The 113645-nt window shown below is 57.7% G+C and carries 110 protein-coding genes, 1 tRNA gene, 1 other RNA gene and 2 pseudogenes; 35 read left to right on the top strand and 79 right to left on the bottom strand.

The window, feature by feature from the left end; genetic code table 11:
• Positions 1-99: 99 nt before the first annotated feature.
• A complete protein-coding gene (locus ACZ3HG_RS18480) occupies positions 100-576 on the top strand; it encodes a YbaK/EbsC family protein (protein ID WP_191934237.1) in 477 nt (158 codons plus the stop codon).
• Between the two features lie 17 nt (positions 577-593).
• Here ACZ3HG_RS18480 and ACZ3HG_RS18475 read toward each other — a convergent pair whose 3' ends face one another.
• The 9 genes from ACZ3HG_RS18475 to ACZ3HG_RS18435 form a co-directional block, all read right to left on the bottom strand.
• Positions 594-1799, bottom strand: a complete 1206-nt coding sequence (locus tag ACZ3HG_RS18475; protein ID WP_191934238.1) for an MFS transporter — start codon at positions 1797-1799, stop codon at positions 594-596.
• A gap of 168 nt (positions 1800-1967) precedes the next feature.
• On the bottom strand, positions 1968-2405 hold the full coding sequence (locus ACZ3HG_RS18470; protein ID WP_191934239.1) for a VOC family protein: 438 nt from the start codon (positions 2403-2405) through the stop codon (positions 1968-1970).
• Positions 2406-2516: 111 nt separating this feature from the next.
• Positions 2517-3080 carry a hypothetical protein gene (locus ACZ3HG_RS18465; protein WP_191934240.1) on the bottom strand — a complete coding sequence of 188 codons (564 nt, stop codon included), beginning with the start codon at positions 3078-3080 and terminating at the stop codon, positions 2517-2519.
• A gap of 13 nt (positions 3081-3093) precedes the next feature.
• Positions 3094-3456 carry a DUF596 domain-containing protein gene (locus tag ACZ3HG_RS18460; RefSeq protein ID WP_191936115.1) on the bottom strand — a complete coding sequence of 121 codons (363 nt, stop codon included), beginning with the start codon at positions 3454-3456 and terminating at the stop codon, positions 3094-3096.
• Positions 3453-4040 (bottom strand): hypothetical protein, encoded by a 588-nt coding sequence (locus ACZ3HG_RS18455; protein ID WP_191934242.1) that lies wholly within the window; start codon positions 4038-4040, stop codon positions 3453-3455. The genes ACZ3HG_RS18460 and ACZ3HG_RS18455 overlap by 4 nt, the downstream gene beginning before the upstream one ends.
• Before the next feature lie 22 nt (positions 4041-4062).
• Positions 4063-4350 carry a hypothetical protein gene (locus tag ACZ3HG_RS18450; protein WP_191934243.1) on the bottom strand — a complete coding sequence of 96 codons (288 nt, stop codon included), beginning with the start codon at positions 4348-4350 and terminating at the stop codon, positions 4063-4065.
• Positions 4340-12118 carry a hemagglutinin repeat-containing protein gene (locus tag ACZ3HG_RS18445; RefSeq protein WP_465333751.1) on the bottom strand — a complete coding sequence of 2593 codons (7779 nt, stop codon included), beginning with the start codon at positions 12116-12118 and terminating at the stop codon, positions 4340-4342. The genes ACZ3HG_RS18450 and ACZ3HG_RS18445 overlap by 11 nt, the downstream gene beginning before the upstream one ends.
• A gap of 19 nt (positions 12119-12137) precedes the next feature.
• The gene (locus tag ACZ3HG_RS18440; protein ID WP_191934245.1) at positions 12138-12656 is read right to left on the bottom strand and encodes a toxin-activating lysine-acyltransferase; all 519 of its coding nucleotides are present in this window, start codon (positions 12654-12656) and stop codon (positions 12138-12140) included.
• A 1-nt stretch (position 12657) separates the two neighbouring features.
• A complete protein-coding gene (locus ACZ3HG_RS18435) occupies positions 12658-14361 on the bottom strand; it encodes a ShlB/FhaC/HecB family hemolysin secretion/activation protein (RefSeq protein ID WP_191934246.1) in 1704 nt (567 codons plus the stop codon).
• A 423-nt stretch (positions 14362-14784) separates the two neighbouring features.
• Between ACZ3HG_RS18435 and ACZ3HG_RS18430 the strand changes: the two genes are divergently transcribed.
• Positions 14785-15225, top strand: coding sequence for a DUF2946 family protein (locus ACZ3HG_RS18430; RefSeq protein WP_191934247.1), 441 nt, complete (start codon positions 14785-14787; stop codon positions 15223-15225).
• A gap of 51 nt (positions 15226-15276) precedes the next feature.
• The gene (locus tag ACZ3HG_RS18425; RefSeq protein ID WP_465333749.1) at positions 15277-16716 is read left to right on the top strand and encodes a PepSY-associated TM helix domain-containing protein; all 1440 of its coding nucleotides are present in this window, start codon (positions 15277-15279) and stop codon (positions 16714-16716) included.
• Between the two features lie 86 nt (positions 16717-16802).
• Here the strand turns inward: ACZ3HG_RS18425 and ACZ3HG_RS18420 are convergent, their stop codons facing one another.
• The 3 genes from ACZ3HG_RS18420 to ACZ3HG_RS18410 all read right to left on the bottom strand — a co-directional run bounded on the left by ACZ3HG_RS18420 (position 16803) and on the right by ACZ3HG_RS18410 (position 20338).
• Complete coding sequence (locus ACZ3HG_RS18420) at positions 16803-17789, bottom strand: nucleoside hydrolase (RefSeq protein WP_191934249.1); 987 nt, start codon at positions 17787-17789, stop codon at positions 16803-16805.
• A 12-nt stretch (positions 17790-17801) separates the two neighbouring features.
• A complete protein-coding gene (locus ACZ3HG_RS18415; protein WP_465333747.1) occupies positions 17802-18818 on the bottom strand; it encodes a LacI family DNA-binding transcriptional regulator in 1017 nt (338 codons plus the stop codon).
• 125 nt (positions 18819-18943) lie between these two features.
• The gene (locus ACZ3HG_RS18410; RefSeq protein ID WP_191934251.1) at positions 18944-20338 is read right to left on the bottom strand and encodes an MFS transporter; all 1395 of its coding nucleotides are present in this window, start codon (positions 20336-20338) and stop codon (positions 18944-18946) included.
• 647 nt (positions 20339-20985) lie between these two features.
• Between ACZ3HG_RS18410 and ACZ3HG_RS18405 the strand changes: the two genes are divergently transcribed.
• The 3 genes from ACZ3HG_RS18405 (at position 20986) to yjjJ (ending at position 23285) form a co-directional block, all read left to right on the top strand.
• Positions 20986-21540: a histidine phosphatase family protein gene (locus ACZ3HG_RS18405; RefSeq protein WP_191934252.1), complete on the top strand. Its 555-nt coding sequence runs from the start codon at positions 20986-20988 to the stop codon at positions 21538-21540.
• A 172-nt stretch (positions 21541-21712) separates the two neighbouring features.
• Positions 21713-21789: transfer RNA gene (locus ACZ3HG_RS18400), tRNA-Ile, on the top strand.
• Positions 21790-21980: 191 nt separating this feature from the next.
• Positions 21981-23285: a type II toxin-antitoxin system HipA family toxin YjjJ gene (gene yjjJ / locus ACZ3HG_RS18395; protein WP_465333745.1), complete on the top strand. Its 1305-nt coding sequence runs from the start codon at positions 21981-21983 to the stop codon at positions 23283-23285.
• Positions 23286-23342: 57 nt separating this feature from the next.
• Here the strand turns inward: yjjJ and ACZ3HG_RS18390 are convergent, their stop codons facing one another.
• Positions 23343-24344: an NADP-dependent oxidoreductase gene (locus ACZ3HG_RS18390; RefSeq protein ID WP_465333743.1), complete on the bottom strand. Its 1002-nt coding sequence runs from the start codon at positions 24342-24344 to the stop codon at positions 23343-23345.
• Between the two features lie 81 nt (positions 24345-24425).
• Entirely contained in the window at positions 24426-25238 is an 813-nt protein-coding gene (locus ACZ3HG_RS18385; protein WP_191936108.1) for an oxidoreductase, read from the bottom strand.
• A gap of 180 nt (positions 25239-25418) precedes the next feature.
• Between ACZ3HG_RS18385 and ACZ3HG_RS18380 the strand changes: the two genes are divergently transcribed.
• Positions 25419-26462: an aldo/keto reductase gene (locus ACZ3HG_RS18380; RefSeq protein WP_191934255.1), complete on the top strand. Its 1044-nt coding sequence runs from the start codon at positions 25419-25421 to the stop codon at positions 26460-26462.
• 82 nt (positions 26463-26544) lie between these two features.
• On the top strand, positions 26545-27123 hold the full coding sequence (locus tag ACZ3HG_RS18375) for a TetR/AcrR family transcriptional regulator (protein WP_255851113.1): 579 nt from the start codon (positions 26545-26547) through the stop codon (positions 27121-27123).
• A 3-nt stretch (positions 27124-27126) separates the two neighbouring features.
• On the opposite strand, the gene pqqF is transcribed toward ACZ3HG_RS18375, so the two are convergent.
• The 24 genes and pseudogenes from pqqF to lysC form a co-directional block, all read right to left on the bottom strand.
• The gene (pqqF, locus tag ACZ3HG_RS18370) at positions 27127-29505 is read right to left on the bottom strand and encodes a pyrroloquinoline quinone biosynthesis protein PqqF (protein WP_465333741.1); all 2379 of its coding nucleotides are present in this window, start codon (positions 29503-29505) and stop codon (positions 27127-27129) included.
• 3 nt (positions 29506-29508) lie between these two features.
• Entirely contained in the window at positions 29509-30657 is a 1149-nt protein-coding gene (pqqE, locus tag ACZ3HG_RS18365) for a pyrroloquinoline quinone biosynthesis protein PqqE (RefSeq protein WP_465333739.1), read from the bottom strand.
• Positions 30644-30901, bottom strand: coding sequence for a pyrroloquinoline quinone biosynthesis peptide chaperone PqqD (gene pqqD / locus ACZ3HG_RS18360; protein ID WP_194710742.1), 258 nt, complete (start codon positions 30899-30901; stop codon positions 30644-30646). Before pqqD ends, pqqE begins: the two co-directional genes overlap by 14 nt.
• A 20-nt stretch (positions 30902-30921) precedes the next feature.
• Positions 30922-31677 carry a pyrroloquinoline-quinone synthase PqqC gene (pqqC, locus tag ACZ3HG_RS18355; RefSeq protein WP_465333737.1) on the bottom strand — a complete coding sequence of 252 codons (756 nt, stop codon included), beginning with the start codon at positions 31675-31677 and terminating at the stop codon, positions 30922-30924.
• On the bottom strand, positions 31674-32585 hold the full coding sequence (gene pqqB, locus ACZ3HG_RS18350; RefSeq protein WP_062745446.1) for a pyrroloquinoline quinone biosynthesis protein PqqB: 912 nt from the start codon (positions 32583-32585) through the stop codon (positions 31674-31676). The genes pqqC and pqqB overlap by 4 nt, the downstream gene beginning before the upstream one ends.
• Before the next feature lie 236 nt (positions 32586-32821).
• Positions 32822-32893 (bottom strand): pyrroloquinoline quinone precursor peptide PqqA, encoded by a 72-nt coding sequence (pqqA, locus tag ACZ3HG_RS18345; RefSeq protein WP_072166356.1) that lies wholly within the window; start codon positions 32891-32893, stop codon positions 32822-32824.
• A 181-nt stretch (positions 32894-33074) separates the two neighbouring features.
• Positions 33075-34112: a dipeptidase gene (locus tag ACZ3HG_RS18340; protein ID WP_465333735.1), complete on the bottom strand. Its 1038-nt coding sequence runs from the start codon at positions 34110-34112 to the stop codon at positions 33075-33077.
• A gap of 100 nt (positions 34113-34212) precedes the next feature.
• Complete coding sequence (locus ACZ3HG_RS18335; RefSeq protein ID WP_062745453.1) at positions 34213-34431, bottom strand: ogr/Delta-like zinc finger family protein; 219 nt, start codon at positions 34429-34431, stop codon at positions 34213-34215.
• Between the two features lie 75 nt (positions 34432-34506).
• Positions 34507-35646: a contractile injection system protein, VgrG/Pvc8 family gene (locus tag ACZ3HG_RS18330; RefSeq protein WP_465333733.1), complete on the bottom strand. Its 1140-nt coding sequence runs from the start codon at positions 35644-35646 to the stop codon at positions 34507-34509.
• Positions 35643-36116: a phage tail protein gene (locus tag ACZ3HG_RS18325; protein ID WP_465333731.1), complete on the bottom strand. Its 474-nt coding sequence runs from the start codon at positions 36114-36116 to the stop codon at positions 35643-35645. The genes ACZ3HG_RS18330 and ACZ3HG_RS18325 overlap by 4 nt, the downstream gene beginning before the upstream one ends.
• Before the next feature lie 3 nt (positions 36117-36119).
• Positions 36120-37652 (bottom strand): phage tail tape measure protein, encoded by a 1533-nt coding sequence (locus tag ACZ3HG_RS18320; protein ID WP_465333729.1) that lies wholly within the window; start codon positions 37650-37652, stop codon positions 36120-36122.
• Positions 37652-37777 carry a GpE family phage tail protein gene (locus ACZ3HG_RS18315; protein ID WP_062745465.1) on the bottom strand — a complete coding sequence of 42 codons (126 nt, stop codon included), beginning with the start codon at positions 37775-37777 and terminating at the stop codon, positions 37652-37654. Before ACZ3HG_RS18315 ends, ACZ3HG_RS18320 begins: the two co-directional genes overlap by 1 nt.
• Before the next feature lie 14 nt (positions 37778-37791).
• Positions 37792-38088 carry a phage tail assembly protein gene (locus ACZ3HG_RS18310; RefSeq protein ID WP_062745467.1) on the bottom strand — a complete coding sequence of 99 codons (297 nt, stop codon included), beginning with the start codon at positions 38086-38088 and terminating at the stop codon, positions 37792-37794.
• A gap of 107 nt (positions 38089-38195) precedes the next feature.
• Positions 38196-38705 (bottom strand): phage major tail tube protein, encoded by a 510-nt coding sequence (locus ACZ3HG_RS18305; RefSeq protein ID WP_062745469.1) that lies wholly within the window; start codon positions 38703-38705, stop codon positions 38196-38198.
• A gap of 12 nt (positions 38706-38717) precedes the next feature.
• Entirely contained in the window at positions 38718-39887 is a 1170-nt protein-coding gene (locus ACZ3HG_RS18300; RefSeq protein ID WP_465333727.1) for a phage tail sheath protein, read from the bottom strand.
• 245 nt (positions 39888-40132) lie between these two features.
• Positions 40133-40273, bottom strand: a complete 141-nt coding sequence (locus tag ACZ3HG_RS18295) for a hypothetical protein (RefSeq protein WP_465333760.1) — start codon at positions 40271-40273, stop codon at positions 40133-40135.
• Between the two features lie 87 nt (positions 40274-40360).
• Positions 40361-40639: pseudogene (locus tag ACZ3HG_RS18290) on the bottom strand (phage baseplate protein); the annotation flags it as partial.
• Between the two features lie 69 nt (positions 40640-40708).
• Positions 40709-41446 (bottom strand): annotated as a pseudogene (locus ACZ3HG_RS18285) (phage tail protein); the annotation flags it as partial.
• A gap of 10 nt (positions 41447-41456) precedes the next feature.
• Positions 41457-41984 carry a phage tail protein I gene (locus ACZ3HG_RS18280; protein ID WP_465333725.1) on the bottom strand — a complete coding sequence of 176 codons (528 nt, stop codon included), beginning with the start codon at positions 41982-41984 and terminating at the stop codon, positions 41457-41459.
• Positions 41977-42885: a baseplate assembly protein gene (locus ACZ3HG_RS18275; RefSeq protein WP_465333723.1), complete on the bottom strand. Its 909-nt coding sequence runs from the start codon at positions 42883-42885 to the stop codon at positions 41977-41979. Before ACZ3HG_RS18275 ends, ACZ3HG_RS18280 begins: the two co-directional genes overlap by 8 nt.
• A gap of 5 nt (positions 42886-42890) precedes the next feature.
• A complete protein-coding gene (locus tag ACZ3HG_RS18270; protein ID WP_191927729.1) occupies positions 42891-43235 on the bottom strand; it encodes a GPW/gp25 family protein in 345 nt (114 codons plus the stop codon).
• The gene (locus tag ACZ3HG_RS18265; RefSeq protein WP_062745480.1) at positions 43235-43825 is read right to left on the bottom strand and encodes a phage baseplate assembly protein V; all 591 of its coding nucleotides are present in this window, start codon (positions 43823-43825) and stop codon (positions 43235-43237) included. The genes ACZ3HG_RS18270 and ACZ3HG_RS18265 overlap by 1 nt, the downstream gene beginning before the upstream one ends.
• Before the next feature lie 19 nt (positions 43826-43844).
• Complete coding sequence (locus tag ACZ3HG_RS18260; RefSeq protein ID WP_187509420.1) at positions 43845-44303, bottom strand: phage tail protein; 459 nt, start codon at positions 44301-44303, stop codon at positions 43845-43847.
• Complete coding sequence (gene lysC / locus ACZ3HG_RS18255; protein ID WP_072277452.1) at positions 44236-44550, bottom strand: Rz1-like lysis system protein LysC; 315 nt, start codon at positions 44548-44550, stop codon at positions 44236-44238. Before lysC ends, ACZ3HG_RS18260 begins: the two co-directional genes overlap by 68 nt.
• A gap of 118 nt (positions 44551-44668) precedes the next feature.
• Between lysC and ACZ3HG_RS18250 the strand changes: the two genes are divergently transcribed.
• Entirely contained in the window at positions 44669-44818 is a 150-nt protein-coding gene (locus ACZ3HG_RS18250) for a hypothetical protein (RefSeq protein ID WP_213014351.1), read from the top strand.
• A gap of 5 nt (positions 44819-44823) precedes the next feature.
• Here ACZ3HG_RS18250 and ACZ3HG_RS18245 read toward each other — a convergent pair whose 3' ends face one another.
• The 4 genes from ACZ3HG_RS18245 to ACZ3HG_RS18230 form a co-directional block, all read right to left on the bottom strand.
• Positions 44824-45333 (bottom strand): lysozyme, encoded by a 510-nt coding sequence (locus ACZ3HG_RS18245; protein WP_465333720.1) that lies wholly within the window; start codon positions 45331-45333, stop codon positions 44824-44826.
• Complete coding sequence (locus ACZ3HG_RS18240) at positions 45317-45544, bottom strand: phage holin family protein (protein ID WP_191936096.1); 228 nt, start codon at positions 45542-45544, stop codon at positions 45317-45319. Before ACZ3HG_RS18240 ends, ACZ3HG_RS18245 begins: the two co-directional genes overlap by 17 nt.
• Positions 45545-45547: 3 nt before the next feature.
• Positions 45548-45751 carry a tail protein X gene (locus ACZ3HG_RS18235; RefSeq protein WP_191936095.1) on the bottom strand — a complete coding sequence of 68 codons (204 nt, stop codon included), beginning with the start codon at positions 45749-45751 and terminating at the stop codon, positions 45548-45550.
• A 352-nt stretch (positions 45752-46103) separates the two neighbouring features.
• Positions 46104-46295 (bottom strand): hypothetical protein, encoded by a 192-nt coding sequence (locus ACZ3HG_RS18230; RefSeq protein WP_191934269.1) that lies wholly within the window; start codon positions 46293-46295, stop codon positions 46104-46106.
• 455 nt (positions 46296-46750) lie between these two features.
• On the opposite strand from ACZ3HG_RS18230, the gene ACZ3HG_RS18225 reads away from it, so the two are divergent.
• A complete protein-coding gene (locus tag ACZ3HG_RS18225) occupies positions 46751-47365 on the top strand; it encodes a phage repressor protein CI (protein WP_465333718.1) in 615 nt (204 codons plus the stop codon).
• Between the two features lie 46 nt (positions 47366-47411).
• On the opposite strand, the gene ACZ3HG_RS18220 is transcribed toward ACZ3HG_RS18225, so the two are convergent.
• The 6 genes from ACZ3HG_RS18220 to idnD all read right to left on the bottom strand — a co-directional run bounded on the left by ACZ3HG_RS18220 (position 47412) and on the right by idnD (position 54358).
• On the bottom strand, positions 47412-48902 hold the full coding sequence (locus ACZ3HG_RS18220; RefSeq protein WP_465333716.1) for a SulP family inorganic anion transporter: 1491 nt from the start codon (positions 48900-48902) through the stop codon (positions 47412-47414).
• A complete protein-coding gene (locus tag ACZ3HG_RS18215) occupies positions 48899-49522 on the bottom strand; it encodes a carbonic anhydrase (protein ID WP_465333714.1) in 624 nt (207 codons plus the stop codon). Before ACZ3HG_RS18215 ends, ACZ3HG_RS18220 begins: the two co-directional genes overlap by 4 nt.
• A 494-nt stretch (positions 49523-50016) precedes the next feature.
• Complete coding sequence (gene idnR, locus ACZ3HG_RS18210; protein WP_191934273.1) at positions 50017-51012, bottom strand: DNA-binding transcriptional regulator IdnR; 996 nt, start codon at positions 51010-51012, stop codon at positions 50017-50019.
• 63 nt (positions 51013-51075) lie between these two features.
• Positions 51076-52395 (bottom strand): gluconate:H+ symporter, encoded by a 1320-nt coding sequence (locus ACZ3HG_RS18205; RefSeq protein WP_062745501.1) that lies wholly within the window; start codon positions 52393-52395, stop codon positions 51076-51078.
• 157 nt (positions 52396-52552) lie between these two features.
• Complete coding sequence (gene idnO / locus ACZ3HG_RS18200; RefSeq protein WP_191934274.1) at positions 52553-53317, bottom strand: gluconate 5-dehydrogenase; 765 nt, start codon at positions 53315-53317, stop codon at positions 52553-52555.
• 9 nt (positions 53318-53326) lie between these two features.
• Positions 53327-54358 carry an L-idonate 5-dehydrogenase gene (idnD, locus tag ACZ3HG_RS18195; protein WP_191934275.1) on the bottom strand — a complete coding sequence of 344 codons (1032 nt, stop codon included), beginning with the start codon at positions 54356-54358 and terminating at the stop codon, positions 53327-53329.
• A gap of 241 nt (positions 54359-54599) precedes the next feature.
• Here idnD and ACZ3HG_RS18190 point away from each other — a divergent pair, with 241 nt between their 5' ends.
• The gene (locus tag ACZ3HG_RS18190; RefSeq protein ID WP_465333711.1) at positions 54600-56597 is read left to right on the top strand and encodes an oxidoreductase; all 1998 of its coding nucleotides are present in this window, start codon (positions 54600-54602) and stop codon (positions 56595-56597) included.
• Positions 56598-56601: 4 nt separating this feature from the next.
• Here the strand turns inward: ACZ3HG_RS18190 and ACZ3HG_RS18185 are convergent, their stop codons facing one another.
• Positions 56602-57129 carry a YagU family protein gene (locus tag ACZ3HG_RS18185; protein WP_191934277.1) on the bottom strand — a complete coding sequence of 176 codons (528 nt, stop codon included), beginning with the start codon at positions 57127-57129 and terminating at the stop codon, positions 56602-56604.
• A gap of 174 nt (positions 57130-57303) precedes the next feature.
• On the opposite strand from ACZ3HG_RS18185, the gene ACZ3HG_RS18180 reads away from it, so the two are divergent.
• The gene (locus ACZ3HG_RS18180; RefSeq protein ID WP_191936090.1) at positions 57304-58017 is read left to right on the top strand and encodes a purine nucleoside phosphorylase YfiH/LACC1 family protein; all 714 of its coding nucleotides are present in this window, start codon (positions 57304-57306) and stop codon (positions 58015-58017) included.
• A 54-nt stretch (positions 58018-58071) separates the two neighbouring features.
• Here the strand turns inward: ACZ3HG_RS18180 and rlmG are convergent, their stop codons facing one another.
• Positions 58072-59199, bottom strand: coding sequence for a 23S rRNA (guanine(1835)-N(2))-methyltransferase RlmG (gene rlmG / locus ACZ3HG_RS18175; RefSeq protein WP_191934279.1), 1128 nt, complete (start codon positions 59197-59199; stop codon positions 58072-58074).
• 82 nt (positions 59200-59281) lie between these two features.
• Between rlmG and ACZ3HG_RS18170 the strand changes: the two genes are divergently transcribed.
• The gene (locus ACZ3HG_RS18170; protein ID WP_062745518.1) at positions 59282-59785 is read left to right on the top strand and encodes a M48 metallopeptidase family protein; all 504 of its coding nucleotides are present in this window, start codon (positions 59282-59284) and stop codon (positions 59783-59785) included.
• Positions 59786-59804: 19 nt separating this feature from the next.
• On the opposite strand, the gene ACZ3HG_RS18165 is transcribed toward ACZ3HG_RS18170, so the two are convergent.
• The 10 genes from ACZ3HG_RS18165 to ACZ3HG_RS18120 all read right to left on the bottom strand — a co-directional run bounded on the left by ACZ3HG_RS18165 (position 59805) and on the right by ACZ3HG_RS18120 (position 72117).
• A complete protein-coding gene (locus ACZ3HG_RS18165) occupies positions 59805-60740 on the bottom strand; it encodes a TPM domain-containing protein (protein WP_465333708.1) in 936 nt (311 codons plus the stop codon).
• Positions 60741-60749: 9 nt separating this feature from the next.
• Complete coding sequence (locus tag ACZ3HG_RS18160) at positions 60750-61364, bottom strand: LemA family protein (protein ID WP_191936089.1); 615 nt, start codon at positions 61362-61364, stop codon at positions 60750-60752.
• A gap of 173 nt (positions 61365-61537) precedes the next feature.
• Positions 61538-62128, bottom strand: coding sequence for a DUF1120 domain-containing protein (locus ACZ3HG_RS18155; protein WP_465333706.1), 591 nt, complete (start codon positions 62126-62128; stop codon positions 61538-61540).
• 52 nt (positions 62129-62180) lie between these two features.
• Complete coding sequence (locus tag ACZ3HG_RS18150) at positions 62181-62885, bottom strand: fimbria/pilus chaperone family protein (protein ID WP_465333704.1); 705 nt, start codon at positions 62883-62885, stop codon at positions 62181-62183.
• Between the two features lie 303 nt (positions 62886-63188).
• Positions 63189-63878, bottom strand: coding sequence for a DUF1120 domain-containing protein (locus ACZ3HG_RS18145; RefSeq protein ID WP_465333702.1), 690 nt, complete (start codon positions 63876-63878; stop codon positions 63189-63191).
• Between the two features lie 198 nt (positions 63879-64076).
• Positions 64077-66479 carry a fimbria/pilus outer membrane usher protein gene (locus ACZ3HG_RS18140; protein ID WP_465333700.1) on the bottom strand — a complete coding sequence of 801 codons (2403 nt, stop codon included), beginning with the start codon at positions 66477-66479 and terminating at the stop codon, positions 64077-64079.
• Positions 66480-66735: 256 nt separating this feature from the next.
• Positions 66736-67440, bottom strand: coding sequence for a DUF1120 domain-containing protein (locus ACZ3HG_RS18135; protein ID WP_465333698.1), 705 nt, complete (start codon positions 67438-67440; stop codon positions 66736-66738).
• Positions 67441-67700: 260 nt separating this feature from the next.
• Entirely contained in the window at positions 67701-68015 is a 315-nt protein-coding gene (locus tag ACZ3HG_RS18130; RefSeq protein ID WP_465333696.1) for a hypothetical protein, read from the bottom strand.
• 147 nt (positions 68016-68162) lie between these two features.
• Positions 68163-68867 (bottom strand): DUF1120 domain-containing protein, encoded by a 705-nt coding sequence (locus ACZ3HG_RS18125; protein WP_465333694.1) that lies wholly within the window; start codon positions 68865-68867, stop codon positions 68163-68165.
• A 145-nt stretch (positions 68868-69012) separates the two neighbouring features.
• Entirely contained in the window at positions 69013-72117 is a 3105-nt protein-coding gene (locus ACZ3HG_RS18120) for an autotransporter outer membrane beta-barrel domain-containing protein (RefSeq protein WP_465333692.1), read from the bottom strand.
• Between the two features lie 375 nt (positions 72118-72492).
• Between ACZ3HG_RS18120 and ACZ3HG_RS18115 the strand changes: the two genes are divergently transcribed.
• The 3 genes from ACZ3HG_RS18115 (at position 72493) to ACZ3HG_RS18105 (ending at position 77492) form a co-directional block, all read left to right on the top strand.
• Positions 72493-73116, top strand: a complete 624-nt coding sequence (locus ACZ3HG_RS18115) for a response regulator (protein WP_465333690.1) — start codon at positions 72493-72495, stop codon at positions 73114-73116.
• Positions 73117-73120: 4 nt separating this feature from the next.
• The gene (locus ACZ3HG_RS18110; protein ID WP_465333688.1) at positions 73121-76729 is read left to right on the top strand and encodes a transporter substrate-binding domain-containing protein; all 3609 of its coding nucleotides are present in this window, start codon (positions 73121-73123) and stop codon (positions 76727-76729) included.
• A 154-nt stretch (positions 76730-76883) separates the two neighbouring features.
• The gene (locus ACZ3HG_RS18105) at positions 76884-77492 is read left to right on the top strand and encodes a response regulator transcription factor (protein WP_465333686.1); all 609 of its coding nucleotides are present in this window, start codon (positions 76884-76886) and stop codon (positions 77490-77492) included.
• A gap of 29 nt (positions 77493-77521) precedes the next feature.
• On the opposite strand, the gene ACZ3HG_RS18100 is transcribed toward ACZ3HG_RS18105, so the two are convergent.
• The gene (locus ACZ3HG_RS18100; protein ID WP_465333684.1) at positions 77522-79222 is read right to left on the bottom strand and encodes a chloride channel protein; all 1701 of its coding nucleotides are present in this window, start codon (positions 79220-79222) and stop codon (positions 77522-77524) included.
• A gap of 133 nt (positions 79223-79355) precedes the next feature.
• On the opposite strand from ACZ3HG_RS18100, the gene ACZ3HG_RS18095 reads away from it, so the two are divergent.
• The 3 genes from ACZ3HG_RS18095 to sstT all read left to right on the top strand — a co-directional run bounded on the left by ACZ3HG_RS18095 (position 79356) and on the right by sstT (position 83152).
• Positions 79356-80342: a Gfo/Idh/MocA family protein gene (locus tag ACZ3HG_RS18095; RefSeq protein WP_465333682.1), complete on the top strand. Its 987-nt coding sequence runs from the start codon at positions 79356-79358 to the stop codon at positions 80340-80342.
• 375 nt (positions 80343-80717) lie between these two features.
• The gene (locus ACZ3HG_RS18090) at positions 80718-81680 is read left to right on the top strand and encodes a TerC family protein (protein ID WP_062745529.1); all 963 of its coding nucleotides are present in this window, start codon (positions 80718-80720) and stop codon (positions 81678-81680) included.
• A gap of 233 nt (positions 81681-81913) precedes the next feature.
• On the top strand, positions 81914-83152 hold the full coding sequence (gene sstT, locus ACZ3HG_RS18085) for a serine/threonine transporter SstT (protein WP_191934285.1): 1239 nt from the start codon (positions 81914-81916) through the stop codon (positions 83150-83152).
• 74 nt (positions 83153-83226) lie between these two features.
• Here sstT and ACZ3HG_RS18080 read toward each other — a convergent pair whose 3' ends face one another.
• The 3 genes from ACZ3HG_RS18080 to uxaC are packed head-to-tail and all read right to left on the bottom strand — an operon-like array spanning position 83227 to position 87608.
• Complete coding sequence (locus ACZ3HG_RS18080) at positions 83227-84717, bottom strand: UxaA family hydrolase (RefSeq protein ID WP_191934286.1); 1491 nt, start codon at positions 84715-84717, stop codon at positions 83227-83229.
• On the bottom strand, positions 84701-86176 hold the full coding sequence (locus tag ACZ3HG_RS18075; protein WP_465333679.1) for a tagaturonate reductase: 1476 nt from the start codon (positions 86174-86176) through the stop codon (positions 84701-84703). The genes ACZ3HG_RS18080 and ACZ3HG_RS18075 overlap by 17 nt, the downstream gene beginning before the upstream one ends.
• 22 nt (positions 86177-86198) lie before the next feature.
• A complete protein-coding gene (gene uxaC, locus ACZ3HG_RS18070; protein ID WP_191934288.1) occupies positions 86199-87608 on the bottom strand; it encodes a glucuronate isomerase in 1410 nt (469 codons plus the stop codon).
• A gap of 371 nt (positions 87609-87979) precedes the next feature.
• Between uxaC and ACZ3HG_RS18065 the strand changes: the two genes are divergently transcribed.
• The 11 genes from ACZ3HG_RS18065 (at position 87980) to ACZ3HG_RS18015 (ending at position 95215) form a co-directional block, all read left to right on the top strand.
• Complete coding sequence (locus tag ACZ3HG_RS18065) at positions 87980-89293, top strand: MFS transporter (protein ID WP_191934289.1); 1314 nt, start codon at positions 87980-87982, stop codon at positions 89291-89293.
• 259 nt (positions 89294-89552) lie between these two features.
• On the top strand, positions 89553-90329 hold the full coding sequence (exuR, locus tag ACZ3HG_RS18060; protein WP_191934290.1) for a transcriptional regulator ExuR: 777 nt from the start codon (positions 89553-89555) through the stop codon (positions 90327-90329).
• A 316-nt stretch (positions 90330-90645) separates the two neighbouring features.
• The gene (locus ACZ3HG_RS18055) at positions 90646-91320 is read left to right on the top strand and encodes a DedA family protein (RefSeq protein ID WP_062745547.1); all 675 of its coding nucleotides are present in this window, start codon (positions 90646-90648) and stop codon (positions 91318-91320) included.
• Positions 91317-91709, top strand: a complete 393-nt coding sequence (gene mzrA, locus ACZ3HG_RS18050) for an EnvZ/OmpR regulon moderator MzrA (protein ID WP_191936086.1) — start codon at positions 91317-91319, stop codon at positions 91707-91709. Before ACZ3HG_RS18055 ends, mzrA begins: the two co-directional genes overlap by 4 nt.
• A gap of 160 nt (positions 91710-91869) precedes the next feature.
• On the top strand, positions 91870-92241 hold the full coding sequence (locus ACZ3HG_RS18045; RefSeq protein WP_191934292.1) for a DUF1090 domain-containing protein: 372 nt from the start codon (positions 91870-91872) through the stop codon (positions 92239-92241).
• 48 nt (positions 92242-92289) lie between these two features.
• The gene (locus ACZ3HG_RS18040) at positions 92290-92595 is read left to right on the top strand and encodes an ElaB/YgaM/YqjD family protein (RefSeq protein WP_191934293.1); all 306 of its coding nucleotides are present in this window, start codon (positions 92290-92292) and stop codon (positions 92593-92595) included.
• Between the two features lies 1 nt (position 92596).
• Positions 92597-92989 (top strand): phage holin family protein, encoded by a 393-nt coding sequence (locus ACZ3HG_RS18035; RefSeq protein WP_191934294.1) that lies wholly within the window; start codon positions 92597-92599, stop codon positions 92987-92989.
• Complete coding sequence (locus ACZ3HG_RS18030) at positions 92989-93270, top strand: YqjK-like family protein (RefSeq protein WP_191934295.1); 282 nt, start codon at positions 92989-92991, stop codon at positions 93268-93270. The genes ACZ3HG_RS18035 and ACZ3HG_RS18030 overlap by 1 nt, the downstream gene beginning before the upstream one ends.
• 209 nt (positions 93271-93479) lie before the next feature.
• Positions 93480-93869, top strand: a complete 390-nt coding sequence (locus tag ACZ3HG_RS18025; protein WP_191934296.1) for a DoxX family protein — start codon at positions 93480-93482, stop codon at positions 93867-93869.
• Between the two features lie 84 nt (positions 93870-93953).
• Positions 93954-94940: a glutathione S-transferase family protein gene (locus ACZ3HG_RS18020; protein WP_191934297.1), complete on the top strand. Its 987-nt coding sequence runs from the start codon at positions 93954-93956 to the stop codon at positions 94938-94940.
• A gap of 140 nt (positions 94941-95080) precedes the next feature.
• Positions 95081-95215, top strand: a complete 135-nt coding sequence (locus tag ACZ3HG_RS18015) for a hypothetical protein (protein ID WP_465333674.1) — start codon at positions 95081-95083, stop codon at positions 95213-95215.
• Between the two features lie 21 nt (positions 95216-95236).
• Here the strand turns inward: ACZ3HG_RS18015 and ACZ3HG_RS18010 are convergent, their stop codons facing one another.
• Positions 95237-96139 (bottom strand): LysR family transcriptional regulator, encoded by a 903-nt coding sequence (locus tag ACZ3HG_RS18010; protein WP_167550584.1) that lies wholly within the window; start codon positions 96137-96139, stop codon positions 95237-95239.
• A gap of 125 nt (positions 96140-96264) precedes the next feature.
• On the opposite strand from ACZ3HG_RS18010, the gene ACZ3HG_RS18005 reads away from it, so the two are divergent.
• A complete protein-coding gene (locus ACZ3HG_RS18005) occupies positions 96265-96966 on the top strand; it encodes a pirin family protein (protein WP_465333672.1) in 702 nt (233 codons plus the stop codon).
• On the opposite strand, the gene ACZ3HG_RS18000 is transcribed toward ACZ3HG_RS18005, so the two are convergent.
• From ACZ3HG_RS18000 to rsmI, 3 genes are all read right to left on the bottom strand, one after another.
• Positions 96947-97966, bottom strand: a complete 1020-nt coding sequence (locus tag ACZ3HG_RS18000) for a carbon-nitrogen hydrolase family protein (RefSeq protein ID WP_465333670.1) — start codon at positions 97964-97966, stop codon at positions 96947-96949. The genes ACZ3HG_RS18005 and ACZ3HG_RS18000 overlap by 20 nt on opposite strands.
• A 384-nt stretch (positions 97967-98350) precedes the next feature.
• An RNA gene (gene rnpB / locus ACZ3HG_RS17995) (RNase P RNA component class A) lies at positions 98351-98730 on the bottom strand.
• A 32-nt stretch (positions 98731-98762) separates the two neighbouring features.
• Positions 98763-99626 carry a 16S rRNA (cytidine(1402)-2'-O)-methyltransferase gene (gene rsmI, locus ACZ3HG_RS17990; RefSeq protein ID WP_191934300.1) on the bottom strand — a complete coding sequence of 288 codons (864 nt, stop codon included), beginning with the start codon at positions 99624-99626 and terminating at the stop codon, positions 98763-98765.
• 62 nt (positions 99627-99688) lie between these two features.
• On the opposite strand from rsmI, the gene ACZ3HG_RS17985 reads away from it, so the two are divergent.
• The 4 genes from ACZ3HG_RS17985 to dolP are packed head-to-tail and all read left to right on the top strand — an operon-like array spanning position 99689 to position 103264.
• Positions 99689-101701: a penicillin-binding protein activator gene (locus ACZ3HG_RS17985; protein WP_191936083.1), complete on the top strand. Its 2013-nt coding sequence runs from the start codon at positions 99689-99691 to the stop codon at positions 101699-101701.
• Positions 101659-102051 carry a YraN family protein gene (locus ACZ3HG_RS17980; RefSeq protein ID WP_191934302.1) on the top strand — a complete coding sequence of 131 codons (393 nt, stop codon included), beginning with the start codon at positions 101659-101661 and terminating at the stop codon, positions 102049-102051. Before ACZ3HG_RS17985 ends, ACZ3HG_RS17980 begins: the two co-directional genes overlap by 43 nt.
• Before the next feature lie 39 nt (positions 102052-102090).
• A complete protein-coding gene (diaA, locus tag ACZ3HG_RS17975; protein ID WP_048917381.1) occupies positions 102091-102681 on the top strand; it encodes a DnaA initiator-associating protein DiaA in 591 nt (196 codons plus the stop codon).
• Positions 102682-102691: 10 nt separating this feature from the next.
• On the top strand, positions 102692-103264 hold the full coding sequence (gene dolP, locus ACZ3HG_RS17970; protein WP_191934303.1) for a division/outer membrane stress-associated lipid-binding lipoprotein: 573 nt from the start codon (positions 102692-102694) through the stop codon (positions 103262-103264).
• A gap of 103 nt (positions 103265-103367) precedes the next feature.
• Here dolP and ACZ3HG_RS17965 read toward each other — a convergent pair whose 3' ends face one another.
• From ACZ3HG_RS17965 to pmbA, 11 genes are all read right to left on the bottom strand, one after another.
• On the bottom strand, positions 103368-105278 hold the full coding sequence (locus tag ACZ3HG_RS17965) for a PRD domain-containing protein (RefSeq protein ID WP_191934304.1): 1911 nt from the start codon (positions 105276-105278) through the stop codon (positions 103368-103370).
• Positions 105279-105376: 98 nt separating this feature from the next.
• The gene (gene dagF, locus ACZ3HG_RS17960) at positions 105377-106117 is read right to left on the bottom strand and encodes a 2-dehydro-3-deoxy-phosphogluconate aldolase (protein ID WP_191934305.1); all 741 of its coding nucleotides are present in this window, start codon (positions 106115-106117) and stop codon (positions 105377-105379) included.
• A gap of 2 nt (positions 106118-106119) precedes the next feature.
• Positions 106120-107235 carry a DgaE family pyridoxal phosphate-dependent ammonia lyase gene (locus ACZ3HG_RS17955; RefSeq protein ID WP_465333758.1) on the bottom strand — a complete coding sequence of 372 codons (1116 nt, stop codon included), beginning with the start codon at positions 107233-107235 and terminating at the stop codon, positions 106120-106122.
• Positions 107219-108352, bottom strand: a complete 1134-nt coding sequence (locus ACZ3HG_RS17950; protein WP_465333666.1) for an amidohydrolase/deacetylase family metallohydrolase — start codon at positions 108350-108352, stop codon at positions 107219-107221. Before ACZ3HG_RS17950 ends, ACZ3HG_RS17955 begins: the two co-directional genes overlap by 17 nt.
• A 45-nt stretch (positions 108353-108397) precedes the next feature.
• Positions 108398-109042 (bottom strand): DUF4310 family protein, encoded by a 645-nt coding sequence (locus ACZ3HG_RS17945; protein ID WP_191934307.1) that lies wholly within the window; start codon positions 109040-109042, stop codon positions 108398-108400.
• A 13-nt stretch (positions 109043-109055) separates the two neighbouring features.
• The gene (locus tag ACZ3HG_RS17940; RefSeq protein WP_191934308.1) at positions 109056-109832 is read right to left on the bottom strand and encodes a DUF4311 domain-containing protein; all 777 of its coding nucleotides are present in this window, start codon (positions 109830-109832) and stop codon (positions 109056-109058) included.
• Positions 109833-109923: 91 nt separating this feature from the next.
• Positions 109924-110223: a DUF4312 family protein gene (locus tag ACZ3HG_RS17935; RefSeq protein ID WP_191934309.1), complete on the bottom strand. Its 300-nt coding sequence runs from the start codon at positions 110221-110223 to the stop codon at positions 109924-109926.
• Positions 110223-110582, bottom strand: a complete 360-nt coding sequence (locus ACZ3HG_RS17930; RefSeq protein ID WP_062745593.1) for an SFCGS family glycine-rich protein — start codon at positions 110580-110582, stop codon at positions 110223-110225. Before ACZ3HG_RS17930 ends, ACZ3HG_RS17935 begins: the two co-directional genes overlap by 1 nt.
• A gap of 83 nt (positions 110583-110665) precedes the next feature.
• Complete coding sequence (locus tag ACZ3HG_RS17925; RefSeq protein WP_342214472.1) at positions 110666-111007, bottom strand: glycine dehydrogenase; 342 nt, start codon at positions 111005-111007, stop codon at positions 110666-110668.
• A 685-nt stretch (positions 111008-111692) separates the two neighbouring features.
• Complete coding sequence (cybC, locus tag ACZ3HG_RS17920; protein ID WP_191934310.1) at positions 111693-112076, bottom strand: cytochrome b562; 384 nt, start codon at positions 112074-112076, stop codon at positions 111693-111695.
• Between the two features lie 94 nt (positions 112077-112170).
• Positions 112171-113511 (bottom strand): metalloprotease PmbA, encoded by a 1341-nt coding sequence (gene pmbA / locus ACZ3HG_RS17915; protein WP_191936082.1) that lies wholly within the window; start codon positions 113509-113511, stop codon positions 112171-112173.
• Between the last annotated feature and the right edge of the window lie 134 nt (positions 113512-113645).

Raw genomic sequence — 113645 nt, 5'->3', positions numbered from 1 at the left:
GATGGTGTTTGTTTCTTACCGGGCAAAAGCCATTTTTTTGACGTTTACAGATTGTGGACAATATGGCAATTTTATCTCTTCATCACGCAGGAGATAAGCATGAGTCTGGAGTCAGTACGGCAGTTTTTTGCCGATCGCGCACCCGAAATTGACATCATTGAACTGTCAGAAAGCACCGCCACCGTCGCCCTTGCTGCTGCCGCTCATCAGGTTGAGCCGGGGCAGATTGCCAAGACCCTGTCGTTAAAAGTGAAAGATCGTGTGGTCCTGATTGTCACCCGGGGTGACGCGCGGCTGGATAACCGCAAGCTGAAAGAGACACTGGGGGCGAAAGCGAGAATGCTCAATACCGATGAGGTGGTGAGCTGGACCGGGCATCCGGTGGGCGGGGTCTGCCCCTTCGGCCTCGAGAACCCACTGACCGTTTACTGCGACGTGTCCCTCAGGGACTATCAGGAAGTGCTACCCGCCGCCGGAGCCATCCACAGCGCGGTACGCATCGCACCTGAGTATATGGCGCAGCTGACCGAGGCTCAGTGGGTTGATGTTTGCCAGCCCTTTCAGGAGGCCAGCTGACCCGCCCCGGACGGGTCTTATGACTGACCCGAAATAATCGCTCCCCGCGTTTCCCGGCCAAAGGCGACGATCGCGCAGATCAGTACCGCCACCGTTCCGGCGACGATCGCCATTGCCAGCGCATAATTGTTGCCGTTGGCAATGGCGATTTTTGACTGTAGCGTGGCGTTGACCGATGCCACCAGGTTCCCCAACTGATAGACAAACCCCGGCAGAACCGCACGCGCCCCGGCAGGCACCAGCTCCGTCAGCCAGCCCGGCACCACGCCCCATGCACCCTGCACCATGAACTGCATCAGAAACGCACCTGCACCTACCGCCCAGGAGCCGCTGGAAAAAGCCCACAGCGGCAGCACCGGCAGCGCCAGGAAGGCCGCGATGATAATCGCCTTCTTACGGCCTATTTTTTCCGACAGCGCGCCAAACAGAATGCCGCCGAGGATCGCGGCAATATTGTAGAAAATGGCAATGATGCTGATGACATGAGGTGCAAAACCCTGCTGCACTTTCAGATAGGTCGGGTAGAGGTCCTGCGTACCGTGGCTGAAGAAGTTAAAGCAGGCCATCAGCAGCACCAGATAGACACAGAGCTTCCAGTGGCTTTTCAGCACCGGCAGCAGGGCCACCGTCTCTTTGCGCTCGCGCGCTGCCAGCCACACCGGCGACTCGGGCACCTTAAAATAGATAAACGGCAGCAGTAACACCGGCAGCGCACCAATCAGGAACATCCCGCGCCAGCCCACCAGGCTGTAAAACAGGCCAAACACCACAGAGGCCAGCAGATAACCGAAGGGATACCCCGCCTGAAATACCCCGGACATGAGCCCTCGTGAACGGTCGGGAATGGTTTCCATTGCCAGGGAGGAGGCTACCCCCCAGACGCCCCCCATTGCCACCCCGTAAATCACGCGGAAGACCAGGAACCACAGCAGTGAGGGAGACCAGGCGGAGAGCAGCTCAAAAATGGTGAAGGCGATAATGTTGGCCATCAGCACAGGACGGCGACCCCATTTTTCTGCCAGCCGGCCAAACAGCAGCGCGCCCAGTGGCCGCACCGCCAGTGTCAGCATAATCGCCAGCGACACATCGGTGATGCTGACGTGGAAATTATCCGCAATATCACTGAGCACGAAGACCAGGATAAAGAAGTCAAACGCATCCAGCGTCCAGCTGCCAAAACAGGCGAAGGCGACGTTGCGCTGAGTAGAGGTCCAGTTAAACATAGGGAGGGTCCTGTCTTAGAGGCTCACAAGAATGTTAATAACTTGTTTATAGCATGTAAGACAGAAGTGGATTATGACGCGTTTGTCAGGCTTATCACCAGACTGTAAAAGGGCATGTCATTGTGTTACCAGGCTAATAATTAGCCTGGTAAGCAGCGCTTTCAGACGTTACAGGTCACGGGCAATCATCGCCTGCAACCCCACCTGCTGCCCGTAAGAGAGTTCCAGCGTGTTGCCATCCGGGTCGGCAAAGAAGGCCCAGTAGCCGACGGGCTCAGGGAACTGAACCGGCGCTTTGCGCAGCACCCCTTCTTTTTCTGCCAGCGCGACTTTACGGTCAATCTCTTCGCGGGAGGCGCAGGCAACGCCAAGGTGGCCGAACGGCCCGAGGGGGGTATCCCTTCTGACCGCAGTCTGCACCAGCACCAGCGCAAACGGTCGGGTCAGGTCAGAGAGCCAGGCCACTTTTTCGGCCTCCGGCACTCCCGGCTCGCGCTGGTGTACCACCTGCATCCCGGCATAACGCTGATAGAAATCGATACTTTTTTGTAAGTCCTGCACTTCAAAGGCTACGTGGGTGAACCCCACATCCACTGCACTACTCATCGCCCACTCCTTGATTGATCGTCAGAGCCGTTATCATGGCGCGTTTGCGGCAAGGCAGGTGATCGTCAGTGCGGGCGGCGGGTATCAGGGCACAGATTGTGCTATTCGTGTTCAGTTAATGACCCGCGGCACCATCGCCTGCCAGCCGCCATCCTGCGGCAGATATTTATTGCCGTAAGTGGCGTTGGCAATGGGTTTCAACACCCATTGTCCGCCCGCGTCTTTGACCAGCTCATTCGGCCAGGCACGGCAGCGATACATTTTCAGGTCGACCGCCTGACTCAGCTGATAATAATGTCCTTTCTCAGGGACAAAGCTAACGATATTCATGCAGCGGTTCTTACCGCGATGATAACTGTGATATACCGTGGTTTTTCGGCCCGCATAAACCGGCGTTTCAAAATAATCACTGGTGTAGGTCGCTTCCTTACCGCTCACCCTGGGCATGCCCTGATCCTGCGTATTACGCAAGACCAGACGGCTTTCACGGATGAGCCCCCCGCGCAGTTTACCGTTGTCCATTTGATACAGCGCGTTACTCTCCGTGCTGCCCATAATACGCAGCATGGCGACGTCCGCACCCGCAGGAGGCGGAGTAAAGAATTCCTGCTGTGGCAGCAGGCTACAGCCGCTGAGCCACAGTCCGGTCAGCGCGAAACTCCAGCGATAGTTCATCGGTCAGCCGTTATCACGTCCAGACTTCCTGCCCGTCCGGGGTTATCCATACCAGCCCGGCGGGCGCTTTCGCCAGAAACCAGAGGCCGGTGTCATCAACATCGTCTGACTCATCGTCTGAATCAGGCGAAGGCCAGGCGTCAGCCAGGCGCTGTAGCTGTTCCTCCACCGACCCGGCCAGAAAGTGGCCATCGCTAGCCAGGCAGATCTGCCCGCCCTTCAGCTCCTGGCGTAACAGCTCAAAGAAGATCGCTTTTCTCAGGCTGCTGTTATCCGGGATCGTGCGGCACTCGACCTCTATATGCTGCCAGAGCGCGCCGAGTGACAGGCCACGGGCACTTTGCAGCACCGATTGTTTGATGGTTTCCGGACTCATCGCAGGTCAACAGGAGGAGACGGGGGCACCAGCCTGTCCGGCATCTTTTTCCAGTTAGCATCTTCATGGCCATATTGCCCGCCCCAGGTGACATCACTGATGCGCTCCAGCTGCCACTGTCCCGCAGCATTCTGCTTCAGCTCGTATGGCAAACCGCGACACTGGCGCAGACGCACGTCAACCTGCAACCCGAACTGATAGTAGTGCCCCTTCTTCGGCACAAAGCTCATGGTACTGCTGCACCGGTTGTTGCCGCCGTCATAGGCCAGGCCGATGATGGTTTTCTGGCCTGCCACCACCGGGGTTTCGTAATAGTCGCTCCAGGACGATTTGTCCTGATCGCTGGCCACCGGCATCCCGCGATCCTGAGTATGGGTCAGAATAAACTCACTGCTGCGCACCAGCCCTCCCGTCGTCTGGCCGTTGACCTCCTGCTCAATGGAGGCCTGCTCGGTGCCGCCGACAATACGCACCGAGGCGGTATTTTCACCCGCGGCAGGCGGGGTGAAAAAGGAATTATGCGGAAACTGGCTACAGCCGCTAACGGAGGCCAGCAGCAGGAACAGTGTGGTTTTACGCAACATCGGTCGTTCTCCTCATCGGGGATCAGGCGGTCAGTGCCAGGAGTTCCGCAGCCAGTTCGCGGGCATCCTGCTGATAGTTTTCACGCCAGCTTGCCGACCAGTCGGCGGGACGTCCCTGCTCTTCCCACTCCGCCAGCGCCAGACCATTGACGATCTCCAGTTCAAACCACAGGCTTTGCCAGGCGTCCGCGTCCGTGACCAGCGCACTGTCCTGCCACAAAAATTCGGTGTGTGCGACAAAGCTGGCCCAGGCAAACAGATCCTCTGAAGCCCGCTCTGCCAGTTCGATCAACTGCGCCTTATTTACCATATTTCACCGTCACCACTTTTCCAGAACTGTTCGTTACGACCGAAACATTGTTAGTGGCATCATAGTACGACGTTGTATTTCCCCGGCTTGGGGTCGCAACGCCCGTCTTGATGGTGTTTTCCACCACCGACGGCATGATGCCGCGATCCTGCATTCTATCTAAAGAGTGACCTGAATACTCGCGGTTGCTGATGGTGCCAGCCTCGTTTCTTACCGGTTGATAAGACGGGTTTTTAGGCTGATTCATCTGATTTTGTTTACTGCCCAGCGGCAGGGCCGGGTCGCGTACGCTGCCGGTGGCGGGTGGCGTCGCCGTACTGCTGCTACCTTTGCCGCTGCTCACCGGGCTACGCGTGCCTTTGATACCGCCACTCAGCGCGCCCAGCGCTGCACCCGCCAGAAGCTGCGCGCGATCGGCATCCATACCGTAGCGGCTTTGCAGCTGCTGTGCGAACTGCGTACTGGACACCACGCCTTCGGCCTCCATCTGCTGGGCAAAGAGCGCAGACATGTCGTTCTTCATCTTCCACGGCACATCATCCGACCCCAGCACCCGATCGATCGCCTCACGTACCAGCATACCGTTAGCGGTCACATCACCAAAGTTGGCCTTACAGGCTGCCGCATCGGTCGCACAGACGGCAATCAGCTCGTCCTGCTGTTTCAGGCTGAGTTGCTGCATCTCTTTTCTGACCGTCGCGCAGTCACCGCGCGCTTCACACCCCTGCGCCTTCGCGGCAAACTTGTCGATCTGCTCAGGCTTGAGGTAGTTATTGGTCATGGCATTATCGCCAGCTTTATAGGCATCCACCGCACCCGCGGTATCGCCGGACACCAGTGCACCGGTCAGGCTGGTGGCAATCAGCGCCAGGTTCTTAATGGTATTTTTCTGCTGATTATCCAGCTGGTCCGTTGCAACGTCCGGGTACAGTGCGTTATGAATGGCACGGATAGCCAGCTCGCCGCCCGCGCCCCCTGCGGCACCTGCCAGCGCATTCTGCCCGCTCATTTCCGCCACAACCCCGCCGAGGATGGCGTGGGCAAAGGCATTGGTGGCAATCTCCTGCGCAGTCGGATTTTTCGGATCGTTATAGGTGACATCTTTAATCACCCCGGCCAGATAAGGCGTCGAGGCCTGCGCCAGCGCTTTCGCCGGGTCACCTCCCGCCAGCGCACCGATCGCCGTCACAGCCGCATTCCCCGCTTTCACCCAGGTATCATCCGGGCCGTAGCCTTCCATTGCTTTCTTGTAGGCGCTGCTGCCTGTTACCGCATCCCAGTATTGTTTGCGCAGCTCTGGCGACGCATTGGCCCCCGGCTTTTCACCCACCTCCTCGATGCCCTGCTGGTTGGCATACAGCTGGCGCTCGGTAAGGATAGTGTTCATGGTGGAAGACGCAATCGAGCCGATCAGCTGTGCTTTCTGCAGGCGCTTCTGTTCCGCCGCCTTATCAAAGATTGGGCTGAGCGTCTGATTAGCGTGTTCCACATCACGGCTCAGGGTGCTGACATCCTGCTGCTGGTCAGCATTGCGGACAATCAGCGTACCGTCAGATACGGCCGAACGGGTGGTGCTGGAACCGTCGCCGGAGGTCTGTACCGCCGACATCGAGGTTGGCGCAATATTCTGCCCCAGCTGAGTCAGTTTCGGCGTGTAGGGGGTCTTCTCTTTACTCTGATCTCCGTTCGATGCTCCAGCGCTTTTTTCCAGTTTGAACTCACTGGTCAGCCCGACGCTCACGCCAGAGGTCGCATAGTCGGCACGGTTCTCAATATCGCTGAAGCCCAGGGTGCCGGTGTCGAGACGATTGTTCGCCGCCTCAGAGGTGCTGCCAATCACCGCCCCGTTAAGCTGGGTGTGATTGCCAACCGTGACATCATAGCCGCCGTCTCCGGCGAAAATGCCGCTCTGTTCCTGCACGCTGTCATAGTTGCTCTTCAGCTTGTCGTTGCTGACCGACAGGCTGCCGCTGGCGGTCATCGACCCAAAGGTGAAGCTCAGCCCGCCGCTGACGTTCTGATTTTTTGACTTGAAGTTATTGCTGTCCTGCTCGCTGGTGATGGTCAGGTCGCGCCCGACATCCGCCACGATGCGATCGGCGCTGACCTGCGCCCCGGTCAGGGTGGTATCGCGGCCGCTGAGCAGCGTCACCTTGTTACCCGCGTCCAGCGTGGTTTCGCTGTGGGTCAGACCGTCGCCGTCTTCACTGCCTTTACCTTTGTTGGCTTTGGCAAAGATGCTGAGACCGACACCGCCGGAACCCGCGCCAATGCTGGCACCCACAGAACCCCCTCCGCTGCTCTTATCGCTGCTGGAGACCTGGCTGTTTTCTGCCGATAGCAGGTTGATATCGCGCGCAGCGGATAACAGCATCTCATTCCCCGCCTGCAGCTGGCTGCCCTGTACCAGGATGTCGCCATTCTGCGTCGCGCCGTCGCTGCCGTTCGCGAAGATATTCAGATTGTGGGCGGCCTGAATAGCGCTGCCCGCCGACGTCATCTGCTCGCTCTGGCTCTCACTGTGTTCTTTCTGCATGCCCAGCGACAGGCTGATGCCGACAAAACTGTCATTTCTCGGATCCTGCAGTGCCCCGCGGATGGCCTGCGTAGCCTGATAGCCATCCAGGCCCGCTTTCACCAGCTGCAGACGCGCCATGCGGTCGTCCTGCTTATCGGTTTCCATCTCAGAAATGGTGTTGGCCGTATTCAGGGCGTCACCGACCGCGCCGGAAAGAGCCAGCGTCAGGCCGCTGGAGCGCGTTTCTGACGTGCTGTGCGTACTGGCGCTGTTTTCCACCGAGCCAATTTCCACGTTTTTGCCGATCAGATTGATATCGTTACCGGCGATCACTTCTGAACCCTTAACCTTCAGATCGTTACCGGCAATCAGCGTGGTATCGCCGCTGACCGAACCGATCTGGCTGCCCTGCGCCGTTGCACTGACCGTTTCATTGGTGGATTTGGTGAAGTTAGTCCCGATGTTGACACCCAGCCCGCCGTTGCTCATCAGGCCGGACTTGGTTTTCTGCTTCATCGCCCAGGCGTCGCGGCTCTCCTGAGCCGTGTCCACCGTCAGATTGTTACCTGCTTTCATCGTCAGTGAATCATCTGCGGCAACATTACTGCCGCTGACACCGAGATCGTGCCCGGCCATCAGGGTGATATTTTTTCCACCCAGGCTGCTGGCGACCGCGTTCTCTTCGGTAAACCCGGCGCGGGTTTTGGTGGTATTGCTGGACAGGAAGCCTGACCCCTTAACCTTCGACGCCATATCCAGGGAGGCATCCTCACCGGCGGTACCGATGCTGATGTCGTTACCGGCGCTCAGGTTAAGCGCGTTGCCCGCATTCAGCTTAGCCGCTGCCGTGGTGATATTATTTGCCGCCTGCATCAGCACATTGCCTGCGCCGGTGATCTCACTACCCTGTGCGGTGGTGGTACTCTGGCTCAGGTGATTGTCTTTATTCCAGACGATGTTGTCACTGCTGCCAGAATTGACCGCCGTCAGGTTAATATCGCGCCCGGCGACCACGGTGGTCTGGCCGTTTTCCCCGGCGTTGACCACTTTTGCCCCCTGCAGATTGACGTCGCGTACCGCCTGCAGCGCCAGTTTGCCATCATCCTGCTGCACATACATGCCAGCCACGCGGGACACCGTGTCGCGGCTAAAGCGGTTGCTGCCGTTGGTACTTTCCGTGTGGGTGGTTTGCGACACGAGGTTCAGATCGCGTCCCGCGCTGGCTACCAGCGAATTCTGCGCCTGGATCAGCCCGCCGTTATTGGTCAGATCCGTATTGGCCAGCAGCTGCACGCTGCCGCCGCTGATAATACCGCCGACGTTGGTGATCGTATCGCCGCTAATGCTCACCAGCTGGCTGGCATTGACCCGCCCCGTATTGAGCATGTTACCGCTGACGCCGATGGCAATGTTGCGTCCGGCAAGCAGTGCGCCGCTGCCGTCCATATCGCCCTGTTTAACCTGGGCATAGACCTGCGGAACCAGCACGCTCTGACGGCTGCCATCGGCCAGCGTGACGTCACGCGCCACCAGCCAGACCATATCGCTGGTCACGTTGGCCATCTGGCTGGCGGTCAGCGCCACGCCCGGTACCAGTCCAAAGGCTTTACCGAAGGCCACGCCTGACTCCATCAGCGCCTTGTACTGCTCTTCATCACTCTGATACCCGGCGAGGTAGCGATCGCCGGTCAGCTCCACCAGCTGCTCGCGCACCAGCCGCTGCTCATAGAAGCCGTCACCCAGGCGTTTCTGGGTGATATCCGGATCGGACTGTAACTGCGACAGCATGAAGTCGGAACTGAGCCAGGTTTTCTGGTTGGTATAGCGCGGATCGGTCTCGATCAGGTAGCTGCTGGAGGCGGAGGGCAGCTGACTGAACAGGCTGTTTTCCGGCAGCGTAGTGTCCGGCACCTGCGAGCGGATGACCGTCGCATCCGTTTGGCCCGCAATTTCAATACGCTGGCCGCCCGGCAGGGATGCCAGATCGCCACCGTTCAGCAGGCCCAGGCTGTAGCCATCTAACGTTGGGGCACTGCTCTGTACCTGAGTATTGCCTTTGACAACACCCGGTGACAGAGAAATCGACTGGATTTCATCCGGCGGCGTATAAGGTGAGGCATCGTGTTTCTGTTTATCATGCCCTTTCTTGTGGATGCGGTCCCATTCGATCACCTGCCCCACTTTCTGCACCAGCAGCGTGCCGGCCACTTCCACGTTTTTCAGGTTGGCGTTGCTGATCAACAGATCGCCACCGGCGATAATACGGCTCTTATCGTTCAGGGTACTGTCGGCGTTAATGCCCAGGCTGCCGCCGGCAATGATCTGGGCAGGATCGGATTCGGTGACCTGTTCCTGCCAGGTGTTCTGCGTATAGGCATACTGATAGTAGTGATCCTGATTACACACCACGCCGTTAATGCAGATGTGCTGCACCTCATTATGCGAGAAGGTAATGTCGTAGTCGCTGGTGCCGTAATGGACGCCGTTGTTCAGCGACGGCACCATATATTCTTCTTTCTGCTCCTCCGAGATATGTACCATCTGGGTAGCAAAATGGTCATTGATGTTGTTCAGCGTGCCGGTATTGATCAGCATATTACCGGCGGATTCAATGGTGGCGCTGTGGTTGTTGAGGGTGGTGGCACGCCCGGTGGCGGCATTATTTTCATCCAGCTGACCGCCAATCGACATATCGCCGCCGCTGTAAATCAGGCTGTGAGCGTTGTTGTTCAGCGTGCCGACGCCGAGGTCCAGGCGCTGGCGGGCGGCGATCGTCGCCGCACTCTCGCCTTCGGTCAGGTTATTCAGTTCCCCGGCCTGGATCGCCAGGTGATCGCCGTAAATGCGTCCGGTGCCGATATTATTCACCGTCCCCGCCTTCAGCACGGTTTCGACACCATCGATAATGCCCCGGTTAGTCAGGCTACCGGCCATATTCAGATGTGTACGCTGCCCGCTGATATCACCGCTCTGCTGATTATTCAGGCTGGCCGCCGTCACCGCTAACTGCTGGCCCGCGCCCAGCTGACCGGCATTATCCAGGGTGCCCTGAACGCCGAGGTCGAGGTTGCCGTTGGCCAGCGCACTGCCGGTATTGTTGAAGTCGCCGTTAACCCCCAGCTGCATATCGCCCAGGGACAGCAGTTGTCCGCTGCCGTTGAGCGACTGGAGGCTGGCGTTGAGATTTTTTCCGGCAATGATTTTGCCGCCCTCGTTATTCAGCGCGCCTGCCGTCAGCGTTGCGTTCTCTACGGCGGCAATACCGCCGTTCTGGTTGTTCAGTGCCAGACCGCCCGTTTCCAGCGTCAACTGCTGGCCAACCACCGTCCCGCCGACGTTATTGAGGCCGGTGCTGCGCACCTGCACGTTACCCGCAGATTCCAGCCGTCCGCCGTTATTGTCGACCTGCGCGCCATTCAGCGTGAGATCGCCCCCCAGCGCGGAGATCATGCCGCGATCGTTACCGATCGCCCCCGGAGACGTAACCGTCACCGCCGAGCCCGCACTGCGGCTGTCGCTCAGGTCAATGTCTGCGGCCTGCACGTCGAGCTTACCCGCCGCCAGGTTCTGCCCGTGGCTGGCCAGTTTACCGCTGCTGGTCAGCGTCAGATCGCCGCTTTTTCTTACGCTGCCGTCAGCGTTAATACCGCCGCCAAAGACCGAATTTTTCCCGCTGTTCAACTCTCCGGCGCGGGCGTGCGTATCGCGACCGGCAGCAATCAGCCCGTCATTACTCAGCTGCCCGCTGACGCTGGCGTTAACATCCCGTCCGGCATAGACCGATCCCCCGCTGTTAGTCAGCTGGCCGCTGGTCAGCGTCAGATCGCCCCGGGTGGCAGAGATCGCGCCGCGATCGTTGTTCAGCATCCCGCCGGTTGTCACTGCCACTTCCGCCCCGCTGCTCTGGCTGTCGCTGAGGTCAATATCTGTCCCCGTCACCGCCAGTTTCCCTGCCGCCAGGTTCTGTCCGTGGCTGGCCAGTTTTCCACTGCTGGTGAGGGTCAGATCGCCGCTTTCCCCCAGGCTGCCCGCGTTCTTCACCCCGGCACCAAAGACGCCCTCTTTGCTACTGTCAATCTGGCCTGCCCCGACGCGGGTGTGCCGCGCCGCAACAATCATACCCGCATTGTTCAGCTGGCCACTGACGGTGGCCTTCATGTCGCGCTGGGCATACAGCGTACCGCTGTTACTCAACCCGCTGCCGCTAACCTGAATATCATCGCTGGCATTCACGGTGCCGCTGTTTTCAATATGGCCGTCAGCGCTGATAGTGACGCTGCCGGCCTGAGCACCGAGGGTCCCGGCGTTACGCACGCCGACACCGCGCTCCGTACCGATCAGCCGGATCTTTCCAGCGTACATGCCGCCCAGCCCGGAAACATCCAGCGCCACCACCGGCTTCACCGCGTTATCATCGGTTGTTCCGGCATTTTTGCTGACGCTCTCCCCGTCGGCGCTGACGCGGTTTTTGCCGGTCGTCACCTTCAGGTCTTTCGCCCAGATGCCGCTGTTCACTTTTACCGTGTGCGCAATCAGGTCGGTGTAATCCTGACGACTGCTGTCCATCCCGGCACCCTGTACCACAATCTCCCCGCCATTCACCTGATAACCGGCGATCTGGCCGTTCTGCATAATCGCTTTACCGGTGGTCAGCGTTGAACGGTTGGCATTGATAAAACCGCAGCCTTCACAGGTGATCCCGGCAGGGTTAGCAATCACCACCTGGGCTTTTTTACCCGCCACTTCGATATAGCCATTCAGCTTACTGGGATCGCGCGAGTTCACCTCATTCAGAATGACTTTTGCCTCGCCGCGCGCCAGGTAAGGGTTACCCGATACCCAGCCCCCCTGCTGCGTCTGCACGTTTCGATGGGAGTTGTTCAGCACCACGCCTTTTTTATCCACATCGAACTGGCTGTAGGTATTACGCGACACACCGCCCGCACTCGGGGCCTGAATATTCACCTGCGGCGTCCCGTTGGCCGTCTTGCCGACCATCGGCTGCTGGCCGGCAGGCGCTTTACCGTCTGCGGCAATCCCTGCCGCCTGCGCCTGGGGCACCAGCGCTACCATGCCCAGCACGCCCAGAGTGAAGAACGCCAGCGGTGACAGCTGCCCAATCAGCTGACTGAGCGTATGCCCTTCGCCGCTGACCGCCGGGCCTTTGCCATGACCACGGCCATTTTCAGCCACCACCATCAACAGGCCGCGCGCCTTGTTGAAAATTACGCGATAAAGATTCTTATTCACCGGGGTTCATCCCTTCCAGTTAACGGCTTGCCAGCGGCGTTTCGCGCTGCCAGCGTGCAAAATCCTGATGCGTGACCGCATCGCCACGGAAATTCATAACGCGCAGACCGCGCTGTTCGCCCTTGTGATACAGCGAACGTACGCAGTGGTGCGGGAACAGCGTGCCACCGACCAGCCGGCGCAGCGCCTGCTGCTCTCCGAACGGCGCAATCCAGTCGCGGATCCACAGGCGGTTGCCGCTGTTCCAGTCCCGTTCCTGTACGTGGATGCCGGACTGCGTGAGATAACGCTGTTCCGCCTCTTCATCCATCCACGCCCAGCTCAGGAAAAACACCGGTTTGCCGTCACGCATCGCCAGCGCAAACTGCTGGTGCTTGATGGCGGGCAGCAGCAGCGTCGGCAGCGCGCTGAGGGGAATGTCGCGATGCTGCGCCGAGTGCATCCACAGCCAGACGCTGGCCCCCAGCACTTCGGACTCGCTGAAGGTGTCACTCAGCAGCGGGGAAATAACCTGAAAACCCTTCACCGGGATCGCCATATCAGTATTGCCAGCTCAGATTGAAACCGAGGGTGACCGGGCTGGTGCTGAAACCGTCCGGTTTAGAGAACGGCACCCCGGCGAACAGGTCATAGCCGGTATTAAAAGCATTACCGCGCAGGCCAATCACGCCGCCCGCCAAGTGACGCCCGACCTGATAATCAATACCGCCCTTCACTTCGCCATAGTCCGCACCCAGGTAAATTTCCTGATTCGGTAACGGGGTTCGCCACGCGATGTCATTACGCACGTACCAGCCTTCGTCGCCGTTCAGGGTAAATTCCCCGTCAAAACCGCGCACCGTCCAGCGGTTACCAATGGACATCTGATCCTGCGGCGTCAGCCGGGAGTGGGTCATCTGACGCTGGAACTGGCCGTTATAGCGGAAGGACTGGCCCCACAGCTCGAACGGTGCATCCAGCTGCAGGGAGAGCTGAATAATCTTCGCCAGCCCGGTGCCTTCATCAAAATTCTCTTCCGGTGCAGGCTGGGCTCCAAACCAGCGGGTACCGCGCTGATAGCTGACGCCGGCATCCAGCGTGGCCTGACCGATATAGTGGCGATGCTGTAAGCCCAGACGCCAGGCAGAGGTCTGACGGCGCTGCTGCTCAATCTCTGTGTCGTTAATGTAGTTACTGGATTCGCGCGTCATCACCTCATAAGTAAACGAGGTTTTCTGGCTGCCGCTGCGGTGCAGCACGCGTCCGAGCTGGAAATTAAGGTTCTTGCTTTTGCCGCTGTAGCGGTAGTCGAAGCCGGTTCCCAACCCCGACTGACGATAATCGTAGTCGCTGAAGGTGACACCGGTCGTCCAGTAACCGAAGGGGACAGAGTAGTGGATCAGGGTATTTTTGCTGTCGCGATCGGTTTTGGGCTGCAAAGCCTGACTGGCTGAAACGTAAAACAGGTCGCTGAGTGACAGCGGGTTATCCAGGGAAAGCGTCAGGCCACCCTGATAGCGTCCGGTGCTTCTGCTGCCGGAGTCATCCAGCGACGCGCCGAGCCGCCAGTGGCGAGTCTGTTTCCAGCTGACGTTGATATCGCTTTCTCCCGGTTGCTCGCCGGGAACAATCTGCATATCCGCCTGCACGGTTGGCAGCCGCTGCAGATTTTCCAGCCCCTGTTCAATATCGCGCAGATCCAGCAACTCCCCGGAACGGGAAGGCAGAGCGGTATAGAGCTGGACGTAGCGATCGCTGTCCGGCGTCAGGCGGATGTTGCGCACCTTTCCGGGGACCAGCATCAGCTTCAGGGTGCCGCTATTAATATCCTGCGGCGGTGCCAGCACGCGGGCGGTGACATAACCGTGATCCACCAGCCGATTCTGCACGGCGCTCATCAGCAGGTTGATCCCCTTCCCACCCAGGCACTGCCCCTGCGCCTGATCGGCCAGCTTTTGCAGTGGCATCCAGTGCGGGAAGGCATCCCGCCCCTGCAACTCGATGTGTTGCAGCGGGAAACAGGGCTGTTCGCTGGGGAACTGAAGGTGACTGAAGAAGCTGCCCGGTGCCTGTAAACGCACGTCCGGGGTGGGCGGCGTCAGCTGACGTTCCGCGGCGCGCTGACGTTCCTGCTGATTAATCAGCTGCTGATCGCCAGCCGTGGCAGCGACCACGCTTCCTGCGTGAAATAAACTAATAATAACGGCCAGACTACTGAGACGTGCAGGGGTTACCCCGTCTTTTCCAGACGCAATCCGTAGCATAGTGTTGCCCTGAGCAAGGTTTATTATTTATACGATGTTGATGCCAGGTACTTTAACGATTTCTCTTCCAGGATTGTTCCTAAACTTACATTATACTTACATTTGACTCACATTTTCGAACACAAAAACACCCGCTAAAAGGCTATCCACACGAAAGATAATGAAAATTAAAATCTTATTAATCAATAAATTATACAATATTTAAGAAAAAATACATAAATCACCATAAGTCAAATTCACCATCTGGAATTAACCGGAAACAAGTAGAAATAGTGAAGATAATACCCCATGTATACAGTCGCCACTGGTACGGAAAAAACCCCCGCCTTATTACGCCAGGCCGCCTGAAAAAGAGATTACTTTTCACCTCACATGGCAAATTCAAGTACACTCCCGCCGGGTATTCCTGCTTGAAGAAAAGGCGTGTCACTGATCTCATTTTCTACCGTCCGCAGCCGTCCTGCCGCCTGGCTGGCCCTGCTGGCTATTTTGCTGCTGTTCGTTGCACCGGTGATCTCTAAATCACTGGCGCAGGCGCGCGGCGGTGAAAGCACGATGATGATGCATCACGGAATGATGATGGACATGTCTGAGATGCCCGCTGTCCATCATGAAATGGCAGACAGCGGTGATGCGAATACCCTGCCCCGACACCATCCGATGTCCATGATGGATGACAATGCCTGCGGCTACTGCGTGCTGCTGGTTCATCTGCCCCTCGACCTGATGACGCTGCCACTGCTGTGGTCGTCATTACAGGCCGCCACGCTGCCGGACGTGCCGCTGTTCCAGCCGGTCGTCGCCCGCGTTGTTCCTCACTGCTTCCATCCCCGCGCCCCACCGCTGACGCTCGCTTCACGTTAATTTGACCTGCGGGCCCGCCGCAGACCCCGTGAATACCTGCAAAACAGGTGGATGGAAGAGACTATGTCAGAGAATATCCGACGTGCGGCTGCGCACGTCACCCACACCCGCAGCGCACTGATGGCGCTGCTGCGTCGACTGCATTTCTATATTGGCCTGTTTATCGCGCCGTTTATTTTTGTCGCGGCCCTGACCGGCACGCTGTATGTGATGACGCCGCAGCTGGAAAACCGGCTGTATCATTCGCAGCTGTTTACCACGGCAACCGGGCCGGACCAGCCGCTGTCTGCACAGGTGGCCAAAGCCGTTAGCGTGATGGAGCCGGCAGCCAGAATCGCTGCCGTACGTCCGGCACCGAATGAGGGAGAGACGACCCGCGTGATGTTTGCCAGCGCCGATCTCGGGCCGTCGGAAACCCGGGCGGTGTTTATTGACCCGAAAACGCTGGACGTCGCGGGGATAATGACGGTGTACGGTACCAGCGGCGTACTGCCGTTGCGCACCTGGCTGGACTATCTGCACCGCAACCTGCTGCTGGGGGATATTGGCCGCAACTACAGTGAGCTGGCGGCCAGCTGGCTGTGGATTGCCGCGCTTGGCGGCGCGCTGCTGTGGGCCACTCAGCGCACACCGCCCCGTAAACCTGTGCGGGCAGCGCCGACGCGGGCACAGCGTCTGGCCGGTCATCGCCACTGGCACACCACGCTGGGTATTACCCTGCTGCTGGGACTGGTGTTCTTCTCCGCGACGGGGCTGACCTGGTCACGCTGGGCCGGGGACAATATCGCCCTGATGCGCAGCCACTTTGGCTGGATGACGCCCGCGGTGAACACCGCTCTGCAACCTGAACCCGCCCTGAAAATGGCAATGCCAGCGGATGAACATGCGGAGCATTACGGCCATATGAACGTTGCCCCTCATGCTGCACCGCCAGCCCACCCGGCCGCCGTCAGTCCGGCACAGTTTGATGGCGTGCTCAACGCGGCGCGTGCCGCAGGGATCGACGCGGCCAAACTGGAGATCCGCCCCTCCTACCTGGCGGATAAAGCCTGGACCGTGAATGAGATTGACCGCCGCTGGCCGACGCAGGTTGACAGCGTGGCGGTGGACCCGCAGAACAACAGCGTGACCGATAAAGTGGCGTTCGCCGACTTTGGTCTGCTGGCCAAACTGACGCGCTGGGGGGTGGATGCACATATGGGCGTGCTGTTCGGCGTAGCAAACCAGCTGGTGCTGGTGCTGTCTGGCGGCGGGCTGTGCGTGATGATTGTGATGGGCTATCGCATGTGGTGGCTGCGCCGGCCGCAGAGCGGGCAGATTTCCCCGCTGGATACCCTGCTGGGCTGCTGGCAGCCGTTGTCGATCAGCGCACGCTTTCTGCTGCTGGTGGTGACGGCGGTGGTGGCGGTCTGTTTGCCAGTGATGGGCGTGAGTTTGCTGGTGTTACTGGGCGTGGATGTGTGGCGCTGGCGGCGCGCCGTGCGCGCCTGACCATCAATACAGCACCGGGATATCTGTAGGGGCTGAACGTTTGTTCCGGTCAGCCCCTCCGGATCGCGGAACAGGCCAAACGGACGTTACGCTAATGGCTTCGCCAGATAATGCTCCAGCATCGCCAGCAGCAGCTGATTATCCACCGACTGCAGGACATGCACCAGCCCGCCTGTCGGCTCACCAATAGCCACATCCACCCGCAGCGGCTGGCGAAAGCGCCATGACTTGCCACGCGTCATTCCCGGGCGCAGCTCCACATCAACAAAATAGTCTGCCGCCGTTGCCACCCGCTGATTAAGCAGCCAGGCCACCACCAGCGCGTCGTGGATCCAGCAGCCCGGCAGATGACGGGTCTGAATGGAATAATCAATCCACGGACGCAGCGTCTCGGTAACGAAACGCGCCAGCGGCGTGTCGATCTGCGCGATCCGGTTCAGATCCTGATGCGTCATCAGCGTCTGGCTGGTGACATCCATCGGCACCAGAGTGATATTGGCCCCGCTGGTCAGCACCCGGTGCGCGGCCTCCGGGTCAATGCCGAAGTTGGTATCTTTAATAAAATCATCCAGCGCAAAGACACCGCCCATAATGGCGATTTCCTGAACCGCATCGGCCATCTCCGGGTAGCGCTCCAGCGCCAGTGCGACGTTAGTCAGCGGGCCGATCGCCACCAGGGTAATTTTTCCCGGATTAGCGCAAATCAGCTGCCCCATTGCGTCTGCCGCCTCGACCGCAGGCGCAGGAAATGACTGAGGCTGACGCACGCCGCGCCACAGGTGTGCCAGCTGGTTACTGTGAACACGCTGATCCAACGCGTCACGCCACGGGGCCGCTGGCTCAGACAACGCTGCCTCTGCGCCTTTCGCTACCGTTACCGGCAGTCCGAGGCGCGCCATCAGATCCTTCACCACGCTGTATCCTACCTGGCTGGGGGTGTTACCCGCCACGGTAGTGATCAGCTCCAGTGAAATTTCCGGCGCGGCCAGCGCCAGTGCAAGAGCCAGCCCGTCGTCAACGTTGGCTCCCGTAATACCGTTCCCCGGATCACAATCAATAATCAATCTTTTCATCGTTTTATCTTATTATTTTCCCGACTTACAGCCGCAGGACTCACCCAACTCAAGGTGATGAGAGAATTCACTTAACGTCTCCTCCCCTTTCCATGCCGCCAGCATTTTAATCGCCGTCTCTGCCATTTTGCGTACCGGCTGACGCACGGTGGTCAGCGAGGGCACGTGATAGGCCGACTGGTCAGTACCGTTAAAACAGACCAGCGCCAGCTGATCCGGCACGCGGAGACCGTGTTCCGACAGCGCCCGAATACAGCCGATCGCCTGGGCTTCGTTAGAGGTAAACAGCGCGCGCGGGCGCGTTGCATCCTGCATCATTTGCTGTGCCGCCTGGTAGCCGCCGTCGCGGGTATAAGGAGTATGGAATATCCACTCCGGGCGTTCTTCCACGCCGTACTCCGCCAGCGCATCACGCCAGCCGCGCAGGCGATCCTGCGTATTCAGCATCTCTGCCGGACCGCAGATGATCCCCACCTCCTGATAGCCGTGGCTCAACAGATGGGCGGTCACCTGGTGCGATGCCGCCCGCTCGTCAACGCGGATCACGCTTACTGGCAGCCCGGGGTCAACCCTGTCCAGCATGACAAACGGCGTACCGCTGGACTGCAGAACATCAATGTAGGGATGGCGATCGACGCTGATATAGAACAGGCCGTTCACCTGCTGACTTAACAGATTATTGATCAGCTGCAGTTCACGCTTGCGGCTGTCACCGGCATCGCCCAGCAGCATCACCATATCGTTGGCCAGCGCCTGCTGTTGCAGCTCATGGGCCAGTGAAGCAATAAAGGCATTGCCGATATTGGGTACCACCAGACCGTAGGTTTTGGTCGTCCCGGAAGCCAGCGCACGCGCCACGCTATTGGGGCGGTAGCCGGTGCGTTTGATCGCCGCCAGTACGCGTTCGCGCGTGGCGGGCGCAACCGGACGCGGACCGTTGTTGACCACGTAGCTCACCACGGCGACCGACGTTCCGGCTTCTTTCGCCACGTCGGCCCGCGTAGCCCGGTGATGAATGGTTTTTGCCACAGGCATTCTCCTCACCAATAAACAGTTCAGGCCGGAAAAATATCCGGCCCGCGAGTTCCTTAAGATTGCCCTGCACGAAAAATGCGCGGGCCGCAGCCCACGCTATTTAACGCTGTCTTCCGTGGTTAAATCGCATCTTCCGGTGCATTCAGATCGCGGCCCCGGGTTTCCGGTGCCACAAACGTGGTCAGGAAACCGATACCCGCCATCACGGCAAAATAGGTCGCAATTGGCCACCAGTGCCCGGTCCAGGCCAGCAGCGCGGAGGCCACCAGCGGTGCAGTTCCGCCGGAGAGGATCGACCCCAGCTCCTTCGCCGTGGCCATTTTGGTGTAGCGATGATGAACACCAAACATTTCCACCCCCCAGGCCGCCTGCACGCCAAAGATACCCAGCGATGCCAGCCCCATACCGGTGACGATGGTGGCAATCACAATGGCCGGCTCACGCGAGTCGAGCAGCATGAAGGCCGGGAACGCGTAGATAATCAGCAGCAGGCAGAAGCAGCGATAGGTGATGCGACGACCAAAGCGGTCGGACAGCCAGCCGGCCAGCGGGATGATCAGGAAGCCAAGCAGCGACGCAATAAACACCGCCGTAGTCGCCACGGATTTGTCCACTGCCAGCACTTTGACCACATAACCGATAATGAAGCCCTGGGCCAGATACGACGGGCCGTTTTCACCGATGCGCAGTCCGACCATGGTCAGGAAGGCACGGCTGCGACGCCAGAATCCACGGGTGTCCTGCACAGGCGGTTCGGCGGCCAGCACCTGCTCACGCTGCGCTTCCAGCTCGGCTTTTTTGCGTTCAAATACCGGCGTTTCCCGCAGATGACGGCGGATCCACAGCGCCACCAGCGCAATCAGCGAGCTGCACAGGAACGGAATACGCCAGCCCCACTCCTGCAGTGACTGCTGATCCAGCTGTACCACGGCCAGCCATACCAGAGAAGCCAGCAGCGTGCCGCTGTTTGAACCCAGGGCAATAATCGAAGAGACCAGACCGCGACGCTGCGCCGGGGCATATTCACCCAGCATCACCGTGCCGCCGGAGAGTTCTGCACCCGCACCAAAGCCCTGGCTGAAACGCAGCAGCACCAGACATGCCGGTGCCCATACGCCAATCGAGGCATAGCTGGGGATAAGACCAATCAGGGTGGTGGAGGCCCCCATCAGGATGATGGTTGAGACCATGACGACTTTCCGACCTTTACGGTCGCCCAGCCAGCCAAAGAACAGCGCCCCAATCGGGCGGGCAATAAAGCCCACTGACCAGGTGGCAAAGGTAGAAAGCAAGGCCATTGCCGGCGTGGCTTCAGGGAAGAAAACATCACCGAAAATAATACCGGCGGCCAGACCATACAGCGCAAAGTCGGCGTATTCCATTGCCGTGCCCAGCCAGCAGGACAGCGTCGCACGCCAGAAATCCTTGCGCCCTTCCGGGGTGGCTAAACGTTCATCTGCCGCCGAGTCGGCTGGCATTGCAGTATCCTGTGCAACGCGTTGAGGTGTAGACATGAAAAATTCCCTGATGTGAGGAGTTCTGTTCGGTACCGTCCCTGGCACGCACTCCTCCTGCGGAGGAAAATTCGCCAGTGAAGATGCCGTGTTAAAAAGCATGACGAAAGGTCGGTCTGCCCTCAATAAGGAGAGTGCCGGAAAACAGGTTGCCTCAGGAGGCCACTCTTTTTCCGGTCACCCGGACCTGGCGGGCAGTGAGGTTCCCTGGTGTTGGAACGCATCTATTCGCTTTGCGCCGACGGTCTAAAATTGACCAGTCGTATAAGTTACGCGAAACAAACATTGACCTTCAGGACGCTGATAACCATCAAGCACCGTGAATTTTCACTACACAGCTATTGTATCTACACGCGTAGATAAATCAAGGAAGCAAGAAGGTATTAATTAGATTTTCTTGACATTCAACCGGTAGGCGTCGTCAGAAAACCAAATAAAATCAATGAAATAATCAGCCTGAAAAATAGCCGATTTTTTTTCACCGTTCAAACATCGCGCAACCTTAAGACAAATGCGTATTAAGGCGCTGATTCAACGTTATAGCGCGTCAGTATTGCGCGCAGATGACAGGGTAAAGATTGAGCCGCTGTTTGTGTTTCGCCAGGGGGGTGGGTAAGCTGAAAACCGAACCCTCCAGGCGAAAAATAATGACCATTACTTTGATGCGCCACGGCAAACCCGACCACCACCTGCCCGGCCGCCGATCTGCGCTGGCGATGGCTGAGTGGTGTGAGGCTTACGATCTGGCCGAGATCTGCGACCTGCCGCCCGAACGCAGCCTGCGGCTGGCCGCGGAGGCGGCGGTGATCGTCACCAGTACGCTACCGCGCGCGCGCTCATCGCTGGCAAAACTGGGCAAATCCGCCAGCCATATCGATGAGCTGTACTGTGAGGTGGCAATGCCCGTCATGCCGCTGACTTTCCCCGCCCTGCCCCCTTTGTTCTGGCTGCCGGTGCTGCGGTGTATGTGGCTGTTTGGTTATGCCGGGAAAGTCGAATCCTGTACTCAGGCCAGGCAGCGGGCAATACTGGCCGCCGATCGGCTGATCGCGCTTTCCGCCGAGGGAAATGTGCTGCTGGTGGGGCACGGTATTATGAACAAGCTGATTGCGCGCAGGCTGCGGCACCTTGGCTGGCTGGGAGAAAAACACGCCAGCAGCCGCTACTGGAGCAGCGCAATCTATCATCCGCCGGTGATTTAGCCCCTCTCTGATGTGACTGACCCGGGTCGTGCAGGCCGTATGGGGGCAGTTCGGGAGAGATTACGGTTATTTTTCAATCAGTTCGCAAAAATGCTATTTTGCCTGGAAATGCAGCAGACGCGAGTTAAGCGCTGGATCGCGCCGCTGAGTTACATTATAATCCTGCGCCTCAGGCCCCATAGCTCAGTTGGTTAGAGCACGCGACTCATAATCGCTTGGTCGCTGGTTCAAGTCCAGCTGGGGCCACCAGATTTTACCTGTTCAATCAGGACACTAAGCCACTTCGAAAGGAGTGGCTTTTTTTATGCTTTGATTTCCCTACCCGGTTCTTATGCCACGGCTTGCCTCCCTCTTTGGGGAGGTGACGGATCACACAGTAAGTGATAGGATACCTATTCATTTATCTATTCATTTATCTATTCACTCAGTGATTCAACATTATGCCTGATCGCTTCGACACGATACGCCAGTTGCTCAGTCAGGGGCCAATGCAGGCACGGCAACTGATTGAAAAAATGAACATTAGCCAGCCAACACTGTCCCGCGCATTGAGGCAGATTGGTGACGATCTTGTTCGATTCGGGGCAGGTCCCTCTATTCAATATGCCCTACGCGATACCTGGCGCAGATTCAGCTCTGCGCCTGTTTACCGCATCACCGGTGAAGGGCGCGTTCAGCCTCTTGGCGAATTGATTCCGGTTCGCCCTGACGGGTTTGTCATGGTGCAAACCGACAATGTGGGCCTCCATAGCGACGGGCTGCCGTGGTGGCTGTTTGACATGCGACCGCAAGGATATCTCGGGCGTGCCTGGGCATCGACGCACGCGGTCGGGCTGGGCCTGGCGGCGAACCCAGAGCAATGGTCAGACGCGGATGTGGTCAGGGCGTTGCTCGCACAGGGCCATGATGCGATCGGCAACCTGCTGATAGGGGAGCAGGCACGGGATCGTTTCCTGGAGATGCCAGAACCCCACCCCGTTGATCGCGACACAACCTACCCCGCGCTGGCCGTGGCGGCGGGTGCGGGTGAGGCGCCAGGATCATCTGCGGGTGGTGAACAGCCGAAATTCTGTACCTATACAGAACGTGGCCATGTGTTAGTGAAATTCTCGGCCCCGGATGACAACCCGGTTAGCGAACGCTGGCGCGACCTCCTGCTGGCCGAACACCTGGCGCTGAAGGTGCTGGGTGTTAAAACAGAGGTGTTTGATTTTGCTGGACAGCGCTTCCTCGAGATCCCCCGATTCGATCGCATTGGCCAAATGGGCCGTGTCGGCGTCTTCTCGCTACGGGCACTGGATGCAGAGTTTGTCGGTAATGCCAGGGCTTCATGGCCAGCGCTGGTCAATAGCCTGATTACGGAGGGGCATGTCCATCCTGATGCCGCCGTCGACACCGCACGGCTTTGGGCATTCGGGGTCCTGATTGGCAATACCGATATGCACCACGGAAACCTGTCGTTCATCAGTCACCATGGTCGTCCATATCACCTCGCACCGGCCTATGACGTTCTGCCTATGGGGTTCGCACCCAAAGCGAGTGGCGCAATCGTGAACGAGCTTCGACCCGCGTCACTATCGGAAGTGATTAGCGGAGATACCTGGCGGGAAGCACTGGATCTGGCGGAGAACTTTTTTGCTATAGCCAGCAACTGCGATCGCTTTTCTGCCCGTTTCACCCCGTGCCTTGAAGCCTTACGCCGCCACCTTGACGAGGCCAGATCGCGTATCGCCCGCCTGGGATAAGAGGCGGGTTCAACGTTATTGAGCGGTTCATTTTTCCGCTCAAGCAACTTCAGTTTGCTACTCCACCCGCACCACCACCTTCCCCTTCGCTCGCCCGGTTTCGACATACGCCAGCGCCTCCCGGGTTTCGGCGAAGGGAAACACCCGGTCGATCACCGGCCGGATCGCCCCCGATTCCACCAGGGTGCCGATCTCAGCGAGCTGCTCGCCGCTGGCGCGCATAAAGACAAACGAATAGCGTATGCCGCGCCGTTTAGCCTGCCTCCGGATGCGGTAACTCAGCAGGCGCATCACCTGCTTCAGCCCCCAGGAGAGACCCTGTTCCGTGGCAAATGCCGGGGTTGGCGGACCGGAGATGGAGATCAGCTGGCCGCCGGGTTTCAGCACCTGCAGCGATTTTGCCAGCACATCAGCGCCCAGGCTGTTCAGCACCACGTCGTAATCGTGCAGCAGGGTAGAGAAATCCTGCGTTTTATAGTCGATCACCACATCCGCCCCCAGCGCTTTGACCCACGCCGCACTGGCGGCACTGGTGGTGGTCGCCACATACGCCCCCAGGTGTTTCGCCAGCTGAATGGCCACGGTGCCGACGCCACCGGACCCGGCGTGGATCAGCACCTTCTGCCCTTTTTTCAGTTTTGCCGTCTCTACCAGCACCTGCCAGGCGGTCAGGCTGACCAGCGGCAGGGAAGCAGCCTCTTCCATACTGAGACTGGCAGGTTTTAACGCCAGATCGCGCTCACTGACCGCAATATATTCAGCAAAGGTGCCCATACGTCGCGCGTCAGGCCGTGCATACACCTCGTCCCCGGGGCGGAAGCGCTGCACCTCCGCGCCGACCCGCACCACCACACCCGCGAGGTCGTTACCGAGGATCAGAGGCAGAGGATACGGCAGGATCATTTTGAATTCCCCCTGGCGAATTTTGGCGTCCAGCACGTTGATGCTGGCCGCCTTTACCTGCACCAGCACGTCGTCGCCGCGCAGCGCGGGCTCCGGCATCTCAGCTATTCGTCCGCCGTTTTGACGGCCATAACCGTCAATGATATACGCCTGCATAATCTGTCTCCCGCCATTGATTCAGTGCTGTGTCTGTTCGCCCCTGAGCCTTCAGGTGCGGCAGTGCAATAACGCCTCGCGCTAGGCCAGCTTCAGGTTTTTACGAATGCCCGCGTCCAGCACGCTGTCCGGCGCAAAATGACGTAACAACCGCAGCCGGGCAGCGGCCTTACCGGCGGTATAACGGCGTTGAGGCCTGGCGGCACGCGCGGCTTTCAGCACCACAGCGGCGACCACGGAGGGGGCGTCAGCGCTGGCCATCGCCTGACCGACCGCAAGGCTGACCGTCTCCCGCTCGCCGGCATACTCTGTCAGCAGCGCATCCGCCATCAGGTTATTCGCCTCAAACGGGGTGCGGATATAGGCCGGTTCGATGACCGACACCCGGATCCCCCGATTGCGCAGCTCATGATCGAGCGCTTCCGAGTACCCCGCCACCGCATGTTTACTGGCGACATACAGCGCCACGTACGGCACGGGAACCAGCCCGAGGATGGAGCCAATATTGATGATCCGCCCGCTGCCCTGCTGCCGCATATGGGGAACCACCGCACGGATCATCCGCACCATGCCAAAGAAATTGATATCAAACAGCGCCTGCGCCTGCAGCACAGAGCTCTCTTCCGCCCCCGCCGGGCTGAGGCCGACCCCGGCATTGTTCACCAGCAGGTCGATACGACCTTCACGCTGCATCAGCTCGCTGACGGCCTCTGCCACCGATGCCTCCCGGGTGACGTCCAGCGCCAGCATCGGCAGCGATCCGGGCGCAGTGTCGGCAGCGCGTCTGCTGGTGCCGTAGACGGCGTAACCGGCCTGCAACAGCGCCTCCGCCGTCGCTTTGCCTATACCGGACGACGCGCCGGTGACCAGTGCAACGGGTTTAGTGGATGTCATGGGCACGATCTCCGGTCAGGAGGGTGAACAGGCCGGTGTCGGGCTGTAAGCAGGTCAGTCTCATGGCGGCGCTCTCTTTAATCGGGTTTATAGATGATGATTATCATCATTGCCTTTTTAGATGATGTATGACATATATAATAAATGTCAACCAACATTTAAAAACAGCGAGGCATCTGCATGAAATACACCACGTTTGGCCGTAACACCGGTTTACGCGTCTCTGAGCTGGCGCTCGGTACCGGTAACTTTGGTACCGGCTGGGGCTATGGTTCGGAAAGGGAAGAAGCAAAGCAGGTCTTTGACGGCTACGCCGAAGCTGGCGGTAACTTTATTGATACCGCCGATGCCTATCAGTTTGGCCAGTCCGAACAGCTGGTCGGGGAGTTTATCGCCGCAGAGCGCGATCACTTTGTGGTCGCGACAAAATACACCCTGGGTGCCTCCCCCGCAGGCGGGATCTCACGCACCGGTAACAGCCGGAAGAATATGATCCAGTCGGTGGAGAGCAGCCTTAAGCGGCTGAAAACCGACCGTATCGATCTGCTGTGGGCGCACTTCGATGACCAGCTAACGCCGCTGGAGGAGATCGTGCGCGCGTTCGACGATCTGGTGCGGGCCGGTAAGATCCAGTATGCCGGATTATCAAACTTCCCCGCCTGGCGTGTAGCCCGTGCAGATACCCTCGCAGAGCTGCGCGGCTGGTCGCGCATTGCCGGGATCCAGGTGGAATACAGCCTGGTGCAGCGCACCGCCGAGCGCGATATGCTGCCGATGGCCGAAGCCCTGGGCATGGCGGCAACGCTGTGGTCACCGCTGGGTGGCGGTCTGCTTACCGGCAAGTATCGTCAGAGCAACGAAGGCCGACTGACCGGCTTCGGCGGGCGGCTGGTGCATACCGAGCAGGACACCACCCTGCTGGATACGGTGATTGCCATTGCCGGGGAGCTGCAGATCCTGCCGCTGCAGGTCGCCATCGCCTGGCTGCAGCATAAAGCCGCCCGCGCCAGCACCAGCCTGATCCCGATCCTGGGCTCACGTCACCTGGGGCAGTTAAACGATACCCTGCAGGCCCTGACGGTCAGACTGGAGGCGGCCCAGGTCGAACGGCTGGATGCCGTCAGCGCAATCCCGGCCGGCACGCCGCATGAGCAGATTGCCGGAACATTACCCTCGACCCGGGGCGGCATGGACCTGGCGTCAGGCTGGCCGCCGCGCGCCTGAGTCCGTGAGTGAAGTGGCATCACCGGTTGAGTCAGTGAGACGCATCCCCTAAGATGAGGCCCGGATAAAGCAGGAGAAGACAATGGCGCGGGTATCAAAACAGCAGATGGAACGTCACCGCGAGGAGATTATCAGCGTCTCCTCGGCGCTCTTTCGTGAGCGGGGTCTGAACGGCGTCAGCGTCAACGATCTGATGGCCGCCGCCGGGTTAACCCACGGCGGTTTTTATGGTCACTTTGACTCCAAAGACGATCTGGCGGCCATCGCCAGCCGCAAGGCCTTTGACGACTCGCGGGCGCGCTGGGAGGCGATGCCGGGCCAACGGGATCTGCACGCGCTGGTGGAACACTATCTCTCCCCTGACCACCGTGACGGCGTGCAGGGCGGCTGTGCGATCGCGGCGTTAGCCAGCGATATCGCCAGGGAAAGCCCGGATAAACCGGTGCGCAATGTCTGGCTTGAGGGCGTAAAAGGGATGCTGGCGATGCTGGAGTCGGTCTCTGACTGCGGGGATGAGGCGCAGCGCCGTCAGCAGGCTTTGATGCAGCTTGCGCTGCTGACCGGGGCACTGACGCTGGCCCGGGCCACGTCCGGGGACGGCCTGTCCGATGAATTCCTGACCGCCGCAAAAGCAGCATTGCTGGCAGAGAAGAAGATCTAGCGATCAAAAAAGGGAGTGGTTAACCAGATTGAAGGCGCGCTGACCGTCGGCCAGCAGGCGCTGATGGAACGCCAGCATGCTGTCAGGCGTCAGCGCCTGCAAGTCGGTGATACCGGGCGGAGAAATCATCTGTTGTGCCCGCAGCCAGCGATCGCGACTGGCTTCCAGCGCCCCGGTTGGCACCTGCTGCTGTTCCTTCAGCAAAGGCTGGCATGTTTCCCACAGCGCCTCCGGGCTGAGCGCCGCCAGCTCGGTATTCATCTGCACTAAAAAATGGTCAATACATGCCGCCAGCTCCGCCGTCGTCAGATGCGGGGATTGCAGTGCAAACAGGATACCCGATCGCCCCGCCGCCTGATAAAAACGACAGCTCACCACATAGCCAATATTCTGTTCCACGCGCAGGCGCTGGAAAAACAGCGGCTGATAAATCATCGCCAGCAGCTGCCAGGCGGCCAGGCACGCCGTACTCTCCTCCACCAGCGGGCAGAAGCGCAGCAGGGCGGCCTCCGGGCTGCGTGTTGCCACCCGGTATTCAGGCTGTGGTGGTAAAGCCTCAGGCAGCGCACGTCTCGCCGGGTTAATGGCCGCCGGAAAGGCACTCAGCAGGCAGGCGAGCTGCCGGTGCAGCTCGTGATCGCCGCCTTCCAGTACCGCACGCCAGGGGAGGTTGAGCGGCGTCTGGGCGTCTGCGGGAGGGTGCAGCGGCTGCAACTTTTCCGGCAGCGCACCGAGTAATGCCCGCACGGCAATATCATCGTGCAGCGCCTGACGCTGGCGCAGAAACTCCCGCTCTCCGCGTGCTATCACCCCAGGCGGAATAGCCGCCAGCAGCGCATTTAGCGATGCCAGCGTGCTGACCATCAGCCCCGCCTCACCCTGTAACTGGACAAGCCAGCGCCCCTGCGGGCAAACGATCGCCAGTTCGCCCCCGCGATGGGCGCAACCCGCCGCCAGCGCCCGCAGACGGGCCTGCACGATCTGCCCCCAGGGCGCTGGCAGGTTGCATTCAGGACTGAGCAGCAGCACAGCGGGCGATTCATCGCGGCGATGGTGGGCCAGCGTTGCCTGACGCGCAGGCAACGTGGGGATGGCAGGCGGCAGGGGTTGTGGGAAGAACACGAACGCCTCGCCTGAGGTATCAGGCTGTACCGGTGCCCGAACGCCCGGCTGGCAGGCCAGCATCCAGCCCTGCACCTCGAGCAGATCCAACGGGGTGCTGTCAGCAATCCACAGCCGTGATAAGGGCGCGGCAGAGAGCTGTGGGAACCGTATCGCGCCCTCGTCGTCCCCGGCCGGAGCAAAACCAAAGGCACGTTCGCGCAACTGATCCATCACCGGTAACTGCGCGAAGCGACGGCTGGCCAGCTGCGCGTAATGAGCGCGCTGCGCGGGCGTCAGTCGGGCCAGCTGTGCCAGCCAGCGATGGACGCACGCTTCAGCCCGATCGGCATCCCCGGCGTCCACCAGTACCAGTTCAAGCGTGATCACCGCCTGCTGTGCGCTGCGATACGGTAACAACAAGCGGGCAGCATCGCACAGTGCCTGCTCGCGCAGCGTGGCCATCAGGCTGCCCGCCGCTTCGTCCAGCAGCAGCTGGCGCAGCACTGTCAGCCCGCCGTCGATCCGCTGGTTCAGCAAAAAGGAGAGACGCAGGCGCGGCGCACCGGTCAGTTGCAGGGCGATATCACACTCAGCAGCAGGCGTTAATGCAGGCAAGGCGGGGGGAAGCACCACGCCCGCCGGGAAGGCTTCGGCGGCCTGCTGGGCCAGTGACCACAGCACCGCGATCGGCTGCGGTCCCTGCACCCACAGCGTCACCGTATCCGCATGGTAATAACGCTGATGGAACTGCTGCAGCGCCGCACGCAGCGCAGTGTGATCGTCGCCAAAGCCCGCTGCATGACCCGTCTGAAAGCGGTGCCACGGATGGGAAACGAAGGCTGTGCTCAGCGCCGCATCACACAGCGTGTCCTGATGGTCGGCCAGCAGGCGGCATTCGGCATCAATAGTCGCGACTTCCTGGCGGATCGCGCTGGCAGACAACAGCGGTGCCACCAGCATATCCGTCAGCCGGGGCAGCGCATCAGCCAGTTGCTCGGGGGCGCACTCGAAAAAGTACGCCGTGCTGCTGCCGAGCGTGGTGGCGTTCAGCCGTCCGCCGCGTGCGGGCAGCCAGGCCATCAGCCGCTGGTCATCCTGAAAAGCCTGGCTGCCGGCAAACAGCAGGTGCTCCAGCAGATGGGCCAGCCCCGGCCACGCGTCCGGTTCATGATGGCTGCCCACCTCCACCTGCAGCAGCGCGGCGGCGCGAGTGGCCTGCGGATCGTGGATCAGCTCAACCCGTAAACCGTTGCTTAAGCGTCGCTGCAGATGCTGCATCCGTTACCCTTTAAAGATCAGCTGAGCGTTGACCCGCTGTGAGTTCGCGCGGTTGCGGAACTGGAGCTGGCTCACCTGAATATTCGTGCAGTTGGCCTGCTCACGCGCCTCAAGGATCATACCGTGATGCTCTGATTTACTGCACACCGGGTCAGCATTATCCGCATTGCCGGTCAGCATAAAGGCCTGACAGCGGCAGCCGCCAAAGTCCTTCTCTTTTTCTGAACAGGAACGACAGGGTTCCGGCATCCAGTCAAAGCCGCGATAGCGGTTAAAGCCGAAAGAGTGAAACCAGATATCTTCCAGGCTCTGTTCCAGCACCGACGGAAACTGCACGGGCAGCTGGCGGGCGCTGTGGCAGGGCAGCGCCATGCCTTCCGGCGTGACGCTGAGAAAGATCGCCCCCCATCCGCCCATGCAGCCCTTAGGCCGCTCTTCGTAATAATCGGGCGTGACAAACAGCAGGTTAGCCAGGTTATCGCTGGCGGCCATTTTCTCGCGATAGCGATGCACCACCGCCTCCGCCCGCTCGATCTGCTCACGCGTGGGCAGCAGCCCTTCGCGGTTGAGCTGGGCCCAGCCGTAAAACTGGCAGGTGGCCAGTTCGACATCGTCCGCTTCCAGCTCAATACAGAGTTCGATGATACGGTCGATCTGGTCGATATTATGGCGGTGCAGCACGAAATTAAGCACCATCGGGTAACCGTGTGCCTTCACCGCCCGCGCCATCTCCAGCTTCTGCTGAAACGCTTTCTTTGACCCGGCCAGGGCCGCATTCAGCACTTCATCGCTGGCCTGGAAGCTGATCTGGATATGATCCAACCCGGCTTCCGCAAAGGCGTCGATCTTCTTCTGCGTCAGGCCGATGCCGGAGGTGACCAGATTGGTGTAAAAACCCAGATCGCGGGCGGCCTTGATCAGCTCAGGCAGATCCTTACGCACCAGCGGTTCCCCACCGGAGAAACCGATCTGCACTGCGCCCATCGCCCGCGCCTGTTTAAACACCTCGATCCACTGCGCGGTGGTCAGCTCTTTTTCCTGCTGCGCAAAGTCCAGCGGGTTAGAGCAGTACGGGCACTGCAGCGGACAGCGGTAGGTCAGCTCGGCCAGCAGCCAGAGCGGCGGTTTAACGGCAGGGTTAAGCGGGTTCACGGAAGATAATCCACTTCTGTTCACGGGCTGCCGCGAAGAACTCTTTCACGTCGTCATCCACGCCACCCGCTTCCGGGAAGCGCGTGTTCAGCGCCAGGATAATCTCTGACAGCGTACGTTGCCCATCGACCAGCTCGAGGATCATCGTTGCGCTGTCATTCAGTTTTGCCATGCCTTCCGGGTAGAGGATCACATGGCAGTTCTGCACTTCTTCCCACTGCAGGCGATAGCCACGGCGGAACATCGGGGTCGTTTGTTCATTGATCACAGCAGTTTTCCTCTGTGCCAGACCGCCTGGTCCGTCACGGTATGGTACGGCGGGCGGTTGAGGACGTAAGCCATGGTCATGGCGTCCAGCATGGTCCACAGGATATCGAGTTTGAACTGTAAAATTTCCAGCATCCGCTGCTGTTTTTCCACGGTATTACAGTATTCCAGCGCCAGCTGTAAACCATGCTCTACGTCGCGGCGCGCCTGGCTCAGACGGCCACGGAAATAACCGTATCCCTCTTCTTCAATCCAGGTGTAGTGCTGTGGCCAGCTGTCGAGCCGCGACTGGTGGATCTGCGGTGCAAACAGCTCGGTCAGCGAGCTACAGGCCGCTTCCTGCCACACCGCGCGGCGGGCAAAGTTAACGTAAGCATCCACGGCGAAACGCACGCCGGGTAAGACCATCCGCTCAGAAAGCAGCACATCACGCTCCAACCCTACGGCTTCCCCCAGCCGCAGCCAGGCTTCGATGCCGCCATCGCTGTCGCCCTGCCCGTCGTGGTCGAGAATGCGTTGCACCCACTTACGCCGCGTCAGCGGATCCGGGCAGTTCGCCATGATCGCCGCATCTTTCAGCGGGATGCGGGTCTGGTAATAAAAACGGTTCGCCACCCAGCCCTGGATCTGTTCACGTGTGGCCTCACCGTTATGCATGGCAATATGGAACGGATGGTGGATATGGTAAAAAGCACCGCGATCGCGCAGCGCCTGTTCAAACTGTTCCGGGGTCATCAGCGTCGGTTGGGTCATAGTTCAATACTCATGCCATCATAACTGACCTCAATGCCCCGCGCGGTCAGCGCCTGGCGCTCGGCAGAGGATTCATCAAGGATCGGGTTAGTGTTATTAATATGGATCAGGATCTTACGTTTTGCCGGCAGACGGCTCAGCACCGTCATCAGGCCCTGCTCTTCACCCAGCGCCAGGTGGCCCATATCGCGGCCCGTATTGCGTCCGACGCCGGTATTCGCCAGCTCGTTATCCTGCCACAGCGTGCCATCAATCAGCAGGCAGTCGGCCTGCGCCATTAACGCCAGCAGCGGCGCATCGGGCTCACCTAAGCCTGGCGCATACAGCAGCTTACTGCCGCTGGTGGTATTTTCGATCATCAGCGCTATGTTGTGGCCAGGGAGCGGTCGCCCGCGATACGGTGAATAGGGGGGCGCATTGCTAAGGATCGGGATCGCGGTAAAGGTTAACGCCGGGCAGACCGCCACAGAGAAAGGCTGCGCGGGCGCAATGGCGTGGTGGATCAGTCCGCCGTTCCAGTGCTTTAGCATGGTAAAGATCGGGAAGCCGCTGGTCAGATCCGCATGCACTTCCGGGGTACACCACACCGGATGCGGGCAACCTTCACGCAGGTTAAGTAAACCGGTGCAGTGGTCGATCTGGCTGTCGGTCAGAATGATCGATCCTATCGCCGTGCCGCGCAGCACGCCCTGCCTGTGCAGCTCCGGGTTGGCAGCAATCTGGTGGCAAATATCCGGCGAGGCATTACACAGCACCCAGTCGGTACCGTTATCACTGACGGCAATCGAGGACTGCGTCCGCGCGGTGGCGGGGATAGTGCCGTCACGTACGCCCTGGCAGTTGTGACAGTGACAGTTCCATTGTGGGAAACCACCGCCAGCCGCAGAGCCGAGAACTTTGATTTTCATGGGTCAACCAGCAGAAGAAATAAAAATGCCTGCTACAGCGCAGGCATCCACATGACTTACCTGAATAATTCGTGCTGTCGCAGTGACAGTGCGAAGTATGGAGATCAGGCATTAGCCTAAATAATTCGAGTTGCAGCAAGGCGGCAAGTGTGAGAATCCCCGGGAGCTTACTCAGGTAAGTGACCGGGGTGAGCACACGCAGCCAACGCAGTTGCAGCTTGAAGTATGACGGCGAATTAGCGGTTGGAGATGTACAGAGTCACTTCCAGGCCCAGACGCATATCGATAAAGGTCGGTTTAGTCCACATAGTCATTTCCTCAGGTGTTTAAAAAACGGCCGCACTGCATTCAGTGTCGGCAAATGATCGGCATGTTGTCAAATTACAGGAATTTGGCGGCACAGATGTTGCGCCTATGATAAATCGATATCAACCCTAAAATCTGCGCGGTTTATGCTGTTTTTGAACTATTTGGTTCAAAACTCAGATCTTATTCACCCCAGGTTTTTTTCAGTACCCGCAGCCAGTTGGTTCGACAGAGTTTAGCCAGCAGCGGTTCCCCGTAACCCGCTTCACGCAGCGCATCCAGCAGGCGCGGCAGCCCGGTCACATCCCCGATCTCGTTGGGCAGGTTGATGCCATCAAAGTCCGAGCCAAAAGCAACGCGGTCTTCCCCCAGCTTTTCCAGCAGATAGTCGAGGTGCTGCACCATCACACTGAGCGGCATATCGCCGTCACGTTTGCCGTCAGGGCGCAGAAACGCCGTACCGAAGTTCAGCCCCACCAGCCCGTCGCTTTCTGCAATAGCGGCCAGCTGGCTGTCGGTCAGATTGCGCGGTTGCGGGCATAAGGCGTGGACATTTGAGTGGCTGGCCACCAGCGGCGCTTCGCTCAGGCGCACCGTGTCCCAAAAGGCTTTTTCATTCATGTGTGACAGGTCGATCATCAGGCGGCGCTGATTGCAGGCGCGGATCAGACGCTCACCTGCCGCGGTCAGCCCGTCTCCGGTATCCGGTGAACCCGGGAAGCTGCCGCTGATCCCCGTACCAAAGCGGTTCGGCAGATTCCAGAAGGGCCCGATGCTGCGCAACCCGGCCTGCTGCCAGCTTTCCAGCTGGCTGAGATCCTCATCCAGCGCGTCTGCACCTTCCATATGCATCACCATCGCCAGCACGCCGTTTGCCATACACTGCTCGATGTCGCTGACGCGGCGGCAGATTTTCGCCTGGCCTGCCGACTGCGCCTCCAGCTGGTGCAGGATGGCGATCTGCTCTCCGGTGATGGTCAGCGCATCGAACGGCTCTGCCTGACGCGTGGGGAACTTCGCCACGTAATCCGCTGGCGGCACAAAAATCGCAAACAGACCGCCGGCAAAGCCGCCTTCGCGCATCCGCGTCAGGTCAAGATGGCCACTGAGGCGCTGATGCAGGAAAGCCTGCGCCGGATCCTGCGCATGGTGCAGCCAGAGATGCAATAACACATCGTTATGACCGTCAAAGAGGGGAGCGTTCGGAGAAGAGTTTGTCATGGTTGCGCCAGCGTTCGCCTGAGAAGCGGAACAGGATAGCGCAGTTTGGCTGAATGGGGGACAGGCAAAAACCAGGGCGGGCACGAACCCGCCGCTGGGGTTAGCTGCCAAGACGGCTGGTACGGGTTTTCACCGCTGCCGGTGGCGGCGTGGTGGCCTCCACCGGCCGGGCCACAATTCCGGTAATACTCTCCATCGATTTAAAGGTACAACTGCAGTTCAGATTCTGGCACTGGTGATAGCGTTCCTTGGTCTCACTGCTGAGGATCCGGCTGGAACGGGCATGGCTGTTATGCTGGCAAATCGGGCAAGGCATCATGGCTGACCTCCACTGGTCATCAGTTAAACTCACACATTGTGAATAAAACTAATTATATTCACTTTAAGTGAATCATCAAGTGGTTTTTTCACTTCCCGTGACATTATTCGGTTTAACGTCAATGTCCCAGGTTTCACCACCCACCGATTTTTCCAGGTTCACCGTTGTACGAAATCCATTATTATCAATCACATGATTCACTTTGATTATTGTCCACTGTTGGGCATCAATCATCGTTTTGAACCCGCTCAACCGTATCGGTGTTTCCGGTATCAACACTGGCATTCCCTGAGCAATCACAAAACTCATGCTCGCGGTCATCGCCTGGCGTTTCTTCCAGTCAGCCTTCGCGGCGTCCATCGCCTCTTCCTGGGTTTTAAATACCCCAGGTATCTGAGCATAACGTTCATAAAGCGGCTGCGGGATGTCCTGTCTGGCCGTGCCGGGAAAACGATCGGGTTGGTTTTCAGGGATGACTCGGAACACTCTCACCGTGCCACTGCTGGCTTTATCGAGCTGCATCCATTTGGCCTTAACGCCACTAAAATGCATCTGTGATACCACCTGATAATCATGCTTATCACCGTCTTTACGTGTGAGCAGGAGTTGTGGGATCGCCTGCCCACTGACGGTTTTGTTCGCCCCCCGTACCAGCATCAACACTTTGTCCTTCTTGATCGTGACCGTTGCACCATATTTTGTTGCCATAGTGGTCAGAAACTGCGCGTCGGTAAGACCACTCTGATCTTCATGATCAATCTCAATTGAGGCCAGTTCACCAGCAACTTCTGCCCCAAGTTCATTGCGTTTCGCAATCTGCAATACCATGGCCCCCAGCGTGGTCTTATCGTATGAATGGTTTCCCTTTTCCATTAACGAATCACTCAGATTGGCGCTGCGCCCGACCAGCTTCAACTGATCGGGAGCACCGCTGTGATGCAACTCATCAATAACAAAATCCCCTTTGCAGAACAGTGGCCTGCCCTGCCAGCCGATATACACCCGCAGGATAGCGCCACGCTGCGGCATCATGAGCCTGCCATCACTGTCATCCAGTAACAGCGTCAGTGCGTCAGCTTCTAAACCGCGAGCATCATCAATGGTCATACTCAGCAGGCGTGGCCGCAGGTTCTCAGTGATATCCAGATTATTAAGTTGAATCAGATAGTCAGGTGCCAACGGCGCACCGATATCCACCGGTAAACTGTTATTCATACGATGCTCCCTGCCAGGGTTGAGACCTGGGAACTCACATTGCCGTAAATTCGCTCCGCCTGCTGCTTGAGATCACCAAACATGGCACTTCTCGATTCATCGACTCGTTTCAGTTTTAGCGTAAAATTGATCCTCCGAGCCGTGCCGTTTTCCAGTAAGTCAGCATGCACACCGTTGATATTTTCAATGACAAACATGCCATAAAGAAATCCTTCACCATTGAGTAAAGGCCATGCCTGCCCCGCTTCTGCTATATCCATCAGCGCCGCCAACGCAGGAGCTCCCCCGGTGATTTCCGGGCGCAACTCACCCTGCAACGTGATGTTTTCTTCGCCGACACCCAGAAACTGTTGTGCCGGGCGAGTACCAATACGGCTGCCCGCTGCCCAACGATACGCACTTTCCTGCGTCATCGTCTGAAATGGCAAAGTGCGACGTTTAAAAATAAACATACCGAGTATCATCATCATGGTTTATTGCCCCCAGAAGCTGCTGCGTTGGTTGATAGCAGCACGCGCCTGCGTTTGCTGCTGATGGTTGTCGATCATCGTGCGAACCTCCGCTTCCCCCATACCTGTAGGAACGTTGATCACATAGCTGCTGTTAAAGGTGTTCTGCTGGCTGTTGCTGGTGCTGGTGCTGGACGCTGTAACGGGTTGATAGCGGGCACCGCCAAAGGCGACAGGTGCGGGAGTATCCGGCGCAGCGAAGTCTGCGCCCCCCAGGGCGACCGAGGGACGCTGTGCTGACGGATCGTCACTCAGCGAGGTTTCTGCATCGGCCGCTTTTTTATCGGCTAACCCAAGCTTTTCCAGCAGCCAGCTGACTTTTCCAGCGAGTGTACGTAAAATCGTCAGGGGCAAACTCAATCCATTTACCAAAGCCTCACCGACAAAACGTCCAAGATTCCCCAGCTGCTCCAGCTTCTGCGCCGTCATTTCAATCGGTGAGAAAAATGCCTTTATACTGTCAAAAGCACTGTCAATCTGCTTACCTGCCTCATCAAAAATGACCGTTAACGGTTTAAATGCGTCGAATAGTGGCGTCAGCACAGCGCTGATCCCTTCAACCACCCCGCCAAAGAACGCGCTGAGCGGCTCCCAGTACTGGTAAATCAACGCAGCAGCGCCGACGATAGCGGCAATGGCTATACCGACAGGCAACGTGATCGCCCCCAGCGCCGCAGCGATCGCCCCACCAGCAAAAGTAAACACGCTACTCAGGATCCCAGCGCCCGCCATCAACAGATTCAGGCCACTGAGTACTGGCACCACCACGGAACCGATCCCGCCGAGTGCGGCAATCAGCAGCCCGCCCCCCGCCACCAGTTGGGTGATCCCGCCCGCCAGCGTGGGGTTGTCCTGGATCCATTGATCAACGCCGGTTAATAGCCCGGTGGCGGTCTGCGTCAGGGAACGCAGCGTACCGTCCAGTTGGGTAAACACTGTCAGGCTGATGCTGTCGATCGCGGCATTAAGCTGGCCGATATCCCCCGCGAGGTTATCGGCGGCGGGCATGGCGATTGCGGACGGCGGGCGGACATCAGACGATGTTGCCGCCTCCTTTGGCGGCGCGCCCGACCGTGCCGTCATCACCTGATAGCCCGGCTGCAGCAGCTTCGCCCCCTGGCGCGCCACGCCCATCGCCTGGCTGCTGACCGCACCGATTTTATCCACCACGCCCTGCCCGGCCTGAAAGCGCTGCTGCACCTTGCCTTGCCCGAGCTGAAAGCGCTGTTGTGCTTTATTAAGGTTATTTCTGACACGCTGTGGGCGCTTTTGCGCCTCGGTCACGCGGATCACCTGCAGGCGTTCCCTGCTGGCGTCGAGTGCGGATTTACTGTTGCGCGTTGCTGCCCGGGTACGTTCGGCGCTGGCCCTCAGCGCCACGCGCTGCTGAAACATCGCAAGGCCGAGGGATTGGGTTTCCCCCGGCAGATCGTTTAAAAACAGGTTCGCCCGGATCACCGCTTTGCGCAGCCCATCCAGACCGAGGTTAATACTCATCACGACTCTCCACTCTGTGTACCGCTACGCACAATGGCCTTATGCCGCCAGTCGAGCAGTTCAGCCAGCGACATGGCGTTCATCTCCGACGGCGGCCAGTGAAAGATGGCGGCGATATCCGCCATCAGATCCTCTACCGTCAGGCCGTTGGGCCAGCGGACGTGTCCGGTTTCGCGGACAAAAAACCGATCACCCGTCCGCCCAGCTCAATCAGATCGACCGGGTCGAGATTGAGGCATTCCGATTTGGTCAGGTTCGGCAGCGTGATACGCGGCAGAACGGTGATCAACGCGTCGACGTCCGATCCGGCCAGATCGACCAGACGCGTACCGCGCAGCGTGCCGGCGTTGGGTTTAATCAGTTCCACGCTGTTAATCACGGTGTCGCCACGCACGATCGGCGTGACCAGCTGGAGGGTATTTTCTGCTTGTGACATAAGCGTTCCTTTACGGGTAAAGCGGGTCGGGTATGCCCGACTCCTGCGGGGTATGCAATTAGGGGCGGGTCTGCCCGCCCCCTGCGGTTACGTCATTACGGGACGGGTTACACCAGGCCGATGTTTTTACGGTGCCCGGCCAGGCGGTCGACACCATTCACTATCTCGACCATGTTCACAGTGTCGATTTCGATCAGCGGTTTACCGTTCCAGGTCAGCTTGTAATAGGTGCATTTGGTGGTGATTTTGGTTTCACTCTCCTCACCCTGCTTGCTTTCACCAAAATCGAACTGCTGATGCTTGCCGCGCAGTTCCACCTCGACTGCGATGGTCTCGTCGGTGTCGTCACGCTGGTAAGATCCCATAAAGCGCAGCGGCACCGTGGCCCCGCCCCACTGGGTAAGGATGCGATCGTCGAGTCCGGCAAGGGTCCATTCAAGATCCAGCGCATCGTCTTCCAGACCGTTATCAATGTGCGCCACGCCGTTCATACCGCCGCCGCGATAGGGATCCAGCTTGCGCGCCAGTTTCGGCAGCGTCAGCGAGGTCACCACGCCCTGGTAGCTGTTAGCATCGTTGAATAAATTCAGGTATTTCAGTTTCTTGGGCATTGCCATGGGGTTTTCTCCTTAGCGGTTCACAGAAGCGGCGAAGTTCGCCAGGTAGCTGTCGGTAATACGCTGACGCAGCGTCAGATCTTCCAGCGGCGGCACCGGGGTGTAGTCGTAGTCGATATACAGCTTGCCGGCTTTCAGGCTCTCCTGATTATTGGCGCTTTCGTCGTACCAGCAGTTAGCGCCCAGCAGGTAACCGGCGTTGATCAGCTCGCGGAATTTCGCGTTGATGCCGGCGATGATTTCGCGCACCAGCGTGGGCGTCAGCGGTTTGTCGTTGGCCCACATATGCGCATCGGCCATGGTGTCGGCAATCACCTGCGCCGAGCGGGTGTAGTTCTCGAAGGCGAACAGCGGGTCATCGCTACAGGTGCGGTTGCCCCAGAAGCGGAAGCCGTCTTTGCGGACCAGGGTGGTCACGCCGGCTTCGTTCAGCAGGTCGGCATCGGTACCGGTCTGCTGCAGATCCCAGAATACCGAGGCGTTAACGCCAGTGACGCCGTTAACGCCAACGTTGGACAGGGTCTTATGCCAGCCGGTGTCGTTGTCAATTTTGGCGCGCAGTCCAAGCGCCCGCGCCGTCGCCCAGGCGGTGTCGGCCTCGCTGGTAAGGGTGTTCCAGGCCACAAAATCTGGCCAGATCACCATCAGCTCGCGCTGGCTGAAGTTATCGCGATACTTGATGGCCTCAGTCAGGGTCTTGCAGCCGTAAGCCGAGATATAACCGAACGCACGCAGCTGCTGACACACCGAGGCCAGGGCGGTAGCGACCTCCAGCGAGTCCAGCCCCGGGGCGCCGAGGATACGCGGCTTAACGCCGAGGTCAGTCTGCGCACTCAGTAGCGCTTTCATCCCGGTATAACGCCCGTTCTCGTCAGTGCCGCCAATAATGTTGCTGGTCGTCTCAGCGGCGTCTTTACCTTCCGCTACGCGCACCACAACGGTCACCGGCTTACTCTGGTCGGCAATCGCACGCAGTGACTGTGCCAGGGTACCCTGGGTACCGGCTTTACCCAGCGCGGCCAGGACATCAGTGATCAATACCGCCGTATTCAGCGGGAAGGTGGTGGCATCGGCATCTTCTGCAGTACAGATCATGCCGACGATGGAAGTGGAAACCGCTGAGATACTGCGGGTTCCGTCATTCACTTCTACGACGCGTACGCCGTGGTGGTAATTTGCCATCTTTATTGCACTCCTTTGTTGGGGTGAGGTCATGATGACAAGAAATTAACGGGCGGGCATGCGATGGGCGTTGTGGGGAGAAGGGGACAACGCAACATTTAAAAAAGTTAATATAAACAGGTAGTTAGAAAGATAAAAAACCTGTTCAACGACGACAGAATGTTTTAAAAAACAAAAAAAAAGCGCCCCTGCCTGTCAGCAGAGGAGCTTTTCATTAAACGTGCGATAAGGCGGAAAACAGCGTACTACGCGCTGCGATACCAGCCCATTAACTTGATAAAACTGTTGGTAATGGCCAATGCCGCGCCCGACCCCGTACTGGCGGTGGTACCGGAAACGGTGTGGGTGTGGGCTCCGATACCAACGGTGTGTGAGTGAGCGCCAATAGCGACTGTGTGAATATGAGCACCGGCAGCAGTTGTTGTTTGAGTAATATAACTCGCATCCGTTGTACTAATGAATGAAAGCTGGGTTTTATTGCCTTCCTTATTCCGACCGCTAATCGTATGAGTATGTTCCCCTGTACTGTTGGTGCTTTTACTACCATAGTCAAACGTACTGGTCGGCTTAGTTCCATAATCAAACGAACTGGTGGTCCCCGAGAAGGTGTGGTTATGCGCGGGCAAATTCGCCACCGACAGGCTGACCGCATCCGCGCCACCGGTAGTAAAAGTATCGCTCCCGTCCGCTTTCGCCAGGCGAATGGTTCTGTTTTCACCGATATATTTCCACGTCGTGCCGGGGAATAACGTATTCGGGTTTTTATTCTGGGCAAACCAGGTGACGATCCCGACCGGATAGATCTCGTTCAGGACGTTGCGGTTAGCCAGATCGTATGCCGCTTTCACCGCTTTTGGCGTTGCGGCCTGCGTTTCACTGCTGCTGTTAATAGCGCTGCTCAGCATCACCATTCCCTTCGCCGCCAGCGTGGCATCAGGCTGAGTGCGGTTAGCCAGGTCGTAAGCCGCTTTCACCGCTTTTGGCGTCGCGGCCTGCGTTTCACTGCTGCTGTTGATAGCGCTGCTCAGCATCACCATTCCTTTCGCCGCCAGCGTGGCATCAGGATGATTACGGCTCTGCTCATGGCTGGCGATGCGCAGATTGACATACTCTTCGGTAGCAAAGATCAGGCTGTCATCCAGCGTCAGGGCAATCGCTTCACTGCTGCTGACCGCCAGTACCATACGCAGGGTCTGCGTTCGTCCCGAACCCTCCTCCAGCGCCGGCTTATAGGTCTCGGCCATATTACTTACCGCCAGCAGCGTGCCGTCTCCCGCCAGAAGGCCCAGCTCACGCATCCAGAACCCACCAGCGCTGGCCGGGATAATGGTTTCAACCACCAGCCAGTTTTTATGGCTGCTCTCCACCTTGACTGAATTGACAGCCTGACGGTACACCTCATGCACCAGTCCGGTCTGCCCCGGCAACGGCGTGGTCGGCTGGCCGCTGCCGTCACCGACTACCATGGTTTTGATATCGACCTGAGTACCACCCTGCATCGCTGCGGCGATGCGCGCCTGTCCTGCCGTGGTCACGACAGATTTAAATTTTAACGCCATGTAAAACCTCTCACGCGGGGAAAATCGTTACCGTTTCAGCGTCATACTGAACGGCACCTGTCCAGACAATGCCCTGAATATCCTGGGTGATCGTCAGGGCGGTTAAATGACGGCTGACGGCTTTTGCATCCGCAATCAGCCGCTCCATCTCGTTAAACATCGCTTCATCAATACCCGACTCCAGCACGCCAATTTCCAGGCGAAACGTGCCCGGCGGCTCCTGGTTCTGCCACCATTCGGTGATGTTGATGACATACCCCAGCGGCTCGACCACGCGCCGGATCGCGGCGATGGTGCCCTTACGGCGGTGAACGAACTGTGCGGACGCCACCACGGCACGCTTTGTCTCCTCCGGCCAGGTCTGATCCCAGCGGTCAACGGACCAGGCCCAGGCCAGATAGGGCAACAGCGCGACCGGACAGGTCTGCGGGTTCCACAGGGTGCGCAGCGGCACCGGTAACTGCTGAAGATGGGCGCAGGCTTCGGCGGCAGCCACCTCCAGTGGCGACGATCCGGCGGGCAGCAGGCGGTTACTCATCGGAGCCTCCCACGCGGATCCGGTGGCCGGTACACCAGCCCGCCTGGGTTTTATCCAGCACCACGTCGTGCGCGGGCTGAGTCAGCTCCACTCGCTGTACCCCTTCAACGTGCAGCGCAGCAAACAGCGCCGACTGGCGGATATCGCGCCCCAGACGGCTCTGTGCGGTGACAAAGGCAGCCAGCCGCGCTTCTGCCGCCGCGCGGATGGGTTCCGCTTCCGGGCCGGGATAGAGGTACAGCGTGGCATCCACGCTGTACTCCACGATAGCCGCCGACTGCACGCTGACGCGGTCAGCGACCGGGCGGACATTTTCATCATTCAGCGCGATATTGACCGCCGCCAGCACCTCCGCACTGGCCTCGCCACGACCTTCGCGCGACAGCACGGTGATCAGCACTTCTGCCGGGGCCGGGCTGGTCGCACTGACATCAGCCACCCGCCCGTCAGCGCTGCGGGCGTGGTACTCATACGCCCCACCCGGACCGGCTACGCTCAGCCCCTCAAAAGCCTGAGCGATACGCAGACGGAAATCGTCGTCGCTCTCAAGCAACGCGGGAACCGGGGGGCGGGTACTGTTATCTGCGTGCCTCAGGACCAGACGGGTCACGCCATTGTTGATACCGAGCTGGTCGAGATCGCTTCCCGTCGCGAAGGCCACCATCGTGGCTTTCGCGGCTTCGTTGATCCGCTGCCGCAGGATCAGTTCGCGATAGGCATTCTCCTCCAGCAGCTTAACAATGGGCTCGGACTCCAGTTCAAGAGTGCGGGCGATGACCGCCTGCTGATCGGCCGGATAGAGCGCAATCAGACGGGTTTTACGCGCCTGAAGCAGGGTTTCAAAATCCAGCGCTTCGACGATGTTCGGCGCAGGTAACTGACTTAAATCAATGGTGGCCATAGTAGTTAACTCACTGGAATGGATAAGGAAAAAGTGGACTGATTGCTGGTACCGCTCAACGCGACCTCCATACGGCCGTCAAGACCCGGCTGGTAGCTGATGCTGTCAAGCGTGATGCGCGGCTCCCAGCGCAGCAGCGCCATGTAGCAGGCTGACATAATCTGCAGACGCAGCGTCTCGTTCTGCGGCTGGTCGATCAGTACCGACAGCAGCGATCCGTAGTCGCGGCGCATCACCCGCGCACCCTGCGGAGTCAGCAAAATATCGCGCACCGACTGGCGAATATGATCGCTGTCTGCCAGTGATAGCCCGCTGTCGCGCTGCATACCTGACCAGGTTGATGTACTCATCACTGTGGCCCCGCTGTTTTGCTGCCGCCGCTCTCGACACCCGCGTGAACGTGGCTGTGGACGACGATACCGTTAGAAGAGAAGCTGCCGCCGCTGTGGCTGATCGTGCCCTGTAGCGTGCCCCCCTCGCTGAGCACAAAAGTTTTCGCCTTCAGCTGCTGAGTACACTCCACCAGCGGGCTGTCGAGGGTGATTTTTACCGCCGCCCGGATGCTGGCCGACTGGATACCGCTGGCTGTCAGCGCACCGCTCTGCGGTTCGTAGGCGATTTGCGCCCCGTCCGGGAACTGCCAGCACACCGCATCCTGCGATGCCGAAGGCGGCGGGAAGGCATCGGAGAAGATCCCCGGCAGCACAAAGGCGGTGGTCAGTTCACCGCTCAGCGCCAGCAGCAGCACCTGCTCACCCGGCGAGGGGGCATGCCAGCTGCGAACCTGGCCCGCGCTGCTGCTCAGCCACGGCAGCCAGCCGGTGAGGTTGCCGTCGCTCTTTACCCGGCATCGCGCCCGGGGAAGATCGACCTCGCTGACCGTACCGATGCGCAACAGGTTGTTGAGCTGGCGGCGGGTTTCCACGACAAATTCATTCATTGCGTACTCCTTCTGGCTTTCAGGCGGCAGGCCATTCACTGACCAGCTGATGGTTGATATAGAGCTGCCACGGGCGGGACACGGCTTCCGGCACCGCCGGCTCCGGCAAATGGGTCACACTCAGGGCACCGTCGCTTTCGCTGACCAGCACGCGCTCGGTCAGCGGGATCACCAGGCTGAAGTCGCCGTTAACGCTGCTGTTGAACACCATGCCGTTTTCACGCCTGGCGGGCGTGGTCATCAGGTCGGGCTGATTTTCCCGCAGCCACAGCAGCAGGGAGACCACCAGAGCATCCCGGTCGTCGCCAGCGTCGCTGACGGTAATGCGCAGCGGGTACTGGTATTCAAAACTCAGCGAGGCCGCGGGCGTACAGACCACCCTGCCCTGTTCCAGCGAAAGGGTGAGCCGTTCAGGGTGATTCTGCAGGTCGGGTACGCGGGCCAGTAAGGCCTCGCGCAGTCGTTTGGGTTTTAACATCATGTTGCTCCTGACACTGTTTAAGGGTTTCGACTTGCAGGCCGCACGTCAGCAGCGCCTGCTCCAGCTGGCGGATCGCCGTCAGCAGGTCCCCCTGCGTCTCCGGCTGAACCGCCGGTACCGGACAGCTGCTGATGACGGGACAGCCACGCCAGATAATCACTGGCGGTGGCGAAAGCGGGGTGCTGCTGCAGCCGGATAATCCCGTCAGGCAGAGCAGCATGGCTCCAGTTTTGTAGTGCCTCATTGCTGTGCAGAACCCTCTGATCGTTGACATATTGTTTCAGGGTGATATCGCCGGCCCTGAGCAGTGACTGGCGCAGCGCGCGCTCAGCCTCGGCCTGGCGGGTGATATCCGCTTTCAATTGCCTGATGACGGCGTTTCGCTGATCCAGCCCCGCGTGGAGCACGGCGTTACGCTGCTGCAGTTCGATGCGCTCACGGTACAGAATGGCCAGCCAGCGCCCGCCGCCGCCCAGCGCGATCAGCAGCACCAGCGCCAGGGTTATCCATAATCGGGTCATCCCACCCCCTTCATGCACAGGGCGCGTTCAGCGTTTCTTCGCGCCTCAATTCCCTTATTACGTACGCCCGCGACATACACCCAGCGCATCAGCTGGTCGCACGCTGCCCGCCACTGCTGCTGATTGATCAGCCGGGCATAGGTGGAGCGACAGACCGCGCCCACGCCGACGTTAAAGGCAAAGGAGACGGTGGCGTCCCAGACCCCCTGCGGCATCGTCACCTGCAGGCAGCGGGCGATACCGCGCTCTACCCGCTGTACGTCGTCAATCAGATTGACCGCTACCTGACGTTCACTGACCGTCGTCACGGGCGTCACCCCCCGGGTATGGCCGATACCGTTCGTCCAGACGCCCGCACTGCACTGATACGGTGATGTCCGGCAGCCCTCAGCCCTGGCCAGCAGCTGCAGGCCCTCGCCGGAGATCTGCAACGTGGAGAACGACGGCAGCGTGACGGCCAGCGTCAGTACGGCCAGCACCGCACATTTTTTAGCGGGTGAATTCATCTTCGCTCCCGTTTTTCTGTCGCTGTTGCCACAACCGCCAGGTCTTACGGCGGTAGTGCCAGTTGATAAAGAAGTTGGCGATGTTGATGCACAGCGTCACCACGGCCACCAGCGCACCCACCATAAAGGCGATGTCCTGCACGGTGTGCCGGCTGGCCCACATCATCATTACGCTCGTGAAGTAGCCGATCAGTGAGCTGCTTTTCTCCATCGGTCAGCTCCACAGATTGAGCGTTTCATGGGTGGCAGAAAGGGAGAGCAGCGGAAGCTCAATCGGATAACCGTGAGGCAACCGGGCTCCCTGTTCAGCCAGCCCGCGATTCGCGGCGTAAACCGCTTCCACCACCTGCCGCGTACGGCCGTAGTGGCGAAAGCAGATTTCATCGACGCTGTCGTCCTGCAGGGCAAAAATTTTCATCGTTCACTCTCCCGTAGCGGGTATTACGCTGATAGAAACGGCCGGGAAAGGGGCGGTGATATCACGCCTGCTTCCCACTGCCGGGTAACCACAGTCAGTGTGCGTTTTCGGCTACCGGCGCTCAATCGGGGGGTGTTGTAAGGCGAGTGTGACAACGTGAAGCGCCCTGGCCGGGGCGGATACGGCCTGTATTCATTGGCAGGCGGCGGTACGGCGGGGGCAACAGGCAAAAAAAAAGCCTCCGTCAGGAGGCTTCAGCAGAACAGGATGCAGGGGGGAATATCATGTCCAGCCAGACAGCGATCGGCGTCTCCGGGCGACAGAGGACACCCGGAGCCTGTGCTGATAAACGTTAACGTTCAGGTTTGTGGGGGGAAAAGACGACCGAGAACTGGGCGTTTTTCAGCTCTATACCGCTGGCAATATCGGCGATCAAAAGCAGCGCTATTTCACGGTCACGCTCCCTGCAAACCCCTTCAGAGGTTAATCTTGCTATCAGTTCCACGCGTTCCAGAATCACGCTTTCGGCTAATTCTTTGTCCACAACTCCCCCTCCATTTCACTGTACGTATATACAGTATCATAGCACTTACCAATAAGAAAAGTTTTTTACGCGTACCAGCAACAATCTTTATCACACTGATAATTATCAAAATAATCCGTCACATCCCCTTTAGGGATGTCTGCCACCTCTGCGGCTCTCTTGCCTTTATTTCGGGTCATCAGCGTGAGGTTGTCATGTTTAAAAAAGGGCTTCAACGCCGCTTAATTAATTAGCGTGGCTCATCTGGATGCCGCGCACAGCGGGGCGCTGTGCATTATTCACTAAAGATGAATTGCGGGTCTGGCATGACGAAAACGGCGGGTTTTCGGGTTGTAAAAATGACCATAATCGGGCAAAATCTACGCTAATCCTTATGCTCTCCACCCTGACGTGCCCATAAAGCTACAATAATATTTGCGCACTCCCCAAAAAATGAAATCACCAGGAGTATGAGAGTGAGCCTGAAAATCGACTTTCAGAACGGCGCAAAAGAGGTGCTGGATCGTGTCCTCCAGGCCTACGGATTTACCACGAAGCTGGCGCTGGCTGAACATCTGGGTATTGCCAGTAGTAGCCTGGCTAATCGTTATTCACGCGGCCATTTTCCCTCAGACATCGTGATCCGCTGCATGGCGGATACCCATGCCACGCTGCAGTGGCTGGCGACCGGCCAGGGAGAGTCGCCGTCTGCCACCCCGGGGAACGATGGCCCACGGCCTTCCCCCGCCGGGCATGGCCAGTCGCTGCCCCGCCAGCGGCTGGACGGCGGGAAACTGACCGACCTGGCTGACATGACGCTGGAAGCCGCCTTCTTTGAAGGCTGGTCCGTCGCCCCCGATCGGCCGCTGATGGTGATTGACGGCCAGCAGCAGTTCATCGCCGAGCAGACGTTCAGTGAGATCCAGGACGGTGACTGGCTGGTGTCGCTGGAGGGCCAGATCAGCGTTCGCAGCCTCACCCGTATTCCGCCAGGACGTGTGCGGGTGGCCAACGGCCAGCAGCAGTTCGAGTGCGGGCTGAACGAAATCATCCCGCTGGCCCGCATCGTGATTGCCTGCCGCCCGGTGTAAAGGCTGCAGAGAAATAAGGCCACACCCTGTGGCCTTATTAGGGCGTTTACCCCTGCGCCAGCGTGCCCTGCCACGGCCACTGATTCAGCTGAATTCCCCGTTTTTTCGCGCCTTCGCCAAAATCATGCAGCAACGCTTTGACATCCGGGTCGATATATTCCGCGCTATCGTGATCGACAATCACCACACTGTTCTCCGGGATCTCCGCAAGCAGCCCCTTCAGACGTGGATTGTGCATAAAGGTCAGATTCTGCTGGAAGCGCAGAACATAATGATCGTCGTAGCGCGTCAGCAGCATGGCGTTGCGGTGGCTTTTATAGATGCTGAACAGGATCTGCGTCGCCAGGCCGATACCAATCCCCGCCAGCATCCCAAACATCAGAATACCGCCAATCGTGGCAAGGAACGGCACCGACTGCGGTGCGCCCTGACGGATCTGCGAGACAAACAGCCCCGGTGTGGCCAGCTTGTAACCGGTATACAGCAGAACCGCCGCAAGGCTCGCCAGCGGGATAGCATTCAGCACTCCGCTAAACCACAGACCACACACCAGCAGCAGCGCGCCGTGCAACAGGATCGACAGTTTGCTCTGCGCCCCCGCGCTGACGTTGACCGAACTGCGCACAATCACCGCAGTGATCGGCAGTCCGCCGAGAAAGCCGGACAAGGCATTACCGATCCCCTGTGCGCGCATCTCTTTATCGGGTGACGGGGCCGGATACTGCGGGCGCAGCTTTTTCAGCGCTTCCTGACTGAGCAGGGTTTCCAGGCTGGCCACAATCGCCAGCGTGGCGGCCACCAGATAGACCGCCGGATTCTGCCATGCCTGCCAGTCCGGCCGTTCCAGCTCGCCGGTCAGGGCGGAAAAGCTGTCAAAGGTGGGCAGAGAGATACGCGGCAGACCGGATGCGAGGTCGGGGAAAAAGCGCCCCCCCAGCACCGTGGCCAGGCAGCCCAGCAACACCGCCACCAGCGGGCCCGGCATCCAGCCCAGCCAGCGGTTATTTTTGACGGTTTTAGTGGTCCACAGCCAGAGCACCAGCAGCCCTGCAGACGCCACGGCGATCGCGGGCAGAGAGATATTGAGCGACCCGCCGTTCAGCAGTGAGGCCAGATCGCTTTCGCCCGCCGCACCAAGGGCAACCGGAATTTGCTGGATGATCAGCAGTATACCAATGGCGGCCAGCATCCCCTTGATCACACTGCCCGGTACCAGGGTAATAAAACGTCCGGCACGCAGCGCCCCCATCAGGAACTGCAACACACCGGCTATCATCAGCGCCAGCAGCAGGGCTGAAAAGGATCCCAGCGTCTCGACAGCCCCGGTGACAATCGTCACCAGCCCGGCAGCCGGACCGCTGACCGCAAACTTTGACGGGCTGAAGGTGGTGACCACCAGCCCCCCTATCACCCCGGTCAGCAGGCCGACAAACGGCGGCAGCCCGCTGGCCTGGGCAATCCCCAGGCATAAAGGGAGCGCCACCAGAAACACCACCAGCCCGGCGGGAATATCCTGACGTAAGGTCTTCATATTCATACGCTACCCTCTTCTGTCTGCTGGACAAGCTCTTTCAGATGCCCGCTGTGCAGATCGTACACGCAGCCAAACACCTCCAGCGCCACACCTTCATGCCAGGCCTTCAGCACCGGGTCGGTTTTCACCAGCTGGCTGAACTGCGCCAGCACATTCGCTTCCACCAGGCGATTGAGGTGCGCCCCCGGTTCCTCATCGCCCGCCTGCGTTGCCAGGGCGGGTGACAGGGCATTTCTCAGTTGGGTGATACGCCGTGCCAGCGGAGAGTTTTCATCCCCCAGGGGGATGTCCGGCAGGGTCAGCGCCGCCTGCACGCCCCCACAGCCGTAATGCCCACAAAGTACAATGCTGGAAACCTTCAAATATTCAAGGGCATACTGCAATACGCTCATAAAGTTATCGTCATGACTCACGACCATATTGGCGATATTACGATGTACAAAGAGCTCCCCGGGGTGCGCACCGGTCAGCACCTCCGCCGGCACGCGGCTGTCGGAACACCCGATCCATAAAGCATGGGGCTGCTGCCCGTCCACATTTTGCCGGAAATAGTGCGGATTACGTTGGCGTCGCTGTAAGGCCCAACTGCGGTTTTTCGCTAACAGGGGTTTTAGGGTCGTCAAAATAGAATCTCTCTTCCGGGAAGCTGGGAAATAAGTTCTAACATCTTAGTGAATAGAAAGTGATTAAGATTAATCTTAACTGGCAATAAATAACGGAAATGTAAACTTGCTTAAATTTTCTTTATTTACACTCATTATGCAGGCATGGAAAAAATATAAGTAAATCTTATTACCCTGCCAAAATAAATAACAGTGAAAATTATAAGCAAATAAAATCAATAAGTTACAATAAAATAGCACAACATTGAAATAGAGGATATTTTGGATGGCAATGTTTTTTAAATACCCGAATCTCTTTTATTAACTAATAAAACCAAATCAACATTCCTTCCGGTACAGTGTTAAATTCTTATCTTACTGCTCAGGCTGAATTTATTATTTAGTTACCCGGGTTATCAATTATTGTCAGTAAATGCGCCATAATTTAAGCGGATTTACATTTCACAGTCTGTCAGAGAAGACCCGCCGCGGCGGGGAACCTGTTTTGCCCGGCATCAGATTGTCTCCCCCATAAAGATCTGATAGCTCAGATCGATGGAGTCTGCCGAGAAGCGGCTGTCACCGATCTTTTTCAGCAGCAGTTCAGCGGCGGTATAACCGATAGCGTAACGAGGCGTGATCACACTGGCCATGCTCGGGTACATCTCGCGGCTGATATCCAGCCCGTGGAAGCCGGCAATCGCGATGCGGCCCGGTACGGCAATACCGTGGCGCTGGCAGTGCAGCAGGGCGCCCAGTGACAGATCGTCGTTGGTGCAGAACACGGCATCCAGATCGGGGAACTGCTCCAGCGCGCTGGCCAGCATCGCGGCCCCCAGTTTCTGCGAGGAGATCGCTTTCGGGTTAACCCGGTTGCCCACGCCGCCGCGCTCTTCCATCGCCTGACAGTAACCACGGTAGCGAAACTCATCCCGGCGGTCATCCTGGGAACCGAAGTAGATCACCCGCCTGCGCCCTTGGTCGAGCAGCGTGCGCGTCATATCGTAACCGGCGCTGAAGTTGTTAAACCCCACCTGCATGTCCAGGCAGGAGCCCTGGGTATCCATCACTTCAACAATCGGGATCTGCGCCGCCCGCAGATACTTCACCGCGCGCAGGGTGTGATCTTTTTCACTGAGGATAATGCCGTCAATGTTGTACGACAGCAGATTAATGATCTGCTCCTCTTCGGTCTGTTTGTCATAGTTGTAGTTGGCAATCAGCGTCTGGTAGCGCCCCTCCTGGGTCGCCGCTTCGATACCGCTGAGAAGGTCAGCAAAGATCTGATTTTTAAACGAGGGGATCAGCACGCCGAGGGTATAGCTCTTCGAACTGAGGAGCATCTCCGGCGCACGGTTAGGAATGTAGTTAATTTCTTCGATAATCTGCGCGATCTTCGCCCCGGTTTCCGGTGATACCCGGTCAGGCGTGCGCAGGTAACGGCTGACCGTCATTTTCGTCACGCCAGCCAGCGTGGCGATGTCCTGTAGCGATATGCGGTGCGATCTCATGCGTTTCCAGCGTTCAAAAGAAAAAAGGGCCAGGCACCTGCCTGACCCTGTGTCGCAATACTGTTAATGGATGATGGCGTTTAAAATCAGCACACCGGCCAGGCCGAGGAAGGAGATCAGCGTTTCCATCACCGTCCAGGTTTTCAGCGTCTCAATCACGCTCAGGTTGAAATAGCCTTTAAACAGCCAGAAGCCCGGGTCATTGACGTGTGAAGCAATGACGCTACCGGAGCCCACGGCCAGTACCATCAGCGCCGGGTCGGCGTGGGTAATGGCAATAATGGGCGTAACGATACCGGCGGTAGTAATGGCCGCTACGGTGGCAGAGCCCAGCGCAATACGCAGCATCGCTGCTACCGTCCAGCACATCAGCAGCGGAGAGAGTGATGAACCCTTCATCATGTTAGCGATGTAGTCACCCACGCCGCTGTCCACCAGCACCTGCTTAAAGGCACCGCCACCCGCAATGATAAAGACGATCATAGCGATAGCCGCAATGGATGAACTGCACATCTCCATCACTTCTTCCATTTTACGCCCGTTGCGCAGACCCAGCGTAAACACCGCAATCACCACTGAGATAAACAGCGCGACCGCCGGATTCCCCACAAATTCGAAGAACTGGCGCAGCACGTTCTCTTTCGGCGTGGTCAGCTCAAATACTGCCGCCACCGCCATCAGGATCACCGGGATCACCGCAGCAAAGATGCTGGTCCAGAACCCTGGCATTTCGTGATCTTCAAAGATTTTCGGGTTATACAGGCCTTCCGGCGGCGACTTCTCGAAACCTTTGAGGAATTTTGAGAAGATCGGCCCGGCGATAATCACGGTAGGAATGGTGATGATCATGCCGTAGAGCAGCGTGGTGCCCAGATTTGCGCCAAAGATGGTGGCAATGGCCGTAGGCCCCGGGTGCGGCGGCAGGAAGCAGTGCGTCACGGACAGCGCGGCGACCATCGGCAGCCCCACGTACAGCATCGGCATGCCCGAGGCGGCGACCACGGTAAACACCAGCGGCAGCAACAGCACAAAGCCGATCTCGTAGAACATCGCCAGACCGACAATCAGGCCGGTGACCATCAGCGCCCACTGCACGCGTTGTTTACCGAAGGAGGCAATCAGCGTGGTGGCGACGCGCTGCGCGGCCCCGGTATCTGACACCAGCTTACCCAGCATCGCCCCGAAGCCGAGGATCAGCGCCAGGCTGCCGAGCGTACCGCCGACCCCTTTCTGAATGGAGGCGATCACCGCCAGCGGTGTCATCCCCTCTGCCACACCAACCACGGCAGAGACAAATATCAGCGCAATAAAGCCGTTGACCTTGAAGACGATCATCAGCACCAGCAGCAGGATTACGCCAATAGCTATTATTGTAATGGGCATAAAGCACTTCCTTTAAAAGTAGAGGTACAGTTCTGATAAGCGTGCTTATCCGGAAGGTTTCTGGTTGCAACAGGGCGGCGACTCAACACCTCCCCGAAGCGTAACCGGGACGTGTGCAGGAAGCCAACACCGCTGCAGCCTGAAGATAAAGGATAAACTACACCGCGACGCGCATCCCACCATCGACAAAAAGTAGGTGCCCGTTCACAAAATCAGACGCTTTCGAGGCAAGGAACACCGCCGCGCCGATCAACTCCTCCGGATTACCCCAGCGTGCGGCAGGCGTACGTTTGCATAACCAGGCGGTGAAGGCTTCATCGTCGGCCAGCGCCTGGGTCATCTCGGTTTTGAAATACCCCGGGGCGATACCGTTGACCTGAATGTTGTGGCGCGCCAGCTCAACGCACATACCGCGCGTCAGCATGGTGACGGCCCCTTTCGATGCGGCATAGGGGGTGATGGTGTCACGCCCCAGCTCGCTCTGCATGGAGCCGATATTGATAATTTTGCCTTTCTGACGCGTCACCATCTGGCGGGCAACGGCCTGGGAGACCAGGAATACGGCCGTCTGATTAACCGCGATCACGTCGTTCCAGTCCTGCTCCGGGAACTCGAGGAACGGGCGGCGGCGCTGAATACCGGCGTTGTTGACCAGAACATCAATCGGGCCAATTTCAGCCTCAATTTTCTCGACTGCCGCATTCACTTCGGCGGACTGCGTCACGTTAAAAGCCACCGCGTGCGCCCTGTACCCCTGCTGACGCAGGTCGTCGGCAGCCTTATCGGCTCCCTGCTGGGTGGTGGCGTTAATAATTACCTCCGCCCCGGCTTCAGCCAGCCCTCTGGCCATCAGGAAACCAATACCACGGCCAGAACCGGTGATCAGCACACGTTTATTATCGAGCGAAAAAAGCGTTGTCATGGTCATCCTTTAAAAAGTCAGCTGCACTTTGGCGGCCCGGCTCTTGTCACCGGCAAACTGCAGTGCCGCATCAATATTCTGGTAGTCATATTCACCGCTGAACAGCGGCAGTGGGTTGACGGTGCCGTTACCCAGCCACTCCACCGCCGTGTTGAATTCGGTGGTAAAGCGGAACGAGCCCACCAGACTGATCTCTTTAGCGATCAGCATCATAATCGGGAAGGCTGGCACGTCGCCGCCCATGCCCACCTGCACCAGGGTGCCTTTCGCCCGCGTCACTTCCAGGCAGCGCGTCAGTGAGGAAGGATGGCCCGAGGCTTCAAACGCCACGTCAAAGTAGCCTTTGTCTGCCAGGTACGGGGTGAAGTCCCCGCTGGCAGCATGAACAGTGGCGGTTGCCCCCATCGCAAGCGCCATTTCCAGCGAGCGCTCGCTGACGTCGGCACAAACCACTTCTGCCGCCCCTTTGGCCTTTGCGGCGGCGGCAATCAGGCAACCGATTGGGCCCACGCCAGAGATAAAGACCTTTTTGCCCTGCAATTCGCCGCCCTGATTGGCCGCGTGGATGCAGACCGCCAGCGGCTCGGCAAACACCATCACTTTGTCGTCTGCAGCATTGTCGTAAGGGATGCACTGGCTGCTGTCGACGACTTTGAACTGGGTGAAGCCGCCATCCACATGTGGGTAGTACATTGCACTGCCGAAGAAGCGCATGGTGGTACACTGGTTATCTTCACCGGCCAGGCAATATTTACAGCTGCCGCAGGGTTTTGACGGATTGACCGCCACTTTCTGGCCCTCGTGCAGCGCCGGGTTGTCGCTTTTCACCACCTGCCCAATCACTTCGTGACCGAGGATCATCGGCATTTTTACCGCAAAACTGCCGACTTTACCGTGCTGATAGTAGTGCAGGTCGGAGCCGCAGATGCCGCCACGGGTGATGCGAACCAGCGTGCCTTCGCCCGTGTAATTCACCTGCTGGCTGATAACTTCAACCTGCTCTTTACCGTTGATCATGCAGGATTGTGTGAGGGTGCTCATGGTGGTCTCCAGTACGTGTCGGTATATGGCGCCTATCAAATCGATGTTTAACTTGTAATTCTGTGAATCAGATCACCAAAATTCATGTTACTAAATCAATGTTACGCATAACGTGAAGCGCGTTGTCCTTTCTCTGCGAGATATTCAGTGGCATTCATCACAAAGCGATTAACTGCACTTTCATCGCGGTCATTTGACCGCTACAGTGAAACTCATCCGACCACTTCAGGAATCGCTGACGATGAGCGTGTCACTGTTCTCCCCGCTGGACCTGGGATTCACCCAGCTTAAAAACCGTTTTCTGATGGGATCTATGCATACCGGGCTGGAAGAACATCCGGATGGCCCGGCGCGGCTTGCCGCCTTCTATGCAGAGCGCGCCCGCGCCGGGGTGGCGCTGATTGTGACTGGCGGTATTGCCCCCTCACCAGAGGGCGTGGTGAGCGCAGGAGCATCGGTGCTGAATGATGAGGCGCAGATCCCTCATCATCGGCAGGTGACGGACGCGGTACACCAGGCGGGGGGCAAAATTGCTATGCAAATCCTGCACGCCGGGCGCTACAGCTATCAGCCCGCGCTGGTCGCCCCTTCCGCTCTCCAGGCCCCGATTAACCCCTTTACCCCACGGGCGTTAAGCCATGATGAGATTCTGCAACTGATTGCCAGTTATGCGCGCTGTGCGCGCCTGGCGCAGCAGGCAGGCTATGATGGCGTGGAGATTATGGCGTCGGAAGGCTATCTGATTAATCAGTTTCTGGTGGCGCACACCAACCAGCGTGACGATGAGTGGGGAGGCGATGAGACCCGCCGCCAGCGGTTTGCACTGGATATTCTCAGGGCGGTGCGGGCCGCCGTTGGCACGGAGTTTATTATTATCTTCCGCCTGTCGATGCTCGATCTGGTGGAACAGGGCAGCACGCTTGAGCAGACCGTCCGGCTGGCGCAGGCGGTTGAGCAGGCGGGGGCAACGCTGATTAACACCGGCATCGGCTGGCATGAGGCGCGTATTCCCACCATCGCCACCGCCGTTCCGCGTGCCGCCTTCGCCTGGGTAACGCAGGCGCTCCGGCAGCACGTCACGATCCCGCTGATCGCCACTAACCGTATTAACCATCCTGACGTCGCCCAGCGCGTGCTGGATGAAGGCTGCGCCGATATGGTGTCCATGGCCCGCCCTTTTCTGGCCGACGCTGAATTTGTGCTGAAAGCCCGGCAGGGGCGCAGCGATGAGATCAACACCTGCATCGCCTGCAATCAGGCCTGCCTCGATCAGATCTTCGTGGGTAAGCTCACCTCCTGTCTGGTGAATCCCCGCGCCTGCCATGAAACAGTGATGGTCATGACGCCTGCCGTGCAGAGCAAATCGCTGGCGGTGGTCGGAGCCGGCCCTGCCGGGCTGGCGTTTGCGGTCAACGCCGCACAGCGCGGCCACCGGGTGACGCTGTTTGATGCACTGCCGGAAACCGGCGGCCAGTTCACTATCGCCCGGCAGATCCCCGGTAAAGAAGAGTTCAGTGAAACGCTGCGCTACTTCCGCCGTCAGCTGGCGCTGCACCGGGTGACGCTACGGCTGAATCATCGCGCAACACCGGATGATGTCGCCGCATTTGATGAGGTGATACTGGCTACCGGCATCGTGCCGCGTGTGCCGCCCATACCGGGTATCGACCACCCTTCCGTGCTGAGTTATCTCGATGTCATTCGCGACCGGAAACCCGTCGGGCAGCATGTGGCGATTATTGGCGCGGGCGGCATCGGTTTTGATACGGCTGAATATCTGGTGGCGGGCGGGCAGGATATCAGTGCATTCTGCCGGGAATGGGGCATTGACCGCACGCTCTCCCAGCCTGGCGGGCTGTTACCGCCGGAAAGACCGCATGCCGTACGTCAGGTGTGGTTGCTCCAGCGCAAGCCGGGTAAACCCGGTGCCGGGCTGGCGAAAACCACCGGATGGATCCACCGCGCCAGCCTGCAGATGCACGGCGTGCAGATGTGGGGCAACGTAGAATACCTGCGGATTGACGATGAGGGTCTGCATATCCTGCGCGACGGTGAACCGCAGACACTGCGCGTGGATAATGTGGTGATCTGTGCCGGACAAGAGCCGGAGCGATCCCTGGCCGACGCGCTGGCCGCCCGGGGGATTACTGCCCACATTATCGGCGGTGCCGACGTGGCGAAAGAGCTGGATGCCCGTCGCGCCATTAAGCAGGGGACGCTGCTGGCGCTGGCGATTTAAAGCATTATCCTGTGACTGCCCCGCTGGTTTGCACGCAGCGGCGGCGCAGTTCACGACGGAAAACCTCTATCGTCCACATCCACAGGATATGCCCGAGGGTTTCGGAAAAAATCTCTTCCACCGGCAAGTGCCAGATCGGGGGTGCCCATCCCCCCACGGGCAGCACAATCCCATGGAAAATGACGGTGATAGCCAGCGCAAAGCCCACGCCCTGCCACAGCGTTATTTTCGGGAAAATCTCTGCCAGCCAGCAGTAGAACATGGCAAAAAAGAGGGAAAACAGGTGATGCACACCCGCCACCCCCCAGTTTACGAGGTGGCCGGAATAGTGATAAACCATATTATTCACAGTAAAGCCAAAGTCACTGAGCATCTCAGCCGGAGGAATGGCCCGGTCAGGGGTTCGCGGCGGGAAGGGATTTTCGGTTCCCCATTTTACAAAACTGGCGACATTCCCCCCCATAAAACCGGAGAAAAGTGCTGCAGCAACGTGACGTTGTGGTGCAGGATGGCTAACGGCCAGGGTGTTCATAGGATGTCCTTCCATTGACAGTGATTTAATCCAATCGTCCCCAAAGGATACCCTGTTTCCCGTCCCCGGTTTACAGCAGGAATGGCGAAAAATGCGCACTGAATAAAACATTAAAAATGTCGCATCGCACCTGTAGTATCACTGCAACGCCTCCGAGATAAAAAGGAACCTACGATGCCGCACTCCTGTCATTCTGCCCTGCTCTCCCGCCTGAGCTGGCTTGACTACGCGTTTATGTCCGCAGGCGAACGCCCCCCTGAAGCAACGCTGTATAACCAGCAGCGCCACAGTGCCCGCGTCATTTCCGATGTGGAGGCCCGGCCGGTGAAAAGTCAGGAAGCCGACGGTCTGATAGGTACCGGCAGCACGCCCGTGGCGATCTACACCGCTGACTGCCTGCCGGTGCTGATTGCCGATACGCGTCAGCGACAGGTGGCAGCGGTACACGGGGGATTAAAAGGCATACTGAGCGGGGTGATGGGTAACGCCATCGCGCAGCTGTGTGTACGCGGAGCCACGCCGGACAGCCTGTTTATAGCCATCGGCCCGGCTATCGGCCCGTGCTGCTATGAGCTCGGTCAGGATGTGATCGCCCGGGCACAGCAGGATGACCCGCATCACCTGGCAGAGCTGATGTCATGGTCTGCCACTCCCTTTCGTAACCCGTCGGCCGTGCGCCCGCAGGCGCAGGGAACCACCGGTGGCATCTGGTTTGATCTGCCACTGCTGGCAAAACGCATTGCGCTACGCGCCGGGGTGCCGGAAAGCCAGATTGAGCTATCGCAGGTGTGTACCTACTGTATGGCTGAGGAGCAGGCGAGTTACCGCCGCAACAGCCACTTTCAGCAGGGCTATCAGCAGCGATTTTCGTGGATTGCGAAGCGATAACGTCAGGAACGAGGTGTGTTTTTCCCCCGGTAAGAGCACCGGGGGCCCGGCGGGTTACGGCATTTTTACCGAACGTAACACCACAAACTTCTGATTGCTCGCCACGGTGGTGCAGTTGCCAAACAGCTTCTTCATCTTATGGTAGTTGTCGAGGTGACGGTTACCGACAATCCGCAGCTCGCCGCCATCCTGCAGGCAGCGGCGCGCATCGCGCAGCATCTGCCAGGCAATATGGTCGGTCACCGCGCTCTGCTGGTGGAAGGGCGGATTGCACAGCACCGCGTGCAGACGGTCTGACGGATAACCTGCCAGCGAATTATTGACGTGGAACGTGCTGCGTTCCCTGTCCTGCGGGCAGTTCACTTCAATATTCATCCGGCTGGACGCCACTGCCATATACGACTCATCGACAAAATGGACCTGCGACAGCGGGTTCTGCTGCAGCGCCATCAGGCCAATCACGCCATTGCCACAGCCCAGGTCGACAATCTCACCTTCCAGATCGGAGGGCAGGTGCTGTAAGAAGAAGCGCGCCCCCACATCCAGCCCACCACGCGAAAAGACGTTAGCATGGTTGTGGATCTGGTACGGCGTGCCGTCCAGCTGCCAGCGGGCAATCACGTCGTCCGCTTTCAGCTCGGGCGCGCTGAAGGTGCAGTAAATCAGTCGGGCCTTTTTACGCGCCAGCGAGGTGGTAGTGGCACCGAGAATTTTTTCAAACAGCTGCAGCGTGGAGGTATGGATATCTTTCGCTTTTCCGGCGGCCACAATCTGGGTTTCCGGGGTCACAACGTCGCGCAGCGCACGCAGCTGGTATTCCAGCAGCGCGAGGGTTTTTGGCACCTTAATCAGAACGCGGGCCGGGGCGGCGGGTAACGGGCTCAGACTGTCGAGCAGCTGCACGTCCCCTTCATCCAGATGGTTCAGCGCCAGGTTCTGGCGCGTCGCCTGCTGGTTCAGCCAGGAGTCACTGATGCTGTATACGCCCTCACCGGCCAGCGCACAGGCCAGCGCACCGAAGGTGTCGTTAAAGATCAGCGTCACGCCGCTGACCGGGGCATCGCCCAGATGCTGCAACAGATATTCGTCGGCCGCATCCCAGGCCTGCAACGGGCTTTCTTCGCGCATTTGGGGAAAACGATGCAGCGTCAGCATGCGGTTGCTTAGTTCGAGTTGGCTCATGGGATCACCTTAGTGGTAAAATTCCCGCGTTTTATCCCCTAAAACGGGCGCACAGTAAACGTTTTTCTTTACCGGAGTCAGTATGTCGTCGCTTATTTATCTGCAAGGTTACCCCGAATCGCTGCTGTCACAGGTGCGCACGCTGATTGAACAGCAGCGTCTGACGGAGGTGATCAATAAGCGTTATCCGTCCTCCCACAGCATTACCAGCGACAAAGCGCTGTATGACTACGCGCTGGATTTAAAAAATCAGTCGCTGCGTAACGCACCGCCGCTGAACAAAGTTCTCTACGACAGCAAGATTAAGGTGATGAAGCATGCGCTGGGATTACATACGGCCATTTCACGCGTGCAGGGCGGCAAGCTGAAGGCAAAAGCGGAGATCCGCGTGGCGACCATTTTTAAAAATGCCCCGGAAGCCTTCCTGCGGATGATCGTGGTACATGAGCTGGCGCATATTAAAGAAAAAGATCACAACAAGGCGTTTTATCAGCTGTGCTGCCATATGGAGCCGCAGTACCACCAGCTGGAGTTTGATACGCGCCTGTGGCTGACGGCACAGGCGCTGGAAGGACGTGAAGGCTAAACCGCCAGGCGCCGGCGTTTTACCATTTACCCGATGCGCCACCACCACCGCTGCGACCGCCGCCGCCGCTAAATCCGCCGCTGCTGCTGTCTGAATCATCGTCACGCGAAGAACGATCGTCGTCGCGGTCGTCAGAACGATCGCGACTCCCCCCGCCCCCCCCGGTTAGCGTGCCGATCAGTGAGGAAATCAGCATCTGCATCATTAGGCTACCGCCAAACAGCAGGCCGACATTATCACCGCTGACGCCCGCGATGCCGTCGTTTAGCAGCGTGTTGACCAGGGAAACGCCGGTGACTATCGCGCTGACCAGCAGCCCCCTGAGCAGGGAATTACGACGCAGGAAGAAGAAGGGCAGAACAATCATGCCCAGCAGCCAGAGACCAATGCTGCCCGCAGAGAGCGAAATGGCGTCACCGGATGATGACGGCACCGGCGCAGCAACCGGGCGCGGCGCGACGGCAGGCGCATCCCCCTCCACCGGCACGCCAAGCTGACGGGAGATGGCCTGAACGCCGGCCACCAGCCCCTGACCATAGTCCCCCTCCCTGAAGCGCGGAATAATGCTGCCATTAATCACCTGGCTGGCCTGCACGTCGGTAAAATCACCCTCCAGCCCGTAACCGACCTCAATTCGCACGGTACGATCGGTCTTTGCCATGACCAGCAGCAGGCCGTCATCGCGGGCCTTATCTCCCAGTTTCCAGGCGTCAAACACCCGGGTAGCGTACTGCTCAATACTGTCATCCCCGGTGGTATCCACCGCCAGTACTGCCAGCTGATGGCCGGTTTTTTTTTCCAGCGTCACAATCTGGCGATTTATCTGCTCCACCTCTCGGGGACTCAGTACCCCCGCATTATCCGTCACACGCTGCTGTAACGTCGGTACAGCGACCGTTGCGGCCATACTGGTGAAGGGCAGACAGAACAGCAGGATCAGGGTGAGATATCGCATGGCTGTCCCTTATTTCGCGCTGGCAGGCTTTGAGAAATCGACCAGAGGTGCCGTTGAGATCTGCTTTACATTCTCCGGCTGGAAGTTCTCTTTGCGCTGATAGCCCATCACTTTGGCGGTCAGCGAACCGGGGAACTGGCGGATCAGCAGATTGTAGTCCTGCACCGCGCGCACATAGCGCTGACGCGCCACGGTAATCCGGTTTTCGGTGCCTTCCAGCTGCACCATCAGCGTGCTGAACATTTTGTCGGCCTTCAAATCGGGGTAGCGTTCGCTGATCACCAGCAGGCGGGACATGGCACTGCTCAGCTCCGACTGTGACTGCTGGAACGCCTGCATCGCCTGCGCATCGTCCGGGGCATTTTGCACCTGGGTCAGGCTGCCGATTTTGGCGCGGGCATCCGCAATGCTTTTAAAGACTTCGGCTTCATGGCTGGCACTCGCCTTTGCGGTCGAGACCAGATTGGGGATCAGATCGGCACGGCGCTGGTACTGGTTCAGCACCTCGGACCATTCAGCAGAGACGGCTTCGTCGCGCTGTTGGATCTGGTTATAGTCGCAGCCGGAAAGCCAGAACATCACCGGCAGCAGTAGCAGCCAGCGAAAACGCGCAGGGAATGGCATTATTTCGTCCTAAAAACAGTGAGTTTGCGAGACGCTATTATACCGATCCCCGGTGCCAGCCAAAGTATTATCCCAACGCAACGCGGAGGCGCGGCTAGAAAAAAAGAGAAAAAAAACCCCGCACGTCGCGGGGAAGGGTCGGTTATCGCGCTCGATAACACAGTTCAAGTGCTTCAATCGGACAGGTTTATTGTAAATCCACTTTCAAGATTCTGTCTTTGCGCCACGCGGGCATCGGTTTCGCGCAGCACCGGTTCCGTTTCCAGCTGTAGCATCAGGCTTTTGCCTTTTATTGCTGCGCCCCCCTGGCTAACCGCATTCAGCGTTGCATTCGCTTTCAGGGCCAGTTCGCCCGGCTGTTCAGCGCGGCCAGCGGGCTGCATTTTTAGCTGCACCGGCTGGCCATCGAGCCGGGCCTCCTTCACCACTACCCGCAGCTCACCGGTCTGACCATAACGGAAACCGCCGTTGAGGGTGCTGTCGCCGCTGACCCTCAGCGTCATCGTCCGGGAAAAGGGACAGGTTACGCTGACGTTGACGATGCGCTTGCCGAGGGAGAGACGATCGCCGCCTTCTGCGGCAGGCTGTAATTGCCAGCGCGACAGCGCACCAAAATCGGCCTGGTTACCGCTGGCACTCACGGCACATCGGCTGTCGGTTGGAATCGCTGGCGGAAGGGCATCAGTGCTGCCGGGCAGAGACGGGAGAGCAGCCTGGGTTGCGGCAGCGTGCAGTAACATTAGTAACAGGGTGATTTTTTTCATCGCGGTATCCTGCTGCCGCCGGATAACTCCGGCGGCAGCGACAGGGGAAGGATTAATTCAAAGCGGCGTCGTAGCTCTGAACCGTAAAGCCCCAGGTGGTGGCCGGTGAAATGCGGACCTGTTTGCTGCCGCTGACAGATTTGTTCTTATCATTGCTCAGCGTAATAGTCTGGCCCGGCAGGACATAGCTGTTCGCCATCGCCCACTGGCTGTTGTCCGGCAGCGTCTGTACGCTGGAGCCCATTCGAACCACGTACGGCGACGGGTTAGTGACCACCAGCTTGCCGCCCTGAGAGGACCACTTCAGCAGCTTCCACGGCGCTTCATTTTTTGCCAGCCCGGCCGGGCGGATCAGCACCGGCAGGTTCTGTCGTACCGTCATACGCACTTCGTTCTTACCTTTCTCTTTCGGCGGTACACCTTCAAAAATCACGCGCTTCAGGCGCTCGGTTTTCAGCGGCGTTTTGCTGGTCAGGATAAAGCGCACACGCTGGGATTTCCCGGATTCGACACGGGCGGCGGGCGGCGTGATGGTCAGCAGGGACTCACTGTCTTCTTTAATATTTTCCAGCGAGGTCACCAGCAATACCGGGAAGCCATCGCTGTTTTTTACGTTGATGGCCCCTTCGCCATCGGACTCTTCCACGATAACCACAGAGGTTTCCGGGATCATACCGGTGGCCAGCGCCAGCGATGAGAAAAGGGACAGAGAGAGCGCCCCTGCGGCCAGTAAAGAAGAAGTTTTATTCAGTTTCATATCAGTTCTCGACGTGTGAGTGAATCAATTAAGGTTGCGGGTGCCTGGGTCTTTTCGCCCGGCTTTTCCTCCGTGTCGGAGGTGACAGCATCCGTGCTGTCAGTTCGTATTCCCTTTCGGAACTCCCTGTGCCGATGAAGAGAGTTTGACAGGTTGTGAGGCGGGCAAATATGAGAGTGGCGGCGCAGGCATGAAGGCCTGGGATGAAGATCTGTAGGCGCAGGACTACGCAGAGTGTGTTTCAGGGCAGAGAATAAACAAACGCCCGAATTCGGGCGCTATGGCAACGCTGCGGGTGGGAAATTACAGGTAATACATTTCCAGCGTGCTTAACCCGTCAAGGTGTACCGGCTGCGTCAGATCCAACGCCGAGCCTTTATTGATATAGGCCTGCACGGAAAGCTGCCCGGAGAAGACGGTGAACGCCAGCGGCGTTTTGCTGCCGACGGCACCCCAGGTCACCAGACGGCTCCAGGTGGAGTCATACAGCACGCCGCCTGAAGCCGAGTTTACCCAGCTTGCACCGGTGATAGCTTTGGTCAGTGTGCTGACCGGTGCACCATCCGCAGTCGCGGTGGCACTGATAATGCGAATGCCGTAACCGCCAATTTTGCTGGCACCCTGCATCCCCAGACCGACTGCCACCGTACCGGCCGTGCCGAACAGCGTCACGGGCGCAACCGCCCCACCTTCCTGGTTTTCAGTCGCCCCTGCCAGCGAACCTTTTCGCCCGTTAATCGCATGGATCGCAACCTTCGCCGGTGCGTCACACTGGATGGTGAAGTCGACCATTTTTTCCGGCAGCACGGTGTAGGCCGTTTTGCTGATGGTGTCGGCTTTAATCGTGCCGTAGTCAACCACAGCTCCGCCTGGCAGGGTCGGGATACAGGCCGCCGGGACGATAGTACCGATAACTTTTACGTCTACGCTGTCAGCCGCAAAAGCAGAACAGGTAGAGGCAGTAAGCAGCAATGCGAGCAGAGATTTTTTCATTGTCAGAGATTTCCATAGTGCATGATTGACCACCGACGCCATCAAAAGGAGGTGGTGTATTTTCTGGCGCGAGTCCCGTTCAGGGCTGACGCTACCTTGAGTGAAATTATTATCCAGTGCCGCGTACGGCGATATCGGAACCGCTGCGGACCCGTGCAGGCTTCCCCCCTGATTTTGTCAGGCGGGGACTACACGCCTTTAACGACAAACCGCGCTGGCATCCTCATACAGGCCTGGGTTAACGGCTTTTTCCGGCAGCTTCAGCGTAAAGCGGCAGTCGTTCTGCCCCTGGCGTTCGACGCTGAATTGCTGGCCGTCGGCGGCATCGTTAATAAATACCGTGCTCTTATCGGCCACCACGGAGACAAAGCTGTTATCGGCGGCAAACACGCTGGCTCCCTGCGGCAGGGGCTTACCCTGGGCGTCCTTCACGTCGATCAGCACGCGGCGGTTGCGTACCACGCCGAAGTCGATGTAGCTGACGGAGCCGCGTGCCGCTTCAGTTTCATAGAGGGCGTTGCTGATATCGACGTTTTTACCCAGGCTGCGCGTGTCAACCTGCACCGACGATTTGCTGTAGCTGGCGACGCGCGGGATCACCGCGTAGCCGCGTCCGTCAGTCCAGGTTGGCCCGGCTGGCGTTTCGACGCGCACGCCCTTCTCTTCACCAATTTTGGCAATGCCGAAGGTATCACCCACTTTATACGGTGACAGCGTGACGCCGTGATTGTGGACGACCGCGGCACCGCTGGCGCGACCTGACCAGCTGGTGTAGCCGTCACTGTCGCGGCTGATACCGGCACTCAGCTGACTGACCGGCGTCACCATATCGAAGTTGCCGGTGGTCGAAGTCCGCTTGCTGCCGCTGTCATGTTCGCTGGAAATACTGTAGTTACGATCCTGACTCAGGCGCTCGCTGTAGCGCACTCCGGCACGGTTGCCGTTTTTGCTGCCGTTGACCCAGCTGCTGATGCTGCGGTCGCCCAGCGGCACGCTCAGGGTGAGGTAAAAGCGATCTTCCGAACCGTTATAGCCCCCGCTGCTGCGCTCCAGGCTGGCTCCGACATAGGTGCGGCCAAAGGCTTTACTCCAGCCGCCGCGCACATAGCTGATATTGCCGCTGCCGAAAGTCTGTGCCTGCGAGTAAGAAAGGTTAAAACTGCCGACGCTCTCCCCGGACCAGCCCAGGCCGACGCCGTACTGGCTGCTGCTGCGATTCGCATCTTCCGGGTCACGCGCCACGGCATCGCTCAGTTCGCGGTAGCCGCTGCTCTGTCGGGATACGTTAAGGCTGGTACTCAGACGTTCGGTCAGGTTATGGCTCAGGCTGGCGGCCAGCGACACGCCCTGATTACCGTGCTCACTGTCCCTGGCCGCCGTCATCTGTACATTAAGCAGCGTGTCGTTAAACGGCTGAACATCCGTCCCCAGCGCACCCGCCTGATAGGGAGCCGAAGCCAGCACCCCGCTGTTTAGCATCCAGCCCGGCGTCAGCTGCCAGCCCTTAGCCGCCGTCGCCAGCAGCGGGGACTGCCCGCTGCCCTGCTGGTCCAGCTGCCCGGCCCCGAAAGAGAAGCCCGGTGCAATACGGTTACCGTTCAGCAGGAAGGCCGCCGCCAGAACGGTAAACTGACGTTTTTCACCGCCGGTGCCGGTCACCGTCACGTCCAGATCGCTGCGGGTATTCAGCAGCTGAAAGTTTTGCAGCGAGAACGGACCGGCAGGCACGGTGGTGCTGTGTACCAGCACGCCGGACTGGCGGACTTCAACGACCGACTGACTGTCGGCAATCCCTTCCACCAGGCCAATACCGCGTCCGCCGCCCTGCAATGCCTGCTCCGGGAACATCTGGAAGCCCAGCACCTGACCGGCACCAAACATCGAGTTGCCCAGCCCAATCTGCCCGACCTGTAACACGCGCTTTGCATCTTTAAAGGTGCGCTGCGCGTAGGCATTCTGGTGTTGCAGCGTGTCGGTGTTGTTGAAATGCGTCAGCGTCTGGCGACTGCGGAAGATCCAGTCACCGGCGTTGAAACCCGCCTCACTGTTGATCTGGTAAAAACTCAGGTTGCTGCTGCCCCCGGAAGAGGTCAGATACTGAGCATCGTAGTTGAGCAGCCCGGCCACACCGCCGTGGCTCCACTGGGTGTTCTCGCTTTCGTCCATGTTGATGGCTTCTGCCGGGACCACCAGCGTGATGCTTTCATCTTCCGGGCTGAGCTGCAGTTCGGTCTGCGGCCATAGCGCGCTGAGATCATAGCAATCGGCGGTATTGCCCGGAACATTCAGCCCTGCCGCCCGCATAAATGTCCCATCCGCACACAGCTGCCCCTGCGCGTCGAACTGCACTTTCACCTTGCCGCGGCCCTTTCCATTCACTGTCAGCGCTACGGTAGTTTCCCCGGTGTTAAATCGTGCGGCCTTTTTGAAGGTTTCCGCGATACGTGGGTCAATGCCGCGTGATTTCAGGGCTTCCAGGTCGAACTGCGTCTCTTCTGCCGCCATCAGCGGTGGCAGCGCGCCGAGATGACTCAGCACCAGCAGGCTGATAAGTGAAAAGCGGAACAGCGCGCGCTTAGGCAGTGAATGTGACAGTTTCATTATTTTTACTCGACGTGTAAGTGCAATTAAATTAAAGGGTTAAGCCTGAATCTGTTGTTCAGGTTTTAGCCAGCAATGGCAGATGTCCTTTCGCTGCTCGATGAAATAAGTCTGACAGGACTACGGAATGTTCTGAATGAGAGGGGGGGCTGACTGATGAAGGCCAGGGATGAAGATCTGTAGGCCGTGGACTACGGGTGGCCCCAAAAAAAAAGCCGCCCCGCAAGGGACGGCTGTTCAGCCATACGGCAATCGATTACATGTAGTACAGGGTGATGGTGGTCAGGCCATCGAGGTGAACTGGCTTGCTCAGATCCAGCTCAGAACCCTTGTTGATATAAGCCTGCACGCCCAGCTGGCCGGACAGCGCGGTGAAGGCTACTGGCGTACTGGTGCCAGGAGCTGCCCAGGAGGTCATGCGCTGGTTGGCCGGTGAGTAAACGATGCCTGCGTAAGCATCTTTGGTCCAGTTGATGGCAGTATTTTGCGCATTGGTATCAGCACGCAGACTATCCACTGCCGCGCCGTCTGCGGTTACAGTCGAACTGTCAATACGCACGCCGTAACCACCAATTTTCGCCGCACCTTCCATCCCCAGACCCGCAGCAGCGACATAGTCCAAACCAAACAGCTGAACAGGTGCAGTGCCTGCGCTGTAGGCGGATTCAACCGCGCCAGCTAATGAGCCCGCACGGCCATTGGCCACGGTCAGCCCCACTTTTGCCGGTGCATCACAGGTGATTGAGAAGGCAATCTGTTTCTCTGGCAGCACGGTGTAATCCGTGGCGCTGATGGTGTCGGCTTTAATGGTGCCGTAATCCACCACGCCGCCACCGGTCAGGGCCGGGGTACAGGCCGCAGGAACGATAGTGCCGATAACGCGCACATCAACGCTGTCCGCAGCAAAAGCAGTAGAGGTGGTAGCCAGCAGGGCCAGGGCAACAACAGTTTTCTTCATCATGACAGGTATTCCAAAAGTTAAGTTAAAGTTCACGCTGACGGTCAGTCGAGGAGGAATCTCTGCCGCTGGTGTTAACCCTTCCGGCAAATTCTGTCTCGCTGCTCAGTGAAATCATTGTCGCAGGATGATGAAAGCTTAAGAATGAGAGCGGAGTCGTTTGGATGAAAGCCTGGGATGTGAATTTGTAAGGCGTTACCTACAGCGTCTGGCAAGGGCGTGGCATGCCGCGCCCGGGGTTGCACGAAGGGACAGGAAGACGATCAGAGGTAGTAGATTTCCAGTTCGGTGCCGCGGGCAGAAGAGAGGTGCTGCGTCAGGTTGATCTGCGGGGAGTGGTGCAGCTGCGCGCTGATGAGTGGCACAGCTGCACCGGCGGGTGCCCAGCGAATATTGACCGCGCGCGGCTTCATGCAGTTTATCGCCAGATCTGGCTTTTGCGCCTGCCCGGCGACCTCTGGCGAACAGGCGACCGGCATAATGACCCCGGTAACGCGCAGCGTAACGCTATCTGCAGCGGTGGCAGAATGAGCACACAGCAGCGTCGCAGCCAGCAGTGAAAAATGGGACAGTTTCATGGCGTTCTCCTGAGGGGAGCAAAAAGTTGCTCAACAGGATCTATCGACCATTTTTGACCATAACTAAAGGACTACAGGCAAAAAAAATCCCGCCGGAGCGGGAAAAAGGACACCTAAGGACACTCTTTTTTCTTATAAAGCCATTTCTTACAGATAGTTAACTTCCAGCGTAGTCAGACCATCGAGTTGAACCGGTTTTGACACGTCCAGTGCAGAAACTCTGTTCAGGAAACCCTGCACGCGCAGCTGGCCTGACAGGTTGGTGAACGCCAGCGGAATCAGCTGCCCTGTAGTTGCCCAGCTGACGGGTGTCACTTCGTTTGCTGAAACCGGGAACAGCGTGCCATCAGAAGCAATCCAGGTATTCGGGGCGTTATTAAACGGTCGTCTGATGGTCGTGACCGCCACACCATCAGCAGTCACGCTGCTGTTGTTAATCATCATCGCATAGCCACCGATGCGCGCAGCGCCGTCCAGCCCCAGCCCCGCTGCACCGGAAGGGAAGGTCTTGCCTAACAGCGTGATCCCCATCGGCATCGGCGCAAATCCGTAGGCCAGATCATTCGACTCAGGCGTGGTATTCGGGCGGCCGTTAATGGCACGTAGGGTAATTTTGGTTGGCGCGTCACAGCTGATGGCGAACTCCACCGCTTTCTCATTCAACACGGTGTAGCTGGTCTTATTCAGCGAGCTGGCGACGATGGTGCCGTAATCGACCACGGCGCCGCCAGGGAATGATGGCGTACAGGCGGCCGGGACGATCGTGCCGACCACGCGCACATCAACGCTGTCAGCGGCCAGGGCGCTGTGGCTGAGAGCCAGTAAAGTGATGGCAGTAATTGACGTTTTCATAACAGGTTCCAGAAAGTAAAAGTGTACCGTTTCGCGGCAGATTAAGTTGACTGATTATCCTGCCAGCCTGATGAGCTCACCATCAGACTGGCTATCCAGGTTTGTAGTCCACGTCCTGCATTCTGTAGGCGCATTGAATCAAGTCTTACCAGCTCCAGCGTACGCCGAGGCTCGCTCCCCATGGCTGCTCGCTGTTGGCCCCTCTGGCGCGCGTCACTTCGCTGTAGACCTGCAAATCGCGATGGATCTGTGCCGCGATGCCAGCCCCTGCCTCACCGCGCAGACCGGAGCGGTCGTTGCGGAACCCATGACCGTTGAGATTGACATCATCCCCTGAGGCAAATTCGTTAATGACCGCCAGCTGTAACCAGGGTTGTAGTGTGACGCCGTTTGCCAGCGTCAGCGAACGCCCGGCCACCGTCTTCAGTTCGCCCTGTTTTGACGACATCTGACCATTTTTCACCTGCATGCCGTTATCCATCTGCCAGTTCTGGCCTTTGATCCAGGTTGTCGCGACCAGCGCCGAAGGCTCGATAAACCAGCCGTCGCTGAAGGCTATATGGCGGCCTGCTTCCAGCGACAGCGTGAAGCCCGGCGTGCTGAAACCGCCCTTGCTTTGCTCGCCACCGCTCATGGTCACACGGTTGCTGACGTTGAAATTGTTGGCTTTCGCTACAGCATCCACAAACCAGCCGTCATTAAGCAGCCAGGTGTTATAGGCACCGATAAAGTAGCTGTCGATTTTGCCGCTGCCGCTGACGCTGTACTGCACGTTGTGATGGCTGACGCCGGTGAACAGGCCGAACAGCGAGGTGCTGCCCTCCGTTTCGCGCGCGCTATCCACGCCAATCATCACACCGCTCTGTTGCAGCCTGGCATCCGTTCCCCGGCTGCCGTCCTGATGTGTCTCACCGACCAGCGTACGCAGCCAGACACCGCCCTGCTGCTGCCCGCTGCGGATTTCACCGGCACGGGTTCGCTGAGTGCTCAGCTCGGCATCTGCCGCCACCGGCAACACATTCGACAGCGCCAGCACGCTGCGGGATGATGCCGTCAGTGCAGGGTTAACCGGGACGACGGTCCCTGGCGCGACGACGGGCGGTTCTCCCGGATCGGTCCCTGGTGCTGGCGGTGGTGGTGGCAGCGGGTCGCTGCTACCCGGGCTGTCGATATCCGGGTCAGCACTGGCTGGTTTTGCCGCCAGCACCCAGTCATCGCCGCGCTGCTGCATTTCATACTGGTAGACGCCCGCATCCACGACACCGCTGGTCAGGGAGAAGGATGCGCTGCCGCCTGCGGTATGCACCAGCGGCAGAATGCCGCTGCTGTCAGCCGGTTCGCGCCCGCTGTCGCGCACGCTGATCTGATGCGCTCCGCTGGCATCACCGGAAATAGCGATCAGATCGCCCTGCAGGCCGGCAATATCCGTGTTCATCACGAAGTGCCCACTGCCGTTCAGGGTACTGAGGTTAAGGGTGTGGAAGCCTGCACCATCGCGCACAAAGTTGATCGTGCCGCTGTGGCTTAACGTCCCGGTAACGGAATTCCCGGTCAGGTTCCAGACGCTGTCGTCCAGCGTCAGGTTTTGCAGATTCTGTACCGCACCGGTCAGCGTCGATCCCTCACGCATGGCCAGCGTCACCTGGTCACCGGCCGCAATATTGACATCACCGTTGAGCGTGACCTGGCGATCGGCCGTGACGGCCAGCTGGCTGCCGCCGGACGATTGCAGGACCGTCCCACTGCCGCCCGTCACTACGGTGCCGTTACTCAACGCCAGCTGCCCCTGTGCCCCCGCAGCCTGGATACCGCTGGCGCGCTGGCTGATGAGTGCCGTATTGTCGAGGCGGACCAAACTGGCATCACCGGCGCTGTTGCCACTGAGATACAGACCAGCCGCGTTGCCCTGAGTCGTCAGCGTGCTGTTGCTGACAGCCATCTCAGCGGAGCGCACCCAGAGGGCAAAACCGTTATCACCGGTGGTGGTCACGGTCAGCCGATCGCCAGTAATGCCCGAAGCCGGATAGGCCAGCAGCCCCGCCGCCAGTTCTCCTGCGGTTGTGATAGTGCTGTTGCTGATATTGACCCGTCCCCCCATCGCGGCAAATACGCCCATGCCGGAAGCGCCGGTAGTGGTGACGGTGACGCCATCGGCATCCACCTGGCTCTGGGTGTAGATGCCGTAGCTGCCGCTGCCGCTGGTCTCCAGCTCGCTGTTGATGATAGTCGCAGGACCGTACTGCGCATTCAGCGCCGTGGCCGCACTGCCGCGGGTGACCAGCTGCGAATCGGCGATCTGTGCGTGCGAATTGGCCTCCGCGATCCATACCGCATCCGCCGCGTATCCGCTGGTGGTCACGCTGCTCTGATTCAGGAGGGCGCTGGCATTTTTATTGACGTTGACGCCGATACCGGTCTGCGTCGTCAGCTGGCTGTTGTTCAGCGTGATATCCCCGTTCAGCAGGTAGACGGCATCACCGCTTTCCGTAGCAAGGGTGCTGTTGCTGAGCATCACCACGCCACGGCTGTTTTCCGGGTTGTAGATCTCCACGCCACGGTGCTGGTCCAGCGCATTCAGCGTCACGCGGTCGCCGTTCAGCTGGGCATTGCCCACTTCAATCGCCGCCTGCGTTCCCGCGCCCTGCATCAGCACGCTGACATCATTAAGCGCCGCGTCTACGTGCGTTGCAAAGACACCGCCGCCAAGGGCGATGCCGCTGGCACTGCTGCCGTTGATCACCAGGCTGACGTTATCTGCCTGCAACGTGCCGCCGCGCATATCAATCCCCACGCTCTGGTTGCCGTTAGTGACCAGCGCCAGATCGGCCAGGGTCAGCTGGCTGTCACCGCGCACGGCGACAGCGCTGCTGTTAATTCCGTTAGTGGCGATCAGCCCGCCGCGCAGCGTGGCCAGGCCTGCGGTGATATCCAGCCCGCTGGCCTGTAAGCCGCTGGTACTGAGCGTGGCACCAGACAGCACCATTTCGCCGCCGTCAAGGATGCGCGCGGCGAACAGGTTATTCCCTGAGGTGCGGAAAGTCAGGGGGACACTGGTCTGTAACAGGCTGCCTGCACCGCTGGCCAGCAGCGGATAATCCCCTGCAAGGCTGGAGGTATAGCCACTGGTCACCAGCAGGGTCGAGCCGTCGGTTACGCTGTTACCGGCCTGTGCAGTGGGAGAAAGCGCAGCGGATGCCAGCGCCAGCAGGCAGCATTGAGATAATAGCGAAGGTATGAATATTGGATTCATTGCGTGTTCCTGAGCAGACGCGCTATAGAAAATAAAATGAATTGCCCCCTGACGCAAAGAATAGAAAGACCTTTGCTAAAGGCGAAAATTAATAAACCTGAAGCTTAAACCTGAAATTGAATAATTAATAACTAGCCAAAAAAAACCATAACAGATTGATTAAAAACACATACAGCACAGACTCTAGGGTCAAAGCAAAAAAATTAACATCAGACAGGAACAGCATTTAAGCAGGCATTTTTACTTATTTTGTCATCCTTTCCCTCATGGACTACAGCAGATAAGATAATTCTGTGCATTATTATTAATTCACTTTTACAGTCTGTAATTATTATGACAATATCCGGGAAAGGTATTTATTCAAGAGGCGTTATCATGGCTAACATTTTGATGATTGACGATCATCCCGTCGCACGTCTGGCGATCAGGATGCTGTTAGAAAAAGATCAGCACACCGTGGTGGGCGAAGCGGATGACGGCCTGAAGGCACTGCAAATGGTGCGGCAGCTGGAACCCGATATGGTGATTGTCGATCTGGATATTCCTTCGCTGAGCGGGATTGAAGTCATTGAAAAGCTGCGCGCTGCCGGTTTCAAAGGCGGCCTGCTGGTGCTGACCTCGCGCGATGACGAACATTACCTCAGCCGCTGTATGAGCATTGGTGCCGATGGTTTTGTCAGCAAACGTAATAATCTTGAAGAGCTGAGCGATGCCGTGAAAGCCGTGATGCGCGGCTACGGCTACTTCCCGCTGAAACGTAAAAATGGTGACAATATCCCTCACCCGGAGCAGGAAACCGAATCGCTAAAATCGCTTTCCAGTCGTGAACTTCAGGTACTGCGCTATCTGGCTCAGGGGATGAAGGTGATCGATATTGCGCTACGCATGCATATCAGTAATAAAACGGTGAGTACTTACAAAACCAGGGTGATGACCAAACTGGAGCTGGAATCTAATCTGGCACTGATTGATTTCGCCCGGCGCAACCATCTGGACTGACTCTGTGAAAAAACGTGTCCTGCTACTGCTTGTGTTGCTCTGCCCACTGCTGATGGCACGGGCAGAAGACGCGCCTGAAGTGTTGTCTATTATCAGCCGCGAGAATTACAACCCGCGCAGCTTCAACATCAGCGATGAGGACTGGCGCTGGCTGGGGCAAAAACGCGAAGTGAAAATTGGGGTCTGGGATCCCGAAACGCCCCCCTTTGATATGTTTACCGAAAACGGTAAGTTTGAAGGGATAACCGCCGACTACAGTCTGCTGGTGGCGCAATATCTGGGAATACGTTCGCAGGTTTTACGTTTCTCCAGCCGCGAGCAGGCGCTGCAGGCGCTGAAAGATCACAAAGTGGATCTGGTGACCGATCCCACCGGAAACCCGCTGCCCAGCCATACCACACTGGTAGGCAGCCAGAGTTTTCTGGCGGATAACCCTACGCTGATGCGGCGGATTAACGATCGTCGTTATGACTGGAAGCAGGTGAAGAACCTGCACCTGGCCGTGTCACACCACTATCTTGATATTGACTGGCTTAGCCAGCACTTTCCCAATGCGAATATCCAGCGTTTTGACAACGATGAAGATGCGCTGGCGTCACTGGCCTTCGGTAACAGTGATTACTACCTCGGCAATCTGACCACTGCCAGTTATCTGGTGGGACGCAACTATAATAACCTGCTGGCGATACAGGAGATTTTCCCGGTGCGTCAGCCGGGCACCCGCTTTCTGATGCGCGCCTCGGACACCCAGCTGGTGAATGCCGTCAATAGCGTACTGAGAGCCATCCCGCCCACGCAAAATCAGGTTATCTATCAGCAGTGGAGTGAAGGCTCTGACATGCTGCCCATCGTCAACAGACTGAGCTTTAACGACCGTGAAAAGCGCTGGCTGAAAGAGAATCCGACGATTCCGGTGGTGGTGAATTCACTGTATGCCCCGTTTACCATGGTCGATCAGCAGGGTAACTTTTACGGTATCAGCGCGGATTTATTGCGTCTTATTCGCCTGCGGACCGGCATCAATTTCACACCGGTGGTAGCGGAGTCCGTCAATGAGATGTTCAGCGACGTTCAGGAGGGCAAAGGCCAGTTTATTGCCGCCATCAGCTACAGTGAGGTGCGCGATAATGCGCTGCGCTTCACCCGCTCGTACTTTTCCTCCCCGTTTGTGCTGGTCGTCCGGCAGTCTCAGAGCCTGCCAATGGCGTTGAACAAAAGTACGCGCATCGCGATTACCGAAAACAATATGCTGATCCCCGAACTGAGAAAAGAGTATCCGGGCATCAACCTGGTGACCGTGGCCAATGCCAGCATCGCGATGCAGCTGGTGAATGAAGGTAAAGTTGACGGTGCCGTGCATACGCTGGTGGGCGGCGGGTATATGATCGACCGCTATTTCCGCAACGGCTTAAAGATTGCCAGGACGCTGGGCACTGAATCATCGCAGATTTCCTTTGCCGTGCGCCCCGATCAGCCGGAACTGCTCAGCATTCTGAATAAAGCCCTGGCCGATATTTCCCCACGGTCGATGACCCGCGTCATTAATAAATGGCAGACCACACCGGATGTGCAGCTGGATACCTGGGCAGTTTACCGCACACAGTTTTGGCTGCTGGGCGGCCTGACGCTGGCGATTGGTCTGACCTCTCTCATCTGGATTTACTATCTGCGCCGCCAGGTTTCCGCCCGTCGCCGGGCACAGCAGAGCCTGCAATCGCAGTTGCAGTTCAGCGATACGCTGCTGAACAGCGTACAGGTCCCGGTGTATGTCGTCGATCGCGAGGGCGGCCTGGTGTTGTTTAACCAGTCATGGCAGGAATTTTTCAAAGGCGATGAAGTCAGCAGTGCACGCGGCACAGTGGCGGATGATAACAATCCGCTGAATGTCATCTGGCGTGAGATTAAAGATGAAGTACAGCGAAGCAACACGGGCCCGCAACCACAGCCCAGAGCTTTCCAGCTGTTTAACGGTGAAAGCCAGCGCAGCGTTATCCATAACGCTGTTCGCTATCTCGACGATTCCCAGCAGACAGCGGGACTGATTTGCAGCTGGATCGATGTCACGGAACATCAGCGTCTGACCACCGATCTGTCGCTGGCTCGCGAGCGCGCGGAGCAGGCAAACCGGGCGAAGAGTACCTTCCTGGCTACCATGAGCCATGAAATTCGGACCCCGGTCAGTGCCATCATCGGTCTGCTGGAGCTGGCGGTCAGCGCCCCCGGACGCAAAACTGAAGACGACGAACCGGTCAAAGTGGCGTGGGAGTCAGCCCGCTCATTAATGGGCCTGATTGGCGATATTCTGGATATGGCGCGTATTGAATCCGGTCGTCTTGAGCTGGCCCCGGAATGGGTACGCACAACAGAGCTGGCACCGCCGGTAGTGCGCGTATTTGAAGGGCTGGCGCGGCAAAAAAGCCTGCGCCTGAGCTGTACGCTGCCGCCGGTGATGCCTTTTGAAGTGTTTATCGATGCCCTGCGTTTCCGCCAGATCCTGTCTAACCTGGTGAGTAACGCGATCAAATTTACCGAAAAAGGCCATGTGGCCGTCGATATTGATATCACCCAGCTGGGCAACGATGAAGTCAGGCTGAGCGTCTCGGTAAAAGACAGTGGCAAAGGCATTGCCCCTGATGAGCAGGGGAATATCTTCAGTCCATGGGTGCAGGCAGAGGATGGAAAACGCCAGAGTGGCTCAGGCCTCGGCTTAGCTATCTGTTCACAGCTGGTGCAGATGATGAGCGGCAATATCTCCCTGCAAAGTGAAACGGGCAGAGGCACGGAGGTGACCTTTACTCTGGCAGTGGCCACCCGCAGCTCACGGCCGGAAGAGGTCGCCGCGAAAGCCCTGCCTGCGGCGGCAGATGTACCGCCGCTGCGCATCCTGGCGGTGGATGATCACCCGGCAAACCGCATGCTGCTGCGCCGCCAGCTGGCCAGACTGGGCCACCAGGTCACCGAAGCCAGCGACGGTGAAGAGGCCTGGGAAATCTGGCAGAAACAGTCGTTCGATCTGCTCATCACCGACTGTAGTATGCCGGGTATGGACGGTCTGGAGCTGACCCAGCTGATCCGCAGCCATCAGACCCAGCCGCTGATGATCGTCGGTCTGACGGCCAACGCATGGCCGGAAGAACGTGCCCGCTGCCAGCAGGCAGGCATGGATGACTGCCTGTTCAAACCGCTGCATCTGCCGCAGTTACAGGCGATGCTCGGTGAGGTCGCGCTGCGGCTGGCAAAAGATAAACCCGCGCCCAGCGAGCTGGAGCAGATGCTCAGTTTCAGCGGGCTGAATAATCTCACCCATGGCGATGAAGACCTGCTGCACTCCCTGCTCAGCGTCACCCTGGCCACCCAGCGCCAGGATATGCTCGAAGCAGCCGAGCTGCTGGAGCTGGAAGACTGGCCGGAGATGGCAAAGTGTATTCACCGTATGTCAGGTGCCTGCCAGATTATCAGCGCTAATAAAGCTGAAGCACTGTGTCGCAGGCTGGAAGATGTCTGCCGTCAGGAAGAAGTCTCTGTGGATGAGGCTGGCGTACTGTGGCAGGAGACGGAAAGCGAGCTGAAGATCCTTAACAGCGCGATTGAGCGTTTCCTCAGTGAAGAATAATCAGGGGCAGCGTCAGGCTGCCCTTTCACGAAAAGAAAAATTCCGCGTTGTCATCCCGTCAGACAATGACCACACAACTATGGGGGTACGCTGATAGACAATATACCGGGCTGAGAGTGTAATAAGATTAATCTAATTACACGGTCAACTCGTTATGTTTCATATCGCCATGCTTGATAGCAATGCCTTTTGCATTAAAGGTCTTGAGGAATATTATTCTGCTCGAAATATTAGTACGATCGGCTGCGCCTCATTAGCTCAGTTGGAAGAAGCGTTAAGACATCACCGGATTAATGTCCTGATGTGTGAGCTGTCAACGGATGAAGATAATCTGTTTTCCTGTATTGATTATTTCAAAGCGCTTCAACGCCGCCGCCCCATGCTGCAAATGGTCATCTACACGCGTCTGCGCGACCCGGCGCTGATTGCCTTCGTGCGCACTACCTTACCCCGCTGCACTATGCTGTTCAAAAATGAAAGCATGGTCAACCTTGCACTGTGTATGATCCCACCCGGGTTTCATTACGAAGCAAAGCAACCGGAAATCAATGATGACCAGCGCGATATTTTAACCCCACGGGAATTTTATTTACTGCGTTTTCTGTCAGAAGGGAAATGCCATAAGGATATTTCGAAAAAACTTCCGCTCAGCATTAAAACCATCAGTTATTATAAATTGAAAATCATGGAAAAGCTCAAATGCAGAACGGTAGCCGATTTCCAAAGAAAAATGGATCGCTTCGGCATCTATTATCACTCGTAGGGCTGACTCTGTTTCTGTCAGCCCTGCGCTCAGATAAAATCTTTCGCCTGCTGGATTAAACTGGTTTTTGTCAACGCCCCGAGATATTTCCGCTCCAGCGGATTATTCAGCACCGGCAGGCGCTCCAGCGTGACCCGGGCAAAGGCGTCCCAGCCCTCTTTTATTGTCTGGTTTTCATAGATGGTCGGGAAGTTTGCATCCATGACACAGCTGATGGGCGAGGTCAGCGTAATCTCTTTATCCAGAACCTTGTGCGAGATATCGTGGATTGACACCGCGCCAAGAAATTCGCCCTGCTCACCAATGACATAAACAAAACGTTCGCGTTTCAGCGTGCTGACCGCCAGCGCTTTGCCGACGGAGTCCTGCGGAGTGAGTGCCGCCCCGGAGACAATAAACTGGGAGATGATGCCGTTATCAAAATCAAATTTGGCATCAGAGCGGCTGAAATGGCTGCTCATCATGGAATAGGCGCTGCGGGCGTGCAGACGATACACGGTCATTGAGGCCAGCACGCTGGCGATCATCGCCGGAAACAGCAGGCTGCTGTTGAGCGTCATCTCCAGCACCATCAGCATCGCCATTAAGGGAGCCTGGCTGACCGAGGCGAGGACCGCGCCCATGCCGACGGCAGCAAACACTTCGGCGTTCCCTACCGGCATTCCGGCGGCAGAGGCCAGCAGCGACACCATTTCGCCCATTAGCGCGCCGATCAGCAACGCCGGGGTAAACAGCCCCCCCACTGCGCTGGATCCCACGGAAATGGCCGTCGCCAGCATTTTCAGCAGCAGCAGCGCCAGCAGCACGGGCAGAAGAAAATCGCCCGCCATAATGCGCACAATCACTTCGTAGCCATTACCCAGAATCTGGGTACTGCCAATGGCCAGCGAGCCCACCAGCAGTCCCCCCAGCCCGAGGCGCAACGGCAGGTTGTTGATGCGGGTAAAGCAGCGCTTACTCTGCCCGATCAGCCAGAGCATTGCCCAGCCCATCAGCCCTGCCAGCAGGCCGATACCGACGGTCAGCGCAATGCTACCGGGTGTCAGGTCAAACTGGCTGTGGGAAAAGGGGTACATGGCGGAACGGTGGCCGAGCGACCACATGGTCAGCACCGCCACCCCGGAGGAGATGATCAGCGGGATCAGCCGCTGCATGGCCGAGATGCCAAAGGCAATTTCAGCAACAAAAATCGCGGAGGCCAGCGGCGCATGATACACCGACGAGAGCCCCGCCGCCGCGGCCATGGCCACCACGTCGCTGTTTTTCAGCGGTAGCGACCGGAACCACCAGCGGCCCATCAGGCTCCCCGCTAAGGCCGACAGCTGCACCATCGGCCCCTCACGGCCGATAGACGCCCCGCTGCTGATACTGGCCAGCGATGACAGGCTGCGGAACAGCGAGGTACGGGCAGGCACCGCGTCCAGCTGTGCGTTGATCACCTCCAGATAGTCGGTACGCACCGTCTGTTTTTGTTCAATGGCCGTGGCATAGCGCAGCAGAAAACCCGCGATCAACCCGCCGCAGCCGACAATCAGCGGCCAGATATACCAGGGGTAAACCTGCATCGCCCGGGTAATATCGGTCTGGCCACGAAACAGCAGGCTATCGATCAGGTTAATCGCTTCACGAAAGCCCAGCGTCACCAGGGAAGCCACCAGCCCGACCGGGATTGCCACCAGAATACTGGTCCAGTTAAGTGCATGTTTACTCTGCGGGCTGCGAACGCTCATCGGGTTCCCTCGGGATGATTTTCTGTATGGTGCGAGAGGTGAGCTGAAAAATCAAATCCCTCCTTTTAGTCATTGCCAGGCTGCACACAGATGGTAATCTGCTTTTTCGTTCACTCAGCCGCACAGGAACACTATGATTCGCTTTGCCGTCGTTGGAACCAACTGGATCACCCGTCAGTTTATCGATGCTGCCCATGAAACCGGGAAAATGAAGCTGACCGCCGTTTATTCACGCTCACTGGCGCAGGCAGAGACCTTCGCCAGCGACTATCCGGTCGAGCAGTTGTTTGACTCGCTGGAGGAGATGGCGGCATCGGATGCAATCGATGCGGTGTATATTGCCAGCCCCAACGCGCTGCACTGCCCGCAGGCCCTGCTGTTCCTGCGCCACCGTAAACATGTGATCTGTGAAAAGCCGCTGGCCTCCAATCTGCGTGAAGTCGATGCGATGATCGCCTGTGCCGCCGAACATCAGGTGGTGCTGTTTGAAGCGTTTAAAACCGCCAGCCTGCCCAATTTTCTCGCACTGCAACAGGCGCTGCCGAAAGTGGGCCGGCTGCGTAAAGCCTTTATTAACTACTGCCAGTACTCTTCCCGCTATCAGCGTTACCTTGACGGGGAAAACCCCAACACGTTCAATCCCGCCTGGTCCAACGGCTCCATTATGGATATTGGCTACTACTGCCTGGGGACAGCGGTGAGCCTGTGGGGTGAACCGGACAGCATCGTCGCCAGCGCCAGCCTGCTGGACAGCGGCGTTGACGGTCACGGCACGGCGATCCTTAACTACGGCGATTTCGATGTCACGCTGCAGCACTCCAAAATCAGCCAGTCGACCCTGCCGAGTGAAATCCAGGGTGAAGACGGCTCGCTGGTGGTGGAGCAGGTTTCCGAATGTCAGCGTCTCAGTTTTGTCCCGCACGGTGGTAAGGCGCAGGATCTGACGCAGCCGCAGCATATCAACACCATGCTGTACGAAGCAGAGGTGTTCGCCCGGCTGGTGGAAAATAATCAGGTCGATCAACCCGGGCTGGCGACCTCGCGGATCACCGCAAAGGTGCTGACCGAAATCCGCCGTCAGACCGGCGTGGTGTTCCCGGCTGACACGGCTGCTGTGTAAATATTTCTAAATATTACTGAAGAAGATTGACCTGCCGCAGCGGGCCGCCTATCTTTTGCCTCAGCAAAGGGGAGTAACTTCTTCGTCAGTTAATCGTCAATACGACATCCACATGATGTCCGGTTACTGAGCAACCTTATCCTGGTTGTAAGTGAGACCTTGCCGGGAGGCGAGGTTTGCTTACAGCATCAATAATATTGTGGCTGATGCCTTCCGATATACCCTACAGACGTCAGGTCGCAGACAGGCGGCAACTTAACGGTTCTCCACCCGCTTACATCAGTAAGTGACCGGGGTTCGTGAAGTCAGCCAACGTATCTGCAGCATGAAAGATGACGGGTAATTGGCCATTTTTTATTTTGCACGGGATGATATATGAACACTGTCGGCACACCGTTACTCTGGGGCAGCTTCGCTGTCGTCGTCGTGATAATGCTGGCGATTGACCTGCTGTTGCAGGGCCGTCGCGGCTCGCACACCATGACCATGAAACAGGCCGCTGCCTGGTCGCTGGTCTGGGTGACGCTCTCTCTGTTATTTAATGCTGCCTTCTGGTGGTACCTCAACGACACCGTCGGGCGCGAAGTGGCGGACACTCAGGCGCTGGCGTTCCTCACCGGTTATCTGATTGAAAAAGCGCTGGCCGTCGACAACGTGTTTGTCTGGCTGATGCTGTTCAGCTATTTTGCCGTACCGGCCGCGCTGCAGCGCAGGGTGCTGATTTACGGCGTGCTGGGTGCGATCGTCCTGCGTACCATCATGATCTTTGCCGGAAGCTGGCTGGTGACTCAGTTTAGCTGGCTGCTGTACATCTTCGGTGCCTTCCTGCTGTTCACCGGGATTAAAATGGCCCTGGCGAAGGAAGATGACAGTGCTATTGGCGACAAGCCGCTGGTACGCTGGCTGCGCAGCCGTATGCGTATGACCGACAAAATCGAAGGCGAGAAGTTCTTTGTGCGTAAAAATGGCGTGCTGTTTGCGACGCCGCTGCTGCTGGTACTGATTATGGTGGAACTGAGTGACGTAATTTTCGCCGTTGACAGTATTCCGGCCATCTTTGCCGTGACCACCGATCCATTTATCGTGCTGACCTCCAATCTGTTCGCCATCCTCGGCCTGCGTGCGATGTACTTCCTGCTGGCGAACGTGGCAGAGCGCTTCTCGATGCTGAAGTATGGCCTGTCGGTGATCCTGGTGTTTATCGGCGTGAAGATGTTAATCGTCGACTTCTTCCATATTCCGATTGCCATCTCGCTGGGCGTAGTAGGCGGTATTCTGGCCCTGACGCTGATTATCAACGCGGTGGTCAACTACCGTAACGATCGTAAAGTATCCTGACGAGACGGGGCGGCTGGAAAAAGGTCGCCCCCACCGGGTAGGATCGCCAGGGGCGATCATTTTTTCGATCGCCCTCCTGGCACACGACGACCAGAATAAAGGGTCTTCCCCTACAGATAACCCTGATATCCCTGTGCGGCCCCTCATTTTTCCCTTTCCCTGCCAGATGATTTCCTTATACTGCCCCACGCAAACACACTCCAATACATCGATAACGATAGCGATTTTAAACTATGCGTACTGAAAAAAGTGGCCACGGGCTGATTCGTCGCCTGATGCAGGGTAGCCTGGTAACACAAATCATGATCGGTCTGGTGGCAGGTATTGCCCTGGCCTGGTTTTCGAAAAGCAATGCGCTGGCGGTGGGCCTGCTCGGTGAGCTGTTTGTCAGCGCGCTGAAAGCGGTGGCCCCGCTGCTGGTGCTGGTGCTGGTGATCGCCTCGATTGCTAACCATCAGCAGGGGCAGAAAACCAATATTCGCCCCATCATTATGCTTTATCTGCTCAGTACCTTCTGCGCGGCGATTGTCGCCGTGGTGGGCAGCCATCTGCTGCCGCAGAACCTGACATTGAGGACGGCCAGCACTGAGATTGTGCCGCCATCGGGGATCCTGGAGGTGCTGCGTGGCCTGCTAATGAGCATGGTGACCAACCCGGTTGAAGCCGTGATGAAAGCCAATTACATCGGTATTCTGGTCTGGGCGATTGGCCTGGGCTTTGCCTTCCGCCACAGCAGCGACAGCACCCGTACCTTCCTGAATGATGCCTCCGATGCCGTCACCCGCCTGGTGCGGATTGTGATCCGCTTCGCGCCGATCGGGATTTTTGGCCTGGTCGGGTCGATTCTGGCCTCAACCGGCTTTGACGCGCTGTGGGACTATGCCAGCCTGCTGGTACTGCTGATTGGCTGTATGCTGCTGATGGCGCTGGTGTTTAACCCGCTGCTGGTGTGGTGGCAGATCCGCCGTAACCCGTATCCGCTGGTCTTTACCTGCCTGCGCGAAAGTGGCGTGACCGCCTTCTTCACTCGCAGCTCGGCCGCCAATATTCCGGTCAATATGGCACTGGCGAAAAAACTCGGTCTGAATGAGGATACCTATTCGGTCTCGATCCCGATTGGTGCCAATATCAGCATGGCGGGAGCGTCAATCACCATCACCGTGCTGACGCTGGCGGCCGTTAATACGCTGGGCATTCACGTCGACGTGCCGACCGCCATTCTGCTGAGTCTGGTCGCTTCGATTTGTGCCTGCGGGGCCTCGGGCGTGGCTGGCGGTTCCCTGCTGCTGATCCCGGTAGCCTGCAACATGTTCGGTATTCCGAATGAAGTCGCGATGCAGGTGGTGGCCGTGGGCTTTATCATCGGCGTATTACAGGATTCAGCTGAAACCGCCCTGAACTCGTCGGCGGATATCCTGTTTACCGCTGCGGCCTGCATGGCCGACGATCGCCGCGCCGCAAAGAACGCGTAAATCGCCACGGGCTGACCAAAAGACCAGGTCAGCCCCTGTGCCTTCCGCTCACCCGTTGCCGGTGACAGGCGGAATTACAGCGTGACCCCGCTTTTAAATATCGCCAGCTCGCGAAAATCATTCTCTTCGTTCCGCGTCTGCTGCCCGTTGGCGATGGCCACGATGGTATCGACAAACTGCGCCAGCAGCGCAGGCATCTCCACGCCGTGGATCAGCTGTCCGGCATCGAAATCAATCCAGTGGGGCTTTTTCGCTGCCAGCTCGCTGTTGGTGGCAAGTTTCACCGTCGGCACAAAGCCCCCGTAAGGCGTACCGCGTCCGGTACTGAACAGCACCATATGGCAGCCTGCCCCGGCCAGGGCGCTGGTGGCAACGGCATCGTTACCCGGTGCGCTGAGTAAATTCAGCCCCGGCCGCGTCAGGCGCTGCCCGTACTTCAGCACATCCACCACCTGACTCTGTCCGGCTTTCTGGGTACAGCCCAGCGACTTCTCTTCCAGCGTGGTGATGCCTCCGGCTTTATTGCCCGGGGACGGATTTTCATAAATCGGCTGGTTGTGGGCAATAAAGTACTGCTTGAAGTCGTTAATCAGGGTGACGGTTTTTTCAAAGGTCGCCGCGTCGCGACAGCGGCTCATCAGAATACGTTCCGCGCCGAACATCTCCGGTACCTCGGTCAGTACCGTGGTGCCGCCGTTGGCAATCATCTGGTCAGAGAAACGTCCGAGCAGCGGATTGGCGGTGATCCCCGACAGGCCGTCCGATCCCCCGCACTCCAGACCGAACTTCAGTTCGCTGAGCTGGCCCGGCTGGCGGCGATCGTGGCGCATCGCCTCATACAGCGGGTGCAGTAACGCCAGGCCGGCTTCCACTTCATCGTCCTGCTGCTGGCAGACCATAAACTTCACCCGCTGAGGGTCAACGTGACCAAGCGTCTCGCGGAACACGTCTACCTGGTTGTTTTCGCAGCCGAGGCCTATCACCAGCACGGCACCGGCGTTGGGGTGCCGCACCATATTTTGCAGCATGGTGCGGGTATTCTCATGATCCTGGCCGAGCTGCGAACAGCCGAAAGGGTGGCTGAACAGATGGACGCCATCAATACCGGCCGCCCCGGCGGTCTCTTTCAGGAAACGCTGCAGGATCTGGCGGGCAATGCCGTTGACACAGCCCACGGTGGGCAGGATCCACAGTTCATTGCGAATGCCCACTTCACCGCTGCTGCGGCGATAGACCTGTATCTCACGATCGGCGGCCTGTTCAGGCAGCGTGACGAAATCCGGCTGATACTGGTACTCATTCAGGTCGCTGAGGTTGGTACGCGCATTGTTCGAGTGGATCATCTCCCCTGCGGCGATCGCCTGGGTTGTATGCCCAATGGGCAGGCCATACTTCACGACCTGTGCGCCTTCTGGCAGCGGCTGGAGGGCAAATTTGTGTCCACGGCCGACCGGCTGCTTCAGCACCAGCGACTGCCCGACCTCGTGGATGTGCTCGCCTTCGTCCAGGTCACGCAGCGCGACGGCGACATTATCCAGACTGTGTATCTTAATGATGCTTTGCATGTTTCCCGCCTTGTGTGATCTGTGCCAGCGCGGCGCGCATCCCGCATGAGGTGATCTGCTGCAGTTGCGCCGTCACGCACTCTGCCAGGCCGGACAGCCCGGTCAGATCCTGGCCCCAGTGCCCGGTGTCACTCAGCACCTCGTCCACCAGCTGTCGCAGGGTGATAACGTGGTCATCAACCTGTAGCCACAGCGCGGCAAAGCGCGCCAGCCAGTGAGCGTCATCCTGCAGCGGGTAGCGCTCACCGTCACGTTCGCCCCGGTAGTACGCCAGCAGCGCGGCCAGCGCAAAGCTCAGATAAGGTGGCGGCGTGCCGTGCTGCGCCTGCTGCCACAGCAGGGCGGGCAGCAGGCGGGTACGGAATTTCGTCATGCCGTTCAGGGCGATGCTACTGAGCTGGTGGCGAATAAACGGATTACGAAAACGGGTCAGCACCGCATCCGCAAAAGCGTTCAGCTCCGCCACCGGCTGTGCCAGCGTCGGAATGATTTCATGACGCAGCGTCTCATCGACAAAGCTGGCGACAGCCGGATCGTTCATCGCGTCGCCCACGGCGCTCAAACCGGCGAGAAAGGCCACCGGTACCATCGCCGTATGTGCGCCGTTGAGGATGGCCACTTTGCGCGCTTTATAGGGTTTGATGTCGTCCACCAGACGGATATTCAGATCCAGCTTGTTCAGCCGCAGCGCCTCCGCGACAGAAGAGGGTCCCTGGATCACCAGCTGGTAATACACTTCACCCGCCACCAGATAGTCATCCTGATAGCCCAGCCCGGCTTCCAGTTCGCGGGCATCCTGCGGATAGCCGGTGACGATGCGATCCACCAGCGTGGAACAGAACGTGTTGTGCTGGCTGACCCACTGCATAAAGTCTGCCGGCAGCTGCCAGCGCTGCGCCGTCTGTAACACGCACGACCGCAACGCCTCTCCGTTATCGTCAATCAGCTCGCACGGCAGCATGATCCAGCCTTTGTCTGCCGCGCCGTTAAAGTGCTGCCAGCGCGCCAGCAGCAGGCGCGTTAACTTAGCCGGGAAGCTGACAGGCGGCGCGGACGCCAGCGTATCTGCCGGGTCAACGTAGATCCCTGCCTCGGTGGTATTGGACACCACAATGCGCAGCCGGGGATCGTGTGCCAGCGCCATAAAAGCGGCAAAATCTTCTGCGGGCTGGATTTCGCGGTTCACCGAGCGGATCAGTCGCGCCTCACTGACTACCTTGCCCTGGGGAGTGATCCCCCTGATCAGGGTGGTGTAAAGCCCGTCCTGACTGTTCAGACTGCGGGGACTGCTGCTGGCGCGCGGCCTGACCACCACCACACCGGCCGCCAGGTCGGTATGCTCATTGAGCAGGTCGACCTGCCAGTCGATAAAGGCGCGCAGGAAATTGCCCTCTCCGAACTGGATAATGCGCTCAGGATAGCGCGGCCCCGGAAAATCGTGTCGGTTCAGCTTGCGCATTTTCTCTTCCTTCATTATCCGGTTACAGCTCAATGGCGAAGTAATCGCGGGCGTTGTTAAAGCAGATGTTCTGCACCATTCCGCCCAGCAGCGCGATATCCCCCGGCGCTTCGCCTTTTTCTACCCAGCGGCCGATCATCTGGCACAGCAGACGGCGGAAATATTCGTGGCGGGTGTAAGAGAGGAAGCTGCGGCTGTCGGTCAGCATACCGACGAAGCGGCTTAACAGGCCCATCTGCGCCAGTTGGGTCATCTGCCGTTCCATGCCATCTTTCTGATCGTTAAACCACCAGGCTGAACCAAACTGCATTTTGCCCGGCTGCCCTTCCCCCTGGAAATTTCCGACCATCGTCGCCAGCACTTCGTTATCGCGCGGGTTCAGGCAGTAGAGGATGGTTTTGGGCAGCGCGTTATCACGGTTCTGCGCATCCAGCAGTCTCGACAGCGGTTCTGCCAGCGGGCGATCGTTAATCGAGTCAAAGCCGACATCCGGCCCCAGAAGCTGTAGCTGGCGGCGATTGTTATTGCGCAGTGCGCCAATGTGGTACTGCTGCACCCAACCCCGGCGGGCATATTCGGCCCCCAGCCACACCAGCACGGCGGTCTTGAACTGGGCGACCTCACTTTCCGGCGGGATCTGCCCACCGAGGCGGCGCGCCAGGATGGCATCCAGCGTCGCGTCATCCGCCTCGCCATACAGCACCACATCCAGCGCATGGTCAGATACCTTACAGCCGTGGGCGGCAAAGTGGTCGAGCCGCACGGTCAGCGCGCGCCGCAGATCATCAAAGCGGGTGATAGCGACATCGGCTACCGCAGACAGGGTGTGCAGATAGTCGGTGAATCCTTCCGCCTCGATATTGAATGCCTTATCCGGACGCCAGCTCGGCAGCACTTTCGTGGCAAAGCTGCCATCTTCGGCCAGTGCGCGATGATGGCGCAGGTCGTCCACCGGATCATCGGTGGTGCCAACCATTTTCACCTTCATCTGCTGCATGATGCCGCGCGCGCTGAAGGCCTCCTGCGCCAGCATTTCGTTGCACTGGTTCCAGATGGCATCTGCCGTCGCGGGCGACAGCAGCGTATTGGTAATGCCAAACGGACGGCGCAGCTCCAGATGCGTCCAGTGGTACAGGGGATTACCAATGGTGTCCGGCACCGTGCGCGCCCAGGCATCAAACTTCGCCCGGTCGCTGGCTTCTCCGGTACACAGGGCTTCCGCAACGCCGTTAGCACGCATCGCCCGCCATTTGTAGTGGTCGCCCTTCAGCCAGATGTCGTACAGATTGTTAAAACGGTAGTTTTCGGCAATTTGCTGCGGCGGCAGGTGGCAGTGATAGTCAAAGATCGGCTGGTCAGCGGCGTAATCATGGTAAAGCCGGCGGGCAAATTCACTGTCGAGTAGAAAGTCTTCACTCATAAAGCGTGACATGGGGTCTCTCCTGCTGGGTCTGATGCCAGTAAAGTTATCATACCAATTACGATTGCCGCTGAAATAATAGTGCGAATGCGATCACAAAAACATCACTATTTATCCGCGAATAACGCTGTCTTTCACGCCTTCAGAAGCTATCCTCCTGTGTTTTCAGTAGTTTTATTATCCCTCATTACAAAAATGGTTTTTGTGATGGCTCTCAACTTTTAAATCTGTATGACAAGTTATCGTGTCGGCGTTCGATACTGAGCAGGCAAGGTTGTGGTGAAATTACCGTGCGGGTGCTGTACGCAGCAGGCCGTCCCGCCCCTTACAGATGCACGTCCCCCTGACGTGACATCAACAATAATTACGGGAAGAGGTTTTAAATGCGTAAAATTAAAGGGTTACGCTGGTACATGATCGGTCTGGTGACCATCGGTACCATCCTGGGTTACCTGACGCGTAACGCCATTGCCGTGGCGGCCCCCACGCTGGAGACAGAGCTGCATATCACTACGCAACAGTATTCCTATATTGTTGCCGCCTATTCAGCCTGCTACACCATCATGCAGCCGGTCGCCGGCTATATCCTGGACGTGCTGGGGACCAAAATCGGTTATGCCCTGTTCGCCATTCTCTGGGCGGTGTTCTGCGCCGCCACCGCGCTGGCAGGCAGCTGGGGTGGGCTGGCGATTGCCAGGGGGGCCGTGGGCGCCGCTGAAGCGGCCATGATCCCCGCCGGGCTGAAGGCCAGCAGCGAATGGTTCCCGGCGAAGGAGCGTTCAATTGCCGTCGGCTATTTCAATGTCGGGTCGTCGATTGGTGCCATGCTGGCTCCCCCGCTGGTCGTGTGGGCGATCGTGGCACACAGCTGGCAGATGGCCTTTATCATTACCGGCGTGTTGAGCATGATCTGGGCGCTGTGCTGGCTGGTGTTCTATAAGCATCCGAAAGATCAGAAGAAACTGGATCCTGAAGAGCGCGAATACATCCTTTCCGGCCAGGAAGCCCAGCATCAGACCCATAACGGCAAAAAAATGTCCGCCTGGCAGATCGTGCGTAACCGTCAGTTCTGGGGCATTGCCCTGCCGCGCTTTCTGGCGGAACCCGCCTGGGGCACATTCAACGCCTGGATCCCGCTGTTTATGTTCAAGGCGTACGGCTTCAACCTTAAAGAGATTGCGATGTTCGCCTGGATGCCGATGCTGTTTGCTGACCTCGGCTGTATTGTCGGGGGCTATCTGCCGCCGTTCTTCCAGCGTGTGTTTGGCGTTAACCTGATCGTCTCGCGCAAGCTGGTGGTCACCATGGGGGCGGTACTGATGATTGGCCCGGGCACCATCGGGTTGTTTACCAGTCCTTATGCCGCTATTGCTCTGCTGTGTGTTGGCGGTTTTGCCCATCAGGCACTTTCCGGTTCGCTGATCACCCTCTCTTCTGACGTTTTCGGCCGCAATGAAGTGGCCACCGCAAACGGGCTGACCGGTATGGCAGCCTGGACCGCCAGTACCATGTTCGCCCTCGTTGTCGGCGCGCTCGCCGATACCATGGGGTTCAGCCCGCTGTTTGCTGCGCTGGCGGTGTTTGACCTGTTAGGGGCGGTCGCCATCTGGACACTGCTGAAAAATAAACCCATTTCCGAGCTGGAGCAGGAGAAAAAAGAGAAAATGACCGGGGTGGTGACACAGCATTCCGCATAATTCCGCGGACGGCCCCTGCAGTATCCTCACTGTAGTGGCCGCCCTTTTGTTTTGGTCGGCCAGTCGCGCAGACCGGCCCCGTGGGGCAGAGCATGAGCCAGGGTGACCACAATCGCAGGGCCGCCCTGCAGGACACCGCGATGTCGTGGCGGATTTCATCTCACACCGAGTACCGTTTTTGCAGGAGGGTCGACCCGCCACCGTGAAAAGTGGTATAACAAATTCCATTATCAGTGTGACCTGAAGGGGAACGTGGATCATGGAATTAACCGAGTCGCGCCGTCTCTATCAACAGCTGGCCGCCGAGCTGAAAAGACGCCTGGAACAGGGCATTTACCCGGTGGGTGAAAAATTACCTGCGGAGCGGTTTATTGCAGAAGAGATGGGCGTCAGCCGGACCGTGGTTCGGGAAGCGATCATCATGCTGGAAGTGGAAGGCTACGTTGAAGTGCGGAAAGGTTCCGGTATCCATGTCATTTCCCAGCGCCAGCAAAATCGCGTCGCCACCAGCAGTCAGCTGGAGTTTGCCAGCTTCGGGCCCTTTGAACTGTTGCAGGCCCGTCAGCTGATTGAAAGTAACGTCGCCGAGTTTGCCGCCACCCAGGTGACGCGCCAGGACATCCTGCAGTTAATGGCGATCCAGACTCAGGCGCGGAAAGAAGATCGTTTCCGCGATTCCGAATGGGATATGAAATTCCACGTGCAGATTGCGCTGGCGACGCAAAACAGCGCGCTGGCGGCCATTGTAGAAAAGATGTGGTTACACCGTCTGCACAACCCGTACTGGCTAAAACTGCATGAACATATTGATGAGAAGTCGATTGAAAGCTGGTGTGAAGATCATGACAATATCCTGAAAGCCCTGATGCGCAAGGACCCGGCGGCCAGTAAGCTGGCCATGTGGCAGCACCTGGAAAACACTAAACAGATGTTATTCCATGCCACAACAGATGACTTCGAATTTAACGTTGACCGCTACATGTTTGCTGAAAACCCGGTCGTCATGCCAGAAACAGTGGCAAACAGCGAAAAATAGCACTCTTCATCCAGGCTGAGTTAACTCCTTGAGTCAAAATACCTTCAGTAGTGTCAGCCTGTGTAAAACTCCTTCCAGACAACGCAGTACAACGGTAAAACATCGTTAGCGCTGTGTTTCTTCCTGTCCAGGCTTGCGTAATTTTGTTACAGTTATCTGCCTTTTTTACCCTTTCCTGCGCGGGTAAATAAGGAGAGGTCATATTCACCAGCCATGCTGTTCCGCCGCCCGTTTTATGCTTATCTGCACCAATATAACGATGAATTAAGTGTGCAAAAAAGATGAAACAGGCCAACTATGACGTTCAGGACTATTAATGGATATTTTCAAATCTCTGGTGCACGCTCTCTGGCAACAGGATTATGCCACCCTCGCTGACCCGACGCTGGTATGGGCGATTTACTTTGTTCTGTTTATGATTCTGTTCCTCGAAAACGGACTGCTGCCCGCCGCCTTTCTTCCGGGTGACAGCCTGCTGATTCTGGTCGGCGTGCTGATAGCCAAAGGGACCATGAATTTTGCCCTGACAGTGTGTGTCCTGACCACGGCGGCCAGTCTTGGTTGCTGGGTAAGTTATATACAGGGCCGGTGGCTGGGAAATACGGTCACCGTGCAAAAATGGCTGTCCCATCTGCCTGCGCAATATCATCAGCGTGCCCATCAGATGTTTCACCGCCACGGTCTTTCCGCGCTGCTGGTGGGCCGCTTCATCGCTTTTGTCCGTACGCTGCTGCCCACCATTGCCGGCCTTTCTGGCCTGAGCAATGCCCGTTTTCAGTTTTTCAACTGGATGAGCGCCCTGCTGTGGGTGCTGATTTTGACCGTGATGGGATACGCGCTGGGTAAGACGCCGATTTTCCTGAAGTATGAAGATCAACTGATGTTCTGCCTGATGTTACTGCCCCTGTTTTTACTGGTGTTTGGCCTGTGCGGTTCGCTGTATGTCCTGTGGCGTAAGAAGCAATCCACCAATGAGAAAGGAAACTCATGATGCCAGGTTTTATGAAATTACCGACGCGTATTCTGCGCCTGCTGCCGCTGATGGCGATGATGTCCATCGCTCTGCTGGCTCTGGCCCTGATGCCCAGCCTGTTTCGCAGTGAAAACGCCCTGCAGATCCGGGCTGCCCGTCAGGGGATCAGCCTGCCGGATGGCTTTTATGTTTATCAGACGCTCAATGCACAGGGCATCCACATAAAAAGTATCACTCCCGAACAGAATTCGCTGATTATCAAATTTGACTCTATGGAGCAGAGCGCCGCCGCCGAAAAAGTGCTGCGTAAACTGTTGCCCTACGGCTTTGATATTGCGCGCCATGATAATAATGATGCGGCTGCCTGGATAAATCGCATCAGCCTGCGGCCACAGTCTGTCGGCTGATTCCCCCGCCCCTTCACCGGGGCTATCCGTGAGAATATTCTCTGTTTTTGAGGTTTTGCTATTTTCTGTCTATGCTTCATAAGCAGTAAAATGCGATACACCTGTTTCAGGACAACGATATCCGGCACTTGATATCTCGCAAAGGAAGGTCACAACCGCGATGAAAAACCACTTTATTCTGGGCGTTAGCCTGCTAACACTCGCCACTTTCTCGCAGGCAGATACGCTCTGTCAGCAGAAAGAACAGTCTATCCGGCATGAAATCGATATGGCGAAAAAACACGACAATCAGCGTCGGGTTAACGGTCTTGAACGGGCGTTAACGGAAACCCACGCGAACTGTAGCGACGCCGGTTTGAAAGAAGCACACCAGGACAAGATCAGGCAGCATGAGAAAAAAGTGGCCGAGCGGGAACAGGAACTGAAACAGGAAAAAGCGGAAGGAAATGACCGCGAAAAGATTGCTAAACGCGAACAGAAACTGGCTGATGCCCAACATGAGCTGAAGGAAGTGCAGAGTACAGCCTGGTAAGGGCCACACTCTGCCAACGTCATTAAAACTAAGGTAAAGGAGTTTTCAATGTCTAAAGATACTACATCAGAACATCTGCGCGCCGAGCTGAAAAACCTGGCTGACACCCTGGAAGAAGTATTAACGACCTCCGGTGAGAAGTCTAAAACCGAGCTGGACAAACTGCGCAGCAAGGCCCAGAGCGCACTGAAAGAGACCCGCGCCCGTCTGGGTGATTCCGGCGACCGCATTGCACAGACCACCCGCGAAGCGGCAGAGCGTACCGATGTGTACGTGCGCGATAACCCGTGGACCAGCGTAGGTATTGGCGCCGCAGTTGGCGTAGTCCTGGGCGTACTGCTGACCCGTCGTTAATATGGCAGAACATCAGCCAAGCCACGGCCCCGGCAAAGGGGTCTTAAACATCGGTCAGCGAATTGTTACTACTCTGGTGGGGATAGTGGAAACACGCATCCGGCTGGCGGTAGTAGAGCTGGAAGCTGAAAAAGCCAACCTGATACAGATGCTGTTGATGGTGGGCCTGACGATGCTGTTTACTGCCTTTGGTCTGATGAGCCTGATGGTGCTGGTTATCTGGGCGGTGGATGCGCAGTATCGTCTGATGGCCATTGCCATTACGACCGGCGTGCTGTTTGCACTGGCGCTGATTTTCGGTCTCTGGACGCTGGCTAAATCACGTCGTTCAACGCTTCTTAGCGCCACCCGCAAGGAGTTGTCGGAAGACCGCAAGCTGCTGGAGGATGATTGATGAGCCGCGAACGGAACGCACGTAAAGCTGAACTGTTACGGCAGATCCAGCAGCAGCGGCTGGATCTGAGCGCCGGGCGTAAAGCCTGGCTCGATACTACGGCTCGCTACGACCATGGGTTTTTGACGCTGCTCAGTGCCAAACGTTGGCTGACCATCGGCAGCGGGGTCATGGCAATCTGGTCCGTGCGTAACCCGCGGTTTATGGGCCGCTGGGCCAGGCGTGGCCTCGGTGCCTGGAGCACCTGGCGCATGGTACGTAACTATCTGCCGCGCCGATAATCTTCTGCACTAGCGGCCGCAGCGATGCTGCGGCCGCTCCTCCCCCAGTTTTCTTGAATAACTTCGACAGATTATCTCGCTTACAATGTTTTGCGTCCCCGACTATTATCTCCAGCAACGAAAGGTACTGAGCGGTAAACACGCATCAGGCCTGAGTAAAATCCGGTCGGGCCGCTTGCACGACCAACTATTCTTGTTTGGGGATAATCATGAAAAAATTAGAAGATAGCGGTATTGTGCTGGCTCGCATCCTGATGGCCATTCTGTTTGTTGTGGCTGGCTGGGGTAAGCTGACCGATTATGCAGGCACTCAGCAGTTTATGGCTTCAATGGGTATCCCTGCACTCTTCGTGCCCCTGACTGTGTTGCTGGAATTTGGTGGCGGTCTGGCGATTATGTTCGGCTTCCTGACCCGTACCACCGCGCTGATTACCGCCATCTTCACCGTACTGACCGCGATCCTGGCGCACAGTAACTTTGCTGTCGATGGCCCGACCATGTTCCTGAAAAACATCAGCATTGCGGGCGGTTTCCTGCTGCTGGCCATCACTGGTCCTGGCGCGCTGAGCCTTGACCGTCTGCTGGGTAAGAAGTGGTAATTCCACGCTACGCGTTATACTAAGGTTATCGGGGGGTGAGGATCATATCCTCGCCCCTTTTACGTTACGGAAAGGAGCAACACTATGGGACAACTGATTGAGGGCGTCTGGCACGACCAGTGGTATGACACCAAAGCAACAGGCGGCCGTTTTAAACGTTCTGAATCCGCCTTTCGCAACTGGGTCACCGCCGACGGTGAAGCGGGCCCTACCGGCAAAGCGGGTTTTCGCGCCGAAGCCGATCGCTACCATCTGTATGTGTCTCTCGCCTGCCCGTGGGCACACCGCACGCTGATTATGCGCGAATTAAAAGGACTGACCGATCTGATTTCAGTCTCGGTGGTACATCCTCTGATGCTGGAAAACGGCTGGACCTTTGATGAAGATTTCCCTGCTGCTACCGGCGACAGCCTGTATCAGAACGAATATCTTTACCAGCTCTACCTTCACGCCGACCCACAGTATACCGGCCGCGTGACGGTCCCGGTGCTGTGGGACAAACAACAGCACACTATCGTCAGTAATGAATCAGCCGATATTATCCGCATGCTGAACAGTGCCTTTGACGGTGTTGGTGCGCGCGCCGGAGACTACTATCCGCAGGATCTGCATGCTGAAATTGATGAACTGAATGGCTGGATCTACGACACGGTCAACAACGGCGTGTATAAGTCGGGGTTTGCCACCAGCCAGCCTGCCTATGATGAGGCGGTAACCGCGCTCTTTGCCTCGCTCGACCGCCTGGAAAACCTGCTGGGCCAGCATCGCTATCTTGCCGGGGAACACCTGACAGAGGCCGATATCCGCCTGTGGACCACGCTGGTGCGTTTCGACCCGGTGTACGTCACTCACTTCAAGTGCGACCGTCACCGGGTGAGTGATTACCTGAACCTGAACGGTTTTCTGCGTGACCTGTGGCAAACGCCAGGTCTGGCGGAGACGGTTAATCTTGAGCATATCCGTCATCATTACTACTGCAGCCATAAGACCATTAACCCAAGCGGGGTGATCTCACTGGGTCCGGCGTACGACTGGGATGTTCCTCACGGCCGTGACCGGCATTTCGGTTAACCGTTAGCAACCAGGGCGATTTTCACCTCGTCCTGGATGTTCCGCACCCTTTATTGATCTGGCACAAATTCCCCTCTTTCGCGCTTACGTATCTTTACTGACGTAAACACTTAAAACGAAATCACTACGGGGATGGAGCCATGATCAAATCTGTCGCAATCTGCTTTGCCGTTGTTATGCTCTGCTACGTCGCGTTTGTCGGGCACTATTACTATCAGACTTTTTCAACCTTCAGCAGCATTGAGCATGCTCAGGAAACCAACGCTGCGCCATAGCGCTCCTTCCCGCGGCGGGGGTTACCCCTGGCGTTTCGCCAGCAGTTTCGGGATTTCCCGCAGGCACCAGGACTTCGCCTCACCCATACTGTCACGCCGCCATGCCATAATAATGTCCACTTCGCGGGTGTATTCCGGGCTGACCACGCGCAGGCGACCTTCCGCGATATCCTTCTCCACCATCGTGTAGGGCATCGTGCCCACGCCCAGACCGGCCAGCAGTGCGCGGTGTTTATCTTCAATGGTGCTGACCGTCAACCGCTGCTGCTTGTCGAGCAGCGTCACCGTCAGTACCGGACGCTCACGGGCGGTATCTGCGACGGCAATCCCGCGATACTTGACGCGCGTGGTCTCCGACAGCGGTTCCGGCTCCAGATGAATAGGGTGCTCCGGGCTGGCGACATAAACGCTCATCAGCGTGTAGAGTTTGCGGGTATTGATCTCGGATGACGCGCGAAAATGCATATCTGGCGCAATCACAATATCAGCCCGCCCCTGCTCCAGGCGCTCCCAGGCACCGGCCAGCACTTCGGTCATCAGTGAGACCTGGGTATTGGCTTTATCAGCCAGCTTCCCAACCAGCGGAAACAGCAGTTCGGTGGACACCAGCGCTTCGGTAGCGATGGTCAGATGGGTTTCCCAGCCGCGCGCCAGCGCTTCAGCATCGGTGGTTAGTTTATCGGCGGCTTCCAGCAGTACGCGCCCCCGCTCCAGCAGCATTCTTCCGACATTGGTAAATTTTGTACGGTGGCCAGAGCGGTCAAACAGCACGACATCCAACTCCTCCTCCAGCTTCTGCATTGTATAACTCAGTGCGGAGGGGACGCGACCCAGCTCATCCGCGGCGGCGGCAAAGCTTCCGCGACGGTCGATAGCATCCATCACCCGCAGCGCTTCCAGCGTCAGAGCACGATCTTTAGCCATAGTAATTCTCTGTCAGGAAATTTGAATATTGCCAGCAGATTAACTGGCTAACAATCCGGCGTCCAGAAACTTACCATAACAGGATAATAAACGGCGGGATGTTTCCGGCCGATAAGGAGAAAAGTATGATCACCAGTCGAACCGCAGAGCAGTGTGGCAAAGCCGATTATGGCTGGCTGCAGGCACGCTATACCTTCTCCTTTGGTCACTATTTTGATCCTCAACTGCTTGGCTACGCGTCATTGCGTGTGCTGAATCAGGAAGTGCTGGCACCAGGGGCTTCCTTCCAACCCAGAACCTATCCTAAGGTCGATGTACTGAACCTGATTTTACAGGGTGTGGCAGAGTATCGTGACAGTGAAGGTAACCACGTAAGGGCACAGGCAGGCGAGGCCCTGCTGCTGGCAACGCAGCCAGGCGTCAGCTACTCCGAGCACAACATCAGTAAAGAGGTCCCTCTGACGCGTATGCAGCTGTGGCTGGATGCCTGTCCTGAGCGTGAAAATAACGCGGTGCAGCAGATGCCCGTATCTGAACATCTGCGCTATATGCTGATTGCCTCGCCAGACGGCAGCGCGGGCAGCCTGCAGTTACGTCAGCAGGTGTGGATCCATCAGGTGGTGCTGGCACCCGGCGAAAGCTATACCCTGCCTCTGCACGGCACGCGAGCCTATCTGCAGTCGATTCATGGTTCACTGAAAGCGGCCACGGATTCTCAGCAGGAAGCCCTGACCTGCGGTGATGGTGCGTTCCTGCGCGAGGAGCAGAGCGTAACTCTTACGGCGGAGGCCGCCCTGCGGGTGCTGGTTATCGATCTTCCGGTGTAACGGCCTCAGGGTCGTGACCTTCTGATGTTTCCGCGATGTCCTGGCACTCTGACAGTACCATCACAGGCTGGCGGCAGTGGGGATCGAGCAGCAGGCGCGTGGCATCCGGGCGGGAGTAATGGCCTGCCGGATCGTAAAGGAATTTGCACAGGGTAATCGCTGCGAGATCAACATCGGAAAACAACAGGCCTTCCTGATCCTCCGCCAGTGGCTGGGTCAGCAAGCGACCATCCGGGCCGTAAATCCTCGCATATCCGCCGCCTGTCAGCAGCACCTGGCGCATCTGATCGTCAACACAGTAGCTTTTAACTTCCTGTTCTGACACCACCGCACAGGCGAAAAGCAGGTAACACTGCCCTTCCGCAGCGTAACCCTGGGAGACAGCGGCATTCACCTCTCCGCTAAGGGAATGGAATCCGTTAATCGAAAAAGAGGGCCAGGCGGCGATATGGATCTGCTCATTTTGTGCATGCAGCGCATAACAGCTCAGGGGCTGCAAGTGTTCACCGCAGCAAAGTTGACCGATATGCCCCAGAGCAGTGCGGTGCACTTTCAGATGGCTGCCATCGCCTTCACCAAACAGCAGGCGTTCAACGGACGTCGGTTTAAGTTTACGTCTGACCTCAAGAGTATTACCGGCATCATCAATTAAGGCCTGGGAAATAAACAGCGTCGCATTATATTTTTCACTGAAGCTGAAAGAGAGATAAATTTTATTATCTCGTGCTGCCTGTTGTAAACGCTGATACTGCGGTGAATCGGTTGATATTGACTGCCGGTGATAGGCCGTAATAAAGGGTGCCATATATGGAATATTACCCAGCCAGAGAAACCACGGGTAGCCGGGAAAAAAAAGCTCGGGAAATGCAATAAGCCGCGCACCCTGTCGTGCAGCATCGGCAATCAGCCCCAGCGCCTTATCAACAGAGGCATTCACATCCATACAGACCGGGGATGCCTGTACTACCGCGACACGAAAACGTTCATCACTCATTTTCATTTTCACTTATTCCTTTAAGATAAAAAACGGTGGCAAAAAGAGGCTTATTAATCTGCCTCACGTGCGGAGAGCACCTGCCGACAATAAATTAAAGTGGTAGGGACAAAGAGACAATTGATGCTGATTAATTTTTATAGGTTTTAATAAAAACTTTTTGGAAAAGAAAGTCGTTCCCCCTCCAGAAATAATGACACTAACGATGATACTTTCCCCTCAACGCAAAAACCCCGCCGGAGCGGGGTTTTCACTGAAGGGTTCGACGCTGACCGGTAAGCCGCTTTCCTGCCATAGAGAGTGTCGTGGACAGTCGCGGGCGAAACCGCACAGAAAAGTAATACGCTTTAAAACGCAAAAACCCCGCCGGAGCGGGGTTTTCACTGAATGGTTCGAAGCTGACCGGTAAGCCGGGTTCTGTCGTGGACAGTCATTCATCTAGGCCAGCAATCGCTCACTGGCTCAAGCAGCCTACCCGGGTTCAGTACGGGCCGTACCTGGTGAACCCCTATTTGGCCTTGCTCCGGGTGGAGTTTACCGTGCCACGAACTGTTGCCAGCCGCGCGGTGCGCTCTTACCGCACCCTTTCACCCTTACCTGATCCCACTTGCGTGGGCCATCGGCGGTTTGCTCTCTGTTGCACTTGTCGTGGGCTTGCGCCCCCCAGGCGTTACCTGGCACCCTGCCCTATGGAGCCCGGACTTTCCTCCCCTCTGTCTGTCTCCCCCGAAGGAGGACGGCAACAAAGCGGCGACTGTCTGGTCAGCTTCGGCGCGCAGTGTATAGGGTTTTCACCTGGATGTCACTCACCCTGCTGTTCGAGCGCGTACTTATAGAGCGCATTTTTTTTCACGCCGTGGATCTCAGCGGTCAGCGCGGCGGCTTTCTTTAACGGCAGCTCGGCCTGAAGCAGCGCCAGCGTGCGCAGCGCTTCCGGTGGCAGCGCCTCTTCCTCAGCGTGATAGCCTTCTACGATCAGCACCATCTCACCTTTACGACGAGTGTCTTCTTCCTGCACCCAGGCCAGTAGTTCCCCCACTGGCGCGCCGTGAATCGACTCCCAGGTTTTGGTGATTTCCCGCGCCAGCACCACATAGCGGGCGGGGCCAAGCACCGTCACCATATCCTGTAAGCTGTCCAGCAGGCGGTGTGTTGATTCGTAAAAAATCAGGGTGCGTGGTTCCTGTTCCAGTTCGCGCAGGGTGTCGCAACGCCCTTTACTTTTGGCTGGCAGAAAACCTTCGTAACAGAAGCGGTCAGATGGCAGGCCAGCGGCACTCAGCGCGGCAATCGCGGCACAGGCACCCGGCAACGGCACCACCCGGATCCCTGCTTCACGGCACAGGCGCACCAGGTGATATCCCGGGTCGTTGATTAATGGCGTGCCGGCATCAGAAACTAAGGCTATGCTTTGACCTTCGCGCAGCTTCGCCAGCAAGACTTCCGCTTTCTGCTGTTCATTATGATCGTGCAATGCGAAGAGGCGCGCATTGATGGCGAAATGTTGTAGCAACAGCCCGGTATGACGTGTATCTTCCGCAGCGATCAGATCGACGCTCGCAAGCACCTTTAGTGCCCGCTGGGTGATATCGCCCAGGTTACCTATCGGTGTTGGAACGATATAGAGCGTGCTGGCAGAAATATCTGCCCGATCGTGTTGTTTCATTGTTTGATCCGAATTGCCGATTTAATATTGAGCATCTTGAAAAAAACATCACTGGATACAGTATGCTTCCTTCGAAAGTAGTTCACTGCAAAGCAGTACGCACCATGCCGCTGCTGCTGGCCGCCCTGATTTTTGCCGGTTGTACCGGCCAGGCTCCGCAAACGCCTCAGGCGAATGTACAGGGGGCTGCCACTGGCACCTCTGACTATTATCTTCAGCAGATGCAGCAAAGCGCAGATGATAACAAGGTTGACTGGCAATTACTCGCAATCAGAGCGTTGTTGAATGAAGGGAAGGTTCCTCAGGCCAACGATCAGCTCACGCAGGTGCCACAGGATCTCAATGCCACTCAGCGTCAGGAGCTGTTACTGCTCCAGGCACAGCTCAGTGTGGCACAGAAAAATCTGCCGGATGCCGTGGCAAAGCTGAAACAGCTTGATACCAGCGCCCTGTCCAGGGAGCAGCAGGTCCGTTACTACCAGTTGCAGATTGCCACCAGCGAGGGTCGCCCTTCGCTGGACGTACTGCGCGCCTGGATTGCCCAGGAGCCGCTGCTGACTAATCCGGCCGATAAGCAAAAGAACATTGATGCGACCTGGCAGACGCTGACGCAGATGACACCTGACCAGATGAACAGTCTGGCCATTAACGCCAGTGAAAACATCCTGCAGGGCTGGCTCGATCTGCTGGGCGTCTACCGCGCGAACGTCAGCGACCCGGATATGTTGAAAGCGGGTATCAGCGACTGGCAGACACGTTACCCGAACAATCCGGCGGCAAAAATGCTGCCTACCGCCCTCACACAAGTGCAGAACTTCCAGCCCGCCTCTACAGGGAAAATTGCCCTTCTGCTGCCGTTAAGTGGCCAGGCGCAGGTGTTCGCTAATGCCATTCAGAAGGGTTTTAACGACGCGAAAAATGGTGTGCTGGCACAGGGCAGCGCACCGTCAGCGGCAGTACCGGTTCAGGCACCTGAAGCGACTCAGGCCACCCCGGATGCCGTGGTCAGCCCGTCGGCTGCCCCTGACGCAGCAGCGAGCGCCGACGTGCAGCCCCAGTCAGCCCCGGCTAATAGCGTAGAAACGGCAGCGCCTTCTGCCAGTACCCAGGTTCAGGTTTACGATACCAGCACCCAGCCCATCGACCAGGTTCTGGCCCAGGCGAAGAGTGATGGTGCCACGCTGGTGGTCGGCCCACTGCTGAAAAATCACGTGGAAGCGCTGGCAAACAGCCAGACGCCGCTGAACGTTCTGGCCCTCAATGCACCGGAAAGCGTCCAGAACCGTCCGAATCTTTGCTATTTTGCGCTTTCTCCTGAAGACGAAGCGCGTGATGCTGCGCATCATATGTGGGACCAGGGCAAACGCACCCCACTGCTTCTGGTACCACGCACTTCGCTGGGCGACCGCGTGAGTAAAGCGTTTACGGCAGAATGGCAGAAGCTGGGCGGTAGCCAGGTGCTGCAGCAGCAGTTTGGTTCGAAAGCCGAACTGAAGCAGGGCATTAATAGCGGCGCGGGCATCCGCCTGAGCGGTACGCCGGTGAATGCACAGCCTGCCGCCGCGGCGGGCGTCACCATTGGAGGCCTGACAATCCCGGCCCCGGTGACCGATGCGCAGGTCAGCAGCAGCAACGGCAGCGTGGATTCAGTGTATATTGTCGCCACCCAGGATGAGATGGCGTTGATCAAACCAATGATCTCCATGCGCGTTAGCAGCCGTGATAATGTGGGCCTGTATGCCAGTTCCCGCAGCTATCAGGCAGGAGCCGGCCCGGACTACCGTCTTGAAGTGGACGGCTTACAGTTCAGCGATATTCCACTGCTCTCCGGTGCCAATCCGGCACTGATGCAGCAGGCGGCAAAGTCGTTTAACAATGATTATTCGCTGGTTCGCCTGTATGCGATGGGCATTGACGCCTGGACGCTGGCAAACCACTTTAGCGAGATGCGTTCGCTGCCCGGTTTCCAGATCCAGGGAGATACCGGCACACTGAGCGCAACTCAGGACTGCGTCATTAACAGGAAGTTAGTGTGGAGCCAGTATCGTCAGGGACAGATCGTTCCGGCCAGCTAAGCCGGCAGCAGCAGGGGGCGGCCCGCGAACGTCAGGCCCGCCATCTGCTGCAGGCCTCAGGTCTGCGTTTTATCGCCGCTAATGTGCGTTATCGTACCGGTGAAATTGACCTGATAATGCGCGATGGTCAGGTATGGGTATTTGTTGAGGTGCGCTACCGGCGCGACGCCCGCTTTGGCGGTGCCGCAGCCAGCATTACCCGCAGTAAACAGCAAAAACTGCTGCGTGCTGCGGCGCTGTGGCTGTATGGCCGGGGGCTGAGTGTTGACACCGCCGACTGTCGATTTGATGTGGTAGCCATCACCGGCGAACAGGTGGAGTGGTTACCCAATGCATTTACAGCAGAATAAGCGCCTGTTTTTGAAGGCTAAACTAACCAGGTGAATGACGTGCTGGAAAGAATTAAAGTCTGTTTTACCGAAAGTATTCAAACGCAGATCGCAGCGGCAGAAGCGCTGCCGGATGCGATATCACGCGCGGCGATGACCATGGTGCAGTCGCTGCTGAATGGCAACAAAATCCTGAGCTGTGGTAACGGAACCTCCAGCGCCAATGCCCAGCATTTTGCTGCCAGCATGATCAACCGCTTTGAAACCGAACGTCCAAGCCTGCCAGCCATTGCCCTCAGCGCGGATAACGTGCTGCTGACCGCCATTGGTAACGATCGTCTGCATGAAGAGATTTATGCCAAGCAGGTGCGCGCCCTGGGCCACGCCGGCGATATTTTACTCGCAATATCAACCCGCGGTAACAGCCGTGATATTGTCAAAGCCGTAGAGGCAGCGGTTACGCGTGATATGACGATTATCGCGCTGACCGGCTACGATGGCGGTGAGCTCGCCGGTCTGCTGGGTCCCCAGGATGTGGAGATCCGTATTCCCTCGCATCGCAGTGCGAGAATTCAGGAAATGCATATGTTAACCGTGAATTGTCTGTGCGATTTAATAGATAACACTTTGTTTCCCCACCAGGATGTTTAAAGGAGCTTAAATGAAGGCATTATCTGCATGTGCAGTTATCCTAACCGCGTTACTGTTACAGGGCTGTGTGGCTGCCGTTGTCGGCAGTGCAGCCGTTGCCACGAAAAGCGCGACTGACCCCCGCTCCGTAGGCACTCAGGTTGATGACGGGACATTAGAACTGCGGGTAACCAACGCGTTGTCCAAAGACGAACAGATCAAACAGAATACCCATATCGTGGCCACCGCTTATCAGGGCAAAGTGCTGCTGACGGGCCAGGCTCCGAGCAGCGATCTTGCTTTGCGCGCCAAACAGATTGCTGTGGGCGTTGACGGGGCGACCGAGGTGTATAACGAAATCCGCACCGGGAGCAGAGTCAGCTTTGGTACGGCCTCCTCGGATACCTGGATCACCACGAAAGTGCGCTCACAGCTGCTGAGTAGTGATCAGGTGAAATCGTCCAATGTGAAAGTCACCACAGAAAATGGCGAAGTGTTCCTGCTGGGCCTGGTGACCGACGCGGAAGCCAAAGCCGCAGCCGATATCGCCAGCCGGGTGAGCGGCGTCACACACGTCACCACTGCATTTACCATTCTGAAGTAAGCCTGTGCGGGGCGACCGGAAAAGGTCGGCCCCTACGCAGCGTGAGGCCTGAACCACAGGGGTTGACCGAGAAAGAAGGTCATCCCCTGTGACACAAGACGCCTTATAACCGGCTTAAACAATCCATCGCTACCGCCTTAAAACTGGCAAAGTCCTTGCTGTCACGCAGCCGGGTCATTGCCCTTTCCCGCATAAAAGTCACAAACAGATCGTAAATTGCCATTGCTTCTTCATATTCCGTTTTGCTGATCGCCAGCAGGAAAATCACGTATGCCGTCTCGTCACCCCACGCAATGCCTTTCGGTGCCAGCACGGTGTAGACACAGGTTTTTTTGGCCAGCAATCCCAGCGAGTGTGGCAGAGCGATCCCCTCACCCAGCATGGTGCTGACGATCGCCTCGCGCTCTTCGACCGAGGGATAAAAGGTCTTATCGACCCAACCTTCCCGTTCCAGTTCACTGCAAAGCTGGCGGAACAGATCGCTGCGATCCATGGGCTGGTCGAGGATCAGGAAATGGCTGGCATCGAAAAATTTCTCCAGCATGTACGGCCGCGTGCGGTCAAGCAGCACCAGCTTACCGATCTGCTCCAGCTGGTATTCAGTGGGGAACGGGGACATCACCACCACCGGCTTATCTTTGTCGCTCAGGCGCACGGTGGAAATAACGAAGTCCTCTTCCACACTCTCCTTCAGTTCGTATTCGCGCAGTGACAGCGTATTACGCACGACAATCTGAGGATATTTTCTCAGCAGCATCGCTTCGATCATCCGCACGGTGGAATTACCGGTATCGCACACCAGCAGGACCTGCGGATGACGCTGGTAGCCGACGTTGTAATGACGCTCCAGCCCCACCCCGATATGCAGCACCAGGAAACCGATCTCATTTTCGCTGATGGCATAGGGCGTATATTTCCCCCAGCTGGAGACTGCAGCCAGCGTCACATCCCAGGCCATTGGATAGTGCTGCTTGATGTTGGACAGCAGAGGGTTTGGGATCTGGATCTGATAACGCACCCGGGTGATCATCGTTTTAATATGCGTCAACAGGTCGGCATGGAGTTGGGGATCATCCTGGAGGTTGAAATTATAGTGGGTGTTGATATAGCTGAGGATGTAGTTCACCAGCGAGTCGCCGTCATCGGGGCTGATCACACTGGCCGCGCTGTCCTCCACTCTGCGCGCGGCAATATTAACGCACAGATAAGCCTCCTCTGCCGGTGAGATAGCTTTCCCGGTGATCGGCCTCATCAGGTTAACAATATGACGGGCGGCGCTTCGCACCTCTTCAGCCACATCTTCCGCAGCAAAATCCGTCAGCGGGTAGCCTTCAGTCATGCGGCGTACCGCAACGGCGCAGTAAAGCCGCAGATAGAACTCGCCCTCGTCGGTCAGGCGAATATTAAAACGAGAAAGGCAGTGCTGCAGCAGCGGTTGCAGCGTCTCGAGCATGCCGTGGTTCAGTGCTTCCAGCCGCAGCAGGGGACTGTCGCCGTCCTCTTGTGCGATCTGATACAGCAGGTCAGTGAGGCAGGTACGCATCGCCACTTCCGTGCCAAACAGTTTCATGCCGTAGCGTGGCTTGGTCTCAATCGCCAGCTGATAACGCGCCAGCCATTCTCTGACCTCGGCCATATCGCTTTGCAACGTGGTGCGACTGACAAACCACTCGTCTGCCAGATCTTCCAGTTTCAGGGAAAAAGCCGAGGTAAGAAAACGGGTCAGCAGGTAATGCACCCGCTCGGGCGAAGTGCGCGGCACACGTAAATGGGAGGGCGACTGTTGCAGCAGCAGGGTATAGCGCAGCGCGTCGCTAATTTTTAACTGATAACCGGCCCCGCGGTTTAGCACCAGGCTGGCACCATGATCGGCCAGCAGCTCGTTGAGGACGGTAATGTCAGTACGTACCGTGCGCGTGGAGACGTCAAAACGACGCGCCAGCTCATCCTGCGGCAGCGTTTCGTTTTGCAACAGATCAAACAGCTGCGCCAGGCGTTGGTTAGGGAATCTCACAGGGCACCCTTTTTTAAGCAATTATCCAGAGGAAAACGTAACTTATTTTTTAATGAAAAAATAGTACACCCCGGCATCGCCGGGGTGCAGGGACAACATTAACCCACTAACTTTTTCGTCATGGCCAGCAGCGTTGCCACATCCTCTGGCCGGGTCAGCCCGGATGCGTCATCAATGATTGAGCTGTAAATATGCGGAATAATTTTACTGACGCCCGCATCCAGCGCGATCTGCAGGATCGTTTCAAAATTATCCAGATCGATACCGCCCGTTGGTTCCAGCCAGAAATCATGTTCGGCGCAGGCCTTCGCAACGGCTTTGAACTCGTCAATAAACGTCAGACCGTCCATCGGGAAATATTTAATGGAGCTGCCGCCCATATCTTTCAGCATAGCAATGGCGGTGGCGACCGGAACCACCCCGTCAGCGGCCCGCGAACTCAGTGGCCCGGTGGAGATCTTCACCTGGCCGATCTGACCGCTGGGTGATACCAGCGCATTGACGACGCTCTGAGCCTGTCCAAGCAGCGCCCGGCTGGCTCCCACGCCAGTAAATACCTGGTTAACGTGCTGTGGCTGAACCTGGCCACAAATCGCGCTAACCATATCAGACTGGTTCGGATCGCCCGCGCCCAGCCCGACCGAGAGCGCGTTGTCGATCAGGGCGGCGTATTCACGCATATCCGCGACGGCGCTCGCCACATCGACATAGTTTTTAGATAGCACGCCGACCAGTACGTGGCCCTCTGCGGCTTCCCAGATATCGCGGGCGTTCTGCTTGGACCCGGCAAGCACGTTGAGGCATACCCGGTCGCGGTAAAATTTTGGTGTCAGCGTCATGCTTATTTCTCCTTGGTTAACAGTGCCTGAATACAGACAAATATGGTGTGCAGCTGGTCGGCTGAAACGCTGCGTACATCCACTTCAACAATGCCTTCGTTGGTTTTATAGCCGCGGAAATAGATCGCGATGTCACCGGTTTTCAGCGCCTGTACGATCGCTCCGGTGGTATGCCCGATGACGGCTTCATCAAAGTGAATTTCGGCACGGGCAATATCCCGGCCGGCGGCATCCCACACCGTGCGCGCCTGAATGCCCGGCAGCTGGTTAAGGCTGTCGATAAACGGCGTCATTTTTTCCACCATCTGCGCGCCGGTCACCTTCTCCATGCGCAGGTAGTTTTCAATCGCGTGAGTCAGACCGAGGATCCCCTCTTTGCCGACTTTCATCGCACGGCCAATGCCGTTCGACTGGCGTTTGACCCACTCAACGTACTGGGTTTTACCCGTTACCAGCCCGCTGGTCGGGCCTTCAATGGCTTTCGCGCCGCTGTAAATCACCAGATCAGCGCCATAGCCGTAATACACCTGCAAATCTTCCTCAGCGGCGGCATCAACAATCAGCGGCACGCCGTGTTTACGCGCCACCACAGCGGCCTGTTCCACGCTCAGATGGCTCTTCTGCACACTGTGATGGGATTTGATGTAGAGGATCGCCGCCGTTTGCGGGGTGATGGCTGCCGCAAGCTGGTCCGGCGAACACTCGTTGGCGTAGCCCGCCTCCACCAGCCGGCCGCCACCCATCGCTACCATTGTCCCCACCGGGGCACCGTAATTGACGTTGTGCCCCTTCGGCAGGACGATATCATGAGGAACCGTCAGCGGGGCCACATGCAGATTTTCCAGCAGCCAGTCGTTGTCTTTTACGATCACCGCCGCCACCGACTGTGCGATACCGGCTGAGGCGCAGGACACCACCACCGCCGCCTCACAGCCGAGTAGCCCGGCGATGTAGGCACCGGTTTTATTGACCAGATCTTTCATCTCAAAGTAGTGATTCAGGCCATAACTCACCGTATCAACCACATCCGCGCTCGGGGTGGACACACCGAGAATGGTCATGCGGCCGGAGGCATTTATGACCTGCTTTAAGCCATATTTTTCATACACTGAAGTCATCACGTTTTTTCCCTTCGTTAGTCACGAATATGCGGCCATTCACCACGGCGGCCAGCGGTATCAGCTGCGTTTCTCCAGACAGCGTTTGGCCGTCTGAATCCCTGAACAGGCAGGTTTCCTGCTTCACGTCAAACAGGGTAAGGTCGGCATCCTGCCCCGGAACAAGCCGCCCTTTGCCCTTCAGACGCAGCCCGTCAGCGGCGTGACGGGTCACGCAGTCAATCACCTGCGGCAGGGTCATACCGATCGATAAAAATTTCGACATCACATGCGCCAGGGAATACACCGGGCCGTTAAGCCGGTTACGGCAGTAGATGTCTGAACTGATGGTTTGCGGAAGAATGCCAAGGGCAATCGCTACCCGGGCGACCTCAAAGCTGAAGCTGGCCGAGCCATGCCCGACGTCGAGGCGGACTCCTCGCTCGAGCGCACGGGTAACAGACGCCCTGAGCTGCCCCTGCGGGGTGAGAATGCGGTTGGGTTTGCCGTTAAAGCAGTGGGTAATGATATCGCCAGAGGTGAGTAAATCTGCGATTTCATCCAGATTCGGCGGATTATTACCAATATGCACCATCAGCGGCAGACCGCCGTTTTCCCGCTGCATCGCCTTAGCGCGCACCAGCGGTTTAATACCGTTTTGTTCCACGACGCTGCTGCTGATACGTGCTTTGAGGCCCAGAATAAAATCTGGCAGGCGCTGTACCGCTGCGCTCACCGCTCCGGCGTCAATACGCGCCATATCTGCCAGTTCGTTCTGCGTCAGAATGCCGCTGCGGGCGATATTCAGCAGGGCGTAAACCCGGGTGCTGGCACGGCGGGTCAGCTGGTAAAAATCATCAATATCATCGGCCCCGGTGCTGCCGGCATCCACAACCGTGGTCACCCCGGTCTCCACGCCGATGCGGTCGGCATCATCATGGTAAATGGGCGATTTCGGGTAGCAGTGAACGTGTGAGTCAATCCAGCCCGCACTGAGCCAGTAACGACCCGCCAGATCCCATTCCTGTTTTGCCGGGCCCGCCACCTGGCCTGTCGCAGCAATTTTACCGTTGCTGATGGCAACATCATTCAGCGTCCCGTCGCTAAGACGGGCCTGCCGGATAATCAAATCAAACATTGCAGACTCCTCTGCGTGGCGACGTCCTGCCGCCACGAAAGTCAGTTACAGCGCCACAGGGAACATCGCCCCCAGCGCCATCGCACCCAGAATGGCCCCGCCGGTAATCGGCTTGTTCCACAGATAAAACAGCAGGGAACCGACCAGCGATCCGAGGCCAATCGGAATGGACGCTGCCATAGCAGACAGGATAATCAACGGTCCCAGGAAGCGGCCGGAGGTGTTACCCGCGCCCATCATGACGTCGGCACCGTACGTGGAGTCGCTGTTGCTGATGGTGAATTTGCGTGCGAGGATAATCAGGTATCCCACTGCCAGGCCCAGCGCCAGTCCGGTGACCAGTGAGGCCGCGAAGTTCGCAACCGGGAAGATAAACCCCGCCCCCAACAGCAGCGCCGGCACGCCCAGGCCAATCCCGGTCTGGATCGCCCCACCAATATCAAGGATCCCCACCAGCGAACCTTCAATAATGCGTGCAAACAGGAAGCTGGCACCAAAGGCTGCTACCGCACCGTACACGCCCGTTTCCATCCCCGCACGCAGCATGGAGACAAAGGCCACTTCGTTAAATGCCCCCAGTCCGTAGACGTAATACATATGCGTACCGGCAAAGACGCCCGAAGAGAGCAGGCCGACAAAGATTGGAAATGACCAGTCGGCATACCAGAAACCACTTTTTGACTCTTCCATTACCCTCGTCCTCTTATTTGCCACTCAGGGAGTTGTGGATCATTTCCAGCCAGCCAGGCACACCCAGCTGGAAGGATTCCAGGAGCTTCATATCAAAGCCACGGAAGAAGCCGCTGAGAACGAACAGCAGGACGATGGCCACCATCATCACTTTCGTTACCCGGTTCCAGCCCGCTTCCTCTACGCCCTTACCAATCAGGATACCGAGCACCAGACCCGGTACGGCGTTCCCCATAATCAACTGCGCCAGACCGCCAAAAATGGTCGCCCAGAAACCCGATTTCTTACCGGCATCGATCGCTGCCAGCCAGAAGATCACCGGCATCACGGTATTCACCAGCAGGTTAGCCGCCGGTACCAGCACTTTTACCGCCGTCACCTGCAGGGCTGCCGGTACGGCAGATGCGGTGGAGTTGAGAAATGCGACCACGATCATGCCGATGATGCCGCAGGCAATCGCCATCTTCTTCGGGTTATGCAGCGTGTCGGCGACATTACGGTTTTTCACCATCAGGGCCGCTGCGCCCCAGTTGGGGATAATGCGGTGGTCTACGTCCTGAGTGAATGACCCCGCCGCCACGGAGGAAGCCCAGGCGTTAAAGAAGAAGCCAAGGCCGAAGGAGAAGTGAGAGGCTGGATCGCCCTCACAGGAGTTCAGTTCACCCAGTGTACGAAATGCGCCCATGCCCTGCGTGGTGGGTGCATGGAACATACGTGCTGCCCCGGCCCCCACACCGACGCCAACCAGACCGCCAATAATCAATGATTTAAATAAGATGATTAGGAACATCAGCCTTTCCTTTTGTTATAACCTCTGCGTCTTTCAGACGACGGAAGCATCGCTGCTGCCCGATGGCGTGGAGGTCTGTCCCCGACGATTTTTATCCGGAAACAGTGAAATCCACTTTATCGGTATCCACCACCACGACGTTGACGGTGATCTCCAGGTCGACGCTGTACAACCGTCTTTCACGCGCCAGAAAAAAGAACAGAAACTTTTCCGTTTTGACCCGCACGTTCGCCCGCAGTACCTTGACCTCAACGGGCTCAATACGCAGGAGAATTTTGCTGGTGGATTTCAGCACGGTGTTCTGCACCCGGCTCAGGGCATCGGCAAAGGCTTTGCCTTTACTGTCGCCTTTTCCGCTCACGCTCACCGTGGTGGTGAATTGCTCTTTCATCAGCCGTGCTTCTTCTGCCACGCCTGCACCAGACGCTCACCCAGTTCTTCTTTATCCATAAAGCCGAATCCAAGCACGTTAGCCCCTTCATTGATGGCAGTAACACCCTCATCAATTGAGCGCATACCGTGTTTTGCTTTATAGCCATATTTGTTCTGCGCGGTAATCGCACCGGCACCGCCGCTGCCACAGAAAGAGATACCGAAGCTGGCATTTTCTGCTTTCATCACATCACCCAATTTCATATCTGCCGCCACGCCCGGCACCACGATAGCCTTACCGCCGGCTTTCTCAATCCCTGCTGCGACTTTCTGGCCTTTACCTAAACGATCGCCAATGACTACGATAATTTGAGACATGTTGTTTTCCTTTTTTAATGGCTTCAGACGGGACATGTCCCGCTCCTGGGTATTTTGTCGGGGTCGGGCAAGCCGACCCGAATTTAGGCATTTTCTTTTGCGACTTCGAAATGAACAGAGAGCAGCCAGGCCTCTTCTTTCGGCAGATTGCCAAACAGGTCGACGACCTGCTGCGCCAGCGTCATCGACTGTGACGAAATATCCTCAAACAGTTCGGCCTCGACGTCAGGTAAGCCCTCGCCAGTGACCGAGCGGAGCGCCATCGCCCGCACATGCGAGGTCAGCATCTGTTGCTGTACAGGGTTAGGATGAATATTTCTGGCGGAAAACAGATGGGCAATCTTCCCCATAACCTGCGCAGCCAGCGCCTGAATCGCGTCATCCTGTTGTGTTGCCGCGCCCGCTGGCGCTGTCCCGTTACTCACATTCGTCCCCTTTTAATAAGCTCAGGAGTAAACTACCTGCCCCCTGCCTTTCTGTGTAGAACGACTTTTTCCACATGGAAGTGGAAATAAACGCACAGCGCTGGTTTGATGTCGCAAAAACGTTGAAACGCGCACGCTGGGTTTTAAAATGAGAGATAAATCACATACAGAAGGAGTATTTGCATAAAAGACGCAGCGGGGGTGAAATAGAAGGAAAATTTTGGCCCGGGTAATGACGAAAATAGAAGTAAAGCTTATGACCCGCTCCCCAAAGCAGAGGGAAATAGTTTTTCAGAAAACAGAGAAGCCCGTTTTTTATCACGGGCTGATTTATCGCCATGCGATCGTTCTGCTGGGTGAGTAACAACAAGAGTGAACCTAAAAATAACGTCAGTGACATACGAAAAACGGCTGCTACACGGGATTTCGTCAGAGTAAAATGGCCGTTGAGACAAAGAAAAATACCACAACCACTAATTGAAAATATTATAGATCACTGCCTGTGGTGATAACTGTCGCTTTTATTTGTATTACCCAAAAGGTCAGATAAACACGCCAGAAAAATTTAAGGTTGCGATATATTATAATTTCTCTGCCGCATCACCAGAACGCTGTTAAAAGAGGCGATCGCACTGCTATCGCCTCCCACTTTCAGGCCAACCTACTGCCAAACTGGCCGGGTCGGTCAGCGAAACTTTTTATGCCCCTCATCACGTGTCGCAGCAAACTTCTTCGCTTCTTCTTTTGCCCCTGACAGATCCCCTCCGTTTGCCAGCTTCAGGCTGGTATCAATCTGGCCGATCAGTTTATCCAGCTGCGCATGGTAATCCTTCATTTCCGCACTCCCCGCGGCCTGACCTTCCAGCTTGTCTGGGGTCTGGGTTTTGGCGTTTTCCGCCGCAGAGCGCATATCGGTTAATGCTTTAACCATTTCGGCTTTATCGTCGGTTTTCTGCACCGTGCGGTATGCGCCTTTCAGGATATCCATATCCCCTTCCAGGCCCTGTGCCAGCAGCGTGGAACTAAACAACAGGGTAGAGCTCAACATTGCAATCAATAATTTACGCATCTCAGATCCTATTTTTATAAATGGGTATCGTTCAGGCATGAAAAAGGCGGCTGTTTTCACCGCCGCCTTTTCAGCATACGCGTAAATCCGGAAATTACTGCCCGGCGATCTTCATTTCTGGTAACAAAACGGATCCGCACTGAATATTGCTGCGCGTTTCAATATCGCTGCCGATGCTGACCATGTTGCGCCACATATCTTTCAGATTACCGGCAATAGTGATCTCACTGACCGGATACTGGATCACGCCATTCTCCACCCAGAAACCGGACGCGCCACGGGAATAATCACCGGTGATCCCGCTCACGCCCTGCCCCATCAGTTCCGTGACCAGCAGTCCGGTTCCCAGCTGTTTCAGCATCTCTTCAAAGCTGTGTCCCTGACCGGCAATGCGCCAGTTGTGAATGCCGCCAGCATGTCCGGTACTCTGCAGGCCAAGCTTGCGCGCGGAGTAGCTGGTCAGCAGCCAGGTCTGCAATACACCGTCTTTAATGATGTCGCGGCGCTGGGTGCGGATGCCTTCGCTGTCGAAGGGCGTGGAAGCCAGTCCTTTCAGTAAATGCGGGTGCTCTTCAATGGTCAGCCATTCCGGCAGGATCTGCTGTCCGAGCGAGTCGAGCAGGAACGTGGATTTACGGTACACGCTGCCGCCGCTGATGGCGCCGACCAGGTGGCCAAACAGGCCGGTCGCGACCTCGGCGGCAAACATCACCGGCGCTTTCATCGTGGACAGCTTACGCGGAGAGAGGCGCGACAGCGTGCGGCGTGCGCACGCTTCACCTACGGCTTCCGGAGAGTCGAGATCGCCAATAGCGCGGCCAATGGTGTAAGCGTAATCGCGCTCCATACCGCCGTTCTCTTCCGCGATCACACAGCTGGAAAGGGAGTGCCGGCTGGAGCAGTAGCCCTGAAGCATGCCGTGACTGTTACCGAACACTTTAATCCCTACGTGGCTGTTAAAGCTGCCGCCTTCGGTATTAGTGATGCGCTTATCGGCCTTCAGTGAGGCCTGTTCGGCGCGCGCGGCCAGCTCAATAGCACGATCGGCGTCGATCTCAGCCGGGTGAAACAGATCGAGATCCGGCGCATCAAACGCCAGCAGTTCACGATCCGCCACGCCCGCGTAAGGATCCGGTGAGGTGTAGCGGGCAATGTCTACCGCCGCCTGCACGGTACGCTTAATCGCATCCGGGCTGAGGTCGGTTGAGGAGGCGCTGCCTTTACGGTTCTGGTAGTAAACGGTGATGCCCAGGGCACCATCGCTGTTGAATTCGACATTTTCCACTTCACCATAGCGTGTGCTGACGCTGATGCCAGTGGTTTTGCTTACCGCGACTTCTGCTCCGTCGCTGCTGGCCTTTGCCAGTTCGAGTGCCGTCGCTATCGCCTGTTCCAGGGTTTTACGCTGTTCTGCAACTTGGGAGAGTAATTTCATCGACCTGCCGTATAATAAGTTGATAAATACCTGCTGAGAAAACCGTTCTCAAGGTGGTAAAGATTATTTTGAGTCTAACAGACTCAGAGAACAATTTCGCAGTAGCCTCGTAACCTGATAGCATTAGCCTCTTT

The organism is Erwinia sp. PME.40.26/001 (assembly GCF_055556675.1).
This window is presented reverse-complemented; position numbering and strand designations above follow the sequence as displayed.

Excerpts from the sequence above, each read along its gene's own strand:
- ACZ3HG_RS18300 (WP_465333727.1), bottom strand. The coding sequence starts at position 39,887 with ATGGCAAATTACCACCACGGCGTACGCGTCGTAGAAGTGAATGACGGA.
- ACZ3HG_RS18260 (WP_187509420.1), bottom strand. The coding sequence starts at position 44,303 with ATGTTAAAACCCAAACGACTGCGCGAGGCCTTACTGGCCCGCGTACCC.
- ACZ3HG_RS18280 (WP_465333725.1), bottom strand. The coding sequence starts at position 41,984 with ATGAGTAACCGCCTGCTGCCCGCCGGATCGTCGCCACTGGAGGTGGCT.
- ACZ3HG_RS18375 (WP_255851113.1), top strand. The coding sequence starts at position 26,545 with ATGGCGCGGGTATCAAAACAGCAGATGGAACGTCACCGCGAGGAGATT.
- dolP (WP_191934303.1), top strand. The coding sequence starts at position 102,692 with ATGAAGGCATTATCTGCATGTGCAGTTATCCTAACCGCGTTACTGTTA.
- ACZ3HG_RS18030 (WP_191934295.1), top strand. The coding sequence starts at position 92,989 with ATGAGCCGCGAACGGAACGCACGTAAAGCTGAACTGTTACGGCAGATC.
- ACZ3HG_RS18005 (WP_465333672.1), top strand. The coding sequence starts at position 96,265 with ATGATCACCAGTCGAACCGCAGAGCAGTGTGGCAAAGCCGATTATGGC.
- ACZ3HG_RS18165 (WP_465333708.1), bottom strand. The coding sequence starts at position 60,740 with ATGCGATATCTCACCCTGATCCTGCTGTTCTGTCTGCCCTTCACCAGT.
- ACZ3HG_RS18020 (WP_191934297.1), top strand. The coding sequence starts at position 93,954 with ATGGGACAACTGATTGAGGGCGTCTGGCACGACCAGTGGTATGACACC.
- ACZ3HG_RS18330 (WP_465333733.1), bottom strand. The coding sequence starts at position 35,646 with ATGAATAACAGTTTACCGGTGGATATCGGTGCGCCGTTGGCACCTGAC.
- ACZ3HG_RS18090 (WP_062745529.1), top strand. The coding sequence starts at position 80,718 with ATGAACACTGTCGGCACACCGTTACTCTGGGGCAGCTTCGCTGTCGTC.
- pqqD (WP_194710742.1), bottom strand. The coding sequence starts at position 30,901 with ATGTTCCGCCGTGGCTATCGCCTGCAGTGGGAAGAAGTGCAGAACTGC.
- ACZ3HG_RS18270 (WP_191927729.1), bottom strand. The coding sequence starts at position 43,235 with ATGAGTACATCAACCTGGTCAGGTATGCAGCGCGACAGCGGGCTATCA.
- rsmI (WP_191934300.1), bottom strand. The coding sequence starts at position 99,626 with ATGAAACAACACGATCGGGCAGATATTTCTGCCAGCACGCTCTATATC.
- ACZ3HG_RS18145 (WP_465333702.1), bottom strand. The coding sequence starts at position 63,878 with ATGAAAAAATCTCTGCTCGCATTGCTGCTTACTGCCTCTACCTGTTCT.
- ACZ3HG_RS18150 (WP_465333704.1), bottom strand. The coding sequence starts at position 62,885 with ATGAAACTGAATAAAACTTCTTCTTTACTGGCCGCAGGGGCGCTCTCT.
- ACZ3HG_RS18390 (WP_465333743.1), bottom strand. The coding sequence starts at position 24,344 with ATGCAGGCGTATATCATTGACGGTTATGGCCGTCAAAACGGCGGACGA.
- ACZ3HG_RS18205 (WP_062745501.1), bottom strand. The coding sequence starts at position 52,395 with ATGCCCATTACAATAATAGCTATTGGCGTAATCCTGCTGCTGGTGCTG.
- ACZ3HG_RS18275 (WP_465333723.1), bottom strand. The coding sequence starts at position 42,885 with ATGGCCACCATTGATTTAAGTCAGTTACCTGCGCCGAACATCGTCGAA.
- ACZ3HG_RS18240 (WP_191936096.1), bottom strand. The coding sequence starts at position 45,544 with ATGGAGAAAAGCAGCTCACTGATCGGCTACTTCACGAGCGTAATGATG.
- pqqB (WP_062745446.1), bottom strand. The coding sequence starts at position 32,585 with ATGAAAATCAAAGTTCTCGGCTCTGCGGCTGGCGGTGGTTTCCCACAA.
- ACZ3HG_RS18035 (WP_191934294.1), top strand. The coding sequence starts at position 92,597 with ATGGCAGAACATCAGCCAAGCCACGGCCCCGGCAAAGGGGTCTTAAAC.
- ACZ3HG_RS18315 (WP_062745465.1), bottom strand. The coding sequence starts at position 37,777 with ATGGCGGATATCGCCGCCATCTTTCACTGGCCGCCGTCGGAGATGAAC.
- dagF (WP_191934305.1), bottom strand. The coding sequence starts at position 106,117 with ATGACGCTGACACCAAAATTTTACCGCGACCGGGTATGCCTCAACGTG.
- ACZ3HG_RS17955 (WP_465333758.1), bottom strand. The coding sequence starts at position 107,235 with ATGACTTCAGTGTATGAAAAATATGGCTTAAAGCAGGTCATAAATGCC.
- uxaC (WP_191934288.1), bottom strand. The coding sequence starts at position 87,608 with ATGTCACGCTTTATGAGTGAAGACTTTCTACTCGACAGTGAATTTGCC.
- ACZ3HG_RS18340 (WP_465333735.1), bottom strand. The coding sequence starts at position 34,112 with ATGACAAACTCTTCTCCGAACGCTCCCCTCTTTGACGGTCATAACGAT.
- ACZ3HG_RS18480 (WP_191934237.1), top strand. The coding sequence starts at position 100 with ATGAGTCTGGAGTCAGTACGGCAGTTTTTTGCCGATCGCGCACCCGAA.
- mzrA (WP_191936086.1), top strand. The coding sequence starts at position 91,317 with ATGATGCCAGGTTTTATGAAATTACCGACGCGTATTCTGCGCCTGCTG.
- ACZ3HG_RS18115 (WP_465333690.1), top strand. The coding sequence starts at position 72,493 with ATGGCTAACATTTTGATGATTGACGATCATCCCGTCGCACGTCTGGCG.
- ACZ3HG_RS18450 (WP_191934243.1), bottom strand. The coding sequence starts at position 4,350 with ATGGTAAATAAGGCGCAGTTGATCGAACTGGCAGAGCGGGCTTCAGAG.
- ACZ3HG_RS18420 (WP_191934249.1), bottom strand. The coding sequence starts at position 17,789 with ATGAAAAGATTGATTATTGATTGTGATCCGGGGAACGGTATTACGGGA.
- ACZ3HG_RS18470 (WP_191934239.1), bottom strand. The coding sequence starts at position 2,405 with ATGAGTAGTGCAGTGGATGTGGGGTTCACCCACGTAGCCTTTGAAGTG.
- cybC (WP_191934310.1), bottom strand. The coding sequence starts at position 112,076 with ATGCGTAAATTATTGATTGCAATGTTGAGCTCTACCCTGTTGTTTAGT.
- ACZ3HG_RS18435 (WP_191934246.1), bottom strand. The coding sequence starts at position 14,361 with ATGCTACGGATTGCGTCTGGAAAAGACGGGGTAACCCCTGCACGTCTC.
- ACZ3HG_RS18170 (WP_062745518.1), top strand. The coding sequence starts at position 59,282 with ATGTCGTCGCTTATTTATCTGCAAGGTTACCCCGAATCGCTGCTGTCA.
- ACZ3HG_RS18475 (WP_191934238.1), bottom strand. The coding sequence starts at position 1,799 with ATGTTTAACTGGACCTCTACTCAGCGCAACGTCGCCTTCGCCTGTTTT.
- ACZ3HG_RS18235 (WP_191936095.1), bottom strand. The coding sequence starts at position 45,751 with ATGAAAATTTTTGCCCTGCAGGACGACAGCGTCGATGAAATCTGCTTT.
- ACZ3HG_RS17945 (WP_191934307.1), bottom strand. The coding sequence starts at position 109,042 with ATGGAAGAGTCAAAAAGTGGTTTCTGGTATGCCGACTGGTCATTTCCA.
- ACZ3HG_RS18160 (WP_191936089.1), bottom strand. The coding sequence starts at position 61,364 with ATGCCATTCCCTGCGCGTTTTCGCTGGCTGCTACTGCTGCCGGTGATG.
- ACZ3HG_RS18095 (WP_465333682.1), top strand. The coding sequence starts at position 79,356 with ATGATTCGCTTTGCCGTCGTTGGAACCAACTGGATCACCCGTCAGTTT.
- exuR (WP_191934290.1), top strand. The coding sequence starts at position 89,553 with ATGGAATTAACCGAGTCGCGCCGTCTCTATCAACAGCTGGCCGCCGAG.
- ACZ3HG_RS17950 (WP_465333666.1), bottom strand. The coding sequence starts at position 108,352 with ATGTTTGATTTGATTATCCGGCAGGCCCGTCTTAGCGACGGGACGCTG.
- ACZ3HG_RS18265 (WP_062745480.1), bottom strand. The coding sequence starts at position 43,825 with ATGAATGAATTTGTCGTGGAAACCCGCCGCCAGCTCAACAACCTGTTG.
- ACZ3HG_RS18105 (WP_465333686.1), top strand. The coding sequence starts at position 76,884 with ATGTTTCATATCGCCATGCTTGATAGCAATGCCTTTTGCATTAAAGGT.
- ACZ3HG_RS18325 (WP_465333731.1), bottom strand. The coding sequence starts at position 36,116 with ATGATGATGATACTCGGTATGTTTATTTTTAAACGTCGCACTTTGCCA.
- idnR (WP_191934273.1), bottom strand. The coding sequence starts at position 51,012 with ATGAGATCGCACCGCATATCGCTACAGGACATCGCCACGCTGGCTGGC.
- ACZ3HG_RS17930 (WP_062745593.1), bottom strand. The coding sequence starts at position 110,582 with ATGTCTCAAATTATCGTAGTCATTGGCGATCGTTTAGGTAAAGGCCAG.
- ACZ3HG_RS18190 (WP_465333711.1), top strand. The coding sequence starts at position 54,600 with ATGAGCGTGTCACTGTTCTCCCCGCTGGACCTGGGATTCACCCAGCTT.
- ACZ3HG_RS18455 (WP_191934242.1), bottom strand. The coding sequence starts at position 4,040 with ATGTTGCGTAAAACCACACTGTTCCTGCTGCTGGCCTCCGTTAGCGGC.
- ACZ3HG_RS18100 (WP_465333684.1), bottom strand. The coding sequence starts at position 79,222 with ATGAGCGTTCGCAGCCCGCAGAGTAAACATGCACTTAACTGGACCAGT.
- yjjJ (WP_465333745.1), top strand. The coding sequence starts at position 21,981 with ATGCCTGATCGCTTCGACACGATACGCCAGTTGCTCAGTCAGGGGCCA.
- ACZ3HG_RS18220 (WP_465333716.1), bottom strand. The coding sequence starts at position 48,902 with ATGAATATGAAGACCTTACGTCAGGATATTCCCGCCGGGCTGGTGGTG.
- ACZ3HG_RS18410 (WP_191934251.1), bottom strand. The coding sequence starts at position 20,338 with ATGTCTACACCTCAACGCGTTGCACAGGATACTGCAATGCCAGCCGAC.
- ACZ3HG_RS18405 (WP_191934252.1), top strand. The coding sequence starts at position 20,986 with ATGACCATTACTTTGATGCGCCACGGCAAACCCGACCACCACCTGCCC.
- pmbA (WP_191936082.1), bottom strand. The coding sequence starts at position 113,511 with ATGAAATTACTCTCCCAAGTTGCAGAACAGCGTAAAACCCTGGAACAG.
- pqqF (WP_465333741.1), bottom strand. The coding sequence starts at position 29,505 with ATGCAGCATCTGCAGCGACGCTTAAGCAACGGTTTACGGGTTGAGCTG.
- ACZ3HG_RS18460 (WP_191936115.1), bottom strand. The coding sequence starts at position 3,456 with ATGAGTCCGGAAACCATCAAACAATCGGTGCTGCAAAGTGCCCGTGGC.
- ACZ3HG_RS18025 (WP_191934296.1), top strand. The coding sequence starts at position 93,480 with ATGAAAAAATTAGAAGATAGCGGTATTGTGCTGGCTCGCATCCTGATG.
- ACZ3HG_RS18045 (WP_191934292.1), top strand. The coding sequence starts at position 91,870 with ATGAAAAACCACTTTATTCTGGGCGTTAGCCTGCTAACACTCGCCACT.
- sstT (WP_191934285.1), top strand. The coding sequence starts at position 81,914 with ATGCGTACTGAAAAAAGTGGCCACGGGCTGATTCGTCGCCTGATGCAG.
- lysC (WP_072277452.1), bottom strand. The coding sequence starts at position 44,550 with ATGAGGCACTACAAAACTGGAGCCATGCTGCTCTGCCTGACGGGATTA.
- ACZ3HG_RS18335 (WP_062745453.1), bottom strand. The coding sequence starts at position 34,431 with ATGATGCCTTGCCCGATTTGCCAGCATAACAGCCATGCCCGTTCCAGC.
- ACZ3HG_RS18305 (WP_062745469.1), bottom strand. The coding sequence starts at position 38,705 with ATGGCAATGCCCAAGAAACTGAAATACCTGAATTTATTCAACGATGCT.
- ACZ3HG_RS18010 (WP_167550584.1), bottom strand. The coding sequence starts at position 96,139 with ATGGCTAAAGATCGTGCTCTGACGCTGGAAGCGCTGCGGGTGATGGAT.
- ACZ3HG_RS18120 (WP_465333692.1), bottom strand. The coding sequence starts at position 72,117 with ATGAATCCAATATTCATACCTTCGCTATTATCTCAATGCTGCCTGCTG.
- ACZ3HG_RS17985 (WP_191936083.1), top strand. The coding sequence starts at position 99,689 with ATGCTTCCTTCGAAAGTAGTTCACTGCAAAGCAGTACGCACCATGCCG.
- ACZ3HG_RS18140 (WP_465333700.1), bottom strand. The coding sequence starts at position 66,479 with ATGAAACTGTCACATTCACTGCCTAAGCGCGCGCTGTTCCGCTTTTCA.
- ACZ3HG_RS18310 (WP_062745467.1), bottom strand. The coding sequence starts at position 38,088 with ATGTCACAAGCAGAAAATACCCTCCAGCTGGTCACGCCGATCGTGCGT.
- ACZ3HG_RS18000 (WP_465333670.1), bottom strand. The coding sequence starts at position 97,966 with ATGAAAATGAGTGATGAACGTTTTCGTGTCGCGGTAGTACAGGCATCC.
- ACZ3HG_RS18465 (WP_191934240.1), bottom strand. The coding sequence starts at position 3,080 with ATGAACTATCGCTGGAGTTTCGCGCTGACCGGACTGTGGCTCAGCGGC.
- ACZ3HG_RS18055 (WP_062745547.1), top strand. The coding sequence starts at position 90,646 with ATGGATATTTTCAAATCTCTGGTGCACGCTCTCTGGCAACAGGATTAT.
- ACZ3HG_RS18320 (WP_465333729.1), bottom strand. The coding sequence starts at position 37,652 with ATGAGTATTAACCTCGGTCTGGATGGGCTGCGCAAAGCGGTGATCCGG.
- ACZ3HG_RS18075 (WP_465333679.1), bottom strand. The coding sequence starts at position 86,176 with ATGCGCAAGCTGAACCGACACGATTTTCCGGGGCCGCGCTATCCTGAG.
- ACZ3HG_RS18065 (WP_191934289.1), top strand. The coding sequence starts at position 87,980 with ATGCGTAAAATTAAAGGGTTACGCTGGTACATGATCGGTCTGGTGACC.
- pqqC (WP_465333737.1), bottom strand. The coding sequence starts at position 31,677 with ATGACCCAACCGACGCTGATGACCCCGGAACAGTTTGAACAGGCGCTG.
- ACZ3HG_RS18155 (WP_465333706.1), bottom strand. The coding sequence starts at position 62,128 with ATGAAAAAAATCACCCTGTTACTAATGTTACTGCACGCTGCCGCAACC.
- ACZ3HG_RS18425 (WP_465333749.1), top strand. The coding sequence starts at position 15,277 with ATGGAAGAGACTATGTCAGAGAATATCCGACGTGCGGCTGCGCACGTC.
- idnD (WP_191934275.1), bottom strand. The coding sequence starts at position 54,358 with ATGAGCACCCTCACACAATCCTGCATGATCAACGGTAAAGAGCAGGTT.
- ACZ3HG_RS17940 (WP_191934308.1), bottom strand. The coding sequence starts at position 109,832 with ATGTTCCTAATCATCTTATTTAAATCATTGATTATTGGCGGTCTGGTT.
- ACZ3HG_RS18180 (WP_191936090.1), top strand. The coding sequence starts at position 57,304 with ATGCCGCACTCCTGTCATTCTGCCCTGCTCTCCCGCCTGAGCTGGCTT.
- ACZ3HG_RS18015 (WP_465333674.1), top strand. The coding sequence starts at position 95,081 with ATGATCAAATCTGTCGCAATCTGCTTTGCCGTTGTTATGCTCTGCTAC.
- ACZ3HG_RS18440 (WP_191934245.1), bottom strand. The coding sequence starts at position 12,656 with ATGGCGATCCCGGTGAAGGGTTTTCAGGTTATTTCCCCGCTGCTGAGT.
- ACZ3HG_RS18080 (WP_191934286.1), bottom strand. The coding sequence starts at position 84,717 with ATGCAAAGCATCATTAAGATACACAGTCTGGATAATGTCGCCGTCGCG.
- rlmG (WP_191934279.1), bottom strand. The coding sequence starts at position 59,199 with ATGAGCCAACTCGAACTAAGCAACCGCATGCTGACGCTGCATCGTTTT.
- ACZ3HG_RS18185 (WP_191934277.1), bottom strand. The coding sequence starts at position 57,129 with ATGAACACCCTGGCCGTTAGCCATCCTGCACCACAACGTCACGTTGCT.
- ACZ3HG_RS17935 (WP_191934309.1), bottom strand. The coding sequence starts at position 110,223 with ATGAAAGAGCAATTCACCACCACGGTGAGCGTGAGCGGAAAAGGCGAC.
- ACZ3HG_RS18125 (WP_465333694.1), bottom strand. The coding sequence starts at position 68,867 with ATGAAAACGTCAATTACTGCCATCACTTTACTGGCTCTCAGCCACAGC.
- ACZ3HG_RS18380 (WP_191934255.1), top strand. The coding sequence starts at position 25,419 with ATGAAATACACCACGTTTGGCCGTAACACCGGTTTACGCGTCTCTGAG.
- ACZ3HG_RS18245 (WP_465333720.1), bottom strand. The coding sequence starts at position 45,333 with ATGAATTCACCCGCTAAAAAATGTGCGGTGCTGGCCGTACTGACGCTG.
- idnO (WP_191934274.1), bottom strand. The coding sequence starts at position 53,317 with ATGACAACGCTTTTTTCGCTCGATAATAAACGTGTGCTGATCACCGGT.
- ACZ3HG_RS18130 (WP_465333696.1), bottom strand. The coding sequence starts at position 68,015 with ATGAAACTGTCCCATTTTTCACTGCTGGCTGCGACGCTGCTGTGTGCT.
- ACZ3HG_RS18135 (WP_465333698.1), bottom strand. The coding sequence starts at position 67,440 with ATGATGAAGAAAACTGTTGTTGCCCTGGCCCTGCTGGCTACCACCTCT.
- ACZ3HG_RS18040 (WP_191934293.1), top strand. The coding sequence starts at position 92,290 with ATGTCTAAAGATACTACATCAGAACATCTGCGCGCCGAGCTGAAAAAC.
- ACZ3HG_RS18385 (WP_191936108.1), bottom strand. The coding sequence starts at position 25,238 with ATGACATCCACTAAACCCGTTGCACTGGTCACCGGCGCGTCGTCCGGT.